The sequence below is a fragment of the Planotetraspora mira genome (assembly GCF_016863275.1).
In the GTDB taxonomy this organism is placed as follows: Bacteria; Actinomycetota; Actinomycetes; order Streptosporangiales; family Streptosporangiaceae; genus Planotetraspora; species Planotetraspora mira.
On record NZ_BOOO01000007.1, the window covers coordinates 1 to 113291 of the forward strand.

The 113291-nt window shown below is 70.5% G+C and carries 107 protein-coding genes (1 of these 107 running past the window's edge); 51 read left to right on the forward strand and 56 right to left on the reverse strand.

The genetic code is table 11. The features are described 5' to 3' along the window. Nucleotides 1–294: 294 nt before the first annotated feature. Both Pmi06nite_RS06790 and Pmi06nite_RS06795 read right to left on the reverse strand, forming a co-directional pair. A complete protein-coding gene (locus Pmi06nite_RS06790) occupies nucleotides 295–927 on the reverse strand; it encodes a hypothetical protein (RefSeq protein ID WP_239113729.1) in 633 nt (210 codons plus the stop codon). Between the two features lie 141 nt (nucleotides 928–1068). Then, entirely contained in the window at nucleotides 1069–1848 is a 780-nt protein-coding gene (locus Pmi06nite_RS06795; RefSeq protein ID WP_203952009.1) for an HAD-IIA family hydrolase, read from the reverse strand. A gap of 152 nt (nucleotides 1849–2000) precedes the next feature. Here Pmi06nite_RS06795 and Pmi06nite_RS06800 point away from each other — a divergent pair, with 152 nt between their 5' ends. After that, nucleotides 2001–3044 carry an LLM class flavin-dependent oxidoreductase gene (locus Pmi06nite_RS06800; protein WP_203952010.1) on the forward strand — a complete coding sequence of 348 codons (1044 nt, stop codon included), beginning with the start codon at nucleotides 2001–2003 and terminating at the stop codon, nucleotides 3042–3044. 122 nt (nucleotides 3045–3166) lie between these two features. On the opposite strand, the gene Pmi06nite_RS06805 is transcribed toward Pmi06nite_RS06800, so the two are convergent. After that, complete coding sequence (locus Pmi06nite_RS06805) at nucleotides 3167–4063, reverse strand: TIGR03619 family F420-dependent LLM class oxidoreductase (protein ID WP_203952011.1); 897 nt, start codon at nucleotides 4061–4063, stop codon at nucleotides 3167–3169. Nucleotides 4064–4123: 60 nt separating this feature from the next. Here Pmi06nite_RS06805 and Pmi06nite_RS06810 point away from each other — a divergent pair, with 60 nt between their 5' ends. Then, nucleotides 4124–5128 carry a phosphotransferase family protein gene (locus Pmi06nite_RS06810; protein ID WP_203952012.1) on the forward strand — a complete coding sequence of 335 codons (1005 nt, stop codon included), beginning with the start codon at nucleotides 4124–4126 and terminating at the stop codon, nucleotides 5126–5128. Nucleotides 5129–5151: 23 nt separating this feature from the next. Then, nucleotides 5152–5424, forward strand: coding sequence for a TFIIB-type zinc ribbon-containing protein (locus tag Pmi06nite_RS06815; protein ID WP_203952013.1), 273 nt, complete (start codon nucleotides 5152–5154; stop codon nucleotides 5422–5424). 168 nt (nucleotides 5425–5592) lie between these two features. Here Pmi06nite_RS06815 and Pmi06nite_RS06820 read toward each other — a convergent pair whose 3' ends face one another. Further along, nucleotides 5593–6567, reverse strand: a complete 975-nt coding sequence (locus Pmi06nite_RS06820; RefSeq protein WP_203952014.1) for a hypothetical protein — start codon at nucleotides 6565–6567, stop codon at nucleotides 5593–5595. 230 nt (nucleotides 6568–6797) lie between these two features. Between Pmi06nite_RS06820 and efeU the strand changes: the two genes are divergently transcribed. From efeU to Pmi06nite_RS06855, 7 genes are all read left to right on the forward strand, one after another. Beyond that, nucleotides 6798–7649 carry an iron uptake transporter permease EfeU gene (gene efeU / locus Pmi06nite_RS06825; protein ID WP_203952015.1) on the forward strand — a complete coding sequence of 284 codons (852 nt, stop codon included), beginning with the start codon at nucleotides 6798–6800 and terminating at the stop codon, nucleotides 7647–7649. A 32-nt stretch (nucleotides 7650–7681) separates the two neighbouring features. Beyond that, the gene (gene efeO / locus Pmi06nite_RS06830; protein WP_203952016.1) at nucleotides 7682–8821 is read left to right on the forward strand and encodes an iron uptake system protein EfeO; all 1140 of its coding nucleotides are present in this window, start codon (nucleotides 7682–7684) and stop codon (nucleotides 8819–8821) included. Next, a complete protein-coding gene (gene efeB / locus Pmi06nite_RS06835; RefSeq protein ID WP_203952017.1) occupies nucleotides 8818–10074 on the forward strand; it encodes an iron uptake transporter deferrochelatase/peroxidase subunit in 1257 nt (418 codons plus the stop codon). The genes efeO and efeB overlap by 4 nt, the downstream gene beginning before the upstream one ends. Nucleotides 10075–10260: 186 nt before the next feature. Then, nucleotides 10261–11376: a hypothetical protein gene (locus Pmi06nite_RS06840; protein ID WP_203952018.1), complete on the forward strand. Its 1116-nt coding sequence runs from the start codon at nucleotides 10261–10263 to the stop codon at nucleotides 11374–11376. Nucleotides 11377–11402: 26 nt separating this feature from the next. Beyond that, the gene (locus Pmi06nite_RS06845) at nucleotides 11403–12569 is read left to right on the forward strand and encodes a toxic anion resistance protein (RefSeq protein WP_239113730.1); all 1167 of its coding nucleotides are present in this window, start codon (nucleotides 11403–11405) and stop codon (nucleotides 12567–12569) included. Then, nucleotides 12566–14152 carry a VWA domain-containing protein gene (locus tag Pmi06nite_RS06850; RefSeq protein WP_203952019.1) on the forward strand — a complete coding sequence of 529 codons (1587 nt, stop codon included), beginning with the start codon at nucleotides 12566–12568 and terminating at the stop codon, nucleotides 14150–14152. Before Pmi06nite_RS06845 ends, Pmi06nite_RS06850 begins: the two co-directional genes overlap by 4 nt. Further along, a complete protein-coding gene (locus tag Pmi06nite_RS06855; RefSeq protein ID WP_203952020.1) occupies nucleotides 14139–14759 on the forward strand; it encodes a hypothetical protein in 621 nt (206 codons plus the stop codon). Before Pmi06nite_RS06850 ends, Pmi06nite_RS06855 begins: the two co-directional genes overlap by 14 nt. Nucleotides 14760–14770: 11 nt before the next feature. Here the strand turns inward: Pmi06nite_RS06855 and Pmi06nite_RS06860 are convergent, their stop codons facing one another. The 5 genes from Pmi06nite_RS06860 to Pmi06nite_RS06880 all read right to left on the reverse strand — a co-directional run bounded on the left by Pmi06nite_RS06860 (nucleotide 14771) and on the right by Pmi06nite_RS06880 (nucleotide 22836). Next, nucleotides 14771–16750 (reverse strand): CehA/McbA family metallohydrolase, encoded by a 1980-nt coding sequence (locus Pmi06nite_RS06860; RefSeq protein WP_203952021.1) that lies wholly within the window; start codon nucleotides 16748–16750, stop codon nucleotides 14771–14773. Nucleotides 16751–16904: 154 nt separating this feature from the next. After that, complete coding sequence (gene meaB, locus Pmi06nite_RS06865) at nucleotides 16905–17867, reverse strand: methylmalonyl Co-A mutase-associated GTPase MeaB (protein ID WP_203952022.1); 963 nt, start codon at nucleotides 17865–17867, stop codon at nucleotides 16905–16907. Nucleotides 17868–17875: 8 nt separating this feature from the next. Then, a complete protein-coding gene (scpA, locus tag Pmi06nite_RS06870) occupies nucleotides 17876–20056 on the reverse strand; it encodes a methylmalonyl-CoA mutase (RefSeq protein ID WP_203952023.1) in 2181 nt (726 codons plus the stop codon). Then, complete coding sequence (locus Pmi06nite_RS06875) at nucleotides 20053–21885, reverse strand: methylmalonyl-CoA mutase family protein (protein ID WP_203952024.1); 1833 nt, start codon at nucleotides 21883–21885, stop codon at nucleotides 20053–20055. The genes scpA and Pmi06nite_RS06875 overlap by 4 nt, the downstream gene beginning before the upstream one ends. Before the next feature lie 168 nt (nucleotides 21886–22053). Beyond that, entirely contained in the window at nucleotides 22054–22836 is a 783-nt protein-coding gene (locus tag Pmi06nite_RS06880) for a peptidoglycan recognition protein family protein (protein WP_239113731.1), read from the reverse strand. Between the two features lie 150 nt (nucleotides 22837–22986). Between Pmi06nite_RS06880 and Pmi06nite_RS06885 the strand changes: the two genes are divergently transcribed. The 6 genes from Pmi06nite_RS06885 to Pmi06nite_RS06910 all read left to right on the forward strand — a co-directional run bounded on the left by Pmi06nite_RS06885 (nucleotide 22987) and on the right by Pmi06nite_RS06910 (nucleotide 30765). Continuing rightward, on the forward strand, nucleotides 22987–24144 hold the full coding sequence (locus Pmi06nite_RS06885; protein ID WP_239113732.1) for a DUF5925 domain-containing protein: 1158 nt from the start codon (nucleotides 22987–22989) through the stop codon (nucleotides 24142–24144). A gap of 238 nt (nucleotides 24145–24382) precedes the next feature. After that, nucleotides 24383–25591, forward strand: a complete 1209-nt coding sequence (gene tuf, locus Pmi06nite_RS06890) for an elongation factor Tu (RefSeq protein WP_203952025.1) — start codon at nucleotides 24383–24385, stop codon at nucleotides 25589–25591. A 186-nt stretch (nucleotides 25592–25777) separates the two neighbouring features. Then, nucleotides 25778–26902, forward strand: coding sequence for a C39 family peptidase (locus Pmi06nite_RS06895; RefSeq protein WP_239113733.1), 1125 nt, complete (start codon nucleotides 25778–25780; stop codon nucleotides 26900–26902). Between the two features lie 137 nt (nucleotides 26903–27039). After that, nucleotides 27040–28896, forward strand: coding sequence for a prolyl oligopeptidase family serine peptidase (locus Pmi06nite_RS06900; protein ID WP_239113734.1), 1857 nt, complete (start codon nucleotides 27040–27042; stop codon nucleotides 28894–28896). Further along, nucleotides 28893–30248 (forward strand): M20/M25/M40 family metallo-hydrolase, encoded by a 1356-nt coding sequence (locus Pmi06nite_RS06905; RefSeq protein ID WP_203952027.1) that lies wholly within the window; start codon nucleotides 28893–28895, stop codon nucleotides 30246–30248. The genes Pmi06nite_RS06900 and Pmi06nite_RS06905 overlap by 4 nt, the downstream gene beginning before the upstream one ends. A 22-nt stretch (nucleotides 30249–30270) precedes the next feature. Beyond that, entirely contained in the window at nucleotides 30271–30765 is a 495-nt protein-coding gene (locus Pmi06nite_RS06910) for a hypothetical protein (RefSeq protein ID WP_203952028.1), read from the forward strand. Nucleotides 30766–30787: 22 nt separating this feature from the next. Here the strand turns inward: Pmi06nite_RS06910 and Pmi06nite_RS06915 are convergent, their stop codons facing one another. The 3 genes from Pmi06nite_RS06915 to Pmi06nite_RS06925 are packed head-to-tail and all read right to left on the reverse strand — an operon-like array spanning nucleotide 30788 to nucleotide 34120. Then, a complete protein-coding gene (locus Pmi06nite_RS06915; protein ID WP_239113735.1) occupies nucleotides 30788–31627 on the reverse strand; it encodes an ABC transporter permease in 840 nt (279 codons plus the stop codon). Continuing rightward, nucleotides 31614–32543, reverse strand: a complete 930-nt coding sequence (locus tag Pmi06nite_RS06920; RefSeq protein ID WP_239113736.1) for an ABC transporter permease — start codon at nucleotides 32541–32543, stop codon at nucleotides 31614–31616. The genes Pmi06nite_RS06915 and Pmi06nite_RS06920 overlap by 14 nt, the downstream gene beginning before the upstream one ends. Next, nucleotides 32540–34120 carry a peptide ABC transporter substrate-binding protein gene (locus tag Pmi06nite_RS06925; protein ID WP_203952029.1) on the reverse strand — a complete coding sequence of 527 codons (1581 nt, stop codon included), beginning with the start codon at nucleotides 34118–34120 and terminating at the stop codon, nucleotides 32540–32542. Before Pmi06nite_RS06925 ends, Pmi06nite_RS06920 begins: the two co-directional genes overlap by 4 nt. 119 nt (nucleotides 34121–34239) lie before the next feature. Here Pmi06nite_RS06925 and Pmi06nite_RS06930 point away from each other — a divergent pair, with 119 nt between their 5' ends. The 3 genes from Pmi06nite_RS06930 to Pmi06nite_RS06940 all read left to right on the forward strand — a co-directional run bounded on the left by Pmi06nite_RS06930 (nucleotide 34240) and on the right by Pmi06nite_RS06940 (nucleotide 36964). After that, nucleotides 34240–35211, forward strand: coding sequence for a helix-turn-helix transcriptional regulator (locus Pmi06nite_RS06930; RefSeq protein ID WP_203952030.1), 972 nt, complete (start codon nucleotides 34240–34242; stop codon nucleotides 35209–35211). Between the two features lie 51 nt (nucleotides 35212–35262). Continuing rightward, nucleotides 35263–36075 carry a DUF4253 domain-containing protein gene (locus Pmi06nite_RS06935; RefSeq protein ID WP_203952031.1) on the forward strand — a complete coding sequence of 271 codons (813 nt, stop codon included), beginning with the start codon at nucleotides 35263–35265 and terminating at the stop codon, nucleotides 36073–36075. Nucleotides 36076–36151: 76 nt separating this feature from the next. After that, complete coding sequence (locus Pmi06nite_RS06940; RefSeq protein ID WP_203952032.1) at nucleotides 36152–36964, forward strand: SAM-dependent methyltransferase; 813 nt, start codon at nucleotides 36152–36154, stop codon at nucleotides 36962–36964. 46 nt (nucleotides 36965–37010) lie between these two features. On the opposite strand, the gene Pmi06nite_RS06945 is transcribed toward Pmi06nite_RS06940, so the two are convergent. The 4 genes from Pmi06nite_RS06945 to Pmi06nite_RS06960 form a co-directional block, all read right to left on the reverse strand. Further along, a complete protein-coding gene (locus Pmi06nite_RS06945; protein ID WP_203952033.1) occupies nucleotides 37011–38048 on the reverse strand; it encodes a lactonase family protein in 1038 nt (345 codons plus the stop codon). 68 nt (nucleotides 38049–38116) lie between these two features. After that, the gene (locus tag Pmi06nite_RS06950) at nucleotides 38117–38275 is read right to left on the reverse strand and encodes a hypothetical protein (RefSeq protein ID WP_203952034.1); all 159 of its coding nucleotides are present in this window, start codon (nucleotides 38273–38275) and stop codon (nucleotides 38117–38119) included. 72 nt (nucleotides 38276–38347) lie between these two features. Then, on the reverse strand, nucleotides 38348–38578 hold the full coding sequence (locus Pmi06nite_RS06955) for a hypothetical protein (RefSeq protein WP_203952035.1): 231 nt from the start codon (nucleotides 38576–38578) through the stop codon (nucleotides 38348–38350). Nucleotides 38579–38666: 88 nt separating this feature from the next. After that, nucleotides 38667–39320, reverse strand: coding sequence for a hypothetical protein (locus tag Pmi06nite_RS06960; RefSeq protein WP_203952036.1), 654 nt, complete (start codon nucleotides 39318–39320; stop codon nucleotides 38667–38669). 26 nt (nucleotides 39321–39346) lie between these two features. Here Pmi06nite_RS06960 and Pmi06nite_RS06965 point away from each other — a divergent pair, with 26 nt between their 5' ends. Next, a complete protein-coding gene (locus tag Pmi06nite_RS06965; RefSeq protein WP_203952037.1) occupies nucleotides 39347–39505 on the forward strand; it encodes a hypothetical protein in 159 nt (52 codons plus the stop codon). Nucleotides 39506–39569: 64 nt separating this feature from the next. On the opposite strand, the gene Pmi06nite_RS06970 is transcribed toward Pmi06nite_RS06965, so the two are convergent. Then, nucleotides 39570–40316 carry a sulfite exporter TauE/SafE family protein gene (locus Pmi06nite_RS06970; protein ID WP_203952038.1) on the reverse strand — a complete coding sequence of 249 codons (747 nt, stop codon included), beginning with the start codon at nucleotides 40314–40316 and terminating at the stop codon, nucleotides 39570–39572. Between the two features lie 259 nt (nucleotides 40317–40575). Then, nucleotides 40576–41076 carry a hypothetical protein gene (locus Pmi06nite_RS06975; RefSeq protein WP_203952039.1) on the reverse strand — a complete coding sequence of 167 codons (501 nt, stop codon included), beginning with the start codon at nucleotides 41074–41076 and terminating at the stop codon, nucleotides 40576–40578. 883 nt (nucleotides 41077–41959) lie between these two features. Here Pmi06nite_RS06975 and Pmi06nite_RS06980 point away from each other — a divergent pair. From Pmi06nite_RS06980 to Pmi06nite_RS07000, 5 genes are all read left to right on the forward strand, one after another. Continuing rightward, the gene (locus tag Pmi06nite_RS06980; protein WP_203952040.1) at nucleotides 41960–42820 is read left to right on the forward strand and encodes an RCC1 domain-containing protein; all 861 of its coding nucleotides are present in this window, start codon (nucleotides 41960–41962) and stop codon (nucleotides 42818–42820) included. A 370-nt stretch (nucleotides 42821–43190) separates the two neighbouring features. Further along, nucleotides 43191–44378: an RCC1 domain-containing protein gene (locus tag Pmi06nite_RS06985; RefSeq protein WP_203952041.1), complete on the forward strand. Its 1188-nt coding sequence runs from the start codon at nucleotides 43191–43193 to the stop codon at nucleotides 44376–44378. Between the two features lie 295 nt (nucleotides 44379–44673). After that, entirely contained in the window at nucleotides 44674–45915 is a 1242-nt protein-coding gene (locus tag Pmi06nite_RS06990; protein ID WP_203952042.1) for an RCC1-like domain-containing protein, read from the forward strand. A 418-nt stretch (nucleotides 45916–46333) separates the two neighbouring features. After that, nucleotides 46334–47503 carry an RCC1 domain-containing protein gene (locus Pmi06nite_RS06995; RefSeq protein WP_203952043.1) on the forward strand — a complete coding sequence of 390 codons (1170 nt, stop codon included), beginning with the start codon at nucleotides 46334–46336 and terminating at the stop codon, nucleotides 47501–47503. 350 nt (nucleotides 47504–47853) lie between these two features. Then, nucleotides 47854–49095, forward strand: a complete 1242-nt coding sequence (locus Pmi06nite_RS07000) for an RCC1 domain-containing protein (RefSeq protein ID WP_203952044.1) — start codon at nucleotides 47854–47856, stop codon at nucleotides 49093–49095. A gap of 88 nt (nucleotides 49096–49183) precedes the next feature. On the opposite strand, the gene Pmi06nite_RS07005 is transcribed toward Pmi06nite_RS07000, so the two are convergent. After that, nucleotides 49184–52645 carry a discoidin domain-containing protein gene (locus Pmi06nite_RS07005; RefSeq protein ID WP_203952045.1) on the reverse strand — a complete coding sequence of 1154 codons (3462 nt, stop codon included), beginning with the start codon at nucleotides 52643–52645 and terminating at the stop codon, nucleotides 49184–49186. Nucleotides 52646–53008: 363 nt separating this feature from the next. Here Pmi06nite_RS07005 and Pmi06nite_RS07010 point away from each other — a divergent pair, with 363 nt between their 5' ends. From Pmi06nite_RS07010 to Pmi06nite_RS07020, 3 genes are all read left to right on the forward strand, one after another. After that, on the forward strand, nucleotides 53009–55507 hold the full coding sequence (locus Pmi06nite_RS07010; protein ID WP_203952046.1) for a glycoside hydrolase family 3 C-terminal domain-containing protein: 2499 nt from the start codon (nucleotides 53009–53011) through the stop codon (nucleotides 55505–55507). Between the two features lie 105 nt (nucleotides 55508–55612). Further along, nucleotides 55613–56665 (forward strand): LacI family DNA-binding transcriptional regulator, encoded by a 1053-nt coding sequence (locus Pmi06nite_RS07015; RefSeq protein ID WP_203952047.1) that lies wholly within the window; start codon nucleotides 55613–55615, stop codon nucleotides 56663–56665. Nucleotides 56666–56869: 204 nt separating this feature from the next. Then, nucleotides 56870–58222: a DUF1996 domain-containing protein gene (locus Pmi06nite_RS07020; RefSeq protein ID WP_203952048.1), complete on the forward strand. Its 1353-nt coding sequence runs from the start codon at nucleotides 56870–56872 to the stop codon at nucleotides 58220–58222. A gap of 81 nt (nucleotides 58223–58303) precedes the next feature. Here the strand turns inward: Pmi06nite_RS07020 and Pmi06nite_RS07025 are convergent, their stop codons facing one another. Further along, complete coding sequence (locus Pmi06nite_RS07025; RefSeq protein WP_203952049.1) at nucleotides 58304–59098, reverse strand: SDR family NAD(P)-dependent oxidoreductase; 795 nt, start codon at nucleotides 59096–59098, stop codon at nucleotides 58304–58306. A 181-nt stretch (nucleotides 59099–59279) separates the two neighbouring features. Between Pmi06nite_RS07025 and Pmi06nite_RS07030 the strand changes: the two genes are divergently transcribed. Continuing rightward, nucleotides 59280–59720 carry an ester cyclase gene (locus Pmi06nite_RS07030; RefSeq protein ID WP_203952050.1) on the forward strand — a complete coding sequence of 147 codons (441 nt, stop codon included), beginning with the start codon at nucleotides 59280–59282 and terminating at the stop codon, nucleotides 59718–59720. A gap of 31 nt (nucleotides 59721–59751) precedes the next feature. Here the strand turns inward: Pmi06nite_RS07030 and Pmi06nite_RS07035 are convergent, their stop codons facing one another. The 7 genes from Pmi06nite_RS07035 to Pmi06nite_RS07065 form a co-directional block, all read right to left on the reverse strand. Beyond that, nucleotides 59752–60738: a DNA polymerase ligase N-terminal domain-containing protein gene (locus Pmi06nite_RS07035; RefSeq protein ID WP_203952051.1), complete on the reverse strand. Its 987-nt coding sequence runs from the start codon at nucleotides 60736–60738 to the stop codon at nucleotides 59752–59754. A gap of 45 nt (nucleotides 60739–60783) precedes the next feature. Further along, nucleotides 60784–61944: a cation:proton antiporter gene (locus Pmi06nite_RS07040; RefSeq protein ID WP_203952052.1), complete on the reverse strand. Its 1161-nt coding sequence runs from the start codon at nucleotides 61942–61944 to the stop codon at nucleotides 60784–60786. Nucleotides 61945–61952: 8 nt separating this feature from the next. Then, nucleotides 61953–62435 carry a cation:proton antiporter regulatory subunit gene (locus Pmi06nite_RS07045; RefSeq protein WP_203952053.1) on the reverse strand — a complete coding sequence of 161 codons (483 nt, stop codon included), beginning with the start codon at nucleotides 62433–62435 and terminating at the stop codon, nucleotides 61953–61955. Between the two features lie 80 nt (nucleotides 62436–62515). Next, complete coding sequence (locus tag Pmi06nite_RS07050; RefSeq protein ID WP_239113737.1) at nucleotides 62516–65773, reverse strand: ATP-binding protein; 3258 nt, start codon at nucleotides 65771–65773, stop codon at nucleotides 62516–62518. Continuing rightward, nucleotides 65770–66378, reverse strand: coding sequence for a hypothetical protein (locus Pmi06nite_RS07055; RefSeq protein WP_203952054.1), 609 nt, complete (start codon nucleotides 66376–66378; stop codon nucleotides 65770–65772). The genes Pmi06nite_RS07050 and Pmi06nite_RS07055 overlap by 4 nt, the downstream gene beginning before the upstream one ends. Then, nucleotides 66371–67525, reverse strand: a complete 1155-nt coding sequence (locus tag Pmi06nite_RS07060) for an endonuclease domain-containing protein (protein ID WP_203952055.1) — start codon at nucleotides 67523–67525, stop codon at nucleotides 66371–66373. The genes Pmi06nite_RS07055 and Pmi06nite_RS07060 overlap by 8 nt, the downstream gene beginning before the upstream one ends. 207 nt (nucleotides 67526–67732) lie before the next feature. After that, entirely contained in the window at nucleotides 67733–68146 is a 414-nt protein-coding gene (locus Pmi06nite_RS07065; RefSeq protein ID WP_203952056.1) for a universal stress protein, read from the reverse strand. A 283-nt stretch (nucleotides 68147–68429) separates the two neighbouring features. On the opposite strand from Pmi06nite_RS07065, the gene Pmi06nite_RS07070 reads away from it, so the two are divergent. Both Pmi06nite_RS07070 and Pmi06nite_RS07075 read left to right on the forward strand, forming a co-directional pair. Continuing rightward, nucleotides 68430–68774 carry an STAS domain-containing protein gene (locus tag Pmi06nite_RS07070; RefSeq protein ID WP_203952057.1) on the forward strand — a complete coding sequence of 115 codons (345 nt, stop codon included), beginning with the start codon at nucleotides 68430–68432 and terminating at the stop codon, nucleotides 68772–68774. Between the two features lie 121 nt (nucleotides 68775–68895). After that, the gene (locus Pmi06nite_RS07075) at nucleotides 68896–69498 is read left to right on the forward strand and encodes a TetR/AcrR family transcriptional regulator (protein ID WP_203952058.1); all 603 of its coding nucleotides are present in this window, start codon (nucleotides 68896–68898) and stop codon (nucleotides 69496–69498) included. A gap of 37 nt (nucleotides 69499–69535) precedes the next feature. Here the strand turns inward: Pmi06nite_RS07075 and Pmi06nite_RS07080 are convergent, their stop codons facing one another. Beyond that, nucleotides 69536–70279 (reverse strand): DUF429 domain-containing protein, encoded by a 744-nt coding sequence (locus Pmi06nite_RS07080; RefSeq protein ID WP_203952059.1) that lies wholly within the window; start codon nucleotides 70277–70279, stop codon nucleotides 69536–69538. A gap of 185 nt (nucleotides 70280–70464) precedes the next feature. Here Pmi06nite_RS07080 and Pmi06nite_RS07085 point away from each other — a divergent pair, with 185 nt between their 5' ends. After that, the gene (locus Pmi06nite_RS07085; protein ID WP_203952060.1) at nucleotides 70465–71055 is read left to right on the forward strand and encodes an ArsR/SmtB family transcription factor; all 591 of its coding nucleotides are present in this window, start codon (nucleotides 70465–70467) and stop codon (nucleotides 71053–71055) included. 25 nt (nucleotides 71056–71080) lie between these two features. Here Pmi06nite_RS07085 and Pmi06nite_RS07090 read toward each other — a convergent pair whose 3' ends face one another. Next, entirely contained in the window at nucleotides 71081–71218 is a 138-nt protein-coding gene (locus Pmi06nite_RS07090) for a hypothetical protein (protein WP_203952061.1), read from the reverse strand. A gap of 142 nt (nucleotides 71219–71360) precedes the next feature. Here Pmi06nite_RS07090 and Pmi06nite_RS07095 point away from each other — a divergent pair, with 142 nt between their 5' ends. The 4 genes from Pmi06nite_RS07095 to Pmi06nite_RS07110 all read left to right on the forward strand — a co-directional run bounded on the left by Pmi06nite_RS07095 (nucleotide 71361) and on the right by Pmi06nite_RS07110 (nucleotide 75426). Next, nucleotides 71361–72119, forward strand: coding sequence for an SDR family oxidoreductase (locus Pmi06nite_RS07095; protein ID WP_203952062.1), 759 nt, complete (start codon nucleotides 71361–71363; stop codon nucleotides 72117–72119). Nucleotides 72120–72150: 31 nt separating this feature from the next. After that, nucleotides 72151–73053 (forward strand): SDR family NAD(P)-dependent oxidoreductase, encoded by a 903-nt coding sequence (locus tag Pmi06nite_RS07100; RefSeq protein ID WP_203952063.1) that lies wholly within the window; start codon nucleotides 72151–72153, stop codon nucleotides 73051–73053. Between the two features lie 457 nt (nucleotides 73054–73510). After that, nucleotides 73511–74635 (forward strand): Dyp-type peroxidase, encoded by a 1125-nt coding sequence (locus Pmi06nite_RS07105; RefSeq protein WP_239113738.1) that lies wholly within the window; start codon nucleotides 73511–73513, stop codon nucleotides 74633–74635. Next, nucleotides 74632–75426, forward strand: a complete 795-nt coding sequence (locus Pmi06nite_RS07110; RefSeq protein WP_203952064.1) for a family 1 encapsulin nanocompartment shell protein — start codon at nucleotides 74632–74634, stop codon at nucleotides 75424–75426. The genes Pmi06nite_RS07105 and Pmi06nite_RS07110 overlap by 4 nt, the downstream gene beginning before the upstream one ends. 87 nt (nucleotides 75427–75513) lie before the next feature. On the opposite strand, the gene Pmi06nite_RS07115 is transcribed toward Pmi06nite_RS07110, so the two are convergent. Continuing rightward, nucleotides 75514–76158: a TetR/AcrR family transcriptional regulator gene (locus Pmi06nite_RS07115; RefSeq protein ID WP_203952065.1), complete on the reverse strand. Its 645-nt coding sequence runs from the start codon at nucleotides 76156–76158 to the stop codon at nucleotides 75514–75516. Between the two features lie 131 nt (nucleotides 76159–76289). Here Pmi06nite_RS07115 and Pmi06nite_RS07120 point away from each other — a divergent pair, with 131 nt between their 5' ends. After that, the gene (locus Pmi06nite_RS07120; RefSeq protein WP_203952066.1) at nucleotides 76290–77651 is read left to right on the forward strand and encodes an FAD-binding oxidoreductase; all 1362 of its coding nucleotides are present in this window, start codon (nucleotides 76290–76292) and stop codon (nucleotides 77649–77651) included. 66 nt (nucleotides 77652–77717) lie between these two features. Here the strand turns inward: Pmi06nite_RS07120 and ptsP are convergent, their stop codons facing one another. The 8 genes from ptsP to Pmi06nite_RS07160 form a co-directional block, all read right to left on the reverse strand. After that, a complete protein-coding gene (gene ptsP, locus Pmi06nite_RS07125; protein WP_203952067.1) occupies nucleotides 77718–79382 on the reverse strand; it encodes a phosphoenolpyruvate--protein phosphotransferase in 1665 nt (554 codons plus the stop codon). Continuing rightward, nucleotides 79375–79659: an HPr family phosphocarrier protein gene (locus Pmi06nite_RS07130; protein ID WP_203952068.1), complete on the reverse strand. Its 285-nt coding sequence runs from the start codon at nucleotides 79657–79659 to the stop codon at nucleotides 79375–79377. The genes ptsP and Pmi06nite_RS07130 overlap by 8 nt, the downstream gene beginning before the upstream one ends. Nucleotides 79660–79674: 15 nt before the next feature. After that, nucleotides 79675–80715 carry a zinc-dependent dehydrogenase gene (locus tag Pmi06nite_RS07135; protein ID WP_203952069.1) on the reverse strand — a complete coding sequence of 347 codons (1041 nt, stop codon included), beginning with the start codon at nucleotides 80713–80715 and terminating at the stop codon, nucleotides 79675–79677. Then, nucleotides 80712–81170: a PTS mannitol transporter subunit IIA gene (locus Pmi06nite_RS07140; RefSeq protein ID WP_203952070.1), complete on the reverse strand. Its 459-nt coding sequence runs from the start codon at nucleotides 81168–81170 to the stop codon at nucleotides 80712–80714. The genes Pmi06nite_RS07135 and Pmi06nite_RS07140 overlap by 4 nt, the downstream gene beginning before the upstream one ends. After that, nucleotides 81163–81471 (reverse strand): PTS sugar transporter subunit IIBC family protein, encoded by a 309-nt coding sequence (locus Pmi06nite_RS07145; protein ID WP_203952071.1) that lies wholly within the window; start codon nucleotides 81469–81471, stop codon nucleotides 81163–81165. Before Pmi06nite_RS07145 ends, Pmi06nite_RS07140 begins: the two co-directional genes overlap by 8 nt. Nucleotides 81472–81473: 2 nt before the next feature. Further along, the gene (gene mtlA / locus Pmi06nite_RS07150) at nucleotides 81474–82643 is read right to left on the reverse strand and encodes a mannitol-specific PTS transporter subunit IIC (protein ID WP_203952072.1); all 1170 of its coding nucleotides are present in this window, start codon (nucleotides 82641–82643) and stop codon (nucleotides 81474–81476) included. A gap of 72 nt (nucleotides 82644–82715) precedes the next feature. Further along, nucleotides 82716–83657, reverse strand: coding sequence for a 1-phosphofructokinase (pfkB, locus tag Pmi06nite_RS07155; RefSeq protein WP_203952073.1), 942 nt, complete (start codon nucleotides 83655–83657; stop codon nucleotides 82716–82718). Further along, complete coding sequence (locus Pmi06nite_RS07160; protein WP_203952074.1) at nucleotides 83654–84415, reverse strand: DeoR/GlpR family DNA-binding transcription regulator; 762 nt, start codon at nucleotides 84413–84415, stop codon at nucleotides 83654–83656. Before Pmi06nite_RS07160 ends, pfkB begins: the two co-directional genes overlap by 4 nt. Nucleotides 84416–84714: 299 nt before the next feature. Between Pmi06nite_RS07160 and Pmi06nite_RS07165 the strand changes: the two genes are divergently transcribed. After that, on the forward strand, nucleotides 84715–86451 hold the full coding sequence (locus tag Pmi06nite_RS07165) for a VanW family protein (protein WP_203952075.1): 1737 nt from the start codon (nucleotides 84715–84717) through the stop codon (nucleotides 86449–86451). Between the two features lie 16 nt (nucleotides 86452–86467). On the opposite strand, the gene Pmi06nite_RS07170 is transcribed toward Pmi06nite_RS07165, so the two are convergent. Beyond that, complete coding sequence (locus tag Pmi06nite_RS07170; protein WP_203952076.1) at nucleotides 86468–87943, reverse strand: amidohydrolase family protein; 1476 nt, start codon at nucleotides 87941–87943, stop codon at nucleotides 86468–86470. Between the two features lie 252 nt (nucleotides 87944–88195). Here Pmi06nite_RS07170 and Pmi06nite_RS07175 point away from each other — a divergent pair, with 252 nt between their 5' ends. The 8 genes from Pmi06nite_RS07175 to Pmi06nite_RS07210 all read left to right on the forward strand — a co-directional run bounded on the left by Pmi06nite_RS07175 (nucleotide 88196) and on the right by Pmi06nite_RS07210 (nucleotide 94693). Then, nucleotides 88196–88996, forward strand: a complete 801-nt coding sequence (locus Pmi06nite_RS07175) for an IclR family transcriptional regulator domain-containing protein (protein WP_203952077.1) — start codon at nucleotides 88196–88198, stop codon at nucleotides 88994–88996. 202 nt (nucleotides 88997–89198) lie between these two features. Then, nucleotides 89199–90383, forward strand: coding sequence for a CaiB/BaiF CoA transferase family protein (locus Pmi06nite_RS07180; protein ID WP_203952078.1), 1185 nt, complete (start codon nucleotides 89199–89201; stop codon nucleotides 90381–90383). Between the two features lie 82 nt (nucleotides 90384–90465). Further along, entirely contained in the window at nucleotides 90466–91257 is a 792-nt protein-coding gene (locus Pmi06nite_RS07185) for a citryl-CoA lyase (RefSeq protein ID WP_203952079.1), read from the forward strand. Nucleotides 91258–91287: 30 nt separating this feature from the next. Further along, complete coding sequence (locus Pmi06nite_RS07190; RefSeq protein WP_203952080.1) at nucleotides 91288–92151, forward strand: DODA-type extradiol aromatic ring-opening family dioxygenase; 864 nt, start codon at nucleotides 91288–91290, stop codon at nucleotides 92149–92151. Then, a complete protein-coding gene (locus tag Pmi06nite_RS07195) occupies nucleotides 92148–92510 on the forward strand; it encodes a hypothetical protein (protein ID WP_203952081.1) in 363 nt (120 codons plus the stop codon). Before Pmi06nite_RS07190 ends, Pmi06nite_RS07195 begins: the two co-directional genes overlap by 4 nt. After that, nucleotides 92507–93550: a quinone oxidoreductase family protein gene (locus tag Pmi06nite_RS07200; RefSeq protein WP_239113739.1), complete on the forward strand. Its 1044-nt coding sequence runs from the start codon at nucleotides 92507–92509 to the stop codon at nucleotides 93548–93550. Before Pmi06nite_RS07195 ends, Pmi06nite_RS07200 begins: the two co-directional genes overlap by 4 nt. A 195-nt stretch (nucleotides 93551–93745) precedes the next feature. Further along, entirely contained in the window at nucleotides 93746–94117 is a 372-nt protein-coding gene (locus Pmi06nite_RS07205; protein WP_203952082.1) for a DoxX family protein, read from the forward strand. 195 nt (nucleotides 94118–94312) lie between these two features. Continuing rightward, nucleotides 94313–94693, forward strand: coding sequence for a winged helix-turn-helix transcriptional regulator (locus Pmi06nite_RS07210; RefSeq protein ID WP_239113740.1), 381 nt, complete (start codon nucleotides 94313–94315; stop codon nucleotides 94691–94693). Between the two features lie 292 nt (nucleotides 94694–94985). Here Pmi06nite_RS07210 and Pmi06nite_RS07215 read toward each other — a convergent pair whose 3' ends face one another. Further along, entirely contained in the window at nucleotides 94986–95714 is a 729-nt protein-coding gene (locus Pmi06nite_RS07215; RefSeq protein WP_203952083.1) for a TetR/AcrR family transcriptional regulator, read from the reverse strand. A gap of 89 nt (nucleotides 95715–95803) precedes the next feature. Between Pmi06nite_RS07215 and Pmi06nite_RS07220 the strand changes: the two genes are divergently transcribed. Continuing rightward, entirely contained in the window at nucleotides 95804–97345 is a 1542-nt protein-coding gene (locus Pmi06nite_RS07220; RefSeq protein ID WP_203952084.1) for an FAD-dependent monooxygenase, read from the forward strand. 63 nt (nucleotides 97346–97408) lie between these two features. On the opposite strand, the gene rpmF is transcribed toward Pmi06nite_RS07220, so the two are convergent. From rpmF to rpmG, 5 genes are read right to left on the reverse strand one after another with little or no spacing between them, the layout of a single operon-like run. Beyond that, complete coding sequence (gene rpmF / locus Pmi06nite_RS07225) at nucleotides 97409–97579, reverse strand: 50S ribosomal protein L32 (RefSeq protein WP_203952085.1); 171 nt, start codon at nucleotides 97577–97579, stop codon at nucleotides 97409–97411. A gap of 7 nt (nucleotides 97580–97586) precedes the next feature. Continuing rightward, complete coding sequence (gene rpsN, locus Pmi06nite_RS07230) at nucleotides 97587–97886, reverse strand: 30S ribosomal protein S14 (RefSeq protein ID WP_203952086.1); 300 nt, start codon at nucleotides 97884–97886, stop codon at nucleotides 97587–97589. Next, complete coding sequence (gene rpmB, locus Pmi06nite_RS07235) at nucleotides 97886–98122, reverse strand: 50S ribosomal protein L28 (protein WP_203952087.1); 237 nt, start codon at nucleotides 98120–98122, stop codon at nucleotides 97886–97888. Before rpmB ends, rpsN begins: the two co-directional genes overlap by 1 nt. Continuing rightward, nucleotides 98122–98367, reverse strand: a complete 246-nt coding sequence (locus Pmi06nite_RS07240) for a type B 50S ribosomal protein L31 (protein ID WP_203952088.1) — start codon at nucleotides 98365–98367, stop codon at nucleotides 98122–98124. Before Pmi06nite_RS07240 ends, rpmB begins: the two co-directional genes overlap by 1 nt. Before the next feature lie 2 nt (nucleotides 98368–98369). Next, complete coding sequence (gene rpmG / locus Pmi06nite_RS07245) at nucleotides 98370–98534, reverse strand: 50S ribosomal protein L33 (RefSeq protein WP_203952089.1); 165 nt, start codon at nucleotides 98532–98534, stop codon at nucleotides 98370–98372. A gap of 62 nt (nucleotides 98535–98596) precedes the next feature. Between rpmG and Pmi06nite_RS07250 the strand changes: the two genes are divergently transcribed. Together Pmi06nite_RS07250 and rpsR are read left to right on the forward strand one after the other, a co-directional pair. After that, on the forward strand, nucleotides 98597–99748 hold the full coding sequence (locus Pmi06nite_RS07250) for a CobW family GTP-binding protein (protein WP_203952090.1): 1152 nt from the start codon (nucleotides 98597–98599) through the stop codon (nucleotides 99746–99748). Continuing rightward, on the forward strand, nucleotides 99745–99969 hold the full coding sequence (gene rpsR / locus Pmi06nite_RS07255) for a 30S ribosomal protein S18 (protein WP_203952091.1): 225 nt from the start codon (nucleotides 99745–99747) through the stop codon (nucleotides 99967–99969). Before Pmi06nite_RS07250 ends, rpsR begins: the two co-directional genes overlap by 4 nt. A 218-nt stretch (nucleotides 99970–100187) precedes the next feature. Here the strand turns inward: rpsR and Pmi06nite_RS07260 are convergent, their stop codons facing one another. Further along, nucleotides 100188–102161 carry a hypothetical protein gene (locus Pmi06nite_RS07260; RefSeq protein WP_203952092.1) on the reverse strand — a complete coding sequence of 658 codons (1974 nt, stop codon included), beginning with the start codon at nucleotides 102159–102161 and terminating at the stop codon, nucleotides 100188–100190. A 112-nt stretch (nucleotides 102162–102273) separates the two neighbouring features. Beyond that, nucleotides 102274–103086 (reverse strand): N-acyl homoserine lactonase family protein, encoded by an 813-nt coding sequence (locus tag Pmi06nite_RS07265; protein WP_203952093.1) that lies wholly within the window; start codon nucleotides 103084–103086, stop codon nucleotides 102274–102276. A 243-nt stretch (nucleotides 103087–103329) separates the two neighbouring features. Between Pmi06nite_RS07265 and Pmi06nite_RS07270 the strand changes: the two genes are divergently transcribed. Continuing rightward, nucleotides 103330–103917 carry a DUF4396 domain-containing protein gene (locus tag Pmi06nite_RS07270; RefSeq protein WP_203952094.1) on the forward strand — a complete coding sequence of 196 codons (588 nt, stop codon included), beginning with the start codon at nucleotides 103330–103332 and terminating at the stop codon, nucleotides 103915–103917. Nucleotides 103918–103920: 3 nt separating this feature from the next. Here the strand turns inward: Pmi06nite_RS07270 and Pmi06nite_RS07275 are convergent, their stop codons facing one another. The 5 genes from Pmi06nite_RS07275 to Pmi06nite_RS07295 form a co-directional block, all read right to left on the reverse strand. Further along, complete coding sequence (locus Pmi06nite_RS07275; protein ID WP_203952095.1) at nucleotides 103921–104961, reverse strand: hydroxyacid dehydrogenase; 1041 nt, start codon at nucleotides 104959–104961, stop codon at nucleotides 103921–103923. Then, on the reverse strand, nucleotides 104958–105623 hold the full coding sequence (locus tag Pmi06nite_RS07280) for a ThuA domain-containing protein (protein ID WP_203952096.1): 666 nt from the start codon (nucleotides 105621–105623) through the stop codon (nucleotides 104958–104960). Before Pmi06nite_RS07280 ends, Pmi06nite_RS07275 begins: the two co-directional genes overlap by 4 nt. Then, complete coding sequence (locus tag Pmi06nite_RS07285; RefSeq protein ID WP_203952097.1) at nucleotides 105620–107053, reverse strand: aldehyde dehydrogenase family protein; 1434 nt, start codon at nucleotides 107051–107053, stop codon at nucleotides 105620–105622. Before Pmi06nite_RS07285 ends, Pmi06nite_RS07280 begins: the two co-directional genes overlap by 4 nt. A gap of 64 nt (nucleotides 107054–107117) precedes the next feature. Next, nucleotides 107118–108026 (reverse strand): alpha/beta fold hydrolase, encoded by a 909-nt coding sequence (locus tag Pmi06nite_RS07290; RefSeq protein WP_203952098.1) that lies wholly within the window; start codon nucleotides 108024–108026, stop codon nucleotides 107118–107120. Between the two features lie 111 nt (nucleotides 108027–108137). Beyond that, complete coding sequence (locus Pmi06nite_RS07295; RefSeq protein WP_203952099.1) at nucleotides 108138–109355, reverse strand: ROK family transcriptional regulator; 1218 nt, start codon at nucleotides 109353–109355, stop codon at nucleotides 108138–108140. A gap of 191 nt (nucleotides 109356–109546) precedes the next feature. Here Pmi06nite_RS07295 and Pmi06nite_RS07300 point away from each other — a divergent pair, with 191 nt between their 5' ends. Then, the gene (locus Pmi06nite_RS07300; protein ID WP_203952100.1) at nucleotides 109547–109807 is read left to right on the forward strand and encodes an SAV_915 family protein; all 261 of its coding nucleotides are present in this window, start codon (nucleotides 109547–109549) and stop codon (nucleotides 109805–109807) included. Between the two features lie 151 nt (nucleotides 109808–109958). Here Pmi06nite_RS07300 and Pmi06nite_RS07305 read toward each other — a convergent pair whose 3' ends face one another. From Pmi06nite_RS07305 to Pmi06nite_RS07320, 4 genes are all read right to left on the reverse strand, one after another. Then, on the reverse strand, nucleotides 109959–110522 hold the full coding sequence (locus Pmi06nite_RS07305) for a hypothetical protein (protein ID WP_203952101.1): 564 nt from the start codon (nucleotides 110520–110522) through the stop codon (nucleotides 109959–109961). Then, nucleotides 110519–112375, reverse strand: coding sequence for an APC family permease (locus Pmi06nite_RS07310; protein ID WP_203952102.1), 1857 nt, complete (start codon nucleotides 112373–112375; stop codon nucleotides 110519–110521). Before Pmi06nite_RS07310 ends, Pmi06nite_RS07305 begins: the two co-directional genes overlap by 4 nt. A gap of 9 nt (nucleotides 112376–112384) precedes the next feature. After that, nucleotides 112385–113053 (reverse strand): response regulator, encoded by a 669-nt coding sequence (locus tag Pmi06nite_RS07315; protein ID WP_203952103.1) that lies wholly within the window; start codon nucleotides 113051–113053, stop codon nucleotides 112385–112387. A gap of 160 nt (nucleotides 113054–113213) precedes the next feature. After that, nucleotides 113214–113291 carry the end of a potassium-transporting ATPase subunit C gene (locus Pmi06nite_RS07320; RefSeq protein WP_203952104.1) on the reverse strand. The gene runs 810 nt beyond the window's last position, so only the last 78 of its 888 coding nucleotides appear in the window; the start codon falls outside the window, past its right edge; the stop codon is at nucleotides 113214–113216.

Consider the following 113291-nt stretch of genomic DNA (forward strand, 5'->3'; position numbering starts at 1 on the left):
TACACCTACACCAGCCGCATCCGACGCTGATTCGCACGCATATAGAGCAATCAGACACGCGGGGGATCCACGCGCGAAGATCAGCGATCACGCCGTAAGGCCACCACACGCCAAAAATGCCCTCGGCGGTCAACAGAACTAGTGGGGCCGGCGAGGTCGGCAGCGCTAAATCACGCCGCGAATCGACATGTGGCAATCCCGCGTGCCACGGCATCCGACTCAGCGCATCCGACTCAGCACATCCGACTCAGCGCATCCGACTCAGCGCATCCGATTCGGTCCAGTGCGGGACCCTTAGACGGCCCGATCCTCCATCTCCCAGATGTGGTCGATGACGTGCCAGGCGATGCGGCGTGCCGCGTAGCGGGCGGACCAGCCCTGCTCGACCATCAACCCACCGGCCGACGGCCGGCCGAGGACATCGGCGATCTCCGTCCGCATAGCGGCGAGGGCCGCCTCGTCCTTCAGGGGCTTGTGCCGTACGCCGATCTTCCTGGCGTACGCGCGCTCGGCCTCGATCACGTGGGAGACCATCTTGTCGCGGTCTCGGCCGCCTCCTCGGGGGCCCTTGCGCAGCTCCTCGGGCGAGACCGCGGCGACCTCCCCGAACACGGCCCAGGAGGCCTTGATCAGCGCGACGGCGCGAGTCGCCTCGTCCTCCGGGATCGGCTCCTGGTCGAGATCGGGCATGGCGATGGGCGCGCCGAAGTCGGTGATCGCATCGCCCTTGACCCGTTCCACCACGACGGGGTCACCGGGATCGAAGTCCAGGCCGGCCCGCCCCGCGATGACCCGGTATCTCTCGACGTAATGCATCAGGTTCTCGAGGGCGGCCTCCTCGGATTTGCCGATCCTGCACCAGCCCGGCCAGTCGACCGAGCACGCGAAAACCTTCTTGGGGCCGAGCTCGAGATACACGCGGTTCATGTCGCCCAGCATCACACGCAAACCTGCCAGGGCCTGACAGGTTTCGGCCCCGACCCCAGAGCGAACCGATCTACGCCACATCTCTCCAGGCCGGATCAGACCAGCCCAGCTCAGGCCCGGTCCAGGGCCGGCTCAAGCCGTTCAGACCAGATCGATGAGGTCGGCCACCGAGGTGACCACCTGGGACGGCCGGAACGGGTAACGGTCGATCTGCTCCTTCTGGGTGACTCCGGTGAGCACGAGGAACGTGTGCAGGCCCGCCTCGATGCCGCACACGACGTCGGTGTCCATCCGGTCGCCGATCATGGCCGTGCTCTCGCTGTGCGCGTCGATCTGGTTGAGCGCGCTGCGCATCATCATCGGATTGGGCTTGCCGATGAAGTAGGGGTCCACCCCGGTGGCCTTTGTGATCATGGCGGCCACGGCGCCACAGGCGGGCAGCGAACCTTCGTTCGAGGGTCCCACGGCGTCGGGGTTGGTCGCGATGAACCGAGCGCCGTTGTCGATCAGCCGGATGGCCCGGGTGATCGCGGTGAAGCTGTAGGTCCGCGTCTCGCCGAGGACGACGTAGTCGGGATCGAGATCGGTGAGCACGTAGCCCACCTCGTGCAACGCCGTGGTGAGACCCGCCTCGCCGATCACGTAGGCCGATCCCTCGGGCCGCTGAGCGGCCAGGAATTTGGCGGTGGCGAGCGCTGACGTCCAGATCGCCTCCGGCGGCACCTCCAGCCCCGCCGCGCGCAGCCGTACGGACAGGTCCCTGGGGGTGTATATCGAATTGTTCGTGAGGACGAGGAACCGCTTCCCGGACTCGCGCAGACGCTTGATGAACTCGTCGGCGCCCGGCACCGGCTGACCCTCGTGAACCAGTACTCCGTCCATGTCGGACAACCAGGATTCGATCGGCTTTCGCTCGCTCATGTGCCCAGCATGTCAGCTCGGCCGGAGTCCGGCATAACCGGAGATCGTCCCAGGGGACCCGGAAGTGGGCCACCCCGAGAAACAGCCGGAATTCCGCTGGAAAACCCGGGACTCCCGGAAATAACCGGAGCCGGCCGCCGGTTAGCCCCTCCATGGGCAAGGACAACATCCGCGGTGTGCCGCACGGGTCGGCCGAGGTACCGCTGTCGATTCTGGAGCTCGCGATCGTCAGCGAGGGAAGCTCCCCGTCCGAGTCGCTCGCCGAGGCCACGGAGCTGGCCCGCAGCGCGGAAGAGTGGGGCTACCACCGGATCTGGGTCGCCGAGCACCACGGCATGCCGGGCATCGCGAGCTCCTCACCGGCCGTCGTCATCGCACACCTCGCGGCGGCGACCCGCTCCATCCGCATCGGGTCCGGCGGGGTGATGTTGCCCAACCACGCTCCGCTGGTCATCGCCGAGCAGTTCGGGACCCTGCACGCGCTGCATCCCGAGCGCATCGACCTCGGGCTCGGCCGTGCTCCCGGCACCGACATGGCGACAGCCAACGCCCTGCGCCGCTCCGCCGAGGTCGATCCGGACGACTTCCCGCGCGCATTGGCCGAGCTCACCGGCTTCCTCGACGGCTCCTTCCCCGCCGGGCACCCGTACGCGAAGATCCAGGCCGTGCCCGCCTCGGCCACCCGCCCGCCGATCTGGCTCCTCGGCTCGAGCGGCTTCAGCGCGCAACTGGCCGGGATCCTCGGACTCCCGTTCGCTTTCGCGCACCATTTCAGCGCCGCCAACACCGAGCCCGCGCTGGACCTCTACCGGTCGACGTTCCAGCCGTCCGAGGTGCTCGACGAGCCGTACTCCATGATCGGGGTCGCCGCCATCGCGGCCGACACCGACGAGGAGGCCCTGCGCCAGGCCATGCCCGGCGCGCTTTCGTTCCTGCGCCTGCGGTCCGGCCGTCCGGGCCGGTTCCCGACGCCGGAGGCCGCGCAGGAGTACCAGTACTCGCCTCTGGAGGCCGAGTTCGTCCGCGATCGCCTCTCCACCACGGTGTACGGCGATCCCGAGACCGTCAGGAACGGCCTGGAGGAGCTCCGCAAGCGCACCGGCGCCGACGAACTCATGATCACGACCATGGTCCACGGCGCGGCGGAGCGCCGGCGGTCCTACGAGCTCATCGCGAAGGCGTACGGCATGGCGTGAGACGGCATGGCGTGAGACGGCATGGCGTGAGACGGCATGCCGTACGCCGGCACGATGTGTGACGGATGAGACGCGAGGACAAAAGCGCCCCGGGACGAGCGCCGAGGTGAGCACGGCGACGCTCACGAAGCCGGGGCGAGCTCCTCCAGCGCCTCCTCCGCACGGCACATCGACTCCCGCGGATCGGCGTCGGGGTTGCCGATCTCGGGATTGAAGTTGAGGTCGTGGAACACCTCGGTCACGCCCTTGGCGGCGAGCATCTCGACGTCTTCACGGATCTTCGCGTACGGCCCGACCAGCGGTCCCGCGGCGTCCCTGCCCGGCTGGGTGACGCCGCGGACGATGAACCGGAGCGCGGCCGGGTCACGCCCGGCCTCGCCGGCCGCCTCCTTCACGATGGAGATCTGCTCATCGATCTTCGACAGGTCGGCCCGGCTGGAGCTGATCCACCCCTCCGCCAGCCGCCCCACGCGTCGGAGGGCCACCGGAGCGGCTCCTCCCAGCAGGATCGCCGGCGGCGTGGACGGCCTGGGGGCCTGGTTCACCGGGGGCACCTCGTAGAACTCACCCTCGTGCTGGACCAGGTCCTCGGTCCAGAATCTCCGGAGCAGTTCGATGGCCTCCTCTGACCGCTTTCCGCGCCGCTCGAGCAGGACCCCCGAGGCGATGAACTCCTCGGGGAGCCAGCCCAGGCCGAAACCCGCGTCCAGCCTGCCGCCGGAGACGATCTGCAGAGTGGCGAGTTGCTTGGCCAGCAGCGCCGGCGAGTAGAAGGGCAGATTCAGCACGGCGACGCCGAGTCGTATCCGCTCGGTGAGCCCGGCCAGGAACGAAAGGACGACAGTGGGGTCCTGCACGCTGCGGTAGGCCGGCGCGAGCGGGTTCTCGGCCGGGTGGAGCAGCCGCTGGAAGGTCCACAGCTCGTGGTAGCCGAGATCCTCGGCCCGGCGCGCGACCTTCTTCATGTTCTCCGGCGTGGACCACGAGCCAGAGACCGGAACGGCAAAGCCAATCTTCATACCGGCACCCTAGGCTAGAGCGGTGAACGATCAGCATCTCCTCGCCCCCATCGGCTGATCATGTTGAAGGAGGACGCCGCCTCGGCGACGCTCATCGACGAACTCGTACGGCTCGCGCCCGGCGACGGGCCCGTCACGGTGCTCAAGGACACCCGCGTGCTGGTCGTGCGGGTCGGCGACGTGGTGGTCAAGGCCCACCCGCCCGGAACCGTCGAGCGTGATCTGCGCAGCCGCCTGGACGCCGCCCGCGGGCTGCCGGGAGTGATGCTCGCGCCCCTGGCTCTGGAGCACCTGGAGCACCGCGAACGCCCGGAACACCGCAAGCAGCCAGAACACCGCGAGCAGCCGGAACATCCCGAGCGACCGGAACACGCGGGCGACCGGCTTGTCACGATCTGGCCCGCCGGCGAGGCCCTCTCCCCTGACGACCTCGCCGATGGGACGATGCCGCAGGACGCCTGGGAAGGGGGAGCACGGCTGCTCGCACGGCTGCACGCCACCCCTCCGCCCGGCGGGATTCCACAGGCCGGCGGCCCCGATCGGCTGGGCAAGGCCATCGCCGAACTCGCCCGGGTCGCCGACTCGGCGGACACCTGGCAGATCAGGGACGTCATGCGGATCCGGCAGGCGTACGAGACTCTCGCGGGACCGCTTCGCGCCGCCGATCAGGGCGGCCCGCCGCCCGGCGCCCGGCTCGCGCTGACACACGGCGACTGGCACCTCGGGCAACTCGTCCGCCATGAGGGTGCGTGGCTGCTCATCGACCCGGACGACCTGGGCGTGGGCGATCCCGCGTGGGATCTCGCGCGTCCTGCGGCGTGGTTCGCGTCCGGACTGCTCGATCCCGACCTGTGGCACACCTTCTTATCCGCATATATCGGTGCGGGCGGAACCGCCGTGTCACATGACGACCCCTGGCGGGAACTCGACCTGCCGGCCCGGGCGTTGACCGTCCAACTGGCCGCGACGGCCACGGCTACGGCGATGAGGGCGGGAAGCGCCCTCGACGAGGTGGCCGCGGCCCTGGTGTCTTCCTGCGGAAGGATCGTCGCGGCGGCCGGCTAGAGACGAGAGGGAGAGGGTTAGTCATGGAGTGTCCCAAGTGCCGGGGCCACATGCGGATGTTCGACCGCAACGGGATCCACATCGAGCAGTGTGACAACTGCAAGGGGATCTTCCTCGACTACGGCGAGCTGGAGACGCTGACCCGGATGGAGACCCAGTGGGCGCAGCAGCAGTACGCGCCCCCGCCCGCCCCCGGTGGCCCCGCCTGGGGCGCGCCGCACGGCGGGCACGGCGGCCACTACGGCCACCACGGTCACCGCAACCGCAGCTGGGTGGGCATGCTCTTCTCCAGCTGAGCCCCCGAACTTCATGAGAAAGGCCGCGGTCTCCCGACCGCGGCCTTTTCACATCCCGGCGGGCCTCACATCACATCCCGGCGGGCCTCACATCGCGCTGTACCTCACAACCTGGCCGACGTCACACCTCGGCCGTAGCCGGGCCGTAGCCGACCTGGGACGAGCCGGTCAGGATGGGAAGTCGTCCGGGTTCACGGCGCTGGAGCGGGCGTTGCCCCCCTTCACCCGGTTGAGGGTGATCGTCCAGGTGCTCCAGCGGACCTGCGTGGCCGTGTACGTCGTCCGGAACGGCAACGAGTCCTCGAACCGCTCGAAGGTGCAGTTCCGGGTGAAGGCGCGCGCCGCGCGGTCGTAGTCGGCCCCGGTGGTGAAGTAGACGCGGTAGCTGCCGTCCTTGATGTTGGAGACCCTGGCGGTGGACTTCTTCCGCACGTACACGCTGACGGCCTTCTGCTTGCCCTTGAGGAGGGTGACGACGCCGTCCTGCGTGCCTCCGTTCTTGATGGTCAGGCTTCCCCGTCCGCCACGGATGCGCGAGCTCACCACGGTCCCGTTGCCGAGGCGGCGGGACCGCTCTTTGGGCGGCTTGAGACCGATCGCAGCACTGCTGTAGTTGCCGCCCTTGTCCGCGAGCGCGGCGCCGGCCTCCTTGAGCCCGGTGAACTCGTCCGATTTGCCGAGCCGGGCCAGCACCGCCGCGGAGGTGCAGAGGGACTGATCGCTGATCGCGTCGCGAATCGTGACCAGTTCGCCGTCCATCCGGCGCAGCGCCTCGACGTAGCCCTCATGCTGCGGGCTCGTCTCCGCGGGCGCCTGGAGGTCGCCGAGCCGGTCCACGGCACCGTCGACGGCGTCTTGCGCCTTCTGGATCCGCTGGTCGAGCGACTTGAACGTGCGGGCCTTGGCGATGGCCGCGAGCGCGGCGCCGACGGGCTTGCCCGCCGTATCCAGATCGATCTGGTACGCCTCGGGCGTCATCCCCGCGGGAACCGGCGGCGATGAGGGCGGGGAGTCCTGCGAGGCCTGCGATGGCGCGCCCGAGGCCGCCGCCGAGCCGGAGTTGTCAGAGCCGTTGTCTCCGGTGCAGGCCGCCAGGGCGAGCATCGCGGCCAGGGAGACGACCGTGAGCCGAGAGGTGATCACCTGCACCACTTTTTCCGGATTGGTCAGGGCGTGTCAATGTACGCGAAGTGTCGATACGGGCACCTCTCGGCCGACACGCCTCACGGCGACACGTGCGCCTGACGTCCGCTGGTCTCAGGCGACCCTTGAGGTGACAGATGACTACCCCCGTCACATCGACGATCGCCTCTTGCGAGTAAGGTAACCCTGACCTAATTTAGGTGAGGCTAACCCCACCCCCGGAGGGCCCTGTGTTCGCGAGCTACCTCATCGGCCTCCGAGAAGGCCTGGAGGCCACCCTTGTGGTCTCCATTCTGGTCGCCTTCCTGGTCAAGAGCGACCGTCGTGACAGGCTCCCCCTCGTGTGGGCGGGCGTCGCCGCCGCCGTGCTGCTCTCCGTCGGCTTCGGCGCGCTGCTCACCTTCACCGCCGCCCATCTGGATTCGCAGCAACACGAGTTCTTCGACGCCGTGACGTCCTTGGCCGCCACGGTGTTCGTGACCTTCATGGTCTTCTGGATGCGGACGGCGGCACGCCGGATGTCGGGCGAGCTCCGCGAGAAGCTGAGCGAGGCGCTCCAACTCGGCGCGGGCGCGGTCGTCGTCATGGCCTTCCTTACCGTTGCGCGTGAGGGGCTGGAGACCGCGCTCCTGTGGTTCGCCGCGGTGCAGGGCGCCACCACGACCGCCACTCCCCTGATCGGCATCAGCCTGGGTCTGCTCACGGCCGTCGCTCTCGGCTGGGGCATCTACCGCAGCGCGCTGCGGATCAACCTCACCAAGTTCTTCACCTGGACCGGCCTCCTGTTGATCCTCGTCGCCGCCGGCATCTTCAAGTACGGCGTGCACGACCTGCAGGAGTCGGGTGTCGTGGGCGGCCTCGCCACCCACGCCTTCGACATCAGCGGCGTCCTCGACCCGAGCGCGTGGTACTCGGCACTGCTCAGCGGCATGTTCAACATCACCGCTCAGCCGACCGTCCTGGAGACCGTCGCCTGGGTCGTCTACGCCGTGCCTGTCCTGGTCCTGTTCCTCCTTCCCGCAGGCCGGCGACCGGCCAAGCCTGCCGCGAAGTCCCCAACGCCTCCCGTCACCGCTTCCTGAGACTCGTTTTCTTACTTTTTCTGGAGTACCTGATGCGCACCACCCCCGCTGTCGCAGTCGCCATCGCTTCCCTTGGGCTTCTCGCCGCGGCGTGCTCCAGTGCTGACAACCCCACCACGGCGTCGAGCGGCCAGGCCAAGCCCGGCAAGATCGCCGTCGCGGCCAGCGACACCGACTGCAAGGTCGCCTCGACCCAGCTCCCCGCCGGCACCTCGACGTTCACCATCACCAACGGCGGCAGCAAGGTCACCGAGTTCTACGTGTACGCCGCCGGCGACCGCGTGATGGGCGAGGTCGAGAACATCGTCCCCGGCCTCACCCGTGACGTCATCGTCGAGTTGCCCGCCGGCACGTACGAGACCGCCTGCAAGCCCGGGATGATCGGCAACGGCATCCGCAACCCGCTCACGGTGACCGGCGAGCACAAGCCGCTGACCGACGACGCGAAGCTGGCCGACGCCACCGCCAGCTACAAGCGGTACGTGCAGACCCAGTCCGAGACCCTGCTCACCAAGACGCAGGAGTTCGTGGACGCGGTCAAGGCGGGCGACGTCGACAAGGCCAAGGCGCTCTTCCCCGTCGCCAGGACCTACTGGGAGCGCATCGAGCCGGTCGCCGAGGTGTTCGGCGATCTCGACCCGGCCATCGACGCCCGCGAGAACGACGTCGAGAAGGGCCAGGAGTGGACCGGCTACCACAGGATCGAGAAGGACCTGTGGGTCGACAAGGACATCAGCAAGGACGGCCCGCTCGCCGACAAGCTGATCGCCGACGTCACGACGATCACGCAGAAGGCGAACGCCGCGACGCTCTCCCCCGTGCAGCTCGGCAACGGCGCGAAGGAACTCCTCGACGAGGTCGCCACCGGCAAGATCACCGGTGAGGAGGACCGCTACTCGCACACCGACCTGTGGGACTTCGACGCCAACCTCCAGGGCTCCCAGGCGGCCGTCCAGGCACTGCGGCCCGTCCTCGAGGAGCGCGACCCCGCGCTCGTGAAGACGCTCGACGAGAAGTTCGCCGCGGCCGAGGCCGCTCTCGAGGTCCACCGCCAGGGTGACGGGTGGAAGCTGCACAACGAGCTGACCAAGGACGACCTGAAGAAGCTCTCCGACACCATCAACGCGCTGGCCGAGCCGATCAGCAAGGTCGCGGCGGTGATCGCCCAGTGACCCGGATCAGCCGACGCGGGCTGCTCGGCCTCGGGGCCGCAGGCATCGCGGGCGTGGCCGCCGCCGGCGCCGGCGCCGTGGTGACCCGCTCGCTGATCGACGAGCCCGCGGCCCACGCCGCGTCGACGGCCGACCCGTTCCCGTTCTACGGCGCGCACCAGGCGGGCATCATCACCCCGGCCCAGGACCGGCTGCACTTCGTCGCGTTCGATGTGATCACCTCGGACCGCGCCGAACTTCTCGACCTGCTCCAGGACTGGACGTCCGCGGCCGCGCGGATGACCCAGGGGAAGGACGCGGGGACGTTCGGCGCGGTCGGCGGGTCTCCCGAGGCACCGCCGGACGACACGGGCGAGGCCCTCGGCCTGCCCGCGTCAGGCCTGACCCTGACCGTCGGCTTCGGCCCGTCGCTGTTCGACAAGCGCTTCGGGCTGGCCGATCGCCGGCCCCCCGCGCTGGCCGACCTGCCGCCGTTCCCCGGAGAGAAGATCTCGGCCGACATCTCCGGTGGAGACATCTGCGTGCAGGCCTGCGCGCACGATCCGCAGGTGGCCGTGCACGCGATCCGCAACCTGGCCAGGATCGGGTTCGGCAGGGTGTCGGTCCGCTACTCGCAACTGGGCTTCGGCCGCACCTCCTCGACCTCCAGGGCGCAGGCGACTCCGCGCAACCTGATGGGGTTCAAGGACGGGACGGAGAACATCAAGCTCGAGGACACCTCGATGCTGACCGACCACGTCTGGGCGGCCTCCGGCGACGGGCCCGCGTGGATGGACGGCGGAAGCTACCTCGTCACCCGCAAGATCCGCATGCACATCGAGACCTGGGACCGGACGTCGCTCACCGAGCAGGAGTCGATCTTCGGGCGCGACAAGGGCAAGGGTGCCCCGCTCACCGGCAAGGACGAGTTCGACCAGCCCGACTTCGCGAAGACCGGCCCGGACGGCCTGCCCGTCATCGCCGCCGACGCCCACGTACGGCTGGCGCACCCGTCCATCCACGGCGGGGCCCGCCTGCTGCGACGCGGTTACAACTTCGTCGACGGGTCCGATGGCCTGGGACGGCTCGACGCCGGGTTGTTCTTCATGGCCTACCAGCGTGACCCGCGCAAACAGTTCGTCCCCATCCAGACGGAGCTCGCCGCCAAGGACTCGCTGAACGAATACATCCAGCACGTCTCCAGCGGCCTGTTCGCGTGCCCGCCGGGTGTCACCGACGGCGGCGATTTCTGGGGACGAACGCTGTTCGCGTGAAACTCCAGTGAACGGCCGCTGAATTTCCCCTGCAGTTCCTTCCCTGGACCGGTGTATTCCGGTTTTCTCTGCTTATCCCGGCGTTATCCCGCAATCTCACGGCGATTCCCATGTGATCTCCGAGACGGCTGAATAATCCGGGAGCCAGGCCGTACCGGCCTACGGGAGCGGGCGAAGGAACAACAAATGAAGCGATGGATCGGCGTCGGACTGGCGCTGCTCCTCGGCGGGGCCGTCGTCGTGGCCCTCGTCCTGGGCGGCGGGGGAAACGGGGACGAGGGTGACGCGAAGGGTCTGAGGACGGTCCGCGGGGTGATCGGATCGGAGAAGAAGCCCTTCTTCGACGACCCGCAGGTCCAGGCGGCGTTCGCCAAGCACGGACTGCGGGTCGAGGTCGACACGGCCGGGTCGAGGCAGATCGCGACCTCGGTCGACCTCGGCAAATATGACTTCGCCTTCCCCTCCAGCGTCCCTGCCGCGGAGAAGATCAAGTCGGATCGGAAGGCCGCGCGCACGTTCTCGCCCTTCTATTCGCCGATGGCGATCGCCACCTTCGAGCCGATCGCGGACGTGCTGACGAAGGCGGGCGTGGTCCGCGACTCGGGCTCCGGCTACCAGGTGCTCGATGTCAAGAAATATCTGGACATGGTCGCGAAGGGCACCCGGTGGGACGCCCTGCCGGGCAACACGGCCTACCCGGCGCGTAAGCGCGTCCTGCTCACCACCACCGACGTGCGGACGTCCAACTCGGCCGCCATGTACCTGGCCATCACCAGCTACGTCGCGAACGGCGACGACGTCGTGAACTCCTCGGCGCAGACCACGAAGGTCGCCGAGACGATCTCCCCGTTGTTCCTCGACCAGGGCTACTCGGAGTCGTCGAGCGAGGCCCCGTTCGAGGACTACCTCGCGATGGGCGCGGGGAAGACGCCGATGGTCGTCATCTACGAGGCGCAGTACGCCTCCCATCTGTTCGCCGGCGACGGGGCCATCCGGCCGGACATGCGGCTGCTCTACCCGTCCCCGACCGTGCTGAGCAAGCACACGCTCGTGCCGTTCAACGACGACGCCGCCGAGGTCGGCAGGCTGCTGCAGGAGGATCCGGAGTTCGCGCGGCTGGAGACGCGGTACGGCTTCCGCACCGCGGACCCGAAGGTCTTCGCGGACCTGGTGGCCTCGTCCAAGGCCGGGATACCCGGCAGCCTCGTCGACGTGGTCGAGCCGCCCACCTACGAACACCTGGAGCGGCTGATCTCCACCATCGAGCAGCGCTACCTGGCGAGCGGCAAGCCCTCCTCGTGAACCACCCCCTAAAGGAGAACCGAACAGTGTCCAACGACCTGGTGCTGACTCCGCCCGCTCCCGTGGCGGCGGTGCCGGCTGAGAAGGCGGCCACGATGTTGCCGCTGCCAGACGAGCGCGGCGCCGAACTGGCCCAGAAGGCGGCGGGATTCGCCGAGGAACTCGCCACGATCGACCCGCGGTCGCCCGAGTTCACCAAGAAGGTGCACGACATCTCCTCCATGGGCGACTCGGAGATCAGGGCGTCCTCACAGGTCGCCAACCGCATGCTGAAGCGCCCGGTCGCCGCGCTCGCCTCGGCCAAGGGCGAGGGCGCCGACGGCCAGGTCCAGGTGGCCAACCAGCTCGTGGCGCTACGCCGTACGATCGTGGACCTCGACCCCAAGCAGGCCGCCAGCGGGACGAAACGCCTGCTCGGCCTCATCCCCTTCGGCGACAGGCTGCGCGACTACTTCGCGAAGTACCAGAGCGCGCAAAAGCACATCGACGACATCATCCGGGCCCTCAAGTCGGGGCAGGACGAGCTGCTCAAGGACAACGCCGCGATCGAGGGCGAGAAGGCGAACCTCTGGGAGTCGATGACCAAGCTGCAGGAGTACGCGGTGCTCGCGGCGGCGCTCGACTCGGCTCTGGAGCAGAAGATCAACGAGATCGAGCTGACCGACCAGGAGAAGGCGACGGCGCTGCGCTCGGACGCCCTGTTCGGCGTACGGCAGAAGCATCAGGACCTGCTCACCCAGCTCGCCGTCTCCGCGCAGGGATACCTGGCGCTCGATCTGATCCGCAAGAACAACCTCGAGCTCATCAAGGGCGTGGACCGCGCCACGACCACGACCGTCTCGGCGCTGCGCACCGCCGTCACCGTCGCCCAGGCGCTGGCCAACCAGAAGCTCGTGCTCGACCAGATCTCCGCGCTGAACGCCACGACCTCGGACCTGATCCTCGCCACCAGCGAGATGTTGAAGACCCAGGCCGGGCAGATCCAGACGCAGGCGGCCTCCACCTCGGTGGACATGGACGCGCTGCGCAAGGCGTTCGACAACATCTACTCGACCATGGACATGATCGACACGTTCAAGGCCAAGGCCGTGGAGAGCATGGCGGTCACGGTCGACAGCCTGACCCTGGAGATCGACCACGCCAAGACCTACCTGGAGCGGGCCCGCCGCGGCGACGAGGCGATCGGCTCATGATCCGGTTCACGGGCAGGCGGATCGCCGCCGCCCTCCTCGCCGTGCTGATCACGGCGACAGCCGCCGCCTGCGGCGGCGACGACGGCGAAGCGGCGAACCAGGACGGGCCGGACGTCCTGCGCGTCCTCGCCGGCAGCGAGGTCAAGGACCTGGAACCACTGCTGAAGGAGGCCGCCGGGGCCGTCGGCGTCCGGGTGGCGCTGACCTACACCGGGACCCTCGACGGCGCCGAGATGGTCGCGAGCGGCGGCGCCGACGGCCACTATGACGCCACGTGGTTCTCCTCCAACCGCTACCTCTCGCTGATCGACGGGGCGCCCGCCCGGCTGTCGACGCAGACCAAGGTCATGGTCTCCCCCGTCCTGCTGGGGCTGAAGTCGAGCAAGGCCCACGCCCTCGGCTGGGACACCAAGCAGGTCACGTGGGCGGACATCGCGGCGGCGGCCAGGGAGAAGAAGTTCACGTTCGGCATGACCAACCCGGCGTCGTCCAACTCGGGCTTCTCCGCCCTGGTCGGGGTGACCGCCGCCCTCTCCGACGCGGGCGAGGCGCTGGACAAGGCGCAGATCGCGGCGGCGACGCCGAAGCTCAAGGAGTTCTTCTCCGCCCAGACCCTCACCGCGGGCTCGTCGGGCTGGCTGGCCGACGCGTACGCGAAGCAGGAGTCGGTCGACGGCCTGATCAACTACGAGTCGGTGCTGCTCGGCCTGGAGGGCAGGGTCAAGGAGCCGCTCACGATCATCTACCCGAGCGACGGCGTGGTGACCGCCGACTATCCGCTCACGCTCCTCGCCTCCTCCGCCAAGAAGGACCTGTACGGCAAGCTCGCCACCTGGCTGCGCACGCCGGACGTCCAGCGGAAGATCATGACGACGACCTTCCGGCGGCCGATCGTGCCCGAGGTCCGGCCCGACCAGAGGTTCGGCTCGGCCCAGCTCGTGGAGCTGCCCTTCCCCAACCGGCGCAGCGCCGCCGACGAGCTGATCAGCGCGTACCTCAACCAGGTCCGCCGCCCCTCACGGACGCTCTTCGTCCTCGACACCTCCGGCTCGATGGGGGGTGACCGGATCGCGTCGCTCAAGCAGGCGCTCAGCACGCTGACCGGTGCGGACACCTCCGCGTCCGGGCAGTTCTCCCGGTTCCGCGACCGCGAGACCGTCACACTGCTGCCGTTCAACTCACACCCTGGCCTCCCGCGGACGTTCACCGTGCCGGAGACGAGTCCCGACCCGGTCCTGCGCCAGATCAGGTCGTACGGCGACAGCCTCGCCGCCGAGGGCGGCACCGCGATCTACGACAGCCTCAGGGCCGCCTACGACACGGTGGCGCTCCAACCGAGCGACGGCGACTTCACCTCGATCGTGCTGATGACCGACGGCGAGAACACCGACGGTTCGTCCTACGAGGACTTCGCCGCGTACTACGGCACGACGCCGAAGAACGTCCGGACCTTCGTGGTCCTGTTCGGCGACAGCGACGTGGAGGAGATGGGCAAGGTGGCCGCCCTCACCGGCGGAGCCACCTTCGACGCCCGTGAGGGCTCTCTCTCGTCGGCGTTCAAGGAGATCCGTGGCTACCAGTGACCGGATCCTCGGCTACCTCGGGTCGACGAAGAACATCGTCGGCTCGGGTCTGGCCATCGGCGGCCTCGTGCTGCACTTCCTCGGTCTGGCGGGCTCCCTGTGGCCCGTCGTCGTCGGCGGGCTGTACGGGGTCGGCGCGCTGCTGACGCCGCCCGACCGGGTGCGGCTGACGATCTCCCACGCGGAGGTCGAGACGAAACAGCTCCGGGCCGACCTCGACGCGCTCGTGTCCAAGGTGTCGGGCGCCAGGTTCCCCGAGGACGTCGTGGCCAGGGTGGAGGGGCTGGCCGGGATCCTGCGGGACATCCTGGCCAGGGCCGAGGCGCTCACGTCCTCCCCCGACCAGCTCCACGTGGTGTCCCAGGCGATCCGCGACTACCTCCCGACGAGCCTGGAGGCCTACGCGAACCTGCCCAGGTCGTACGCCCTGACTCGCCGGGGCGAGCGCGAGCGCAGTGCGCACGAGGAGCTGATCACCCAGCTCGACCTGCTGGACAAGGGTCTCGCCACCATCGCGGACGCCGTCTACAAGGGCGACGAGCAGGCGCTCAGGGACCAGGGCAGGTTCCTGCGGGACCGGTTCGGGGGCTCCCAGCTCGACCTGTGACAGCCGGTGAATCAGGGGTGCCGGTCAGACGTGATCGCCAGGCGCGCCGCGTAGACCGTGCGGGCCTTCTCGATGAGGTCGAGGTGGTCGTCGAGTTGCGCGGCGTCCTCCAGCCGGGCGTGACCGCTCACGAGGTCCTCCAGCAGGTCCAGCCACCTCATGCACCAGCGGACGTCCTCGGGCCGCGCGACGTGCCTGCACGCGACGTCGAGATAGACGGGGCTGGAGTGGGCGAACGTCTGCCCGTTCGCCGCCAGCGGGTGGCCGCGGCCCGTCGCCACCGCCACCACGTAGGTGGGGGCGTCCACGACCAGAGAGGTGACGAGCTCGCCTTCCGGACCGGCGGCGAGCACGCCGTCGGCCGTCCGGAGCTCCAGGCGTTCCACCCCGTGGCCGTTCGCCCGCGCCGTGATCGTCACGCGGTCGCCCGGAGACAGGTCGAGCGTCTCCCCAGGTTCGTTGCCGTCCACCGTCAGCTCGAGCCAGGGGCCGTTGGTGGCGAAGGTCCTGCCCTGCCGTACGGCACGGGCGAACGACTCGGCCGACAGGGGGCCGTCCGTACGGGCGTAGACCCGCTCCCAGCCGGGCGGGTTGGAGACCGTCTCCTGACGGGTGAAGGAGAGCATCGTGTCGGTGCCCGCGAGCGCGGCGAGCCGGTTGCCGGCGCCGATCAGCCTCCGGTAGACCTCCACGGTGCCGGACAGCTCGGAGAAGTGCAGGAGCTCCATGCCGTCCATCAGGCCGAGCGCGGCGTCGACGACGAGCGCCCGTCCCGAGCAGTTCCGCCGCCCGCCGGCGATGACGTCCTCCGGCGAGGCGACGGGCCCGTGAAACGGGTGGGCGTATCCGAGCACCGCGTTCAGCTCGCGCAGCTCGCCGCAGGCCGTGGCGTTGGGCGGCCAGTCGGGGGCGTCGGAGAAGCCGGTGTGATAGATCGACGGCGGCGCGGCCAGGCCGAAGGCGTGGACGTGCCCGAGCAGGTCGTTGCGGTATTCGACGCCCATGCGCGCGATGTGGGTGGCGTCCGACCACGGCAAATCGCGCCCGGCCCAGTGCTGGAGCGCCTCCCGGTCGTAGACGCGCTCGCCTGAGACGTTGCCCGCGACGAGGTTGAGCACGTGCAGGTCCTCGCCGTGCTGCGCCGCCGCCGCGTCGGCGGGTCCCGCGACCAGGTCGCCCGCCCAGTTGAGGTGGACGTGGAGGTCCGCGCCGTACCACCCGCGTGCGGCGGCGTCGAAGATCCGCTCAGGCGTCAGCTCGACGAGCGTCTCGCACCATGCCCGCGGGGTCACGGTCACCTCCTCCGTGCCGTACTCCATGCCGCGGCCGACGCGGACGGTCAGCGGCTCGGCGGCCGGGACGTCGAGCACGAGGTCGTCACCATGGAAGAAGGGGATGCCGTGGTAGTCCCGCCGGCGGGGCGCCCCCTTCGGATACCACCCCTGCCCGCCCTCCGAGAGCACGGTCCAGCGGCACGGGAACCCGGCGCGCAACCGCAGCCTCGCGGGAACGGCGGCGCGTGTCAGGCCCGACAGGTCCACCGCCTCACCGCCGACGGTCACGGTGGAGGAGTTCGTGGCCTCGAGCAACCTGGCGCCGCGCGGCCGGATCTCGTACGGCACGCCGTCGACGGTCACCACGATCCCGGCGTCCAGCGCGGAGTCGACGAGCAGGATGACGGGCAGGGGGTCCGCGGACAGGACGGCGCCCACGGCAGAGGCCTCGAGCCGGTGCCCGTGCGCGGACAGCCTGAGCACCGTCAGCCCGCTGGGCACCCCGCCGTCGAGCACCCGGCGGAACGCCTCGCCGAGCTCGTCGAGCCCGTCCGGGGCGTCCATCCTGCCGGCCTCCTCGGGAAACCGGAGAAAGGGCATCAACCGCACGTAGGGCACCGGCGGCTCGCCCCAGGTGAGCCCGTGCTCGGCCAGAAGCGCCCGGTACTCCTCCAGAGCCCGCGCGACCGGTGGCGGCGTCATCGGATCCTGATGCATCGTGCCTCCCCGCTTCGACGACACCGCGATCGTCTCCGCAGGCGTTCTACCTCGGCAAATATGCAATCGTGCATTAAAGGGCAGGCGGGTAGGCATCTATACGACCGGGGAGTAAAGGTGATACCCCGAACGTCAATCGGTCCCCGCCGGGCGGCTATTCGGAGCGTGTTTCCCGGTCCGGCAGGAACGCCCCGAGGATGCGGTCGGCAGCCAGCGACGGGGTGAGAGTGCCGTCGAGCACCTGCCGCTCGATCGCGGGCGCGATGGGGGCGGCCTTCTCACCCAGCCGGGAGAGGAGCCGATCGCGGACGAGCGCCCAGGTCCACTCCACCTGCTGGCGGCTGCGCTTGGCCGCCAGGTCGACGCCCTCCTGATGGCGCACGACCTGGCTCCACAGCTCCTCGAGCCCGGCGCCGGTCATGCCGCTGCAGGTGAGGACGGGCGTGGACGAGCGCAGCAGCCGCAGGGCCCCGGCGAGCTCACTGGCCGCCTTGCGCGCGGCCAGTTCGTGCTCGCCGTCCGCCTTGTTGACCGCGATCACGTCGGCCAGCTCCAGGACGCCCTTCTTGATGCCCTGCAGCTGGTCACCCGTACGGGCGAGGGTGAGCAGGAGGAACGTGTCCACCATGTCGGCCACCGCGGTCTCGGACTGGCCGACCCCGACGGTCTCGACGAGCACGATGTCGTACCCCGCCGCCTCGACGACGACCATCGCCTCCCGGGTGGCCGTGGCGACGCCGCCGAGGGTCCCCGCCGTCGGCGACGGGCGGATGAACGCGTTCTGGTCGGCCGAGAGCCTCCCCATGCGCGTCTTGTCACCGAGGATGCTGCCGCCCGAGCGTTTGGACGACGGGTCGACCGCGAGCACGGCCACCCGGTGCCCCCGCGCGGTGAGGGAGGTGCCGAGCGCCTCGATGAAGGTGGACTTGCCGACGCCGGGAACGCCGGAGACGCCCACCCTGCGGGCCTTCCCCGCGTGCGGCGTCAGCTCCACCAGGAGCCGCTGGGCGAGCTCCCGGTGGTCGGGCCTGGTCGACTCCACCAGAGTGATCGCCCGGGCGATCCCGCGCCTGTCGCCCTTCAGCACGCCCCGGAGGTAGTCATCGTGCGTGGTCACGGAGGTCGTCACGGAGAGGAGGGGCGACGGCCGGTGGACAGGTCCTTGAGGAGCTCGAGGGCGGCGTCCGCGATCACCGTGCCGGGAAGGAAGATGGCGGCGGCGCCCGCGGCCCTCAACTCGTCGATGTCGCCCGGCGGGATCACGCCGCCGACCACGATCATGATGTCGTCCGCCCCCAGCTCGCCCAGGGCCCGCTTCAGCTCGGGCACCAGGGTCAGGTGTCCCGCGGCCAGCGACGAGACGCCGACGACGTGCACGTCCGCCTCGACGGCCTGGCGCGCGACCTCCTCGGGCGTCTGGAACAGCGGGCCGACGTCCACGTCGAAGCCCAGGTCGGCGAAGCCGCTCGCGATCACCTTCTGGCCGCGGTCGTGGCCGTCCTGGCCCATCTTGGCGACCAGGATCCGGGGCCTGCGGCCCTCGGCCTTCTCGAACTCGGCGCACGCCGCGCGGACCTCGTCCACCGCGTCGCCGGCCTCCTGGCGGTACACACCGGAGATCGTACGGATCTCCGCGGCGTGCCGTCCGAAGACCTTCTCCAGCGCGTCCGAGATCTCCCCGACGGTGGCCTTGGCACGGGCGGCGGCCACCGCAAGCTCCAGCAGGTTTCCGCCACCGGCCGCCGCCTTCGTCAGCGCCTCCAGCGCCTCGGCCACCGCGGCGGGTGAGCGCTCCTCACGGAGCCTGCGCAGCTTCTCGATCTGCTGGTTCCGCACGGCCGTGTTGTCGACCTTCAGCACCTCGATGGGCTCGTCCGCCTCGGGGCGGAAGGTGTTGACCCCGATGACCGGCTGGCGGCCGGAGTCGATCCTGGCCTGGGTCCTGGCGGCGGCCTCCTCGATGCGGAGCTTGGGCAGCCCCTCACCGATGGCGCGGGCCATGCCGCCCGCCTGCTCGACCTCCTGGATGTGGCCCCACGCCTTGCGCGCGAGCTCGGCGGTCAGCCGCTCGACGTAGTAGGAGCCGCCCCAGGGGTCGATCACCCTGCCGGTCCCCGACTCCTGCTGGAGGAGCAGCTGGGTGTTGCGGGCGATCCTGGCCGAGAAGTCGGTCGGCAGCGCGAGCGCCTCGTCCAGCGCGTTCGTGTGCAGGGACTGGGTGTGCCCCTGGGTGGCGGCCATCGCCTCGACGCAGGTGCGGACCACGTTGTTGAAGACGTCGTGCGCGGTCAGCGACCAGCCGGAGGTCTGGCTGTGCGTCCGCAGCGACAACGACTTGGGGTTCTTCGCGCCGAAGCCTCTGACCAGAGTCGCCCAGAGCAGGCGGGCGGCGCGGAGTTTGGCGACCTCCATGAAGAAGTTCATGCCGATGCACCAGAAGAACGACAGGCGCGGCGCGAACGCGTCGATGTCCAGCCCGGCCCCCACGCCCGCGCGGAGGTATTCCACTCCGTCGGCGAGCGTGTAGGCGAGCTCCAGGTCGAGCGTCGCCCCCGCCTCCTGGAGGTGGTAGCCGGAGATCGAGATCGAGTTGAACTTCGGCATGTTCCGCGAGGTGTATTCGAAGATGTCGGAGATGATCCGCATCGACGGGCCCGGCGGGTAGATGTAGGTGTTGCGGACCATGAACTCCTTGAGGATGTCGTTCTGGATGGTCCCCGCGAGCCGGTCGGGCGTCACCCCCTGCTCCTCGGCCGCCACGATGTAGAGCGCGAGGATCGGCAGCACCGCGCCGTTCATGGTCATCGACACGCTCATCCGGTCGAGGGGGATCCCGTCGAACAGTTGCCGCATGTCGTAGATGGAGTCGATGGCCACCCCCGCCATCCCCACGTCGCCCGCGACCCGGGGGTGGTCGGAGTCGTAGCCCCGGTGGGTCGCGAGGTCGAAGGCGACGGACAGGCCCTTCTGCCCGGCGGCGAGGTTGCGCCGGTAGAAGGCGTTCGAGTCCTCCGCCGTGGAGAACCCGGCGTACTGGCGGATCGTCCACGGCTGGGTGGCGTACATGGTGGGGTACGGCCCGCGCAGGAACGGCGCGATGCCCGGATAGGTCGGCAGGTAGTCCAGCCCGTCGAGGTCGGCGGCCGTGTACAACGGCTTCACCGCGATCCCCTCGGGCGTCTCCCACACCTGTTCGCCGGATCCGGGCGCATCGGAATCAGGCGCACCGGCGCCGGGCCGGTCACCGAGATCCGGTACGGCTTCCGCCTCCGACTTCAGCCCAATTGCCGAAAAATCCGGAATCATCGGCTCACTCCCAGGTCGTCGAAGGTCGTGCGGAGCACGTCGAGCGCGTCACATCCGGCGTGGAGCGTGGCGTCCACACCCTCATAGTGGCCCTTTCCCGCCAGCCAGATCGTGGCGGCCCCCGCCTCCCTGAGCGCACCCGCCACGGCCGCCGCGTGCTCGCCGTACAGGCGGTCGCTGGAGCACAGGCACGCGACGGAGGTGCCTGAGTCGCGGAAGGCCTCGGCCATGGCCGCAGGGTCGGTGCCCGGCCCGCTGGTCACGGTCGCGATCCCTCCGGCCGCGAAGAGGTTGGCCGCGAACGAGGCTCGTGCCGTGTGGACGGCCACGGGGCCGATGGTGGCGAGGAACACGGTGGGGCGGGCCTCCTGTGCGTCGGCCAGATCGCGCAGCGCCTCGAACTCCTCGGCGTACCGCACGGCGGGAAGCCCTCCGTGCACGGCCCTCCGCGCGAGCCCGTGGCCGCCCTTCCGGGTGACCGGGCGTTCCTTCAGGTCGGGGAACTCGCTGACGCCCGTGATGGGGTCGCGCCTGTGCGCGATGTTCGCGGCCCGGCTCGCCCGGGTGGCCGCCAGCCGTTCGGGGACGAGCCGCTCCAGCGCGTCGGCCATCCCGCCCGCTCCCTCGATCTCCTGGAACCACCCCCACGCCTTGTCCGCCAGGTCGGCCGTGAGCCGCTCGACGTACCAGGAACCGCCCGCCGGGTCGATCACCCGGGCGACGTTCGACTCCTCCATGAGCAGCGACTGGGTGTTGCGGGCGATCCGCCTGGCGAACCCGTCCGGCAGGCCCAGGCACGCGTCGAACGGCTGGACGGTCACCGCGTCGGCCCCGCCCACGCCCGCGCCGAAGCACGCGAGGGTGGTGCGCAACATGTTCACCCAGGGGTCGCGGACGGTCATCATGGCCGAGGAGGTCACCGCGTGCTGGCGCTGCTCCGCCGATCCGCCGACCACCTGGACGACACGGGCCCACATCCTCCGGGCCGCCCTGAGCTTGGCGATCGTGAGGAACTGGTCCGCGCCGGCCGCGTACCGGAACTCGAGCTGTTCCAGCGCCCGCTCGACGGGCATCCCCGCGTCCGTCAGCGTGCGCAGGTAGGCCACCCCCGTCGCGACCGAACAGCCGAGTTCCTCCACGTCGCCGCCGCCCGCGTCGTGGTAGGGGAGCGCGTCGACGGTGATCGCGCGCAGGCCGGGGTGGTCGTCCGCGCACCGGCGGGCGAGCGAGACCGCCCCTCCCATGTCGCCGGCGGGCACGCCCGACCGTGCGGCGAGGCCGATCGGATCCGCGCCCAGATTGCCTCCCGCCAGTGCCGTCCCCGCCGCGAGGTCGAGGAAGATCTCCGCGGCCTCGCCCGTGCGGCTGCCCGCGTCGAGGACCACGGGGGCGAGGTCGAGGTAGACGTTCTGCAGCACGTCGGGCAGCGCCGTGGGGTCCAGGGCGGTGAGGTCGAGCCAGATCGACGTGGCGCCGTTCTCGAGATCGGCGTGGATCGCCGCCCGGGTGACGTCGGGATCGGGATCCGCGTGCCGCTGCCGTACGTCCCACCGGCCGGTCGAGCGGACGACGCGCGGCCCTTCCGGGAGGTCGGACGGGTCGTGGAGCGCAGCGATCCGGACGTCGTCGTAGGTCGTGGTGGACAGGGCCGCCTCCACCCCGGCGGCGTCACCGGAGCCGCCTGGGCCGGCGGCCTCGCCGGGCATGTCAGCCGGAACGGCGAGCCCGGACTTCCGTAGCACGCCCAAGGCGAGGTCCCGCCACTGCTCCCGGGAGGCGGGCGGGAAGTCCGAGACGAGGTCGGCGAGATCGTGAGGCGGCACCGTCATGCACCGGATGCTAAGCCGAGCCCGGGGCGATCAACGCCATGGGCCCCCGCCTAGCGTGTCGTGGCCGTTCCGGCCGGCCGCGTCCCGCTGCGACGGGGCGTACGGCCGGCCCGGCCGGACCTGCGTCTTCTCCCGCAGTCCAGATCACTTGCCTGATCACTTACCTGATCACTTGGCGGCGAACGACGCCTTCCAGGTGATCGGGCCGACGATCCCGTCTGCCTCCAGACGCTCTTCCTTCTGGAACTTGACGCACACCGCCTTGGACTTGGGCCCGTAGTAGCCGTCCGCGACGATGTCGTAGCCGATCTTCTTCATCTGGGCCTGCCACTTGCGGACGTCGTCGCCCTGCATGATCGGCGGGTACCTCAGCAGGCGGCCGGGGTACTTGGGCGCCTGCGTCGAGGGGGGAGGGCTCTGGGTGCCGCCGCCAGGCCGGGGGGCGCCCTTCTTGACCCAGGCGTAGAGCTGGTCGCCCGGGCAGTCGGTCGCGTACCCGTCGCGGTGCCCCTTGATCTCCTTGCCCGCGTTCCCCTTGTCGCGGAGGTACTCGATCGCGTCGAGGATCGCGAGAAGCTGGGTGTCGCTCGGCTTGACGAGCCCGGAGTTGCCCACGAGGGCGAGCACGGCGTAGTGGCCGGAGTTGAGCCCGGCCCCGTTGGCGGCGGGCAGGTGCTTGGGCCCGCGCCCGACGAAGACCTTCCGGTGCGGGCAGGCGACCATCGAATAGCCGATGTCGAGCCAGCCGTTTCCGTCCATGTGGAAGTTCTGGATCGACTTCACCATGGCGACGCACTTCTTGTGGTCGTCCACGATCGCGGGGTCGACCCGCCCGCCGGTGTAGTGGACCTTGACGCCCTTCGTGGAGGCGAGTGAGGAGTAGGAACCTTTGGGGGCGCGGGCTCCCCATTCGGCACGGGTCACGAGATCGATGGCCACAGCGTTCTCCACCAGGGGGATTAAATTTGCGGATTGATCGTAATCGGGATCGGTCCAACAGGTATGCACTTTTACCGATATCCGCCTGCCTAAACACTCGGCAATGCCGACGACTCCGGTAAATCAATCGACATCGGGATCACTGCCGGAGATCATGGAAACATGTCCGTTCTTAAGGAGGTTCACTTCTCCCCCAGCTCAGAGCCGGTTCCGGCGGCCGCGCCGCGTCCGGTGCCCGAATCCCTGCCGATGCGGGTGTGGCTGGACGACGGTGACAGCCCGGCCGACGTCATCGACGCCCTGGCCCTGTCGCCCTTCGCGACCGGCGCCCAGCCGTGGTCGCGCACCGCCAACCTGGACCGCGTGCGCTCCGACGCCCTGCTCACCGCCGCGGGCGGGCGCGTGCTGCGTGTCGCCCAGCACGTGGACGGTCCCGAGTCCAGGCTCATCGAGGGTGACGGCTGGATGCTCCGCGTGGTCCGCCACGGCAACCGGTCGGCCACCGTCACCGTCACCGCCGTCAGCGAGGACCTGGTCTGCTCGGTCCTCGAAGAGGCGATCCGCGACGCCGAGGAACCGGCGCCCGACGACGACGATCACGTCGAGATGGGCTTTTGGTGGATGTCCGCCCACGGGCCGCGCCGTTCCAACAAGCCGATCAGCACGTCCACGTGGGAGTCGGTGCGCCGGAACTACTCGCGCGCCGCCGCCGGCCGGCTCGACGGTCTCATGGCCGTCACTCCGGACGACATCACCGGCAGGCTCCTGCTGCTGCACGGCCCGCCGGGCACGGGGAAGACGACGCTGCTACGCAGCCTCGCGCGCGAGTGGGCGTCATGGTGCCAGGTCGACTGCGTTCTGGACCCGGAACTGCTCTTCGGCAGTCCCGGATACCTGATGAGCGTGGCGGTCGGCCATGACGGGCCCGACCAGGAGGAGTCCCGCTGGCGGCTGCTCGTCCTGGAGGACTGCGACGAGCTGATCCGCACCGAGGCCAAGCAGTCGACGGGCCAGGGCCTGTCGCGTCTGCTCAACCTGACCGACGGCCTGCTCGGGCAGGGCAGGGACGTTCTCGTCGCCATCACGACGAACGAGGACTTCGACCGGCTGCACCCCGCCGTCGTACGGCCCGGCAGATGTCTCGCCCAGATCGAGGTCGGCAAGCTGGACGCCGAGCAGGCCGCGACCTGGCTCGGCGGCCGCGAGGGCATCGGGGCGGACGGCGCCACGCTGGCCGAGCTCTTCGCCCTCCGCGAGGGCCGGGCGCCCGAGCCCTCCGCGGTTCCCGCCGTTTCCGCGGAAACGGGGCTCTACCTCTGAGCAGCCGGTCCCGCGGAAAACCGGTTGCCCCGCCTGCGGCTGCCACGGGATCATGAACGCATGTTCCGGCACGCCCTCCTCGTGACGCCCGCCACCGCGGGCGCACCGGCGCGTGCCTCGATGCCGCTCGACGGCGCGGAGCGCTGACCCTTTCCCGTTCGTCCTCAGTGACCCGGCGGGGAAGGGTCGACCATTCCGCGCGGGTCACGATCTCAGACGAGCATCGAAGGAAAGGGACATGGCCACCAACACGGCCAAGCAGGCCTACGTACGGGCCAAGCCGCACCTCAACATCGGGACGATGGGGCACGTCGACCACGGCAAGACGACGCTGACGGCGGCCATCACCAAGGTCCTCAGCGAGCGGGGCGGCGCGAAGTACGTGCCGTTCGACCGGATCGACCGGGCTCCTGAGGAGGCCATGCGGGGGATCACCATCAACATCTCCCACGTCGAGTACGAGACCGCCACCCGGCACTACGCCCACGTCGACATGCCGGGCCACGCCGACTACGTGAAGAACATGATCACGGGGGCGGCGCAGCTCGACGGTGCGATCCTCGTGGTGTCCGCCCTGGACGGGATCATGCCGCAGACCAGGGAGCACGTGCTGCTCGCCCACCGCGTGGGGGTGGAGCACGTCGTCGTCGCGCTCAACAAGGCCGACGGCGCGGACCCGGAGCTGGCCGACCTGGTCGAGCTGGAGTTGCGGGACCTGCTCGCCGAGCACGGTTACCACGACGTCCCGATCGTGCGGGTGTCCGGGCTGCGGGCGCTCGAGGGCGACCCGGAGTGGGAGGCGTCCATCGTGGCCCTGCTCGAGGCCGTCGACGACACCGTCCCCGTGCCGGTCCGCTACACGGACGCGCCCTTCCTGCTGCCGGTGGAGAACGTCATCAGCGTCACCGGCCGCGGGACGGTCGTCACCGGGGCGATCGAGCGCGGCACGGTCGAGGTCGGCGACACCGTTCAGGCGGTCGGGATCGGCGATGGCGTCACCGCCGTGGTCACCGGGGTGGAGACCTTCGGCAAGACCATGGACAGGGGCGAGGCCGGCGACAACGCCGCCCTGCTGCTCCGCGGTGTCCGCCGCGAGCAGGTGCGGCGCGGCCAGGTGCTGGCGGCCCCCGGCAGCCAGACCGCTCACCGGCGGTTCACGGCCAGGGTGTACCTGCTGACGGCCGCCGAGGGCGGGCGTCACACGGCCGTCGTCAGCGGTTACCGCCCGCAGTTCTTCCTCCGGACGGCCGACGTGCCCGGCCGGATGGAACTGACGGGACCGGGAGACGGCGCGGAGCCCGGCGCGGTTGTGGCGCTGCCGGGCGACACCGTCGAAGTGACGGTCGAGCTGGGCAGGCCGGTGGCGATCGAGGCGGGCCTCGGCTTCGCCATCCGTGAAGGCGGCAGGACTGTCGGCGCGGGGACGGTCGTCGCGCCGCTCGACTGAGCGGCAGGGCGCTGTCCGAACGCGGCCTGCGAGACGGCGGAGGGGTTCCACGGGAGCCCCTCCGCCGTGCCGGCCGCCAGGCGTCGCACCCCGCCTGGCGATGGACGGTCACCGTGAGCTACCGCGAGACAGCCATGTAACGTTCCACATGACGGATACGTAAACCATCCGATGTGCCCCATCAGGGTGGAAACAACAATCGGCGAGGTGGTCACCCTGCTACCGGCCGGACTGAGCCGCGTCGTCCTTCACCGGTGGGCCGTCGAACCGCGGGAGAGCGGGGTGGCGACATACACCGACCCTTTCGGGGCCGGAAGGACCACGGCCTGGCCGTACGTCCGATGGACCTCCGAGGAGCGGGAGATCGGCTTCCCCGCGACCGCTCTGGTGCCTTCGTGGATCGCGCGGACGCCCCCCGGTACGTGGCTGGAGATCGAGTTGCGCGCCCGCACGACGAGCGGCGCGCTCACCAAGTGGTACGTGATGGCCCGCTGGGCTGAGGGCGACGCCGACATCCACCGCACCTCCCTGCCCGGCCAGGGCGACGGGGACGGCGACGTCGCGGTGGACACCTTCGTGGCCGCCCGGCCCGTCACGGCCTACCGGATCCGGGTCACCCTGCACGGCGAGGGCGCCCGTGTGGGCTCGATCGGCGTGATGGCGTCGGCCGTGCGGCCGGGGAGCCGGCCGAGCGCGCCGGGAACCGCCGGCGTCGAACTGGACGTGCCGCCCAGGTCGCAGAAGAGCCACAGCGGGCACTACCCGGAATGGGACGGGGGCGGGGACTCGTGGTGCGGGCCCGCCTCGCTCGCCATGGTGCTGGGCTACTGGGGGCGGGGGCCCGCACCGGCTGAGCTGAGCTGGGTCCGGCCGGGCGATCCGTGCCCGTCGGTCGACCATGCCGCCCGCGACGTGTACGACCACAGCTACCAGGGAACCGGCAACTGGCCCTTCTGCGTCGCGTACGCGGGCCGCTACGGGCTCGAGGGGTTCGTGACCCGGTTGCGCTCGCTGAACGAGCTGGAGAGGTTCATCTCGGCCGCGATCCCGGTCATCACCTCGCAGTCCTTCCGGGATCACGAACTGCCCGGCTCGGGATACTCGACGAGCGGCAACCTCATGGTGGTCGTCGGCTTCACCCCGGAAGGCGACGTGGTCGTCAACGACCCCGCGGCGCCGACGGACGACACCGTGCGGAGGATCTACCCGCGCGCCGCCTTCGAGGGGGTCTGGCAGCGAGGCAGCGGGGGCATCGTCCATGTGGTGCATCCGCCCGGTATTCCACTTCCAGACTCCGAGGGAAACTGGTGAGAATTCACGCCTCCGACGTCGCTCGTACGGATGACCATCCACTTTGGGTCGAAATATCAGGCGATGAGGCCTGGTGGGATGAGTCGCGGCCCCATGAGGGCGGCCGCCGCTGCGTCGTACGAAGGACGGCGAGCGGGATGGTCGAGGACGTGCTCCCGCAGGGCTGGAATGCCAGGAACAGGGTCATCGAGTACGGCGGGCGATCATGGCGATCGCACCGGGGCCGGCTGATCTTCACCAACTGGGACGACGGGCGGATCTACGTGTGCGCCCCGGGCGAGGAGCCCGTCCCGCTCACTCCGGAGGGCCCGGCGCGCTACGGCGACCTCGTCGTCCACGAAGGCAGGCCCAGAGACGAGCACGGAGACGACGACAGAGACGGAGACGGACGCGGCGACGGGGAGAGCGGGGGGCAGGGCGGCGAGATCCTGTGCGTCCGTGAGATCGGCGGCGGTCGCGAGGTCACGAGGGAGATCGTGGCGGTTCCCCTCGACGGCGTCTCCCCGATACGCAGCCTGATCAAGTCTCATCACTTCCTGATGAATCCACGGATTTCGCCTGACGGGCAGCACATCGCGTGGATCGGCTGGAATCACCCGGACATGCCGTGGGACGCCACAGAGCTCTGCGTCGCGCCGGCAGAGGGCGGCCCATACCGGGTCCTCATGGGCGGCGGGGACGGCCGCACCTCGATCGTGCAGGCCGAGTGGCGCGACTCCGGCAGCCTCTACGCGGTGGCCGACCCGACCGGGTGGTGGAACATCCACCTCGTCGGCATGGACGGCACGAGCCGCAATCTGACCCCGGCGGACCAGGAGTTCGGGGACGCCTCCTGGAGGATCGGGAACACCTTCTTCGCCCTCGCCGGCCACAGGATCGTCGCCATGCACGGGACGGCGGACGAGCGCCGCCTCGGCGTGATCGACGACCCCGAGGCGGGCACGCCGATCAGGGACATCGGCGGCTCCTACGCGTTCTGGAGCCCGACGGTGTCCGCCGACAGCCGGTACGCGCTCGGCGTGGGCGCGTCGCCGTACAGGCCGCATGAAGTGGTCCGCATCGATGTGGAGACCGGCGCGCGGACCGTCTTGTCGGCGGGCAAGACGCTGCCGCCGGGCGAGTTGCTGCCCACGCCTGAGCCGGTGACGGTCGACGGCGTGCACGTCCACCTCTACGCGCCGCGCGGCGCCGCGGGGGTCCCCGACGGCGGACCGGCGGGCGGCGCGCGGCCTGACGGACGCGCGCCGTACGTGGTCTTCGTCCACGGCGGCCCGACCAGCTCGGCCGCCCCGATCCTCGATCTGACCGTCGCCTACTTCACGAGCAGGGGCATCGGCGTCGCGGAGGTGAACTACGGCGGCTCCTCCGGGTACGGCAGGGCCTACCGCGAGCGGCTCAGGCACAACTGGGGGGTCGTGGACGTCCGCGACAGTGAGACCGTGGCACGGTGGCTGATCGCGTCGGGGCGGGCGGAGAAGGTGGCGATCCGGGGCGGCAGCGCCGGCGGATGGACCTCGCTGGCCGCCCTCGTGCACAGCGACGTCTTCTGCGGCGCGGTCTCGCACTACGGCATCTCCGACCCCGAGGGCTGGGCGGCCGAGACGCACGACTTCGAGTCGCGGTACCTGGACGGGCTGATCGGACCGCTTCCCGAGGCCGGCCGGCGGTACGCCGACCGCTCCCCCCTGCTGCACGCCGGCCGGGCGTCCGGTCCGGCTCTGCTCATGCACGGCCTGGAGGACGCGGTCGTCGACCCGTCCCAGTCCGGGCGGTTCGCCGCGGCCCTGGCGCGGCACGGGGGCCGGTGGGCGTACCGCACCTTCCCCGGGGAACAGCACGGATGGCGGCGCGAGGAGACGATCGTCGCCGTCCTGGAGACAGAACTCGCCTTCTACGGCCTGATCTTCGGCTTTCCGACGCCGGAGGTTCCCTCCCTTACCTTGGAAGGCCCAGGCGCCCCCGACATGGGCGGACGAGGCGAGGAGACGACATGACCGACGTGGCGACGATCTGTTCGGACCTGCTGCGGATCGACACCACCAACGACGGCACGGGCGACGGGCCGGGTGAGCGGCGGGCCGCGGAGTACGTCGCGGGGCTGCTCGACGAGGCCGGCATCGAGCCGATCTTGTTCGAGTCGGCGCCGCGGCGGACGAGCGTCGTCGCGCGGATCCCCGGGGACAGCGACGACGCGCTGCTGATCCACGGGCACCTCGACGTGGTTCCCGCCGACACGTCCGAGTGGCGGATCCACCCCTTCTCCGGGGAGGTGCTGGACGGGTGCGTGCACGGCCGGGGCGCCGTCGACATGAAGGGCACGCTGGCCATGACGCTCGCCTGGGCGAGACAGGGCCGGCGACCCAAGCGCGACCTCGTGCTGGCCTTCCTCGCCGACGAGGAGGCGACCGGCGAGTACGGCGCGGGCCACGCGGTCGAGCGGCATCGTGACCTGTTCGAAGGCTGTTCCGAGGCCATCAGCGAATCGGGCGGCTTCAGCTGGCACGACGGCGGCACCCGGATCTATCCGATCGCCGTCGGCGAGCGCGGCACGGCGTGGATGCGGCTCACCGCGCGGGGAGTGGCCGGGCACGGCTCCAAGCCCGCGGTGGACAACCCGGTCGCGGAGCTCGCCCGGGCGGTCGCCAGGATCGCCGACCACCGGTGGCCCGTACGGCTCACGCCCGAGGTGGCCCGGCTGATCGACGAGTTGTCCCAAGCCCTGGGCACGCCGATCGACCTCGAACGGCTGGACGAGGAGATCGAGCGGCTCCCCCGTGCGGGCATCCTGTTCAAGGGCGTGCTGCGCAACTCGGCCAACCCGACGATGCTCGACGCGGGATACAAGGTCAACGTCATCCCGGGCACGGCCGAGGCCCACGTCGACGGAAGGTTCCTCCCGGGCATGCGCGAGGAGTTCCTGGCGACGATCGACCGGCTGCTCGGGCCCAAGGTCACCCGGGAGTTCGTCAGCTTCGAGGAGGGCGTGTCCTCCCCCGCCGACGGGCTCTTCGACGACCTGGCCGCAGCCCTGCTCGCGGAGGACCCCACGGGCAGGCCCGTGCCGTACGTCATGACGGGCGGGACCGACGCCAAGTCGTTCGCCAGGATCGGCATCAGGGGGTACGGCTTCGCCCCCCTCCTGTTGCCGCCCGGTCTCGACTACTTCGGCATGTTCCACGGCGTGGACGAGCGGGTCCCCGTCGAGGGCCTCGAGTTCGGCGTCCGTGTGCTCGACCGGCTGCTCGCCGCGGAGCCGGCCACAGAGCCGGGCGCGCGGTCGGGCACGGAAACAGCGGCGGACTCCCCCACGGAATCCGCGGGCGCGGGCGGCCTCACGAGCGGGTAGAAACGTTCATGGGAGGTGGACCATGGGCGACGGGCTGCGTGTGGCGGTCACCGGCCACCGTGACCTGACCCCCGCGACCACCGACCTGGTGGGCTCCGCGATGCGGCGGGAGCTCGCCGAGCACGCTCCCGCCATCGTCGGGGTTTCGTGCCTGGCCCCCGGCGCCGACCAGATCTTCGCCGACCTGGTGCTGCGCCTGGGAGGGACGCTGGAGGCGATCGTCCCAGCCCGCGACTACGGCGGCTGCCTGCCCGCGCGTGACCGCGCGGCGTTCGAGCGGCTGCTCGGGCTGGCGCGCAGGGTCCTCCACCTGCCGTACGACGCCCCCACTCCGGCGACCTACCACGCGGCGAACACGGCCCTGCTCGTGGACGTCGACCTGCTGATCGCGGTGTGGGACGGCCGGCCGGCGCAGGGGCAGGGCGGCACGGCCGAGGTCGTCAGCGCGGCGCGGCGGCGCTCGATAGAGGTCAGGATCCTCTGGCCGGAGGGCGCCACCCGCACCGGCGCCCCGTGAGCCTGCCCTGGGCCCCGGCGGGTCAGCGGAGGCGGGGGTCCAGGGCGTCGCGGACGACGTCGCCGAGCGTGAGGAAGCTCAGCACGGTCGCGGTGAGGAACAACGCGGGGAACATCAGCAGGTGGGGGTACTCGGCGAAGAACGACTGGGCCACGTTGAGCTGCAGGCCCCATGAGACGTCGGGGTACTGCAGGCCGACGCCCAGGTAGTCGAGGGTCGCCTCGCCGGCGATGACGTTGCCGACGTTGAGCATGGCCACCACGAAGACCGGCGCGATCGCGTTCGGGAGGATGTGCCGGAACATGATCCGCCGGTCGCTCGCGCCCAGCATGCGGGCCGCCTCGACGAAGTCCATGTTCCGGACGGCGATGACCTGGCCGCGCATCAGGCGGGTCATCGTGGTCCATCCGAGCAGGACGAGCACCAGCGTCATCGCCCAGATGCCGTGGTCGGGGAAGGCCACCAGGACGACCGTGGCGCCCAGCACGAAGGGAATGCCGAAGAACACGTCGGTCACCCGCGAGATGAGCGCGTCGAGGAGACCCCCATAGAACCCGCCGAGCAGGCCGAGCACGATCGCGATGGCCAGCGCGGCGACCGTGACCGCGATGCCGATCATGATCGACGCCCGTGTGCCGTGGACGATCTGCGACCAGTAGTCGCATCCCTGGAGGTCGTAGCCGAAGGCCGCGCCGGATGCGGGGCCCTTCTTGGACATGCGCAGGTCGCAGCCGTCGTTGGGGCCCATGGCCGCGAAGACGCCGGGGACGGCCGCCATCGCGACGGCGACGGCCAGGACGACCGCGGACAGCCAGAACACCACCCGGCCGCGCATCTCCCGCCAGGCGTCACGCGCGAGCACGGCGGATCCTCGGGTCGAGCAGGCCGTACAGGAGGTCGACGGCCAGGTTGGCCGCAATGAAGATCATGACGAGCACGGTGGTGACGCCGACGACGACGGGCCCCTCCTGGAGCTGGATCGACTGGAACACCTGCTGGCCGATCCCCGGCAGGTTGAAGATGCCCTCGGTGACGACCGCCCCCGCCATCAGGTTGCCGAAGTCGACCCCGAGAAAGGTCACCACCGGGATGAGCGAGTTGCGCAGGGCGTGCAGGCCGACGACCCGTCTTCTGCGCAGGCCCTTCGCCGTGGCCGTACGGACGTAGTCGGACCGGAGGTTCTCCACCAGGGAGGTCCGGGTGAGACGGGCGACGTAGGCGAGCCCGAACGAGCCGAGGACCATTCCGGGCAGCAGGTAGCTGCCCGGCCAGCCCTCGTCGGTCCCCGCCGTCGGGAACAGCCCCAGGTTGAGCCCGAGCACGATCTGGGCCGTGTAGCCGACGACGAACACCGGCGCCGCGATGACGAACGTCGTCCCGGCGAGGACGGCGGTGTCGGCGACCCCGCCTCTCCGCACCGCGGCGACGACGCCGAGGCCGACGCCGACGGCCAGTTCGAAGATCCAGGCGGTCGTCGCGAGCTGGGCGGTCACCCCCCAGCGGTCCTGAAGGAGCTCGCTCACCGGCTGACCCGTGAACGTCTCCCCGAGGTCGCCGTGCAGCAGGCCGAGCATGTAGCGGCCGTACTGGACCAGGAGCGGGTCGCCGAGGTGGTAGTGCTCCCGCATGACGTCCAGCACCTGGTCCGGCACCGGCTTGTCCCCGGCGAGCGCGAGGATCGGGTCGCCGGGGAGCACGAACACCATCGCGTAGATCACGAAGGTGGTCGCGAAGAACACCGGCACGGCCTGGGCCAGGCGGTGCGCGGCGTACCTCACTGCCGCTTGACCGTGATCTTGTCGAGGTTGGCGCTGTAAGGGGTGATCTGGACGTCGCCGAGCCGGGTGGAGTAGCCGATCTGGTCCTGCCAGTTCCACAGCGGCATCATCGGCATCTCGGCGAGCGCGATGTCCTCGGCCTGCTGGTAGATCGGCAGGCTGGCGTCGAAGCTCGGCGCCGCGTTCGCCTGTTTGATCAGGTCGTCGAACTCCTTGTTCTCCCAGCCCATCCGGTTGCCCGCGCCCCACATGTACTCGAGGTAGTCCTGCGGGCTCGGGTAGTCCATCACCCAGTTGTTGCGGTACGGGCCGTCCTGCTTGTGCGCCCGGAGCGTCGGGAGGTAGTCGGCGGCCGGGAGCTTCTTGAACGTGATGTCCTTGATGCCGAGGTTCTGTTTGAGCTGGTTGGCGACGGCCGTCATCCACTGCTCATAGCTGGGATCGGCGTTGGAGAAGTAGAGGTTCAGGGTGCCGCTGAATCCGCCCGCCTGGTCGAAGAGCTGTTTGGCCTTCGCGGGGTCGTAGACGCAGGCCTCGCCGCAGGCGTCCGCCCGGTATCCGGGGACCAGTGGCGCGAGCAGCGACGACATGGGCTGGAACGCGCCGTTGAAGACGGCGTCCACGATCGCCTTCCTGTCGATGGCCATCGAGAACGCCCGGCGCAGATCCGCGCTCGCGAACCGCTTGTCGAACAGCGGGAAGCCGAGATAGTCCATCGTGCCGCCGGGCGTCGCGAGGAACCGGTCGCCGAGCAACCGCTTCGCCTCGGACGCGCTCGCCGGCGGGATGGTCTGCAGCAGGTCGACCCGGTCGGCCCGCAGGTCGGTGTACGCGGTGTCGCGGCTGGCGTAGATCTTGAACAGGACGCCGTCGGAACGCGCCGGGCGCTCACCGGTGTACGTCGGGGATTTCTTGATCTTGATCTGCCGGTTATGCTGCCACGCTCCGTCGAGGACGAAGGGGCCGTTGCCGATCGGCGCCTGGTCGTAGGCCTTGAGGTCCTTGAACGCGGCCTTCGGCATCGGGACGAACGCCATCCACGCCAGCGTCACGGGGAACTGGCTGAACGGCCCGGTGAGCGTGACCTCCAGCGTGTCCGGGTCGACCACCTTGAGCCCGGTCATGGTGTCGGTCGCCGGATCGCCCTCTTCGGGGTTGAGCGCGTCGTAGCCCTCGATGTTGGCGAAGTAGTAGTTGTTGGTCCAGCCGTTCGGGGCGTAGGCGGCGGCGTTCCACGAGTCGGCGAAGCTCTGGGCGGTGACCGGCTCGCCGTTGCCGAACTTCCGGCCCGGCTTGATCTTGATCGTCCAGACCTTCTGATCGGTGCTCGCCACCGACTCGGCGGCCCGCATCTGCGGCTTTCCCTGCGCGTCGATGTAGACCAGCGTGTCGAAGAGCGCGTCGATCACGGTCTGGGAGTAACTGCTCGAGGTGTTGCCGGGAGTGAGATGGTCGGGCTCGGTCAGCGCGACCGAGAACTCACTCGTCGCCGACGTCGCCGGGGACCCCCCGCACGCGCCGCCGAACATGACCGCCGCCACCGCGAGGGCCGCGGTCCCTCTTCCGCTGAATTTCATCGGCCCCCGTCTCTCCGTCGTGTTGCCGGTGAGGGTAGATAACGGGCCACTCCACTACATCGGAAGCTTTACGTATTCCTTTGCAGATTGTGGTGCGGGAGGCTGACCATGGAGGTCCCATGGAACGGATCAGCCTGAGCGCGCGCCACCTCCAGGCCCTCGCGGAGCTGGGATTCCAGGTGGCCCGGCAGGGGGCGCACGGTGCGATGGCCGCGTTGCGCGAGGTCATCCCGGTGGAGGCCTACGAGTTCGTCGGGTTCGACCCGGCGACCGGCCGCCACCGCTCTTTGGTGTGCGAGGGGTACGGGCGGGTGGACGACGACGCGGCCGAGGAGTACGCGCGCCTGGCGCCCTATCGCAGGGCCATGAACCTCAGGGAGCCGGTCGCCATGGGCTCCCCCGGCACCGAGCGCTACTTCCGCCGCCACCTCGAGCCGTACGGGTGGCGTGCCGGGATCACCGCACCGCTGTTCCTGAGCGAGGGCCGCTATACCGGCCTGCTCCATCTCGGCTCGCGAGACGACCTCCCACCGGAGACGGGTGCGGTGGTCACCGCCGTCTCGCCCGCGCTCGCCCACCTCACCGACATGACCCGGTGCGTCATCGACCCGCTCGGGCTGCCGCCGGGCTTCCGCGCCGCGGCCTTCGAGCGCGGCGGGCGGCGCAGGGACGTCGCCGGCTGGCCCTCTTCGGAGGCGCTCGCGTCCGAACCCGCCATGGCCGAGCTGGCCAGGTCCTTCATCGACTCGCGCGAACTGTCCCGCCGGGGGCTCTGGCTGGACGGGGACGGCCGGTGGCGGGAGGTGCGGATCCACCGGGCCGGAGTCGGGTTCCGCGGCGCGATCCAGGGCGCCGTCGTCGCGGAGCGCCCGTGCGAGCTTCCTTACGACCTGACGGTCAGGGAGGTCGAGGTGCTCACCCGGGTCGCCCAGGGCGACTCCAACCCGCAGATCGCCGCCGCGCTCGTGCTCAGCGTGCGGACGGTGACGACCCATCTGGAGCACATCTTCGCCAAACTGGGCTGCGACAGCCGTACTCGTCTGACCACGAAGGTCATCGCCGAGGGGCTCTGCCGACTCGACATGGCATAGGGAGTCGGCCCTCGCCGGGCATCTCCGCACAAGGTCCGACATTATTGACGCATGGCGGATCACGAGCTACGGCAGCTTCCGCTCGACCTGGAGTTGCTGTTCGGCGACGGAGGCGACGGGCGGGCGTTCGGCATCGACCTCCCGTCCGGCTCCCTCGTGTGGCCGGATCCCGAGTACGACACGCTGCGGACGCATCACCGGCCGTCGTTCTGGCTCAGCGACGCGCCGGTTCAGGCCGGGTTGTGGGCCCGGCTGCGGAGCGAGCATCAGCGGTCGGGACTCTGGCCGGTGCTGCTGGAGGACGGCGTGCAGCCCTGGTCGGCCGGGCAGATCGCCCCCGACTCCGTCGCGGAGATCGGCCACTACACGGCCGCGGGGTTCATGGCCGAGACCTGGGGCGACCTCACCAACAGAGAGGTGGACCTGGCGCCGTTCGGAGACGAGTGCCCGGGACTGGCGAACCCCGGCGAGGCGGTCGCGCACCCGGACGTCGTCGCCGACTGGTACGCCGGGGTCGTGGCCGAGCGCAGGACTCCTCTCGGCCTGGCGGCGGTGGACCGGGGGGCGGACGCGCTCGTCGCCATCGGCTGGCAGGGCGCGCTGCACCACAACGAGTGGACCGTCCCGCTCGCCGCCGTCGTGCGCAGCTGGGAGGAGCGGTTCGGGGCGCGTGTGGTCGGCCTCGGCTTCAACACGCTGGACCTGAGCATCGCCGCTCCCCCGGCGACCTTCGATCACGCGCTCCGCGTCGCGGCGGAGCACTGGACCTTCTGCCCGGACAGCCTCCTGCAGGGCCCTGGAACGCTCGTGGATTACGCCGAAGAGATCGTCGGACAGAACGCATGGTCGTTCTGGTGGGATTAACGAGCGTTATCTGGGCACAAAACGATATTTGTTAAGCAATAATCGTCAAGGCACAGTCAACGGCAAGGAGGCTGCTGTGGGTGGCGCGGAGCGGCGCGGAGTGGCGGGTTTCGACACGAGCACGGCCAACATCGCCCGCATGAGCGACTATCTGCTCGGAGGCAAGGACAACTTCGCCGCCGACCGGGAGCTCGCCGAGCGGCTGCTCACGATCGCGCCTGAGATCAGGCTCATGGCCACCGAGGTCAGGGACTTCCTCGAACGTGCGGTGCACTACCTCGTCGACCAGGGGATCAAGCAGTTCGTCAACGTGGCCTCCGGTCTGCCGACACAGCGCAACACCCATGAGGTCGCCCAGTCCCTGATCCCCGACGCCCGGGTCGTTTACGTCGACGACGACCCCGTCGTCCTGACGCACGGACGCGCGATACTCGCGACCAACCCCAACACCGGCGTCGTCAAGGGCAACATCCTCCAGCCGGCCGAGATGCTCGACAACCCCGACATCCGCCGCCTGATCGACTTCGACAAGCCGGTCGGGCTGCTGATCCCCGCCCGGCTGCAGTACCTCCCCGACATGAGCGACCCGTACAAGTGCGTCGCCTACCTGCGCGACCACGTCGCGCGGGGAAGCCACCTCGCCATCGGCCACGCCGTCTTCGACGCCCGTCCCGACCTGGTGGGCCCGATCGTCGAGGCGTTCCGCCGCATCGTGCCCAACGCGGACGACGCGCCGCGCAAGCGCGAGGACGTGATGCGTTTCTTCGACGGCACCGAACTCGTCGACCCCGGCCTCGTCTACATCCGGCAGTGGCGGCCCGACAGCACCGTCGCCGCCTCCCGGCCCGACAAGGCCTGGATCGTCGGGGGCGTCGCGCTCATCCCGTAAGGCACGCCAGGACACGCGGCGCGCGCCGCAGTACGCTGTGGCCGCTTCAGCGCATGAGGACGCAGGAGGGGCTGCCGGCCTCGAGGGTCGTGCCGGTCGGCGTGGGGATCCCGTCCTCCAGCGTGAGGACGGCTATCGCATCCGACCGCTGGTTGGCCACGTAGAGCCGGTCGCCGTCGAGGGCGAAATGCCGCGGCCAGACGCCGCCGCCCGGCACCTCCGCGACGCGGACCGGGAGCGCGCCGTCGAACGCGAAGGTCGTCACGGTGTCCGGGCCCCGGTTGGCGACGTAGAGATGGCGGCCGTCCTCGGACACGGCGATGTGCGAGGGATGGTCGCGTATGCCGCTCTCGCTGGCGGGCACCCGGGCGACCTCGCGCCAGTCGCCGTCGTAGACGCCGACCATCCCGTCCAGCTCTCCGGCGACGTACCAGTGGCCCTCGTGATGGAGGAAGTGCCGCGGCCCTGTCCCGGGGGTCAGCCGCACGGGACCGTCGGGGTGGGGGGTCATGTCGGGCAGAAAGCGCCGGATCTCGTCGGTGCCGAGGTCGCTCACGTGGAGCACGCCGTCCGGGCCGAAGACGGCCTGATGGGCGTGCGGCCCCTCCTGCCGCTCCGGGTCGGGGCCGTGTCCCTCGTTGGGGAACAGCAGCGGCTCGGGCTCGGGCATGCCGTCCGCCGCGAGCCGGAAGACCGCGACGGTCCCGTCGCCGTAGTTGGCCACGGCGAGCCAGGCACCGGCCGGGTCCGCGGCGACGTGGCAGGGGAAGGAGCCGCCGCTGGAGTGCTCCGCGAGCAGGCGGGGGCCGTCGGAGTCGTCGGGGTCGTCGGGGTCGTCCGAGAACACCGCCACGCCGCCCGCCTCCTGCTCGAGCACCGCGTAGAGCAGCGGCAGCCGGGGATGCGCGGTGACGAACGAAGGACCGGGCACGACCGTCCGCGCGACGGCCTCCATCCGGCCCGCCGCGTCCACGCGCACACGGGTCAGCCCCGGTCCCGAGCCGCCGGTGTCCGGTGTGTATCCGCCGATGACGAGGTCCCGGAGTTCCGCGTGGCCGATCGCGTCGGGAAGAGGTCGCGTCATCGTCGCTCCATCGGGTAGCCGTCCGTTCCGCCGCCGATGGTATCGGCGAACCGCCCCCGCTGATCTTTTCATCGGGCTCCCTCCGCCGGGGCCGCATACCGGTTCGCGGGCCTCGGCAGGCGGAGGAGCCCGCGCAGGGTCACCGCGTCGTACCGGATCCGGAAGGCGTCGGCTCGCTGCAACTCCGGCACGAGCCCGCGGGTGACGCCCCCCAGGTCGTACGGCACGGCGCCCGGCCCCCTGAACTCGTCCAGGGCGTCCGGTCGCAGCTCGGGGCAGCCCTGCGACGGTGACGTCCGCTACGGTGCCGGCCGTTCGTACAGCCGGGCCAGGTCGCTCTCCATCTTGGAGATGACCCGCTGGTAGCCCTCCCACCCGTACAGCCGGACCAGTTCGGACTTCATCCGGAGCGTCTCCTCCTCCACCGCTTCCGGACCCTGGCGGCGCACCGCGTCGAGCGCGCGGCGGGCCCGCAGGTCCTGTTCGGGGAGACCATCGAGGCCGTCGCCTCGGAAATCAGGAGTAGGCATGGGCCCTGCCATCTTGCGTCTGTACGAACGATGCCTAGTCCTGACGCACTACGCGGGCGGAAGGTTGACCGCTTCCGTGAAATCTTGGCTAGGGCGTGATGGAGGCGGCCCGGGACGCTGAAGCGGGTGGGATCTCGACCGCGATCTCACCGCCCAGCCGCGCTCCCCCGAGCAGGGCGAGGTCGTCGCCGCTCCAGAACCGGCCGGGGTCGTACCAGTTCGGGCGGCGGCCCCCGGGAAGCAGCCCCATGGCCTCATAGGTGAGCGCGACGACCTCGGCGCAGTAGGCCGTCTCGAGGGCGGTGTCGCCGCGCAGGAAGTTGGGCAGCCGTCCGCGCAGCCATCTGCCGGCGAGCTGGGCCGTCGAGGGGAAGGGCGTGCCGTCCAGCCGGGCGATCACGCGCAGCGCCGCGTCCTCCATCGACCGCGACGCGGGCGGCTCGAGTTGACGCAGCCACGCCCGCTGGCCGTATCTGTCGGCCCACACGCGGACGGCCTCCCGCATGTCGTGGAGCTGCACACCCCGTTGATGGGTGCCCGACCACATGTCGGGCAGCGAGCGGCCGAGCTCCGCATGCCACATGAGCGGCGGCATGTCCTCGATGACGACGGCCATGCCCACGTGATTGACAGGGCTGTTGGTCGTCATCTGGATGGCCCGGTCCGGCACCGTGCGTCCGCGGAAGACCCAGACGTCCCCCGTACGGCTGAGCTCCACGGCTTCATCGAGACTTATCCGCATATCCGGCACAGCAGTAGCCTAGGCACATGCGGTGGTGGAAAGTGCTCGGACTCGCGGCCTTCGCGGGCGTGGCGGCAACGGGTGTCGTGGTCGTGCGGGCGGAACGCCGGCGGCGGGCCTACACACCCGAGGAGGTCCGCGACCGTCTGCGCGCACGCGTCGCCGAGGCCGGCGAGCCGGGGTAGCCGAGCTGAGGTAGCCGAGCCGGGGCAACCGAGCCGGGGTAACCGAGCCGGGGTAACCGGCCGCTCAGACGGTGAACGCGTCGAAGGCGAGCTTGGCGGCGACTCCGAGACCACACAGGGCGGCGACGATCCGGAGCGCCTGCCCGGGAAGCCGCCGCGCGATCGCCGGACCGAGCCAGCCTCCGATGAGGAAGCCCAGCGCGAGCGGCGCGACCGCCGTCCACCGCACAGGTCCGAACAGCGCGAATCCGATCGCGGCGACGCCGTTCGCGAGGGCGGACACGATGTTCTTCACGGCGTTGACCCGTGCGGGCGCCTGGTCGAGTGCCGCGCCGAGCACCGCCAGCATGAGGATCCCGCCCGCGGCTCCGAAATACCCGAGATAGACCGCCACGGCGAACAGGGCGACGCGCAGCGCGCGGCCGTTCTCCCCGCCGAGCCGTACGTGCCCCGGCCGCCAGCGGCGGAGCAGCAGCAGGACAGAGGCACCCGCGATCAGGAACGGCGCGATCGCCTCGAACGTCTCCGCCGGTGTCGCGAGCAGGAGCGCCGCCCCGGCCGCACCTCCGAGTGCGGTGACCCACCCCAGGCGCAGGACCAACCGACCTTGCCCGGCGAGCTCCGGCCGTGACCCCGCGGCCGCGCCCAGACCGGTGAACATCAGCGCGACGGTGTTGGTGACGTTCGCACTGAGCGGCGGGATGCCGAAGGCCAGCAACGCCGGATAGGAGACGATCGACGCCAGGCTCACCACCGTGCTGACCACTCCGGCCGCCAGGCCCACGGCGATCAGTCCGAGCGCTTCCCCCATCACAGGGATGACCCAATCACACCGCTCCCGGCGCACCGTGCGCGGCATCCGGCACCACGCCGCCCTGTGCGTGCCTCCGCTCTCATCACGCGGTGCTCCGGCGACCGTATGCGAGCGACCGGGCCGCCGGGATATTCCGCCGGACCGAGGAAAGCTCCCGCCCGGCACGACTGGCTGGACATACGAGGACGGACAGCTCCGAGGCGCGGTCCCGCACCCGGAGCTGTCCGTCCTGGTCGCTACTCCCTCGATTTCAGTATCAGGGAGTGGTGGAGGGCACGGCCGCCCATGCGCTGCAGTTGGTCAAGGGTCCCACCGTCGGGAACAGGACATTGGTGGCGGCGGTCGCGATGCCGCACGTGGTGGAGAAGAGACCGGAAACGGTTCGCGCGGTGATCTTCAGGGCGCGGGTCGTCCCGACCACAGGAGACTCCGAGTTGTCGCCCTGAGCGACGGAGATGTTGATGACGTTGCCACCCTGGCTGCCCGGAACCCGTCGAAGGTTCTGCCACCTCGGCTGCCCCGACGGCTCCCGCGGGTCATAGACCCACGGGACGCCGCCGTTGGCCGTCACGTTGAAGACCACCGGGTTGGCGGCGAACGGCGCCGGCAGGCCGGAGACGTCATCCGTGTCGAGCCACGGTTCTCCGTCCTGCTGGCTGGCGGGGACGGCCTTCGCCATGGCGGTGTCGGCGCCGGCGGCCATCGAACCTGACAGGCCCACGGCTCCGCAGGCCACCGTCGTCGCGACGGCCCACATCAGCAGACGGCCGGTGGTACGCGGGTCCGAAGTCGACCGACTCCTACGAGAAATCAATTGATTTCCCTCCAAAGTGAGAATGGATTTCCGAGTTCACCGCAGTGAGCGATGCGATCCGGAGATACCCGGCCGAGAAACGTGAACACTCGAGGACATATTCAATGACGGCAAATAGATGCTACGCCGACACAAAAGTGGACCACTTAACTCCGATCTTTCCTGATCTTGCGCAATTTAGATACTTGAGGAGCATTTCCGAGGCGATCACTGACGCCACTCAAGGCGATTTGTCGGAGTTTCCGGAGAGGAAATTCGGCCGCCTCGGCCTACATGCGACATAGCGGGAAACATTGATCTAGGAGTCGGATATATCCGGTCATTCTGGTGGTTACGCCAAGGTGTCATGATTCACCAGCGGCCCGCCCGGCAACGGCACCACCACCATGTGGACCGTGCCCACCGGCATCCGAACCGGCCGCGTCGGAATCACCTCCACCTCGGCCGGCTTCGCCTACAGCCTCATCTGCGAGTCTCGCGCCCTCCCGCGTACTCTCGCCCACACAGGGCGGGAGCACGCACGGTTTGGTCGAAAATAATGCAACTTCGCGCTACAAACAGCTTTCTAACGCCATCTGCCAGCTTAATTGATTCCATTTAGCACAATTAGATCGTTCATCCTATTTATATCTACTGCGACAGGACTACCGGCAAGCCGGCCGGTTCTCCTACTTCGTGTCCACATCTTGGTAGCGTGCCATTCGCCGTCCAATTCAATCTGGAGTGACGGAAAAGGTGTCACCGATCCGGCAATACATCTTTTCGGGGAAAACATTATGCTTTCATTTCCGACCACAAGACGTACCCTGACAGCAATGGCGTCGGGGTGACGCTCGCGGCCCTGATTGTGGGCACCGCATCGTCACCCGCGTCGGCGGCACAGGCGATCCGCGTCAAGTCCTGGGGCGCCAACGGCAGCGGCCAACTCGGCGACGCCACGACCACGGAGCGGCACACGCCGGTGACGGCGGCCGGGGTAACGGCGGCTGACGTCACCGCCGTGTCCGGTGGTCTCAACTTCAGCCTGGCCCTGCTGCAGAACGGCACGATCGAGGCTTGGGGCAACGACACTCTCGGTCAACTCGGTGACGGCGCGTCCGGAGTGGGCGCCAACAAGCTCACACCGGGAACCGTGACCGGCCTGCTCAGCGTCCGCTCCATCGCAGCGGGCTCCGAATTCGGTCTGGCGAGGCTGTCCAACGGCAGCGTCCAGGCCTGGGGCGACAACGACAACGGCCAACTCGGCAACGGCGCCATGGTCGATAGTCCCGTCCCAGTCACCGTCGTCGGAGTCGGCGGAGTCGGCGTGCTCAGCAACGTCAAGGCCATAGCCGGAGGTGGCGTCCACGCGCTGGCACTGCTGAACACCAACACCGTCCGCGCGTGGGGCAACAACGGCTCAGGTCAACTCGGCAATGGTGTCGCCGGCCCCGACAGCCCGACACCGGTCACCGTCCTGGGAGTCGGCGGAGTCGGCGTCCTGAGCGACGTCGCGCTCATCGCCGCCGGCGGCCTCCACACCATCGCCTACCAGATCAACGGCCCCGTCAACACCTGGGGCTCCAATCTCCTCGGCCAACTCGGCGACGGCAGCACGACCTCTCGCAACACACCCATCGGCATCCCAACCGGCCTCCTCGGCATCGAGTCCATCGCCGGTGGCGGCTCCTTCAGTCTCGCCGCCTGACCGAGAGGCCATCATCCGATCCATCCGCACGGCCCCGCCCATTCGGACGGGGCCGCATGCGTGTCACCCCACCGACGCCGCTCGCACTATGGATATCAACCCGAAACGCCTCAACGAACATCTTATGGATGAAATATCCGACCTACCGATATCTCCGCTGCGCGACGCGTTGATTTTGACGGCGATCGCTTTCTCGGGCCGTACCCAGCCATTCTGCTAGCGTCCTGGTTCGTTCGTTGTCTGATCCATCGTGACCGGCGGGAAAGGCGCCGCAATCGAAGCACACCTGTTCTTTCGGGGGAAAATAATGAATTCACTTACGGCGGTGGTTCCGAGAAATCGGCGCCGCACGGCCTCTGTCGCGGTCGGAGTGGCAACGGCCATCCTGATGGCCGGACTCGGGTCGGTGCCCGCGTCGGCGGCCCAGGCCATCCGGGTCAAGTCCTGGGGCGCTAACGACAGCGGCCAACTGGGCGACGCCACGACCACGGACCGGCACACGCCCGTGACAGCGGCCGGAGTTACGGCGGCCGACGTCACCGCCGTCTCCGCGGGTCTGGCCCACAGTCTTGCCCTGCTGGCCAACGGCACCATCGAGGCCTGGGGCGACAACGCCGCCGGTCAGCTCGGTGACGGCACATCCGGAGTGGGCGCCGACAAGCTCACGCCGGGCACTGTGACCGGCCTGCTCAGCGTCCGCTCCATCGCGGCCGGCGACTTCTTCAGCCTGGCGAGACTGGGCAACGGCACCGTCCAGGCCTGGGGCGACAACAGCAACGGCCAGCTCGGCAACGGCATGGTCGGCGGCATCAACCCGCTGCCCGCGCCGGTCACCGGTCTGACCGGCGCGGTGGCCGTCGCGGCCGGCCAGGACTTCGCCCTCGCGTTGCTGTCCAACGGCACCGTCCGAGCCTGGGGCGCCAACAACGAGGGGCAACTCGGCAGCGGAGCCATAGGTGGCAGCAACCCGGTTCCCGCCCCTGTCGTCGGCCCCGGCGGCGTGGGAGTCCTGAGCAACGTCAAGGCCATCGCCGCCGCCGACGATATGGGCATCGCGCTGCTCAACGACGGCACCGTCCGGACCTGGGGCGACAACGATTTCGGCCAGCTCGGCAACAGCACCGTCGGCGGCGACTTCCCGACTCCGGTCACCGTGCTCGGAGTCGGCGGCGTCGGTGTCCTGAACAACGTGAAGGCCGTCGCCGGAGGTTCGAACTTCGCCATGGCCCTGCTCAACGCCGGCACTGTCAGAACCTGGGGCTCCAACGGCAGCGGCCAACTCGGGATCGGGGCCACGGGGGGCAACAGTGCCACACCGGTCGCCGTCCTCGGAGTCGGCGGCGTCGGTGTCCTGAGCGACGTCGCACTCATCGCAGCCGGCGACCTCCACAGCATCGCCTACCAGACCAACGGGCCCGTCAACACCTGGGGCGCCAACGGCACCGGGCAACTCGGCGACGGCAGCACCACCACCCGCAACACACCCGTCGGCATCCGAACCGGCATCCTCGGCGTCGAATCCATCGCCGGCGGCAGCGTCTTCAGCATCGCCGCCTGACCGGAAATTCACCACCTGACCCACCAGTCGGCCCCGCTCGCCTGAGCGGGGCCGCCTGGGTACCTCTTTCATCCGGCGCCGTGCTCCGCGAAGAGCCCATCCAACTCAGGCGGCCGGCGGCGCCGGCCGTACATATCAATTCGCCGATCCATCATTAGCGGCGGAAAAGGCCGCACGCGCTTCACCCCCAGGCATACGGGTGCCCGCCTGACGTCGCGATCATTGTTCAATCCACCATGAGCGGCGATAAAGGCGCCGTACGCGACACGAGAAATTGCTTTTCAGGGGAAGAGTAATGAATTCACTTACAGCGGCATTCCCAGGAAACCGGCGCCGCGCCGCCTTTGCCGCGGTCGGAGTCGCGCTGGCGGCCCTGCTGGTAGGTGCGGGGGCCCTGCCCTCCGCTGCGGCACAACCACTACGGGTCAAGACCTGGGGCGACAACGACAACGGCCAGCTCGGAGACGCCACGACCATGGAGCGGCACACGCCGGTCACGGCCGCCGGTGTGACGATGGCAGACGTCACCGCCGTCTCCGGTGGTCTCAACCACAGCCTGGCCCTGCTGGCCAACGGCACCATCGAGGCCTGGGGCGACAACAGCAACGGCCAGCTCGGCGACGGCACCACCACCGACCACTCCGCCCCGGGCACCGTGACCGGTCTGCTCAGCGTCCGCGCCATCGCCGCAGGTGACGACTTCAACCTGGCCAGGCTGGGCGACGGCACCGTCCAGGCCTGGGGCGACAACGACTTCGGTCAACTCGGCAACGGCATGGTCGACCCCGACAACCCGCTACCCGCGCCGGTCACCGGCCTGACCAACGTGGTGGCCGTCGCCGCCGGCCAGGACCACGGGCTGGCGTTGCTGTCCAACGGCACCGTCCGCGCCTGGGGTGACAACAGCTTCGGTCAACTCGGCAACGGCGTGATCGGCGGCAACAGCCCCACCCCGATTCCGGTGCTCGGCGCCGGCGGCGTCGGCGTGCTCGGCAACGTCAAGGCCATCGCCGCCGGCGACAACAGCAGCATCGCCCTGCTCAACGACGGCACCGTCCGAACCTGGGGCGACGGCTCCAACGGGCAACTCGGCAACGGTGTCGTGGGTGTCGACAGCCCCACCCCGGTCACCGTGGTCGGAGTCGGCGGCGTCGGCGTGCTCGGCAACGTCAAGGCCGTCGCCGGAGGCGGTGACCACGCACTGGCACTCCTCATCGGCGGCGCCGTCCGAGCCTGGGGCGACAACGACTTCGGTCAACTCGGCAACGGCGTCACCGGCGGCAACAGCCCGACACCGGTCACCGTGCTCGGCCCAGGCGGCATCGGCGTCCTGAGCGACGTCGCGCTCATCGCCGCCGGCGACGACTTCAGCATCGCCTACCTGACCAACGGCCCCGTCAACACCTGGGGACGCAACAACGAGGGCCAACTCGGAGACGGCAGCACCACTGACCGCAACACACCCGCGGGCATCCGGACCGGCCTCCTCGGCATCGAGTCCATCGCCGGGGGCGGCCTCTTCGGCATCGCCGCCTAGCCGCTCCCAGCCGGAAGGCTCACGCCTGATCCACCGCGGCCCCGCCCCACCAGAGCGGGGCCGCAAACATTTCGCCCCCGCCGCCTCCAGCAGAAGAACGCCGATGAGCACGAAAACGCCATATGCAACCGGTCTGAAAGTTCGACGAGGAATGTCGAACGGCGGAAACATTGACATTTGTGCATGCCCGGCCCTGCGACGCGCTCATTTTCCCGGTGATCGCCTCCTCAGATCGAGCATGGCCATGCTGCTAACGTGCCGCTCATCGTCTGATCCACCATGTGCGTCGAGAAAGGCGTAGCAGACGAGATATCCGTGTCTTTCGGGGGAATGAGCAATGAATTCACTTACGGCGGCGTTTCCGAAAAATCGGCGCCGCGCCGCCTCTGCCGCAGTCGGAGTGGCAACGGCCATCCTGATGGCTGGACTCGGGTCGGTGCCCGCGTCGGCGGCGCAGGCGATCCGGGTCAAGTCCTGGGGCTTCAACGCCACCGGCCAACTCGGCGACGCCACAACCACGGACCGGCACACGCCGGTGACGGCCGCCGGGGTGACGGCGGCCGACGTCACCGCCGTCTCCGCCGGCTTTACCTTCAGCCTGGCTTTGCTGGCGAACGGCACGATCGAGGCCTGGGGCGGCAACAGCGCCGGTCAACTCGGCGACGGCACGTCCGGAGTGGGCGCCAACAAGCTCACGCCGGGGACTGTGACCGGCCTGCTCAGCGTCCGCTCCATCGCGGCCGGCGACGAATTCAGCCTGGCGAGACTGGGCAACGGCACCGTCCAAGCCTGGGGCGACAACGACAACGGCCAGCTCGGCAACGGCATGGTCGGCGGCATCAACCCGCTGCCCGCGCCGGTCACCGGCCTGACCGGCGTGGTCGCCGTCGCCGCCGGCAGCAACCACAGCCTGGCCTTGCTGTCCAACGGAACCGTCCGGGCCTGGGGCGACAACGCCTCCGGTCAGCTCGGCACCGGCGTGGTCGGCGGCGACAGCCCCGTCCCGGTCCCCGTCGTCGGAGTCGGCGGAGTCGGCGTGCTCGGCAACGTCAAGGCCATCGCCGCCGGCGACAACTTCAGCATCGCCCTGCTCAACGACGGCACCATCCGGACCTGGGGACTCAACACCCAAGGCCAGCTCGGCAACGGCGTCCTGAGCCCCAACAGCCCCACCCCGGTCCCCGTCGTCGGAGTCGGCGGAGTCGGCGTGCTCGGCAACGTCAAAGCCATCGCCGGCGGCGGCACCCACGCTCTCGCGCTGCTGAACACCAACACCGTCCGCGCGTGGGGCAACAACGGCTCAGGTCAGCTCGGCAACGGCGTCACCGGCCCCGACAGCCCGACACCCGTCACCGTCCTGGGAGTCGGCGGAACCGGCGTCCTGAGCGACGTCGCACTCATCGCCGCAGGCGACACCCACAGCATCGCCTACCAGATCAACGGCCCCGTCAACACCTGGGGCGACAACAGCTCCGGTCAGCTCGGCGACGGCAGCACCACCACCCGCAACACACCCGTCGGCATCCGGACCGGCCTCCTCGGCATCGAGTCCATCGCCGGCGGCGGCGGCCACAGTCTCGCCGGCTAACTGCGCCCAGCCGAAAAGGCACCGCCTGATCCACCACGCGGCCCCGCCCCACCAGGGGCGGGGCCGCACACGTTTCGCCGTCGCCCACCGCTGCCGCATCCGGCGGAAGAACGCCGATGAGCGCGAAAGCATGATGTGCGCCCGCCTGAAAAGTCAGCGACTAATGCCGCATGGCCGAGCAAGCGTAAAGAGTCATTTGTTTCCAGCTCCAAGACGCGTTCATTTCGTCGGCGATCGCTTCTCAGATCGGGCCCGGCCATTCTGCTAACGTGCCGCTCATCGTCTGATCCACCATGTGCGTCGAGAAAGGCGTCGCAGACGAGATATCCGTGCCTTTCGGGGGAAGAGCAATGAATTCATCAACGGCGGCGTTTCCGGGAAATCGGCGCCGCGCCGCCTCTGTCGCGGTCGGAGTGACACTCGCGGCCCTGATCGTGGGCACCGCACCGTCGCCCGCGTCGGCGGCACAGGCGATCCGGGTCAAGGCCTGGGGTGCCAACGGCAGCGGCCAACTGGGCGACGCCACGACCACGGAGCGGCACACGCCGGTGACGGCGGCCGGAGTGACAGCGGCCGATGTCACCGCCATCTCCGCAGGTGTCTCCCACAGCCTGGCTTTGCTGGCGAACGGCACGATCGAGGCCTGGGGCGGCAACGGCTCCGGTCAGCTCGGCGACGGCACCACGACCAACCACCCGACGCCCGGGACCGTGACCGGGCTGCTCAGCGTCCGCTCCATCGCTGCCGGCGAAGACTTCAGCCTGGCGAGGCTGGGCAACGGCACCGTCCAGGCCTGGGGCGCCAACACCGCGGGCCAGCTCGGCAACGGCGTCGCTGGCGGCATCAACCCGCTGCCCGCACCGGTCACCGGCCTGACCGACGTCGTGGCCATCGCCGCCGGCCAGAATCACGCCCTGGCGCTGCTGTCCAACGGAACCGTCCGGGCCTGGGGCGGCAACCTCAGCGGCCAACTCGGCAACCCGGGCGCCGGCGCCGGCAGCCCCACCCCGGTCCCCGTCGTCGGAGTCGGTGGCGTCGGCGTCCTCGGCAACGTCAAAGCCATCGCGGCCGGCGACAACTTCAGCATCGCGCTGCTCAACGACGGCACCCTCAGGACCTGGGGCGACAACGCCGCCGGCCAACTCGGCAACCCGGCCGCGGGCGCTACCAGCCCCACTCCGGTCACCGTCGTCGGAGTCGGTGGGGTCGGCGTCCTCGGCAACGTCAAAGCCATCGCCGGCGGCAACTCCCACACGCTCGCATTGCTCACCGACACCACCATGCGATCCTGGGGCAACAACGGCAGCGGCCAACTCGGCAACCCGGCCGCCGGCGTCGGCAGCACGACACCCGTCACCGTCGCCGGCCCCGGTGGCGTCGGCGTCCTGACCGATGTTGCGCTCATTGCGGCAGGCGACAGCCACAGCATCGCCTACCTGACCAACGGCCCCGTCAACACCTGGGGCGCCAACGGCAGCGGCCAACTCGGCGACGGCAGCGTCTTGCAGCGCAACACACCCGTCGCCATCCGCACCGGCCTCCTCGGCATCGAATCCATCGCCGGAGGCTCAAACTTCAGCCTCGCCGCCTGACCGGAGGATTCACGTCTGATCCACCACGTGGCCCCGCCCCACATGGGCGGGGCCACGTGCCTGATGTCCGGCCGTAGATCACGTTGTGCTACTTGTAGACCCCGAATTCCCAGAGCGAGTAGCCGTACGCCGTCCCACGCTGGGTGAGGTTCACCCGGACGTACCTGGCCGAGGCGGTCAGGTCGAGATCGTCGAATCCGCCGTCACCTGTGGTGGTCGAGTAGACCGTGGCCCAGTCGACGCCGTTGGCCGAGGTCTGGATCTGGTACGCCTTGCCGTACGCGGACTCCCAGCCGAGTTGGACGTGCTTGATCGCCGTCGTCTGCCCCAGGTCGACCTGCAGCCACTGCGGGTCGCTCCACTCACTCGCCCAGCGGGACGTGAAGCTGCCGTCGGTGGCCCTACCGGGATCGAACGGCCCGCCGTCGCCGGTCGCCTGGTAGGTCGACGCGGTGGTGGGCCTGCCGACGGCCGCGTTGGTGCCGGCGACCCGCGGGGGCACGACGCGGAACGACTTCTGCTCGATGCCGACGTTGCCCTGCCCGTCGTAGGCGTAGACGTACACCTTCCACACGCCCATCTGCTGCGGCGCGGTCACCGAGAACTGACCGGGGCCGGTCTGGGTGAACCGGACGTGCCGGAAACCGGTGCCGCCGCTGATGTGCTTGTCGCTCATCATCAGGTTGTAGCGGATCGCGTCCCCCTGCGGATCGGCGGCCGACACGCTGACGGTGAACTGCCCGCCCGCGGGGACGGCGGTCTGCGAGCCGACGGTCATGGCGGTGATCTCCGGCGGCGTGTTGGCCGCCGGCTGACCGGTGTAGGCCTGCCTGAGCGCGTAATAGCCCAGGCGCCGCCACCCGCCGGTGAAGGTGTTCAGCCAGACGCCGCCGAAGTCGTTCTCCAGGCCGTAGTGGAACTCGGTGGCGCCGAGGGCCACGCCCGGATGCGCCTTGATGGCATTCCAGCTCGCGGTGTAGCCGGTTCGTTTCTGCAGGTCGGTCGGCTCGGTCGGTGCTCCGTTGACGTCCGCCGGCACCTCCCACTCACCGGCCGGGCCGCCTTCGGTCAGGATGTAGGGCTTGGTGTATCCGCCGTCGATCCAGGCCTGCTTGACGCCGCCGATGGCGCCGTAGGAGTTCACCGCGAGCAGGTCGAGTGCCGGGGCGTACGCCTTGTAGTACGGCCAGGCCCCGGTCCAGGCGTCGGTCGAGGTGACGGGATGGTTGGGGTCGGCGGCGTGGATCGCCACGGCCACCTCGTTGACGAACTTCGCGTACGCGACGCGGCGCGCCTCGACCTCGGCGGCAGGCAGGCCGTGGTCCTGCATGGTGAGGATGACCTCGTTGCCGACGTCCCACATGAGAACGCCCTGGTACCCCTTGAGCGTGTTGACCCGCGCGACGATCTCGTTCTTCACACTCGTCTTGTACGCGGTGTCGTTGACGTAGTCGGCGCCCTGGTTGAGCCAGTGCCCGACGATCACCTTGACGCCCTGCTGGGCGGCCCTGTTCAGCAACGTCGGCGTGGCCGCGTCGTCGACTCCCCAGGTGCGGATCGTGTTGACGCCCATAGACTTCAGGTCGCGCATATAACCGTCGGCCGCCGCCTGCGGCGGGCCGTAGGTCAGACCCCGGATCTCGTACGGCTCGCCGTTCACCGACAACTGCCAGTTGCCCTGGCCGCCGGTGACCCGGACGTTGCTCGGGCCGGCAGGGGTTGCCGGATCGGTCATGGCGGCCGGCGCGGAACCGGTCTTCTTCGACACCGAGACCGACTCGACGCTCAGGACGCCGCCGGACGTCGTGGTCGCGGTGGGTGTGGTGAAGCCCGCGAGGGCGTTGGGCAGCGAACCGCCGATCGCCAGGTCGAACCTGAGGTAGAAGCCGTGGTGGACCGCCGCCTGCCAGGCGGTGACGCCGACCTGGCTCTCGCGGACGACCCACGTCTGCACGCCGTCGAGGTAGAAGCGGATCTGCTCGTCAGTGGTGCTGCGGTCGATCACCTGGGTGTACTCGTGGTAGCCCGTCTGGCACCCCGCGCAGGTCGCGAACCCGCTGGTCCTGCCGTCGTACTCATTGCACGCTCCGCCGGGGGCGGTGCCGCAGTGCAGGGTGTTGGACAGTTGGCTGCGGCCGTTGACGTCGGTCATGATGTCGGTCTCGCCGACGCCGGGCCAGTTCGTGTAGACGCCGCGGTAGGCCGCCCCCGTGGCGCGGAAGCCCGGCCAGTAGCCCATCGCGTCGGCGACGTCGGGCTGCTTCAGCCTCGCGGTGAACCTGACCTGCTCGCCGGGCTGCGCGGCGAAGTCGGTGCGCTGGGTCTCCACGCGCCCCGACGTCCAGTTGCCGGCGCCGTCCCTGATCGCCTTGATGTTGAGCCGTCCGGCGCCGTCGAGGTAGACGTTGGCGGTCGAGGCGGTGGCCGTCTCGACCTCACCGGTCCCCCACTTCTCCGCGCCGCCCGGGAACTGCGTTCCGGTACGGAGGATCCAGTTGGCGGCCGACGGAGAGGTACCGGCCGGGCCGTCGAAGTCGTCCTTCCACACCTCGGTCCAGTCACCGGTGCCGGGGCCGGTGCCGCCGCCCGTGCCGGTGTTCACCGCGACCTCCCAGAGGGAGTAGCCGTAGCCGGTGGCTCGGGCGGTGCCGTACACGCGCAGGTAGCGGCCGGTGCCCGACACGTCGAGGGTCTGGGTGCCGCCGGTGCCGTTCGTCGTGGAGTAGACGTCGGTCCAGGTCGTGCCGTCGGCGGAGGTCTGGATCTTGAACGCGGTCGCGTAGGCGGCCTCCCAGATCAGGACGACCCGGCAGATCTGCTGGGACGAGCCCAAGTCGACCTGGAGCCACTGCGGATCGGTGTACGCGCTGGCCCAGCGGGTGCCGGTCGCGTTGCCGTCGAAGGCGGCCGAGGCGGGAGTGCCCGCACCCTCGGTCGAGGACGCCGTCGCCGGCCGTCCGAGGGCGGCGTTCGCGGAATCGCAACCGGCGGAGGGACTCGGCGAGGGGGTCGGAGAGGGCGTCGGGGAAGGGGGCGTCGTCCCGCTCGTGCCGTAGATCTGGAACTCCCAGAGGGAGTAGCCGTAGCCGGTGGCTCTGGTGGTGCCGTACAGGCGGATGTAGCGGCCGGTGCCCGACACGGCGAGGGTCTGGGTGCCGCCGGTGCCGGTGGTGGTGGTGTAGGCGTCGGTCCAGGTCGTGCCGTTGGGTGAGGTCTGGATTTTGAACGCGGTGGCGTAGGCGGATTCCCAGGTCAGGACCACCTGGCTGATCGTGGCGGTGGCTCCCAGGTCGACCTGCAGCCATTGCGGGTCGCTGAACGTGCTCGCCCAGCGGGTGCCCGGGTTCCCGTCCACGGCGAACGCGGCGGAGTAGCCGGCGCCCTCGCTCGACGACGCGGTCACCGGCTTCCCCTGCGACAACAACGTGTCCGCCGCGAAGGCCGGGCCCACGAGCGCGGAGGCGACCCCGATCACGGCGGCCACCACGGCGACCAGCGTGGCGATGACCAGGCCTGACCGCGGACGGCCTGGACTACGAGATGGAAGCACGACCTCTCCTCACTACCGGGGGGGTGCCTGCCGTACCCGTGCGAGGACATGGCAGGAGATGGGAGAGCGCTCTCCAGAGGAGAGTGGACCCATGACAGACACCTGTCAAGTCCCTTCCCGTCCGCCCGAAACCCTCCGCTGACATTCCGGAAACGACCGCGGCATCACGGGACGGACACCCGGAGCCCCGATTCGCACCGGCATCCCGGGCGGACGGAAACGATTACCGGACCCGGCCCGGCGTGTATGTCGCCCCAGGCCACGGCTCGGTCTCCGCCATTGACAGGTCACCGCCGCCGCATCGACGCTGTAACGATGGAGAGCGCTCTCCTACAACGCTCCGAAGAGACGAAGGGGTGTCGCGTGACCGACGACGAGCTCGACCACCTGGTGGAAAAGCTGGACCTCGACCAGAAGGTGCGGCTGCTCACCGGCGCGACCGTATGGCGGACCGGCGCGGAACCGGACATCGGGCTGCGTTCCATGGCGACCTCGGACGGCCCCGCCGGTGTGCGCGGCGAGGGCTGGGACGAGCGCGACACGTCGTTGACGCTCCCCTCCGCCACGGCGCTGGCCGCCACCTGGGACGACGACCTCGTCGCGCGGCTCGGCGCGCTGCTGGCCGGCGAGGCGCGGCGCAAAGGCGTCGACGTCCTGCTCGCGCCCACGCTGAACCTGCATCGCTCCGCGCTCGGCGGGCGCCACTTCGAGTGCTTCTCGGAGGACCCGCTGCTGACGGGGCGGATCGGCGCGGCCTTCGTGCGCGGCGTGCAGTCAGGTGGCGTGGCCGCGACGGCCAAGCACTACGTCGCCAACGACTCCGAGACCGAGCGGCTCACCCTCGACGCCCGTGTGGATGAGCGGACTCTCCGCGAGGTCTACCTCGCGCCGTTCGAGGCCGCGGTCGACGCGGGAGTGTGGGTGGTGATGTCGGCCTACAACGGCGTGAACGGCGCCACGATGTCGGAGAACGCCTTGCTGGCCGAGCCCCTCAAGGGTGAGTGGGGCTTCGACGGGGTGGTGGTGTCCGACTGGGGCGCGGTGCGGTCCACGGTGGCGTCCGCACTGGCCGCCCAGGATCTCGCCATGCCGGGCCCCAACGAGCACTGGGGCGACGCGCTCGCATCCGCCGTTCGGTCGGGGGACGTGCCGGAGGCGGCGATCGACGACAAGGTGCGCCGCCTGCTGCGTCTCGCCGTCCGGGTAGGCGCGCTCGCCGAAGGCGCGCGTGGGGAGACGCGCCCGGCCGAGGAGGCCGGCCGTACGCTGCTGCGCCGTGCCGTGAGCGCCGGCACGGTGCTGCTCCGCAACGAAGGCGGCCTCCTGCCGCTCGACGCGGGGCGGCTGCGCAGGGTCGCGGTGCTCGGGCCGAACGCGGCCACCGCCCGCATCCAGGGCGGCGGCAGCGCGGGGGTCTACCCGGCTTCGGCGGTGTCCCCGCTGGAGGGTGTCCGCGCCGCGCTGGCGGGCAGAGCCGAGGTGACCCACGCGGCCGGGGCGCATCCCGGCGACCTCCCCACGCCCGTGGGGACCGGCGACGCCCGCGACCCGAGGAGCGGCGAACCCGGCGTCCTGGTGCGACTGCTCGACGCCTCGGGTGACGAACTCCACGCCGAGCGCAGGCTCACCGGGAAGATCCTCGAATCCGCGCCCGTCCGCGGCGCCCGCACCGTGGAGATCCGCGCCCTCGTGCGCCCGGACGTCGGCGGGCGGTGGCGCGTCGCCGTCGGAGGGTGGGGCCATGTGTCACTCGCCGTGGACGGGCGACTCGTCGTCGACACCGAAGTGGCGCTCGACACCGCTGATCCGGCGACCGTCCACCTCTCTCCTCCCTACCGGCGCGCGGAGGTGGACCTTGAACCGGGCCGCGAGGTCGAGTTGGTGGCGCGGCGACGGCTCGACCGCGGCACCGGGCGTGCCTCGGCGCTGGCCATGGACCCGCCGCGTCTGAGCGACGACGACGAACTCGCCGCGGCCGTGGCGCTCGCGCGCGACAGCGACGTCGCGGTGGTCGTCGTCGGCACCGACGAGGCGGTCGAGAGTGAGGGACGCGACCGCGAGTCCCTCGACCTGCCCGGCAGGCAGGGCGACCTCGTCCGCGCCGTGGCGGAGGCCAACCCGAACACCGTCGTGATCGTGAACTCCGGCGGGCCGGTCGCCCTGCCGTGGCGGGAGCAGGTGCCCGCCGTCCTGCTGAGCTGGTTCCCCGGTCAGGAGGGCGGGCACGGGCTGGCCGACGTCCTCCTCGGTACGGCGGAGCCTGGCGGCCGCCTGCCGACGACCTGGGCCGATGAGGCCATCGCCGGCACGACGCCGGTGGAAGGCGTCCTCCGTTACACCGAAGGCCCGCACATCGGTCACCGGGCGTGGGCGCGCACGACCGACGCCCCGGCCTACTGGTTCGGGCACGGACTCGGCTACACGTCCTGGTCGTATGAGGCCCTGGCCGCGCCGGCGGAGGTCGAGCCCGGCCGGCCTTTCACCGTCGCGGTACGGCTGCGCAACACCGGCGACCGGGTGGGGCGCGAGGTGGTGCAGGTCTACCTTTCGCGGCCGGGGAGCGAGGTGGAACGGCCCGCGCGGTGGCTGGCCGGATACGCCCTCGCCGAGGCCGGGCCGGGCGAGGAGACCGAGGTCGCGGTCACCGTCCCGGCGCGCGCCGTGCAGCACTGGTCCGTCGAGGATCAGGCCTGGCGCACCGAGCCGGGGATCTTCCGTGTTCTCGCCGGCCGGTCCGCCGGCGATCTCCCCCTCAGCGCCGCGACAGCCACCGCGACGGGCAGCGCGACAGGCAACGTGCCAGACACCGCGACGGACACCGCGACGGGCAGCGCGCCAGACACCGGGGAGGCACGCCCATAGCCGCTCCCGTACCCGAGCGGGCACGGGTACGGGAGCACGGGTACGGGAGCACGGGTACGGGAGCACGGGCGGAGAGCGCTCTCCACCTCGTGTTATAAAGACCCTATGAGTACGGATCTCCCGCCGGTGCAGGGAACTCCGACGCTGGAGGACGTGGCCCGGGTGGCGGGAGTCTCCCGGGCGACGGTGTCCCGTGTGATCAACGGCATCCGCAACGTCGCGCCGGACATCCAGGAGACCGTCCAGCAGGCCATCGCGACCACCGGATACGTGCCGAACCGTGCGGCCCGCTCCCTCGTCACACGGCGGACCGGCTCGGTGGCGCTCGTCGTCTCGGGCGCCGGCGGCGACGTGGGCGGGGAACCGTTCGAGAGCCAGGTCTTCGCCGATCCGTTCTTCGGGCGGGTGGCCGGCGGCGCCGTGGCCTTCCTCCGCCCCCGGGGGATCCATCCCGTCCTGATGTTCGCCGAGACGGCCCACGCCCGCGACCAGGTGATCGGCTACCTGCGACAGGGCAGCGCGGACGGCGCGCTGCTCGTGTCCACCCACGGCGAGGACCCCCTGCCGCGCCTCATCGTGGAGGCGGGGCTCCCCGCGGTGTTGTGGGCCCGGCCGGCCAGACCCACGCCGATCAGCTACGTCGACCTGTCCCACCGGGCCGGGGCCGAACTGGCCGCCGACCGCCTGGTGGCGCGTGGCTGCCGGCGCGTGGCGACCATCTCCGGCCCTTTCGACGTGCGCGCGAGCCAGGACCGGCTGTCCGGTTTCCAGGACGCCATGGCCAGATACGGTCATCCGTACATCCCGGGTGTCGAGGGCAACTTCACTCATGACAGCGGCGAGGCGGGCATGCACCGGCTGCTCGCGGAGCATCCCGACATCGACGGGGTGTTCGCGGCCAACGACCTGATGGCGCAGGGGGCGCTCCTCGCGCTCCGCGAGCACGGCCGCGCGGTGCCCGACGACGTCGCGGTGATCGGCTTCGACGACAGCAGCGCCGCGACGGCCTGCCGTCCGCAGTTGACCACGGTCCGCCAGCCCATGGAGGACATGGCGGGAGAGATGGCCCGGCTGCTGCTGGCCCATATCGAGGACCCCGACTTCCAGGTGACCTCGGTCATCTTCCCGCCCGCCCTGGTGGTCCGTCAGTCCGCCTGAGCGTCGCGGACACCTCTGGCCGACGGCGTCGACATGCCGATCCCGCCCGTTTTCCCGGTTTCGAGCGGATGAACCGGAAATTTCATCGAGTTGAAACGAGCTCCTTGACAACCCCTGACAACCAGGTTCACTCTCGTGGAGAGCGCTCTCCCACCTCCTTTCGCCGTCGCCCTGCGACCGGCACCCCCGTAGTGAGGAGAGAACATGCACCAACCCCGCAGTCCCGGCCGGTTACGGCTCGGGCTGGTCATCGCCGCCGTGGCCGCGACGGTCGCGGCCCTCATCGCGATCGTCAGCCCCGCGGTCGCCGCCGACTCCCTGCTGTCGCAGGGCAGGCAGGCGACCGCGTCGTCCAGCGAAGGAGGGGCCTACGCCGCCTACCTCGCGGTGGACGGGAACCCGGGCACCCGCTGGGCGAGCACGTTCAGCGACCCGCAATGGCTGCAGGTCGACCTGGGAGCCACCGCCACGATCAGCCAGGTGGTCCTGACCTGGGAATCCGCCTACGCCACCGCGTTCAAAATCCAGACCTCACCCAACGGCACGACCTGGACCGACGCCTACACCACCACCACCGGCACCGGCGGCACCCAGACCCTCGCCGTGTCGGGCACCGGCCGCTACATCCGCCTGTACGGCACCACCAGAGCCACCGGCTACGGCTACTCCCTCTGGGAGTTCAAGGTCTACGGGACCGGTGGCACACCGGCGCCGACCCCCTCGCCCACGGGCACCTCTCTGGTCACCCATCACGAGTTCCAGGCGAACTGCAGCGTGACCCAGAGCCGTCCTGACGACCCGATCGTCTACCCCGGCCTGCCGGGCGCGTCGCACATGCACACGTTCGTCGGCAACGTGACGACCACCGCGAGTTCGACGCTGGCGTCGCTCCTCGCAGGAGGGACGTCGTGCGTCGTCCCCGCCGACAAGTCGAGCTACTGGTTCCCGCCGGTCTACAAGGGTGACCAGCTCATCGTGCCGGTAGGCCCGCAGGTGCTCTATTACAAGTCCGGCGTGCTCGACTACACCTCCGTGCGCCCGTTCCCCCAGGGACTCAGGTATGTGGTCGGCAGTCCCACCGCGACCCAGGCCGACTTCCAGCGCGCCCCCGGCGCGGTCGAAGGCTGGGAGTGCGGGGAGAGCTTCCACAACTGGGACTTCCCGGCCTCCTGCCCCGCCGGAAGCCAGCTCAACATCCGCTACCAGGCCCCGAGTTGCTGGGACGGCGTGCACCTCGACAGCGCCGACCACAAGAGCCACATGGCCTACCCCGTCAACGGCGAGTGCCCGACGACGCACCCGGTCGCGGTGCCGATGCTCGAATACAAGATCGCTTTCCCGGCCGACGGCGACATGTCGCAGGTGAGGCTGTCGAGTGGCCGCGGCTACACCTGGCACTACGACTTCTTCAACGCCTGGGACCCCGCCACGCTGGCCGCCCTGGTCACCCACTGCATCAACGGCGGCCTGCAGTGCAACGCCCGCGGCTACGACCTCTACAAGCCCGAGCGCGGCGCGGCTCTCGACGAGAACTACCGGTTGCCCGGACACCCGTGAGGTCTCCGAGCCTGATGACTCCCGGGTCCCCGCCGTGCCGTACACGGCGGGGACCCGCGACGTCAGCCGCCTTGGAGACCGTCAGGGGAGGATGTGGTCGACGTAGCCGCCGTCCACGCGCAACGCGCCCCCCGTCGTCGCCGAGGCGAGGTCGGAGCTGAGGTAGACCACCATGTTGGCGATCTCCTCGGGGTAGATCAGCCGCTTGATCAGTGAAGTCGGGCGCAACCGCGACATGAACTCGGCCTCGGCCCGCTTCCAGGGCAGCTCGTCGCCGAGGAGCCCACGGACGAACTCCTCGACGCCCTCGGTCCGCGTCGGGCCGGCGATCACGGCGTTGACGGTTACGCCGGTCCCCGCCATCGCCTTGGCGAAGCCGCGCGACACCCCGAGCAGCGCGGTCTTCGTGACCCCGTAGTGGACCATCTCCTCGGGGATCACGACGGCGGAGTCGCTGGCCATGAACTGGACACGACCCCAGCCGCGGTCGCGCATGCCGGGCAGGTAGTGGCGCGCGAGCCGTATGCCCGACATGACGTTGGCGTTCCAGAAGCTCTGCCAGGTCTCGTCGTCGATCTCCAGCAGCGGCCGGGGCGCGTAGATCCCGAGGTTGTTGACGAGGATGTCCACGGCGGGGAGCGCGGCGAACACGGCCGCCGCCCCCTCCGGCGTCGACACGTCGGCGGCGATCCCGTCGATCCGGGCCTGCGGATCGCCGGCCCGCAACTCCCCGATGACGGCGTCGACGCGATCCGCGGCCCTGCCGTTGATCACCGTGGCAGCCCCGGCGGCCGCCAGCCGCGCCGCGATCACCCGGCCGATCCCCTGCGTGGAGCCGCTGACGAAGGCAGTACGTCCTGTGAGATCGATCTGCATGCCGGATCCCTACCCACGTCGGTGGTGTCACCCCTGCGTGTCGGGCCGGCGGGGCTCGGTGCGGCACTGACCGCCGACCGCGACATCGGCGCAGGCGAGCGCCGTCAGCGGCAGATCTTGAACAGTACTTTGCATACGCCTGGATACCTTGGGGCTCTGCATGGCTTCGAGGGGAGCGAGCATGTCCGATGCTCGGCAACTGCCGGACCTTCTGTACGAGCTGTACGAATCGATCAACAAGCACGACCTGGACGACCTGGTGCGCCACTTCCGGCCGAATGCCGTCCTCGTCTCACCCGCGGGCGTCGCGGAGGGCCACGAGGAGATCGCGTGGCACTACGAACAGATATTCACCGCGTTCCCCGATGTCGCCTTCACGCCGTGGGAGTCGGCCGACCCCGGCGATCCCGCCCTGACCGAGTGGACCGCGAACGGCACGCACACGGGGCCCTTCCTGATGCCCAACGGACACGCGCTGGAAGCCACCGGCCGGCGCATCACCGTCCGCGGGTGCTCCGCGTGCGAGTTCGAAGACGACTTGATCCTCACCCACCGCGTGTACTTCGACCAGCTCGAGCTCTACTCCCAGCTGGGGTGCGACCTCTCCCCCACCGCCTCCTGAACGTAGTCGCGCGCATCCCGCACCACCCCGCTCAGACGGGCAGGAAGATCCACGCGGCCGATTCCCTCCCGGGCTCGTAAGCGGAGTCGAGCCGCTTGCCGACCACTCCTGGCAATCCCTGCTCTCGCGCCGCCTGCCGTACGGCGGGCAGTCCGCCGGGCCAGCTCGGCGCGGTCTGCCAGCGCGGGCCCGCGAGCCGAAGATCCTCCAGCGCGGTTCGGCGGCGCTCGTACGGCTCGGCGAGAAGAGACCGCCCGTCGTCGTAGACCAGGTCGTAGCAGACATAGACCGAGCTGCCCGCCAGCGTGACGATCTCGCCGTCGAGCACGACGGCCCTGCTGCCCAGGGCAGGTCCCATCGCGCGGAGCCATCCGTGCCCCGCGGTGATGTCGGCGCCTCCCGGGGAGCGGACCGCCACCCTGCCGCCCTGGACGTGGACCAGTGCGCGCGCGCCACCCCAGGCGAACTCCCAGGCGAAGCGGGCGGCGTCGCGAGGCGCCCGGCTGCGGGTCACCGCTTCCATGGGCGACAGGTCGGCGGGCGGCGGCTCCCACGAGCCGTTCGGGGGATCCATCCGGTGGATCATCCAGTTCCGTCCGTGCGTCTGGAACAGGACATAGCGGCCGGACGCGCGGGAGCCGTTCAGCACGATCTTGACTTCGCGGTCGCTCCACTTCTCCGTCTCGTAGCCGCCGCGGTCCCAGACCGTCATGGTGCCGCCGCCGTACTCCCCCTGCGGGATCTCTCCTTCGAAGTCGGCGTACTCCATCGGGTGGTCCTCGGTGTGGACGGCGAGGTGGTTCGTCGCGGGGTCGGGAGGCAGGCCCTTCGGGATCGCCCAGGAGACCAGCACGCCGTCACGCTCGAGGCGCAGGTCCCAGTGCAGCGACCGCGCGTGGTGCTCCTGGATCACGAAGGTGTCGCCGCCGCCGCCTTCCCGAGGCGCGGCCTCGGGGATCGGCTCGCGCGTGCGCCGGGGGTCGCGCTTCCCTCTGTAGGGCTCGAGTCTGTCCGCCACGCAGAGGCCCCTACCCCCGGAGCACGCTCCCGATCTCCCCGGCGGTCAGGCCCGTTTGGCGATGGCGGTGATGAACGGCTGGACCAGCCGCGCCGCCAGCGGGCCGAACGCCGCGAGGATGAGCACGTATGCGGCGGCCACCGGCCCGAGGTCCGGATGGGCCCCTGACGCGACCGCCAGACCGGCGATCACGATGTTGAACTCGCCCCGGGGGATCAGCGCGATGCCGGCGCGGGCCCATCCCGCTCTCGCGATGCCCGCCCGGCGGGCGGCGTACGCCCCGGAGAGCAGCTTAGTGATCATGCTGACCACCGCGAGCAGGGCGGCGAGTCCGGCGACCGGGCCGATCTTCGCCGGGTCGGTCTGCAGACCGAAGAAGACGAAGAACACCGCCGCGAACAGGTCCCGCAGGGGCGCGAGCAACGCCTGGGCGTCCTCGGCCAGTTTCCCCGACAGCGCGATGCCGACCAGGAACGCGCCCACCGCCGCGGACACCTGTAACTGCTGCGCGACGCCGGCGACGAGCAGGGCGAGGCCGACCACCTTCAGCAGGAGCACCTCGGAGTTCGGGCTGGCGACGAACGCCTGGATGAGCCTGCCGAAACGTAACGCGACCACCAGCACGACGCTGACCGTCGCCAGCGCGATCGCCACGGTGATCGCGCCGCCGACCAGGCTCAGCCCGGCCAGCACGGCCGTCAGGACCGGCAGGTAGATGGCCATGGTCAGGTCTTCGAAGACCAGCAGCGACAACACCACCGGCGTCTCGCGGTTGCCGATCCAGCCGAGGTCGGACAGGACCTTCGCCGTGATGCCGGAAGACGTGGCATAGGTGACGCCGGCCATCGCCAGGGCGGCGACCGGACCCCAGCCGAGCAGGAGTGCGAACGCCGCCCCCGGCAGGGCGTTGAGCACCACGTCCACGACTCCCGCGCGGGCGTTGCCCTTCAGGCTGGTCACGAGTTCGTCGGCGTTGTACTCCAGGCCGAGGGTAAGCAGCAGGAGGATGACGCCGAGTTCGGCGCCGACGGAGATGAACTCCTCACTGGTCGCGAGCGGCAGGATGCCGCCCGTGCCGAACGCCAGCCCGGCGATCAGGTAGAGGGGAATGGGTGAGATGCCGACGCGCAGGGCCAACGCCCCGAGGATGCCGAGCCCGAGCACGACCGCGCCGAACTCCAGGAACAGTATTGCCGTTTCGTGCACAAGCCGGCCTAACCGTTGGACAGGATGTCGGCGACGGCGGCGGTGCTCTCCGGGCTGCCCACCACGACGACGACGTCACCGTCGGCCAGCGGGAAGTCGGGTCCGGGGCTGGCGGCCACCTGTCCCGAGTGGACGATCGCCACGATGGAGGCGCCGGTCCGGGTGCGCACGCGGGCGTCCCCCATCGCGCGGCCGGCGTACGGCGAGCCGGGCATGATCGGCAGTTGCAGGCTGACCAGCCCCTCGACCTCGCGGTGCAGGTCGTTGAGGCGCTGAACGATACGAGGAGCGCCGAGCAGCTCGGCCAGCGCGTCGGCCTCCTCGTCGTTCAGCTTCACGGTCTCGCAGGCGCGGTCGGGATCGTCGGGGTCGTAGATCACCAGGTCACGGCGGCCGGTCCGGTGGGAGACCACTCCGATCCGCCGTCCGGACCGTGTCGTGAACTCGTGCCGCAGCCCGATCCCCGGCAGCGCCGTCTGCTCGACCTCCACCTGTACCTACCGCCTCACTTGATCTCGGACCTTTCGGACCACCGTACCTAGACGGGCAAGTCGGCGGCGCACCCGCGCGTCTACGGTTTCCTGGCCCTCTGGATGACCTCCTCCGTCGTCAGCGGGCTTCTCGGATGGTGACTCAGGCACATGGGGGCCTGGATCCTGGCGAACGCCGTCCCCTCCACGCCCGCGTAGAACTCACCGGGGCCGAGGTGCCCCACATCCCCGATGGTGCTGTTCTTGGACCGCGCCACCTCCTTCGCCGCCTCGATCTGGGCGGGGCTGTTGAGCAGCCCGAAGAACTGGGTGGCGGAGTTCCCCGGGATCCGGTTGTGCAGCCCCTTCGGTGCCTGCGTCGCGAAGACGAGGCCGAGGCCGTACTTGCGGGCCTGCGAGGCGAGCGCCAGCGTGCTGTGCGTGCACGCGGTCATCGCTCCGGACGGCGCGAACGTCTGCGCCTCGTCCATGACGAACAGCCCGCCCAGCGGGCGATCGCCGGCCGGGTGCCTCCTGATCCAGGAGAACAGCGCCAACTGCAGCAGGTTGACGAAGCTCTGCCGTTGCTCGTCGGACGGCAGCCCGACGAAGCTGATCACTGATATCCGGGCCCTCTTGCCGGGCGGCGGGGTCAGCAGCACGCCGGGGTCGGCCGCCGCGCCCTCGCCGCCGAACAGCGGATCGCTGACCATCGTCGCCGTCAGGTTCTGCGCGACCTCCGCCGCGATCTTGTCGGCGTTGGCGAGCGCGCTGACCCCTTCCGGCAGTTCGGAGAGCAGCGCGATCAGGCCGTGGAGGCCGGCGGTGCCGTGTCGCCCGTAGTACTCGACGGCCTCCTTCAGGACCGCCCGGCCCAGATGCGCCTTCTGCGTCTTCGCGTCGAGTCTCGCCCGGGGCACGAGGGACGCGACGGCGGCGCCGACCGCCTCCTTGAACTCGTCGGCGTCGTCCATCAGTCCGCTGAAATCCGGGAGCGGCTGGAAGGCCAGCGGGCGTCCCCCGACCCTGCCCGGCGTCCAGACCGTGACGTCGGTGTCCGCGAGGTATCGCTGTGCCCTGGCCGCGTCGCCGTCCCGCCATCCGGCGGGCGGTTCCGGCCAGCCGTCACCCAGGCGCGCGAGGTCGTTGTTGGGGTCGAGCACGATGGCCGACACCCCCTGGAGCGCGCACTCCTCGATCAGCCGGCGGATCAGCACGGTCTTCCCCGAGCCCGAGCCGGCGAAGATCGCGGTGTGCTTGCGCAACGCCTCCAGGTCCACCCGGGCGGGAGCCTGGTCGGCGGTCGTCCCGATCACGATCGACGGGGCGTCCGCGCTCCCGTCTGAGACGGCCGGCGCCCGTTTCGCCGCCGGCACGGCCGGGGTCTCTGGCGCGAGATCCCCAGCTGGGACGTCCGTCCTTCCTCTTCCTGAATCACCGCTCGTGGCGGCCACCGGGTCCGGCGTCGCGGTGTCCCCTCCTGCGTCGGGCATGCCGTACGGAACGGTCCACACGTCGCCGAGTGCGTCGCCGAGCAGCTTGATCTCACCGGTCGGCCGCCGGGCGGCGAGCCACGCATGGAGGTCGGGCGGGTTGTCCTTCAGCAGAGCGCGAAGGGCCGCGAGGATCTTCAGGTCCTCCTCCTCGACCTGCAGGGTCCTGCCGCCCGCCCGCTCGAAGGCCGCGACGGCCTCGCGCGTCTTGGCGCCGCCCGACCACTCCGTATTGCGCAGCAGGAACAACCGTCGTTTGCGGTCACCGATGATCAGGCCTGCCGCGACGGAGGCGTTGCGCATCCGGGTGAGCGCGGCGACCGCGTTCGTCGCCGCTATCGCGCGGAAGCTCCAGTGCTCCTCATCCTCGGTGGCCTCATCGAGGCTTCGTCGTAGCCGAGCGTGCAGTGGCGGCTTCGCACTGGGCGGCGCGTCCTGGCTGTACACGCCTCCCGTCTCGCCCTGCTCAACGATCCACGCGCTCAGGCCCGCCGCCAGGAGTGCGGGCATCGCCGTGTCCTCCGTGGCCGGATCGAGCGCGGCCGCTGCGTCCGCCGCGACCTGCGCCGTGCTCCTCAGCTCGGCGAACCGCGTGTCGAGGTCCTCCAAGGCGACTCCCGGCGGCACGGGGATCCGCACAGGCGGACGCGAGGTGACGCCGCCGACGACTTCGTCGTCCGCCACGGCCTCGAAGCTCTCCAGCTCCGTGATCTCTCCTCTGATCCGGCAGACCCTGATATGGGCGTCGATCGCCTTCAGCAGTTGTCGGGGAGTGAGGCCGGGGGCGGTGGCGAACGCCGACGGGCTGACCGGCCAGGTGGGGTGGGGCGCGCGGAAGCCCATCGAGCGGAACTGGGTTCCGAGCCGCGTCTCGACCAGGGCCCGGCCGGTCTCCGCGTCGGGGATGGCATGGAGCGAGATCGGCCGGCGGAAGCGGTCCTGGACCGTGTCGGTGGCCTCCTTCTTGATGATCACCCAGGTAGCGGGGATGCACGAGACGACGGTGAGGGTCCTCCGCGTGAAATCCCTGAGCGCCATCAGGCCGGCAGCGATCTGGTCGATGGCCAGCGCGTCGTGCCGGCGTCCTCCCAGGTGGACCACGGTCCTGGTCGTGGCGGTCGTGATGAGGGGGTCGATCTGGTCAACCGCGACGACGGACGGGCCGGTGAGCGCGAGCAGGCGCGACAGGTCCCTGACGACCTCCTGCGGCGACTTCTGCCCTCGTCGTATGCCCCACTTGGCACGTTCCCCCGGTTCCTCTTCCGGCTGGGAGCCGAGGAGGGTGTCCGCGACGTCCTGGGCGTGACGGTCCGCCGAGGCGCGCAGGACGAGGGCCCGCGCGACATCGCGGCTCTCCCGGCCCACGTGCCCGTCGAAGCTGATCAGCGAGTCGATGAAGCCGTCGAGGGCCTCCGTCGTGAGAGGCGCGTCACCGATCACCGTGCGCCGCACCATGCGCGGGACGCCGATCTGCGACGACAGGCGGCGCAGGAACGCCTTGAGCTGGCTCTCGCCGTCCAGCTCGCGGGAAAGGCCGTCGAGCATCGCCACGACGACGCTGTCCCAGAAGATCCCGGCGTCGAGCAGTTCGACGAGGAAGAAGTAGCCTCCCTCGTCCTGCACCTTCTCCCGGATCCAGCCCAGCAGGTGCGTCTTGCCCGCGCCTCGCTGCCCCTGTACGACCAGGCCGATCGGGCTCGTGTCGGGACTGCGCGTCGCCTCGCCCACTCCGTCGAGGACGGCCTGAACCGTCTGTAGATTCAGCGCTTCGACATGGAACGGCGACGGATGCCACACGTCCTCGGTTCCGCTGACCCAGTTGAAGTCGAGTCTCTCCAGAGCGCCGTGCTCGTCGACCGCCATCATGCTCCGATCGAGATGAGGTGCTTGTCCTGATCGCCGATGATCAGCGCCGCTTCCCGGTCCCGCCGGGTGAGGGCCTTCTGATTCGACTCGGGGACGATGTTCACGTCGGGCATGGCGGCCATCCGCCGCAGCGTCTCATCGGCCTTCGTCCTGGTGACATCGCGGAGAAGGACGCGCAGTTCCGTGAGGCTCACCCAGCCTCCCGGTTCCATGACGAGCTCACCGTAGGCCTCGCGGATGAGGGCCTCGACATCGGACGCGGGCCCGAAGACGTCGGCGAGCCTGCGATCCGTCCGCTCCATGAACCCCTGGACACCGCCCATCAGGGCCCGGGCCATCGCCCAGGGCGACCCGGTCGCCTTGACCGTCCCGGTGCGGAACTCCTCGGCCACGCGCGCCCAGCCGGCGTCGGTCAGCATGTGAACGTACGCACGGCCCTGCTTCCAACTGTCGACGAGTTTCAGCTCGTTCAACGTCCGGCGGTTGGCGCCGTCGAGCGTGATGCCGTGGCGCGCCCTCATCTCGGTGTTGGAGATCTCACCCGCCTCCACCATGAGCACGACGAGGGCGGCGATCTGGGGCAGGGACAGATTCGTGTCAGACATGGCGTGATCCTTCGAACGTTCCAGCGCGGCGGCTCACGACGAACCGCTCCAACTGGCGGACGACCGTTTCTAAATCGGAGGCGATCTGGGCGTTGGTGAAGCGCAGCACGGCGTAGCCGTCCAACTGGAGTTGCACGTCGCGGCGCCGGTCGGCCTCGAACCTGACCGCCTCCCGGTGTTCGGGGCCGTCGATCTCGACCACACATCGCTCCTGCCGCCAGAGGAGATCCAGCCGTATCGACAGGGCGAGCGGATGCGACTGGTGGGTCTGGTTCCAGGCCCGCCCGGCGGCCCAGTCGCACACGGCCAGCGCCCGCTCCAGGGCCTGCTCGGCGGCGCTCGCCGGGTGCGGACGCCCGGCGACGGCCGGATATCGCACAGCCGGTCGCCTCAGATCTGGTTCCCGCATGCCGGACGGCGGCAGGAAGGCGCCCCGGTACGCCGCCGGAGCGGATCCGGCCCGTGCGGGTCCTTCGGACGCGTGAGCGGTCACGGTCGGCCGTACAGAGGTCTCCGGCACGTCGCGGGCGATGGCGGCGACCTCGGCCGGCAGCCTCACCATCACGGTCTCCAGGCGATCGACGGAGGCGAGGCGAGCGCCGGTGAGCCACACGCCCATCCCGGCACGGTGGGCCAGCCACTCACCGCCCGCGAGCAGCACGTCCTCGTCCCGGGCGGAAAGGCCCTCAGGCACGTCGATCAGCAACGCCACCCGCGGGCGGCCGAACGCCGCCGCGAGGACACGGGCGAGGCCGGCGGCCCGCACCTCAGGGGGAAACCGAGTGGGTCCCGGCGCCTCACCTCTGAGGGACGTCTGCGCGAGGTCGGCCACGAAGGGGCCGAAATGATGCGTGCCGGAGGCCATCTCCAAGGCGAGCGCACGGACCGCGCCGACGCCTGCTCCCCCGGGCGCGATGCCTTCGGCGTCCGGCAGCCAGGCCGGATAGAGGGCGACGGCGGCCGTCTCGAGCTCGGACAACACCGACTCGACCATGGCGGACGCGGTGGGTGCGGCGGTCGCGGCGTAAGTGAGGACGGCGGGGGCCCCGTCGGGCAGCGGTTCCAGGGACAGGGCGAGGGCCTGGGGACTCGCTCCCGTCAGCCCTATGACGCGGTTGGTCGGCAGCTCCGCCCACGAACGCGCCACGCCGCTTCACCTGATTTCTGGTGATCCCCGGGTAACTCGACCTGCCGACGCTATAGGGGATCACTCACCCGCGCAGGGACTTTCCCGAAGAGCCAGACATTTTGTTATTTCCGCAGGGAGTCCCCGAGCGTGCGGCCCGGGACTCCGGTCAGGTGACCGTCGGGCGCCTCATCCGGCAAGTCGCCCGACGACGCACCTGACCAGGCATCAGACGGCCAACAGCACCGACGTGGGCGTGTGCAGCGCGACCTTCTCGCTCACGCTCTCGCCGATCAGCACGCCGATCTGGGTGTGATGGGCGGGGCCGAGCACGATCAGGTCAGTGCCGAACTCCTGCGCCCGGTCGACGATGATGTCGGAGATGTCGCCGCGAAGTCCCGTCAGCAGTTCGCCCCGGGCCGCGACACCCGCCTCCTTCAGCCGGGCCAAGGCGTTGTCGATGACCGCCTGGGCCTCCTTTTCGTCCTCGACCTGGACCACCGTGTCGTACACCACCTGAGACGCGCCGACGTGAACCACGTCGACGGCCGCACCGGTGAGCTTGGCAAGGTTCTCGACCGTTTCCAGGACCCGGTCCGAGCGCGGGGAGTTGTCGACCGCCGCGAGGATGCGCTTGTACATGGCTGTTCCTGTCCTCGACGCCTTTTCAGGCGAGAGCTTCATTTAACGGATTAGAGTCTCCTCCACCACCAGAGACCGGCTCATATCGGGCGGCCGATAAGGCCGTCCTGAGGATCATCCGAACCGGCGGCCCGCCTCTTTACCCAGTTGACCGGTAGGTTCCCGGCACCTTGAGGTACGCGCCTTCCACGGCTCGAACCGAGGGCGGACGTTACTTACCGTAGACACGCGAACGGATAGCGTCATTTCGGACAGCACGCCCGATCCAACCGAAGGCGCGCATATGACTGCTCAGCTCGACATCACCATAAATGATCATCCGGCCGTCACCGTGGTCGCCGTAGCGGGCGAACTCGACATCGCGACCGGCGGACAGTTGCGCGGCACGCTCAGGCAACTCGTGTCCGAGGGACGCGTCAGGCTCGTGGTGGACACCTCAGGCCTGCGGTTCTGCGACTCGACCGGACTGGAGGTCCTCCTCGATGGTCTCGACGACAGCGTGAGAGCGGGCGGGACGCTCCACCTCACCGGCGTGCACGGCACACTGGGCGTGGTTCTCGACGCCACCCGGCTCCGTGACGCCTTCCGGATCGAGGACGCACCGATCGAGTCCCTCGCCCGACGCTGAACTCGCACGCCGCTGAACCCGCACACCCGCTGAACCCGCACACCGCCGGATGACCGGCATGATCCCCCCGAAGATCCCCCATCGGACTGGACTGTTGAGTCCAGGCTTGTATCCTCCTGGCATGACCCGTGCTCTCACCGCCAAGGGCGCCGCGACACGGCAACGGATCGTCGCCGGAGCGGCGGAACTGGTCCGCACCAGGGGCGCCGACCAGGTCGGCCTCGACGACATCCGCGCGGCGACGGCCACCAGCAAGAGCCAGCTGTTCCACTACTTCCCCGACGGGCGCGCCGAACTGCTCCGGGCGGTCGCCGCACACGAGGCCGGTGAGGTGCTGAACGACCAGCAGCCCTTTCTCGACGAGCTCGGCCCCGCTGGAACCTGGAAGGCCTGGCGTGACGCGGTCGTGCAGAAATACCAGGAGCAGGGCATCCACTGCCCGCTGAGCGCGCTGACCACTCAGCTCGGGCCGGCCGATCCGGGCATCCGCGTCATCGTGGCAGACCTGCTCGAGACATGGCACACCCGGATCGCCGACGGAATTCGCCGCGCGCAGGGAGAGGGACTCGCCGAGCCGTCCCTCGAGGCGGAGAAGACCGCGTCCTCGATCCTGGCGGCGATCCAGGGCGGTGTGGTCATGATGCAGGCCACCGGGAACATCGAGTTCCTGAAGGTGCCGCTCGACGCGGCCATCGCCGATGTCGAGCCCGTGGCCGGCGCCTGACCCGCGTCACCTGCCGCGCCCCCGGACCAGCGCCGTCCTAGCGCAGCGTGTCCAGAGGAGTCGTGGGGATCGCGATCCAGCCTTCCGTGACGGCGTTCGCCGCCTGCGCCGGCCCGGGCACGGTGACGAGTCCGCACGCGGCGGCCCGGGCCGTCAGAGCGGCGATGACCGCGTCGGCGGCGTCGTCCGATCTCCGGCAGGCGCCCTCATGATCGCCCAGGCTCAGCCACGGCGCCGCAGCCAGCAGAGCGTCGATCATCCTGCCCAGCGCCTCGGCGTTCTCCGTCCGCTTGTACCCGCGGTACGGCAGGCCCCATTCCTTGAGCGACGCGGCCGGATAGACCTCGACGACGGGGCCGCCGCCGTCGCGGGCCACCGCCGTGCCCGTCTCCCCCGCGAGTCTGGCCAGCAGTGCCGCACACCGCATCGCGGGATGGGCGATGCGGTCGGCCGAGACGCTCAGCGGGCGGAGGCCGGTCCGCTCATGGACGGCCCGGTCGGTCACCCGGAGCGCCAGATCCCTGCGCCAGTCACGGCCCAGACCGCCGGGCACGGCGACGTCGCCCGCGCGATGCGCGGAGACGAACGACACGAACAGATCCGGCCAGCCCAGCGGGCAGTCGATCCCCGCCTTGCCGGCTCCTTTGATCGCCTCGACGATCAGGTCGTCGTCCGCGCCCACGGCGACCTCCTTGACGAAGGCCCGTCCCGCCGACCATTCCACCCAGGCCACGGCCGTCCGTACCGCCTCCGCCGCGAGATCCACCCCGACCGTCAGCACCCCTTCACCGTACGGCCGGGCGGACACCGGCGCCCTCGGCTTCGCCGTACGGATATCCGGGACCGGTGCCCACGGATCGGTTCCTGGCCATCGCTTGGTCGGGCGTACGGTACGGCCAGGCCGCACGACTTACCGACAACTTCTTATGCGTTGACAATTGTTATTGTCGGTGGAATGGTGGGGTCATGTTCGAGGTGGCGGTGATCGAGGATCCGGCGGCGGCCGAGGTGTCGCTGGATCCGGTGCGGGCGCGGTTGCTGGCGGAGTTGGCGGAGCCGGGGTCGGCGACGATGCTGGCGGCGAAGGTGGGGTTGCCGCGGCAGAAGGTGAATTATCACCTGAAGGCCTTGGAGCGGCATGGCCTGGTGGAGTTGGTGGAGGAGCGCCGCAAGGGCAACATGACCGAGCGGGTGATGCGGGCGACGGCGGCCTCGTATGTGATCTCGCCGGCGGCGTTGGCGGCGGTGCAGCCGGATCCGTCGCGGTCGCCCGACCGGCTGTCGGCGCGGTGGCTGCTGGCGGTGGCGGCGCAGTTGGTGCGGGATGTGGGCGAGCTGATCACCGGCGCGACGGCGGCACGGAAGCGGGTGGCCACGTTCGCACTCGACGGGGAGGTCCGCTTCGCTTCGGCGGCCGACCGGGCGGCGTTCGCGGAGGAGTTGGCGGGCGCGGTGGCGGCCCTGGTCGGCAAGTATCACGACGAGACCGCCGAGGGCGGGCGTGACCACCGGGTGATCGTCGCCGTCCATCCCAGCGTCAAAACACACGGCGCGTGAGACCGACCCGAGACCCGGCCCACCGTCACACCGACACCGACACCGACACCGACACCGACACCGACACCGATGAAGCCGAGATCACGAAGGCCCGGCGACTCCTGACACGCGCATCCTCCTGAACCTTCAAACCCTCCGTCTGCCCGATGAGCACCGCGCTCATCGGGCAGGCCTTTTTTACGCCCGGCAATCGGGCGAGGGGCCGTTAGCGGCGATACGAAGATCGAGTAGCAACGGTTCCACGTCTCTGATATCGTTGATAACGTAAACGCGAAAGCGATGTTACGAAATTGTGGGAGACCTCGATGTCCATCACCACGGACAACGAATCCGGCCAGGCACGCGTCGCCGTCATCACCGGAGGATCGCGCGGCATCGGCAATCAGGTGGCCAGGAGCCTCGCGGCGGACGGCCTCGCCGTCGTCGTGGTCTACGGGGGCAACCAGGCCGCGGCGGAGGCCACGGTGCAGGAGATCCGCGAGGCGGGCGGGCAGGCGATCGCCGCCCAGGCCGACGTCGCCGACGAGAACGACATGGCCGCGGTGTTCGACCTGGCCGAGCAGACGTTCGGCGGAATCGACGTCGTCGTGAACGCCGCCGGCCGGATGGTCCTGTCCACCCTCGCCGAACTCGACCTCAAGGTGCTTGACGAGATGCACCGCACCAACATCCGCGGCACGTTCGTCGTCTCCCAGCAGGCCGTCAGGCGCCTGCGGCCCGGCGGCGCCCTCATCAACTTCTCGTCGTCGGTCGTCGGGCTCGCATTCCCGCGTTACAGCGGATACGCCGCCAGCAAGGGCGCCGTGGAGGCCATGACGCTCATCCTCGCCCGTGAGATGCGCGGCCGCGACATCACCGTCAACGTCGTGGCCCCCGGCCCGACCGCCACCGACCTGCTCTACGAGAACAACACCGAGGAGAACCTCGGCCGGCTGGCCGCCGCGCCTCCGCTGGAGCGCCTCGGCACGGCGGAGGACATCACCGCGGTCGTCGCCTTCCTCGCGAGCCCCGAGGGCCACTGGGTGAACGGCCAGGTCGTCCGCGCCAACGGCGGCGCCATCTGACGCGCGGCCGAACACCAGAGGAGAACTCCCAATGAACGCCGAAAAGATCATCGTCGTCACCGGCGCGTCGAGCGGCTTCGGCGCCCTGACCGTGCGCGCCCTCGCCCGCGCCGGTCACACCGTGTACGCGGGGATCAGGGAGACCGGGGGCCGGAACGCCCCCGCGGTCGCCGATCTCGCGCAGTACGCCCAGAGCAACGGCGTCGACCTGCGCCCCATCGAACTCGACGTGTCCTCGCAGACATCGGCGGACGACGCTCTCGCCGAGATCACTCATGCGCACGGGCGTCTCGACGTCGTCGTGCACAACGCCGGGCACATGGTGCTCGGCCCCGCCGAGGCGTTCACCCCCGAACAGATCGGCCAGGTCTACGACACGAACGTGCTGGGGACCCAGCGCGTCAACCGCGCGGCTCTGCCGTACATGCGGAGGCAGAACGAGGGACTGCTCGTGTGGGTCGGCAGTTCCAGCACGCGGGGCGGCTGCCCGCCGTTCCTCGGTCCCTACTTCGCCGCGAAGGCCGCGATGGACGCCCTCGCCGTCAGCTACGCCGGTGAGCTGATCCGGTTCGGCGTCGAGACCGCGATCGTCGTCCCGGGCGCGTACACCGAGGGGACCAACCACTTCCTCCACGCCGGGCGGCCCGACGACGCCGAGCGCGCCGCGGCGTACGACGAGAAGTACGCGAGCCTGATGGACGACGTCAACGTCCGACTGGCCGGGTTGCTGCCGCCGACGGCCGACGTCGCGGAGGTGGCGGAGGCCATCGTGCGAGTGGTGGACATGCCCGCCGGGACCAGGCCGCTGCGCATCCACGTCGACCCGAGCCGTGACGGCAGCGAAGTGGTCTCCGCGGTCGCCGACCGCATACGGACGGACTTCTTCCGCCGCATCGGCCTGGACGACCTCCTGACCCCCGGCAGCAGCCTCTAACCTCTCACCCCCATCCCCACCCTTGGGCGTGATCATGCACACCTTCGGAGAATGCCCGGTTGAGCTGCGAAAACCCGTTTCGTGATCATGCACGGATTCGGAAAAACCTACGGTGAGCTGCGACGACTCTTGGCGTGATCATGCACGCGACCTGGAAGTGCATGATCAGGCCCGGCATACGGCCAGGTCAGCGGCGCTCCATCCGAAGGTGTGCATGATCACGCTCGGCGTATGGGCAGGTCGGCCTGGCTTCACCCGAATCTGTGCATGATCACGACCAGGGAAAGGCCAGGTCGCCGCGGATACGGCAGAACCTGTGCATGATCACGGCCAGGGAAAGGGCAGGTCACTGGGGGTGCGGCCGAGCCTGTGCATGATCACGCGGGGGTTTTGTTGTGGGGAGTGGGGCTTACCCCACCGCCACATGGGCGGACCTCGCTGACATATCCTCCCCTGAGTGGTCCCCCACCAGACGGAGCAGCACCGACCGGAGAAGGGCGAGGCACAGGACGTGACGGATCGACCACCCGTACCGCAGGCGGTGCTGTCCCCGCTCACCAGCTCCGCGATCTTCCTGGTGGTGACGGTCGACCCCGGCGGCGAGCCCGTCATCCGCGAGTTGCTGCCCGACGTGGCGGGGCTGGTGCGATCGGTGGGGTTCCGCATCCCCTCCGGCGCGCTGACCTGTGTCACCGGCATCGGATCGGCCGTGTGGGACCGGCTGTTCGCGGGCCCCCGACCTGCCGAGTTGCATCCCTTCCGCGAGGTGACCGGTGCGCGGCACACGGCCGTCGCAACACCGGGCGACCTGCTCTTCCACATCAGAGCCGGCCAGATGGACCTGTGCTTCGAGCTCGCCTCGCAGATCATGGAGCGCCTGCGCGGGGCCGTGACGGTGTGCGAGGAGGTGCAGGGGTTCAAGTACTTCGACGAGCGCGACCTGCTCGGCTTCGTCGACGGCACGGAGAACCCCGAGGGAGTCGACGCGTACGCCGCCGTGAGCGTCGGCGCCGACGATCCGGACCAGGACCCCGACTTCACGGGCGGCAGCTACGTCATCGTCCAGAAGTACCTCCACGACCTCGCCGCATGGAACGCCCTGCCGGTCGAGGCGCAGGAGCGGGTCATCGGCAGGACCAAGCTGTCCGACATCGAGCTTCCCGACGACGTCAAGCCGGGCGACTCCCATGTGGCGCTCACCACCATCACCGACCCCGACGGCACGGAGCGCCAGATCGTACGGGACAACATGCCGTTCGGCGCTCCCGGCCGCGGCGAGTTCGGCACGTACTTCATCGGCTACTCCAACACGCCCGCGGTGACCGAGCTGATGCTGGAGCGGATGTTCGTCGGTGATCCGCCGGGAGACCACGACCGGATCCTCGACTTCTCGACCGCGGTCACCGGCGGCCTCTTCTTCGCACCGTCGGCCGACTTCCTGGACGACCCGCCTCCGCCTCCCGGGCCACGGCTCGAAGCCGCGCGGGCGACCGACGGGCCCCAGGCCGAGCCCACGCACGCGTCCGACGGTTCCCTGGCGATCGGCGACCTCAAGAACCTGAAGAGGAGCACACCTCGATGAACAACCTCCACCGCGAACTCGCGCCCATCTCGGAGGCGGCCTGGGCCGACCTGGAGAGCGAGGTCCGCCGGACGTTCATCCGGCATCTCGCGGGACGCCGGCTGGTCGACGTGCCCGAGCCGGGCGGTGTCACCCTCTCCTCGGTCTCCACCGGCCATCTGTCACCGGTCGAGTCGCCCGCACCGGGGGTCGCGGCCCGCCTGCGCGACTCCCAGGCGCTCGTCGAGCTGCGTGTGCCGTTCACGGTGGACCGCCAGGCCGTCGACGACGTGGAGCGCGGGGCCAAGGACTCGGACTGGGACCCGGTCAAGGAGGCCGCGCGGCAGATGGCCTACGCCGAGGACCGTGCGGTCTTCGAGGGGTACGCCGCCGCGGGCATCGAGGGCATCCGGCGCGGTTCGACCAATCCCGCGCTCACGCTGCCGGCCGAGGCGCGCGACTACCCCAACACGATCAGCCAGGCGATCACCACCCTGCGCCTGGCCGGAGTCGACGGCCCCTACTCGCTCGCGCTCAGCGCCGACGCCTACACCGCGGTCAACGAGACGTCCGACCACGGCTACCCCATCCACGAGCACCTCGCACGGCTCATCGACGGGGAGATCATCTGGGCTCCCGCCATCAGCGGCGCGTTCCTGCTGACCACCCGTGGCGGAGACTACGAGCTGCGCATCGGCCAGGACCTGTCGATCGGATACGAGTCGCACGACGCGACCAGCATCCGGCTGTACCTCCAGGAGAGCCTGACCTTCCTCGCCTACACCGGCGAGGCCGCCGTCGCCCTCACCTGAGCCCGCGTACGGCGGAGGCCGCCAAAGGTCGGTCCGCGGACCGACCGGCGAGGGGTACGCGCTGGACGAAGGCGGCGCCGCCGCGCGTCACGTCAGGGCGCCGGCATCCCCGAAGAGCGCGTGACTCGAGGCCTCGAGCAGCCACCGCTCCGCCTTCTCGTATGACCATTTGTTGTCGTCCACGAGGGCGAAGAATCCGGCGTAGCCGAAGTAGAGCCACAGGATGTCCTCGGCGTCCCGGGCGTCGAGACCCGGACGCAGCGCGCCCAGATCGGCCATGCGCCGCGCGGCGAACCCGTTCCCCGCGCGATAGCGCGCGGTGGCCGTCGCCAGGCTTTCCGCGACCCCCGGGTCGTGCGGCGCAGTGGCGATCATGACGCGCATGATGTCCCCGAACTCCTGCCGCATCTCCCGGGTGACCGTGGCGACCGTGCGCAGGATCGCGTGCGCGTCCTCGAGCCTCCCGATGCGCTCGATGTTGTCGGCCACGATCGGCGCCGTGGTCCAGACGTCCATCAGCGTCCCGAGCAGCCCCTGCTTCCCGCCGCCGACCGCGTAAACGGTGGCCGGGGCCACCCGGGCGGCGGCCGCGATGTCGTCCACCTTGGTGGCGAAGAACCCCTTCTCGCCGAAGAGTGTGCGGGCCGCGTCGATGATCGCCTGTCGCGTCGCCTCGGCATACTCGGCCCGCCGGCTGACCGGCCTCCGACCTGCGGCCGTGTTGTCACTCATATCACCACCCTAGGACTATTCTCATCGGAGTCGCACTCTGGTAAGCATGTCCGGAGTGTTCTCAATAGAGCACAGATCCACCTCGACTGCGGCGGCCCGGCGACCGGGCCCGCCACGCGAAGGGAGTGATCGTGGGCACACATGACAGGGCCCGCGCCGCCGCGCGCGACCTGGAGACGAGACTCGGGCCCGGGCGAGTCTCGACGTCCGGCCCCGCCTACGACCAGGCCATCCGCATCTGGAACGGTGCGGTGGCTCATCGCCCCGCGGTGATCGTGCACTGCGCGACGCCGTCCGACGTCCAAGCCGCCGTCGACGCGGCCCGCGCGCACGGCCTGCCGCCATCCGTCCGCGCGGGCGGGCATGACTGGGCGGGCCGGGCGTTGCGGCACGACGGGCTGGTCATCGACCTGACCGGAATGACCGCCGTCGCCGTCGACCCGGATTCCTCCGTCGCCACAGTCAGCGGCGGCGCCACCGTGGCCCACGTCATCGCGGCCGCCGCACCGCACGGCCTCGTCGCGGTGACCGGCACCGTGGGGCACGTCGGCATGGCGGGCCTCACTCTCGGCGGCGGATACGGGCCGCTCGGCGGGCGATTCGGCCTGGCGCTCGACAACCTGCTCGCCGCCGAGGTGGTCCTCGCGGACGGGCGTCTCGTGGTCGCGGACGAGACCCACGAAAGCGAGCTCTTATGGGCCCTGCGCGGCGGAGGCGGCAATTTCGGCGTCGTCACGTCGATGCGCCTCCGGCTGCACGAGATCCCGGGGCTGATCGCCGGGCTCATCGTCTACCCGTGGTCACAGGCGGCCTCCGTGCTGCGCGGCTTCGCCGACCTGATCGCCTCCGCGCCGGACGAGCTGACCGTCCAGACCGGCGTCCTGTCGGGGCCGGACGGCTCCCCCACGCTCTTCCTGTCTCCGGCGTGGAGCGGCCCGCCGTCGGAGGGCGCCAAGCACATCGACGAGCTCACCGGGCTCGGCACGCCGCTGTTCTCCCAGGTCGCGCCGATGAGCTATGGGGACATGCTCGGCTTGTTCGATGCGCACATCGCCACAGGCAGGCACTACTCGATCCGCACCCGGTCGCTCCCGGCCTACGCCCCCGAAGCGATCGCCGCGATGGTGTTCGCCGGCGACACGCGGACGTCCCCGCTGTCCGGCATCGCCGTCCACCACTTCCACGGCGCGGCCGCCGCGGTGCCTCCCGGCGACACGGCGTTCGGCGAACGGCGTGACCACTTCGCAGCCGAGATCGTCGCGGCCTGGGAGCCGGACGGCGATGGCAGCGCGCACCGCGCGTGGGCGGGGGCCGTCTCCTCCGCGCTCGAACCCTGCGCGCTCCCCGGCGGATATCCGAACCTGCTCGGCCCGGACGACCGGGACCAGGCCGAGCTGGCGTACGGCGGCAACGCGGGGCGCCTGCGCGCGGCGAAGAGGCGGTACGACCCCGACGCTGTCTTCTCCGCCATCCCCCTCCCCCACGCCGACTGAGATCGCCGAGCCGGCCGGGTTCCCCGACCGGCCGAGCCCGGCGCCCGCGGATCCGGACGCCGCCCCTCAGGCGGCCGCGGCCTCACGCACGGCGGCCCTCGCCGCGCCCGGATCGGCGGCCGCCAGTGCGAGCCGGGCGTGCTCCCGGCATTGGTCGAGCGTGTGGCGGGCGAGCGCGTCCCGTACGGCCGGCACGCTCCTGGCCGACATCGACAGGCTCGTGACGCCGAGCCCGACCAGCACGGTGGCCAGCAACGGATCGGCCGCGGCCTCTCCGCAGACCCCGACGGGCTTGCCTGCCGCGCGCCCCGCCTCCGCGCACTGCGCGATCAGCTGGAGGAGGGCCGGCTGCCACGGGTCGAGGAGATCGGCCAGCTCGCCGTGCTGCCGGTCGGACGCGAAGGTGTACTGGCTGAGGTCGTTGGTGCCGATGCTGAGGAAGTCCAGCTCGTCCAGGAGCCGGTGGGCGTGCAGTGCGGCGGCGGGTACCTCCACCATGACGCCCACGTCGGCGAGCCCCCGCGCGCGAGCCCGCCGGGCGAAGTCGGCCGCCTCCCCCGGCGTCGTGACCATCGGCGCCATGACCCACGGCGAGGTGCCGCTCGCCCGGGCCGCCTCGGCCAGAGCGTCGAGTTGGGCGTCGAGCACCTCGGGCGACCGGCGCGACACCCGCAGCCCGCGCACGCCGAGCGCGGGGTTCAGCTCCTCGGGCAGGCCGAGGAAGGGCAGCGGTTTGTCGGTGCCGGCGTCCAGGGTGCGGATGACGACCGTGGCCTCGGGGAAGGCCCGCAGGACAGCCTCGTACGCGCCGGTCTGCTCCTGGTGGGTGGGGGCGGTCCTGCGGTCGAGGAAGAGGAACTCGCTGCGGAAGAGCCCGACTCCCTCGGCTGGTGAGCCGGCGGGGATGTCCGCCACGGATCCGATGTTGAGCAGCAGCTTCACCGGGTGCCCGTCGGCGGTGCGTCCCGGGCCGGTCGCCGTCGCGAGGCGGTCGCGGGCGGCGCGGGCGGAGCGCTCGACCTCCGCGGCCGTCTGCTCGTCGATGCCGGCGCGGACCTCGCCGGTGCCGCCGTCGACGGACGACCAGGTGCCGTCGGCGATGGACATCACCCCGGGACAGGCCACCACCGCGGGGATCCCGAGGGCCCGCGCGAGGATGGCGGTGTGGCTGGTCGGCCCGCCCTTCTCCGTGACCAGCGCGACCACCACGCCCGGGTCGAGGTTCACGGTGTCGGCGGGGGCGAGGTCGTCGGCCGCCAGGACGAACGGGTGGCCCGGTGCCGGGAGGCCCGGCATGGGCAGGCCGAGCACGGCCGCGACGGCGCGGTTCTTGATGTCGTCGAGGTCGCTCGCGCGTTCCGCGAAATAGCCCCCCGCGGCCAGCAGCGCCTCCCTGTGCTCGGCGCACGCGGCGTCGATGGCGTGGGCGGCGTCGGACCCGGCCGCGACCCGCTGCTCGACCGACTCGCGCAGCAGGGGATCGGCCGCGATCATGGCCTGCGCCTCGAGGATCTCCCGAGCCGCGGGCTCGGCCGCGCCTTCCGCCCGTGCGGTCAGTTCCCCTGCCGCCGACTCAAGGCCGCGCACGGCCCGAGCGGTCTCCACGCCCGTGTCCGCGACCGCCACGGGCGCGGGCAGCAGGGGCGGGCCCGCCATCTTGTGCACCCGCCCGGCGGCGCGGCCCGGGCTGATGCCCAGACCGCGCAGGGCGTCGAGCACCGGCTCAGGCACCGGGGGCCTCTTCGGCGTCGAGGTCACGCGAGAGCAGGTCGGCGAGCGAGTCCAGGACCTCTTCCGCACCCGGCCCGTCCGCGTCGAGCGTGACCTCGGTGCCGTGCCCGGCCCCGAGCGACAACACTGCCAGCATGCTGTTGGCGGGGACCGGCTTGCCGTCCCCGACACGGATGCGGACCGCCGTGCCCTGCCTGGCCACCGCCTGGACGAAGATCTTGGCGGGCCGCGCGTGCAGACCGGACCGTGAGGCGACGGTCACTGTCCTTTCCGGCATCTGGACTCCTCCTTCTCAGGGTTCGATCGTGACCTTGATCGCGGCACCGCGGCTCACGATGTCGATGGCGTCGAGGACCTCGGCCAGCGGGAGGCGGTGGGTGATGAGATCGGCCACCGGCACCGATCCGTCGGCGATGAGCCGCAGCGCCCGCTTGTTGTGCGCCGGGCTCGATCCGTTGGCGCCGACGATCGTGAGCTCGCGGTAGTGCACGAGGTTGGAGTCGAGCCGGATGATCGGGTCGTCCTTGGGCAGGCCGCCGAAGAAGCTGATGCGTCCCTGCCTCGCCGTCATCTGCAGCGCCTGCTCCTGAGCGGCTCCGGAGGCGGCGGCGGTGATGACGACGTCGGCTCCCCTCCCCCCGGTGAGCTTCAGCACCGCGTCCACGACGTCCGTGTCGGCGCCGCAGATCGCCGCGTCCGGCCGTACGAGATCGGCCGCCATGGCCAGCCGCTCGGCGTTGAGGTCGACGAGGAACACGCGGGACGCGCCGCGCGACCGGGCCAGCCGTACGTGGAGGCAGCCGATGGGGCCCGACCCCACGACGACCACGTCGTCGCCCTCGCCGACGCGGGCCAGTTCCTGGCCGTTGAGGACGCAGGCGAGCGGCTCGGCCACCGACGCCTCGGCGAAGCCGAGCCCGTCGGGGATCCGGTTGAGTCCGTCCACGGCCAGGATCTTGGCCGGGACGATCATGTACTGCGCGAAACCGCCGTCGTAGTGGTAGCCCATCGACTCCTGGTTCGGGCAGACCGTCATGTGGCCCCGGCGACACTCCTCGCACTCGCCGCAGGGGATCGCGGCGATCACCTGGACGCGGTCCCCCGGCGTCCAGCCGGTCACGCCCTCCCCTACGTCGACGACCTCACCGGCGATCTCGTGCCCCATGACCCTCGGCGGCCTGATGTGGTGGTGGCCGAACTTGAAGATCTTGACATCGGTGCCGCAGGTCGAGCAGTTGCGGACACGGATCTTGACGTCGCCGGGGCCCGCGACGGGTTCCGGCACATCCTCGATGCGGATGTCGCCGGGAGCGTGGAAACGGGCGACCTTCACTCGGATGGTTCCTCTCTGGAGGGTTGCAGCAGGCGGATGACGTCGGAGACCTCGGTCGCCTCCCGCAGGGCCTGTGCCTGCTCCGGTTCGAGCAGGATCTGGGCGAGTTCGGACAGCAGCCTGATGTGGCCGTCGCCGCGCGCGGCGATGCCGACGCAGACGGCGACCTGCTCGCCGTCCCAGTCGACGCCGCCGGGAAAGCGCAGCACGCAGATCGCGTCGTGGTGGACGGCGTCCTTGGCGACCAGGGTGCCATGTGGGATGGCGACGCCCTCGCCGACGTAGGTGGAGATCGAGCGCTCGCGTTCGAGCATCGCGTCGATGTAGCTCGCCTCGACGGCGCCCACCTCGACGAGGACCTCACCGCAGCGGCGGATCGCGTCGTCGCGGCCGTCCGCCTCCTCGTTGAGGCGGACGGCGCGCGGGTCGAGCGGCAGCGGTGCCGTCTCAGCCATTGATGGTGCCGCCGCTCTTGATGGTGCTGACCAGCTTGGTGACCGCCGGGTCCCCGATGAAGACCTGGAAGGGGATCAGCACCACGTCGGGAGCCGTGGCGCGGGCGCGGGCGGCCAGCCCCACGTGGCAGACCACGACGTCGGCGTCGGCCGGGATCGAGTTGACCGGGGTGTGCTCCACCTGGACCTGCGCGCTCTTCAACTGCTTGCGGAGTTGGCTGGCGAGCATGACGCTGCTGCCCATGCCCGCGTCGCAGGCCACGACGATCTTGTGGACGTCCTTGCTCTCGATGCTGGACATGGTCACGTCTCCTTGGTGGCGGGCACGGACTCGCTGCCGATCGCGCCGTCGGTGTGGGTGGCTGTTCCGGTGCCGGTCTCGTCCTCGGGCAGGGCGCCGGGCTCGGCCTCCGCCCGCTCGTCGCCGTTCTTCCTTCCGAAGCCCAGCAGTGCCGACGCGACCGCGAACGAGACCGCGGCGGCCACGACGATTCCGGCGATGACCCCGAAGTAGCCGCCCTTCGGGGTGACCGCGAAGTAGGCGAAGATGCTGCCCGGTGACGGCGAGGCGATGAGCCCGGCACCCGTGACCAGGAAGGTGAGGATGCCCGCGGCGCCACCGGCGATCGTGGCGAGGATGAGACGGGGCTTCATGAGCACGTACGGGAAGTAGATCTCGTGAATGCCGCCGAGGAACTGGATGACTATCGCCGCCGGCGTGCTGGCCCGCAGCGCCCGAGGCCCGAACAGCATATACGCCAGGAGGAGGCCCAGACCGGGGCCGGGGTTTGACTCCAGCATGAACAGGATCGACTTGCCGACGCCGGCCGACTCCGCCACGCCGAGCGGGGTGAGCACGCCGTGGTTGATCGCGTTGTTGAGGAACAGGACCTTGGCCGGCTCGATCAGGACCGACGCCAGCGGCAGCAGGTCATGGTGGACCAGCCACTCCACGACGTTGCCCGCGGCGTCGGTGATCGTGCGGACGACCGGCCCGATGGCCCAGACGCCCAGGATGGCCATGATTCCGCCGACGATGCCCGCGGAGAAGTTGTCGACGAGCATCTCGAAGCCCGCCTTGATGCGGTCCGCGAACAGCCTGTCGACCTGCTTGATCACGAACGCCCCGAGGGGACCCATGATCATGGCGCCGAGGAACATCGGGACGTCCGCGCCGACCACGACGCCCATGGTCGCGACGGCGCCGACGACGGCGCCGCGCTGTCCGTGCACCATGCGGCCACCGGTGTATCCGATCAGCACGGGAAGCAGGACGGTGATGATGGGGCCGACCAGTTCGGCCAGGGTCGCGTTGGGCACCCAGCCTGTCGGGATGAACAACGCGGTGATCAGGCCCCACGCGATGAACGCGCCGATGTTGGGCATGATCATGCCGGCGAGGTGACCGCCGAATCGCTGGACGGTCGCCCGAATCCCGGTCCCCTGGACCGGCGGTGTATAGGGAGTGGCCAACTGAATGTGCTCCTTCCGGGGAGCCGGCCTGGCAGGCCGGCTGGGTGGTGCCGGGTGGTTACGTGCCGCTTCTCATCCCCCGGACATAAGCGGCTGGGCCGGATCAGGAGTGCTGATCCGGACGGCTGAGCGATCGATGTCGGCTGGGGCTGGCATCCGGCTTCCCGGCAGGCCCACGGCGGCGCTCGCCCAGGCGAGACCTTCCGCCAGGGCCGTCTCGCCGGTCGCGCCCGCGGCCAGAAAGCCGGCGAGCATGGCGTCGCCCGCCCCCACACTGCTGCGCGGCTCCTCGACGGGGCACCTGCCGTACCAGACCCGGTCGCCCTCCAGGAGGAGCGCGCCGTCCGCGCCGAGGCTGGTGAGCACGGAGCGCGCGCCCATCGCACGCAACTTCTCGGCGGCGTCGATGACGTCGCCGAGGCAGGCGATCGGCGTCCCGGTCGCCTCCGCGAGCTCCTCGCGGTTGGGCTTGACGAGGGTGGGGCCGGCGGCGACGGCCGCGACGAGGGCGGGCCCGCTCGTGTCGATCGCCGTCTCGATGCCCGCGGCGGCGAACCTGCGGCACAGTCCCGCGTACACCTCGACGGGCACTCCGGGCGGCAGGCTGCCCGAGGCGACGACCCAGTCGGCCGACTCCGCCGCGTCGAGCACCGCGCTCGCCAGCGTGTCGAGCTCGGCCGGCGTGAGCGCCGTGCCCGGCTCGTTGATCTTGGTGACCGTTCCGTCGGGCTCGGCGAGCGTGACGTTGGACCGGGTCGCCCCGCCCACGGGAACGGGGATCATGTCGATGCCCTCGGCGGACAGCAGGCCGACGAGCTGCCGCCCCTCGTCGCCCCCGAACGGGATGACCGCGCACGAACGCACCTGATTGGCCAGCAGCGCGCGCGAGACGTTGACGCCCTTGCCGCCGGGGTCGAGATGGGCGGCGGCCGCCCGGATGACCGCTCCCCTGGTGAGCGAGCCGACCTCTATCGCACGGTCCAGGCTCGGGTTCAGCGTCAGTGTGAGGATCATGCGCGGACGACCTCCGGTCCGGCGGCGGCGAGGTCCGCCGCCAGCTCGAGATCGAGGCCGGCGTCGCTGACGATCACGTCGATGTCCGACAAGGTCGCGAACCGGGCCAGGTAGTTGCTGGAGAACTTCGTGTGGTCGGCCAGGAGCACGGACCGCTGCGCCGAGGCGACCATGGCCCGCTTGATCGCGGCCTCGGACGGGTCGGGCGTCGTCAGCCCCCGGGCGACCGAGCAGCCGTTGGTCGCCATGAAGGCCACGTCGACGTGCAGTTGCGAGAGCTGCTGGAGCGCCCAGTCCTCGACGGTCGCCAGCGTCCTGCCGCGAACCCTGCCGCCCAGCAGGAACACCGTCAGGTTGGGGCGGGTCGCCAGCACGGTCGCCAGGGGCGGCGAGTTGACGATGACGGTGAGCTCGCGGTCGGGCGGAAGCGCCTGGACCAGGCGGCCGGTGGTGGTGCCCGCGTCGATGACGATGGCTCCGTCCTGGGGCAGCTCGGCGAGGGCGGCCTTGGCGATGCGCTCCTTCTCGGCGGTCATGACCTCGTCACGCGTCGCCACGGCCGGCTCGAAGCCGAGCCGTTCGACGGGGATGGCGCCGCCGTGCACGCGTCGCAGCACGCCCGCGCGTTCGAGGACGGTCAGGTCCCTGCGGATCGTCTCGGTCGTGACGCCGAACTGCTCCGCCAGGGTCACCACGTCGACACGTCCGGCGGCACGGGCCTCACGGAGGATTTCCTGCTGCCGTTCCTCGGCGTACATCCTGTTGGTTCACCGCCGTTTCATGTTGTTTCGCCTTTGTTTATACCCGTCTCTGTTGGGCCGTCAAGAGGTCGACACATGGTGTTTGCAGGGTCGTAATACAGGGGCGTAAGTAGGAGCCCCGGATGTCTCCGCACTCGGCCCGGTGGGCCGGCCGCCGGGCCCGTACGATGGGCGAGCCCGTTGAGGGCGCGTCCACTACGGCTTATGCGCCGCCCGCACGTGCCGTCGCCTCGGCGCCCCGCGGAGCGGAGGATGAGGAGATCACATGGCGGGCCCACGGGTGGGCGGCTGAGTCCATGACCTCTTCGCACCTCATCGAGACCGTTCCCGAGGCGACTCCCCCGCGCCGCTGGTTACGCCGGACCCTCCTCGGCCTCGGGGTGGCCGCCGCGGCGGGGACGGTCGGTTACTGCGCGGCCGCGGGTGCGCTGGCGGGCGAGGTCCTGCCGGGCACCCGTGTCGCTGGCGTCGACATCGGCGGCCTGTCCCCCGCGTCCGCGGAGGCGGCACTGCGGCAGGGAATCGCGAAATCGGCCGAACGGCCGCTGATCGCCCACCTCGGGCCCGCCGGCTCGGACACCGTCGACGGGCGCGAAGTCCTCCCGCCGGGCGAGATCGGACTGTCGGTGGACGTCCCGGGAACCGTGGCGGACGCCGGAGCGGGATGGCCGACCCCGGTCGCGGTGGCCCGCGTGCTGCTCGGCGGGCAGGAGGTCGCCCCGCGCGTGGCCGTCGACGGTGAGCGCCTCACCGCACGCGTCGCCGAACTGGCCGCGGCGATCGACGTCCCGGTGCGGGAGGGCTACGTCGGCTACCGGGGCCTCGAACCCCGCGTCACGCTTCCGAAGGACGGACGCGCGCTCGACCAGGCGGCGGCCGCGCGGTCGCTCCGCGCGGCCTATCTGCACTCGCAGGAGCCGGTCCGGCTGTCTGTCGGCGTCGTCAGCCCCCAGGTCTCCGCCGCGGTGATGCGCCGTGTCGCGCAGACCACCGCGCGTACGGCCGTCGCGGCTCCCTTCACCCTGAGGAACGGTTCACGCGAGGTGGTGCTGAGCCGGCAGGACCTCGCGGCCGACCTGCGCTTCGTCGCGGCCGGCAGGGACGTGATGCGCCCGTCGTTCGACGCGGACGAGGCCGCCGCGGCCTTCAGGTCGGGGCTCATCGGCGACGACCGCGCCCCCAGGGACGCCACCTTCGAGATCGTCGAGGGCAGGCCACGTGTGGTCCCGTCGCATACCGGGCAGGCGATCGACGCCGACGGCCTCGGCCGCATCGTCTCCGGCGTTCTCACGGACGGCGGGAGCCGGACCGTCGACGTGCCGGTCACGAAGGGCGCGCCACGGCTGACCACCGCGCAGGCGCGCAAGCTCGGGGTCGCCGAGCAGGTGAGCTCCTTCACCACCTACTATCCGTGTTGCGCCCCGAGAGTCACCAACATCCACCGCATCGCCGAGATCGTGAACGGTCACCTGGTCAGGCCCGGGGAGACGTTCTCCCTCAACGGGCTGGTGGGCAGGCGCGACCTCGCGCGGGGGTTCGTCGAGGCTCCGATGATCCTCGACGGCAGGTACGTGAACGACGTCGGCGGCGGCGTCTCCCAGTTCACCACCACGATGTTCAACGCCGTCTTCTTCGGCGGCTTCCAGGACGTCCAGCACACGCCGCACTCGTTCTACATCTCCCGGTATCCGGCGGGGCGGGAGTCGACGGTCTCCTTCCCGCAACCCGACTTCCGGTGGCGCAACGACTCTCCGTACGGAGTCTTCATCACGACGTCGTACACGAACACGTCCGTCACGGTGCGGTTCTGGAGCACCAAGCGGTTCGACGTCGAGGCGGAGAGTTCCGCGCGCTACGACGTGAAGGGCTTCCCCACGCTGGCCGACGACGGTCCCGAGTGCATCCCGATGACGGGCGTCGACGGATTCACGATCGACGTGTGGCGGATCTTCAAGAAGGACGACGAGGTGGTCCGCAGGCAGAGGTTCCGGACGACCTACACGCCGGAACCTCAGCTCACCTGCCGTCCGTGACCCGGGACCGGGGCGCTCAGCCCTTCCACTGGGCGCCGCGGGCGTCCCAGTCGGTGTAGGTGTAGGGGTTGTCGAACACCTTCGTCTCGGGGACGTCGGGGTTCATGCCCTTCGCCCACGCCTCCTCGCCCAGCGCGCCGACGAGGTGCTCGACGGTGCTCTCGACGCTTCGCCTCGCGGCGGCGAGGTCGATTCCGACCAGCCGGTGGTCGAGCTTGACGATCCGCCCGTTGACCACGACGGTGTGCACGTCGCCGCGCTGCGCCTGGAAGGCGACGTGCCCGTACGGGTTGAACAGCGGGAACATCACCGGCGAGTGGTCGTTCTTGATGAGGACGACGTCGGCCTTCTTGCCCACCTCCAGGCTGCCGACCGCTCCGTCCAGGCCCAGCGCCCGGCTTCCGCCGCGTGTGGCCCAGTCGACGACGTGTTCGGCGCGGAGATGGGCGTGGGTGATCGTCTCCTGCTTGCCGTGCGCCTCGAAGTGCTCCCTCGACCTGTCCGCGCCGAGCGTGGTGCGCATCGCGGAGAACAGGTCGCCGCTCCACCACACGCTGGTGTCCATCGACAGGGACACGGGGATGTCGTGCCGGCGCAACCGCCAGGTGGGCGGGTAACCCTGGCCCGCGCTCTGCTCGCTCTCCGTGGACACCGAGACCGAGCCGCCGGTGGCGGCGATCCGGTGGTAGGAGTCGGGGCTGAGCGTCGCGGCGTGGACGTAGACGGTCTCCGGCGTCATGAAGCCGTTCTCGTGCATCAGGCGGATGCCGTCGTCGTTGGTCGCGCCCCAGACGCCCGCGTGGGTGGTGACGGGGACGCCGAGCTCACGGGCGACCTCGAAGGCGGCCCGTTCGGGGAACTCCGGGTCGCCGGTGACGTCGAAGGCCATCTGGAACCCGAGCATGTCCCCGCGCCCGTGGATCCGGCGGCCGACGAAGTCACGGAACTCGGGAGTGGTGGACCACGCCCACGGGCCCTGCTGGATGTTGCCGTAGGCGAGGACGAAGCGGCCGGGGACCGCCTCGAGCGCGTCGACCGCGGCGTCCGCGTGGTCGACGGTCTGCAGGCCGTGGGACCAGTCGACGGTGGTGGTCACGCCCGAATCCAGGGCCTCGATCGCCGCCAGCAGGTTGCCCGCGTGGACGTCCTCGGGGCGGAAGACCTTCCCCCATTCGAGGTAGTACCAGACGAAATACTGGGTGAGCGTCCAGTCGGCGCCGTATCCGCGCATCGCCGTCTGCCACATGTGGCGGTGCGTGTCGATCATGCCGGGCATGACGATCCCGCCGGCGGCGTCGATCTCGAGGGTGCCCTCGGGGACCTCCAGGCCGTGCCCGACGGCCGCGATGCGCTCGCCCACCACCAGCACGTCGGCGTCGCGCAGAATGTCGTGCCGGTCGTCCATCGTCAGGACGGTGCCATTCCGGAACACCACCGGCCGTCCCGGTCCGAGGTCACCGCGGCTCGTGTCGTGGGTGGTCGTCGTGCTCATCGTGCCCCACTTCTTCCCTGGGCCTTCATCCGCCGCCGCGGGGGATCGCGGCACACGGGCCTCCACGGACGAATGTCCGTAGAGCGGTCAACGCAATGTGGATGTAACAATGAGGTGAGCTACCGCCCCTGTCAAGGGTGCCGGGGGAGCACAAATCGCGGCCTCACCCTCTCCTCCGATCCGACATACGGACATCACGCCGCACCACGGTTAGAGTCGGATGGCCAGCGAACCGACACGAAAGAAGCCCACATGGCGCGCAAGGACACCGGACCGGACTTCATCGAGGCGCTCGCGCGCGGCCTCGATGTGATCAAGGCGTTCCAGCCGGGGCGGCCCGTCATGTCCCTCACCGAGGTGGCGACCGCCGCGGAGCTGGCCCGCCCGACGGCGCGCCGGATCCTCCTCACTCTCGAGGAGCTCGGTTACGCCAGGAGCGAGCAGGGCGGCTTCGCCCTCACGCCGCGCATCCTGGAGCTCGGGGTCTCCTACGTGCACTCCACCGGGCTGTGGGAGATCGCCCGCCCGCACATGGAACGGCTCGTGACGAGGACGCGGGAGTCGTCGTCCATCGCCCAGCTGGACGGCTCCGACATCGTCTATGTCGCACGCGTGGCCGTGCCGAAGATCGTCACCTTGTCGGTGAGCATCGGGACGCGCTTCCCCGCCCTGCAGACGTCGCTCGGGAAGGTCCTGCTGGCGGGCCTCACCCCCGCCGAGGTCGCCGAGGTGCTCGCGGAACCCAGCCGGTCGGGGATCTCCGCGCGCCGTCAGCCCTCGCCAGACGAGCGGGAGGCCGAGCTCCGGGACGTGCGGGCCAAGGGCTGGGCGCTGACCGACCAGGAACTGGCGCTCGGCATCCGGTCCGTGGCCGTGCCCCTGCGCGACGGGACCGGCCGGGTCGTCGCGGCGCTCAACGTCAACGCCCACGCCGCCGAGACGCCGGTCGAGAAGCTCACCGAGGAGCACCTGCCGCTCCTGCTCAGGACGGCCGGGGCGATCAGCGCCGACTGGGCGCTCTACGAGTCGATCCCGCAGGTGACCGCGTCCTGACGCCGCGCGGGTCCCTGAGCGGTCCCGGCGCGGGCGGCGGGCGGCCCTCGTCCCATCCCCCGAAGTGCCAGGAAACGGGCGCGCCGGCACCTTGACAGGACGGTTGGCGGCGCGCAGACTGCCAGACGGACAGTCGTCCGCTCAACGGACGAGCGGGTCGATCGGCCAACGATCAATCGTTCAGAGGGGAACCCGCTTCTTCATGACCGCCGCCAGCGCCGCGATCCCGCCCGCCGCGTCCGGACCGTTGTCGGGCCTGCTCGTGGCCGACTTCTCGCGCGTCCTCGCGGGGCCGTACGCCACGATGCTCCTGGCCGACCTCGGAGCGGAGGTCGTCAAGGTGGAGAGCCCCGCGGGAGACGACACACGCACGTGGATGCCCCCGGTCCGCGACGACGTGTCCACGTACTACCTGGGCGTGAACCGCAACAAACGATCGATCGCGCTCGACCTGAAGGACTCCGGTGATCTCGCGGCCGCCCAGGAGCTCGCCCGCAGGGCCGACATCATGGTCGAGAACTTCAAGCCCGGCGGCCTGCGCAGGTTCGCGCTGGACTACGAGGCCGTGAGCGGTTCCAACCCCGGCGTCGTCTACGCCTCGATCAGCGGGTTCGGCTCGGGCGGCGGCGCGGCCCTGCCCGGCTACGACCTCATCGTGCAGGCCATGTCCGGGCTCATGAGCCTCACGGGCGACCCGGACGGGTCGCCGTACCGGGCCGGGATCTCCGTCTTCGACGTGATGGCCGGCCTGCACGCGAGCATCGGCATCCTCGCGGCGCTGCACCACCGGGCGGCGACCGGCGAGGGCCAGCACGTCGAGGTCAATCTGCTGAGCACCGCGCTGTCCGGGATGGTCAACCACTCCAGCGCGTACGTCGCCGCCGGTGTCGTGCCGCTGCGCATGGGCAACGCCCACCCCAGCCTGTTCCCGTACGAGCCGCTGCCCGCGGCCGACGGCGAACTCATCATCGCGGCGGGCAACGACGGCCAGTTCCGGAAGCTCTGCGAGGTCCTCGGGGTCCCCGAACTCCCCGACGACCCGCGGTTCGCACGGACCAGGGACCGCACGGCCAACCGGGAGGCTCTGCGCCCGCTCCTGCTGGAGCGGCTCGGCCGCCGGTCGAAGATGGAGTGGTTCCACGAGCTCACCGCGGCCGGCGTGCCCTGCGGCCCGATCAACACGATCGACGAGGGCGTCGCCTTCGCCGAAGGGCTGGGCCTCGATCCGGTCGTGACGCCCGGCGACGGCGACCAGGCCGTCCCCTCGGTGCGCAACCCCATCACCTTCTCCCTGACCGAGCCCTCCTACCGGCTGCCCCCTCCGGCGCTCGACGAGCACGGCGCCGAGATCCGCAAATGGTTGAGCGAGCCGGAGCATGCTCCCTGACGTGCCCCACGACACGTACGGCAGGTGCGGTACGGCGGCAGCGGTGACAACGACGATGACGGCGACAGCGAGGGACAGACATATGGACGGCGCGACGTTTCCCACCTCGATCGGGACCTCCGATCCGACCAGCATCCGGTTGCTCGGGCAGGACCTGGCGGCCGACCTCATGGGGAAGGTCGGTTTCGGTGAGCTCGCGTTCTGGCTGGTGGCCGGGCGCCGCCCCAGCCCGCAGGAGACCCGGGTCTTCGAGACCGTCCTGGTGGCGCTCGCCGACCACGGATTCACCCCGACGGCGATCGCCGCCCGGCTGACCTACCTCAGCGCGCCCGAGTCCGTGCAGGGGGCGCTCGCCGCCGGTCTGCTCGGCGGCGGCTCGCGGTTCCTGGGCGTGACCGAGGACAGCGGGCGGTTCCTCGCCGGCGTCCTCGCCGCGAACGAGGGCCCCGTGCCCACCGACGACGAGGGCTGGGACGCGCTCGCGCTCGCGGCCGTCACCGAGGCGCGCGAGGCGCGCCGCCTGGTTCCCGGGCTCGGCCACCCCGTCCACAAGGTGCAGGACCCCCGGACGCCCGTGCTGCTCGCCATCGCCGACGAGGAGGGCCTGCGGGGACCGCACCTGCGGCTGTTCGAGGCCATCGGCCGGGTCCATCCGCGGGTCCTGGGCAGGACGCTGCCGCTGAACGGCGCCGGAGTGTGTGGGGCCGCACTGGCCGACCTGGGCCTGCCGGTCGACCTGCTGCGCGGATTCGCCCTGCTGGCACGGGCCGCGGGACTCCTCGGCCACCTCGCCGAGGAGCACCGCCGGCCGATCGGCATGGACGTTTACATGACCGTCGACCGGAACGCGACGTACGTGCCGGACGAGGACTGATCGATTTCCCATCCCGCCCCGGGAGGTCTCATGGCAGAACTGGTCGCGGTGATCGCGTCCACGCATCACCCCTTCTACTACCGGGCGAGCACGGCCCCGCCGGAGGAACGCCCGCCGTTCGCCGACGCCTGGGTCGCCAAGATCGCGGCCTTCCGCGAGACGCTGACCCGGGCGAACCCCGACGTGCTGGTGATGGTCGGCTCCGACCACTTCCACCAGTTGTGGCTGGACAACATGCCGCAGTTCCTCGTCGGGAAGGCGCCGTTCTACGACGCCAACTTCTACAACGAGGAGCGCGAGTTCGGCCTGCCGCGCATGTTGCTGCGGGGCCAGGAGGACCTGTCCGCCCACGTGCTCCGCGAGGGACTCGACGCCGGCTTCGACCTCGCCTTTAGCAACGAACTGCGCATCGACCACAGCGTGACGTGCCCGATCATCACGCTCAGGCCCAAGGCCGACCTGCCCATCGTGCCGATCTACACGAACATCTTCGCGCCGCCGCTTCCCCGGCCCAAACGCTTCGTCGACCTCGGCAGGACGATCCGGCAACTCGTCGAGTCGTGGCCCAGCGACAAGAGGGTCGCCGTCATCGGCACCGGCCACCTGTCCCTGGAGCTCGGCGGGCCGCGCCAGTTCGGCCCGCACGGGCCGGATCCGGAGTTCGACCGGAAGGCCGTCGAATGGATCGCCTCCGGCGACATCGAGGGCTGTCTGTCGGAGGTCACGCTCGACAGCCTCTGGGAGCCGGGCAACGCCACACACGGCTTCATGGACTTCATGCTCATGATGGGCGTCGCCGGAGAGGGCGCGAAGGCCGACTACGTGGACACGCTCGACCTGTTCCACACCATGGAGGCGTACTTCACCTGGTATCCCAATGGGGTGACGGCATGAGCAAGTACCTGATCGACAAGTTCCTGTTCACCGTCGACCGCGATCCCGACCTCGTCGAGCGCTACCGGGAGGACCCCCGCGGCACCGTCGACTGGTGGGAGACGGAGCGGGCCAACTCGATCCTCGGCTGCCACTCCGGCGAGGCGAGCACCTGGCTGCGGTTCGAGGACACCGAGCGCGAGGCCCTGGCGAGCCACGACTACGTGCGGCTGTTCGAGCTGGGCGCCCACCCGTTCCTCACACTCACGCTGTTCATCGCCATGTTCGAGCGTGACTACGACGAGCCGCTCGCCTTCCAGAAGGAGTACGGCATGCGGCTCCAGCACTTCAGCCTGCCGTACCCCGACATCGCGACGTGAGCGACGCCAGAGACATGGACGACGTGGGCGGCATGGACGACGTGATGCGCGCGGCGGTCATCCGGGCGTGCGGGGACGCGCCGGCAGCGGGAGAGCGCGACCGGCCTCGGCGGGAGAAGGGCCGGGCCGTCGTGAGCGTGCTGGCGGCGCCGATCACGCCGCTCGACCTCCTGTGCGCCTCGGGCACGTCGTACTTCGGCGTCCCGGAGTTGCCGTACGTGCCGGGCGTGCAGGGCGTCGGGTTCGTCACGGAGGACACCGAATGGGGACCCGCGGGGACTCGCGTCTGGTTCCCCACCCCGGCCGGGATGCGGCCCGGTGACGGCAGCCTGGCGCAGTACTGCTCCGTCCCCGAGGACGACCTCGTGCCGCTCCCCGACGGCGTCGGGGAGGCCCAGGCCGCGGCGCTCGGTCTGTCCGCGGTCGCGGCCTGGATGGCGCTGACCTGGAGGGCCGCCCTCCAGCCGGGCGAGCAGGTGCTCGTCCTCGGAGCGGGCGGCGTCGTCGGGCAGGTGGCGGTGCAGGCCGCGCGTCTGCTCGGCGCGCGCCGGGTGGTCGCCGCCTGCCGGTCCGACGCGGCGCAGGAGACGGCCCGCGCCGCCGGAGCGGACGCCGTCGTCCCCATCAAGGCCGGCGACGACGCCGCGACCCTGGCGGAACGGATGGCGGCGGCCTGCGACGGAGGGGTGGACGTCGTCATCGACCCGCTGTTCGGAGTGCCCGCCGAGGCGGCTGTGCGAGTGCTCGCGCAGGGCGGCCGTATGGTCAACCTCGGCGGGTCCGCCGGGGAGACCGCGACCTTCGGCTCCTCGGCGCTGCGCAGCCGCTCGGCCTCGGTGCTCGGGTACACGAACAACGACCTCACCAAGGACCAGCGGCGGACCGCCTTCTCGCAGGTCATGGAGCACGCCGTCGCCGGTCGGCTGAAGGTCGCGTTCGACACGGCCCCGCTCGACCGCGTCTGGACGGCCTGGTCGAGTCAGGCCGCCGCCACCGCACCCCGCCGGATCGTCGTCCTCCCCTGGTCGACCTCTCTGTGATCGTTCCGACGGCACGCACATCGATGTGTCATGCGCACATCAATGTGCCTTTTGCGCCACCTGTGATCATGGGGCATCATGAGCATGCGTACAAACAGTAACTAATAGCGCCGACCTGCGCTTATTTGGTTGCCGCCGCCTGCGCTTCGCACCCGCCGGCCGCCTCGCGCGGCGGGCCTCCCCCACGGAGATTCCATGAACGTCGTCCTGTGGGTGCTGCAGAGCATCCTCGCCCTTCTGTATCTGTTCGCGGGCATCAAGAAGACCTTCCAGTCCCGGGCCGCACTCTCCCCGCAGATGGGCTGGGTGGACGACCTTTCCGACGGCCAGGTCAAGCTCATCGGCATCGCCGAGTTGCTGGGCGCGATCGGCCTGATCCTGCCGGCGGCCCTCGACATCGCGCCGATCCTCACACCGCTCGCGGCGACCGGCCTGGTGATCGTCCAGATCGGGGCCATCCCGGTTCACCTGCGCCGCGGCGAGACGAAGCTCGTGCCGTTCAACGTGGTCCTGCTCGTCCTCGCCGCGATCATCGCCTGGGGACGCTTCGGACCCTGGGCCTTCTGAGACCCGGTTCCGGGAACGAGACAAGACGCGCGGCCGTCCCCGCGTGCCGGCCGAATCAGGTCGGCCGGCACGCGGGGACGGCCGCGTTAGTCATATCTAGGGATTCTCAGCTTGATGTACGCAATAGGATGATATTTGAGTATTAGGAGACGGGCCGAATTCACCATTCTCTGCCCTCACGGACCTGGAGATGCGATGGCGGACCGGAAACAGTCGCCGAACCCATGCGACCGCATCTCGAGCGAGGGTCCGATGGTGCGCGAGGTCCTCGACCGGGTGGGCGACAAGTGGAGCCTGCTCATCATCGGCACGCTCCAGCGGGGGCCGCGGCGGTTCGGCGAACTCCACCAGGCCGTCGAGGGGATCTCCCAGCGCATGCTGACCCTCAACCTGCGCCATCTGGAGCGCGACGGACTGGTGACCCGATCGGCCTATGCCGAGGTTCCCCCGAGGGTGGAGTACGAGCTCACCCGGCTGGGCGAGACCCTGCTCGAACCCGTTCTCGCCCTCGCCGCCTGGGTCAGCGAGAACCACTCCGCGATCGAGGCGAACCGCAAGGCGTTCGACGCCCGCTGACCCCACGGGAAGCCCTCGGGCCCCGATCCCGCCCGCCCTCGGCCTCGCCGGGAAACCGAAACGAAAAAGGTCCTCGACATCGGCACATGATGTTCGCTTGCGTTCAGCAATTGTCCGATTGAATTCGCGCGCGACTCAGAGCATTGTGCAGATGACCATGTCTTCGCACATAATTGCCGTTAAATGAGCATTTCTCGGCAACGATGCCGCGGTCACGCCTGCGCCGTCACGCTTCCTGATGGGAAGGCCACGGCCGCGTTCCCGGTCGGCCCTCTCGGTCGGGCACGCCGGTTCAGCTCTGGGCCGGCAGGTGCGCAGCCAGACCGTCCAGTATCCGCTCCAGCCCCGCCTCGAAGCCCCGGTCCTGACGGTCGGCCGCGTGCGGGGTCTCCGCCTCGATGATCACTCTGGTGAACCGCGGGTAGAGGCCGCTGTTCACGATCGTCGGGCCGTACTCGCCCTGCTGCTCCAGCCACTGCTCATGGGTCAGCCCGGACCGTCGCGCCGCCTCCTGGTCGCCCAGTTCCCCGAGCACGTGGCCGAGCACGAACGCCGAGAGCGTGCCGAGGTTGGCCAGCATCTCGTCGGTGTCCAGGTCCATGCCGTCGAACACCGACAGCGTCAGCTCCATCCAATGGAGGCTGTTCGGGCCGTGGTTGGCGCGGCCCGAGGACAGCGCCGGCAGCCACGGGTGCCGCAGCCCCGTCTGCCGCAGCAAGCGCGCGATGGTGCGGAGGTCGGCCCGCCAGTCGCCCGACAGCGTCGTGCCGCGCAGCTCTCCCATCACCTCGTCGCCCATCAGCTCCAGCACGTCGTCCTTCTTCGACACGTACCGGTACAGCGACGTCGTCCCGGTGCCGAGCTCGGCGGCGATCCGGCGCATGGACACGGCGTCGAGCCCCTCCGCGTCGGCGATCCTGATCCCGGCGGCCGCCACGTCCCGCCTGCTGTGGGTGGGTTTCGGACCACGCGTCCCGTGTTCGGGGCGCATCCAGATCACCGGGTGGTCATTCGCGGGCACTCCCACCTCCTCGCCTATTGCGAACACTGTACTCAGTTGGCTAGCGTGACAATACCGAGAACAGTGTGCCCGGGTTTTGAGGTGGAGAAATGGACTACGACGTGGTGGTGGCGGGCGCGGGTCCGGTGGGCCTGCTGCTGGCCTGCGAACTCCGGTTGGGCGGCGCTCGTGTGCTGGTCCTCGAACGCGAGGCGGACACGCCGCCGTCCCGGTTCGGGTCCATGGGTGCCCGTGCTGTCAACACGCCATCGGTGCACACGCTGCACCTGCGTGGTCTGCTGCCCGCCGTCGAGAAGGCCGCCATCATGTGGATCGGCGCGACCTCCGAGGCCCCCGCCGAGTTCGCGGCCGGCGAATCGGGCGAACGTCCGGAGATCTTCGCCGGGCACTTCGCCGGAATCGGCATCCGCGTCGACCGGCTCAAGCCACCCGGCCCCGGCGAGGAATTCCTCGGCGCGGGCGTGATCAGTCAGGCCGACCTGGAGGCGATCCTCAGCGAGCGGGCCTCGGCACTGGGCGCGCAGATGCGTCGGGGAGTCGCGCTGACCGGGTTCGACACCGACGCCGAGGGCGTGACCGTCCACACCGGAAACGGCGATGTCCGGGCGGCGTGGCTGGTGGGCGCCGACGGCGGGCGCAGCACCGTGCGCGCACTCGCCGGGTTCGACTTCCCTGGCGTGGACCCGGTGTTCACCGGCCGCCAGGCCGTCGTGGACCTCGATGCCCCGGAGAAGCTCATCGCAGGCGGCTGGCAGCAGGGCGAGAACGGCTCCTACACGCTGGGCGGCTGGGCCGACGGCGACGGCCCGCCCCGCGTGCACACCGTCGAGTACGACGCCGCGCCCGCCGACCGCAAGGCCCCCGTCACGGCAGAGGAGATGCAGGCCAGTCTGCGCCGGGTCAGCGGCACCGACGTGCGGGTCACCCACGTGTACGTCGCCACCCGCTACGCCGACACGACCCGGCAGGCCGCCACCTACCGGCGGGACCGGGTGCTGCTGTGCGGGGACGCGGCGCATGTGCACTCACCAGCGGGCGGGCAGGGCATGAACCTGGGCATCGGCGACGCGGTCAACCTCGGGTGGAAGCTCGCGCTCGTCGCGCGCGGCGCGGCGCCGGACTCGCTCCTCGACACATACACGGCCGAGCGTCACCCGATCGGCGCGTGGGTGCAGAGGTGGAGCATGGCGCAGACCGCGCTGAGCGCGGCACAGGGGCCGCGCGCGGACGCGCTGCGCGACGTGATGGCCGACCTGCTCGACACGCCCGACGGGGCCACACACGTGGTGTCGATGATCAGCGGGGACTGGCAGCTCTACGACCTGCCCGGCGATCACCCGCTGATCGGCCGCCGGGTGCCCGACCTGCCGCTCGACGACGGCACCACCCTGGCCGGACGCTTCCGTGACGGCCGCGCGGTGCTGCTCGACGTGGACACGGGCGCCGCCGCGGTGGCCGAGGCGTGGGGCGACCGGGTCACGGTCGTGACCGCGCGGCCGACCGCGTTCCCCGATCAGCCGATGGCCGCGCTGGTCCGTCCGGACGGCCACATCGTGTGGGTCGCGTTCGGCGAAACCGACACAGACGGCCTCCGCACGGCGTTGACCACCTGGCTCGGCACGCCCGCCTGACCACGCCACCGGCATGCCGCGGGGCCCGGCGACGGATGCGCCGGGCCCCGCGGGTGTCGCGGACTACGCCCGGGGGGCGATGAGTCCGGCGTGGTAGGCCTTCACGAGGCGCCGGGGCACGAGCATCCGCTGCCCGTCGACCACGATGGGCACCAGGTCGAGGGCCTTCGCCTTCCACTGGGAGCGACGGCTGCGGGTGTTGCTGCGGGAGGTCTTCCGCTTGGGGACGGCCATGTCTCTCCTACCAGCTCGACTTGGTGACACCGGGGAGCTCTCCCCGGTGGGCCATCTCACGGAAGCGGATCCGCGACAGCCCGAACGTGCGCAGGTAGCCCCGAGGCCGGCCGTCGACCGAGTCCCGGTTCCGCACGCGCGTGGCGCTGGCGTCACGCGGCTGCCTGCTCAGCTCCCGTACGGCTCTCGCACGCTCCTCGGCGGAACCCGTCCTGACGACCTCCTTGAGCTCGGCACGGCGGCCGGCGTAGCGGGCGGCGACCGCCTTCCTGCGCTCGTTGGCCGCGATCTTGCTCTTCTTGGCCATCAGATCTTCTCTCCCCTGGCCCGGATCCGCGCGACGGCCCGCTCGATGCCGATCTTGTCGATGGTCTTGATCGCCTTGGCGGTCAGCGTGAGCCGTACGAACCGGCCCTCGCTCGGCAGCCAGTAGCGCTTGCGCTGGACATTGGGCTCCCATCGGCGCCGGGTGCGCCGGTGGGAGTGGGAGACGTTGTTACCGAAGACCGGTGCGGCCCCGGTGAGCTGGCAGCGAGCCGACATCACCGGCTCCCGTAGCGCTGCCGGAAACGCTCGACGCGGCCCTGGGTGTCGAGCACGCGCCCGCGACCGGTGTAGAACGGGTGGCTCGCGGAGGACACGTCGACGTCGACCACGGGGTAGACGTTGCCGTCCTCCCATTCGACGGTCTTGTCACTGGTGACGGTCGACCTCGTCAGGAAGGCGAAGTCCGCGCTCGGGTCGCGGAAGACGACCGGACGGTACTCGGGGTGGATGCCCTTCCTCATGGTTATCGGTCCTCTCTGAACAGCACGTGCTGCCGGGCGATGGGGTCGTACTTGCGCAGGGTCATCCGGTCGGGATCGTTGCGCCGGTTCTTGCGGGTCACGTAGGTGTAGCCGGTTCCCGCGGTCGAACGCAGCTTGATCACGGGACGCACCTCGTTTCTGGCCACTCCAGCTCCTTTCGAGTCGTAGAATGAAAATGATAACCGTTTTATTCCTGAAGGGAGACCTCGTGTCCGTCCCTGTTGTCCTCGTCGCGGGGCTGCACGACTCGGCCAGGACCGCCGCCGTCGATCGGCTGCTCCGCGCCCACCCCGGCTCCGTCGCGGTCCATCACGACCTCCGCGACGTGACTCGCGGCCGGGTGGAGCGGGTCGTCCGCGACGCCTCCCGGATACGTGACAGGACCGACGTCCGGCTGGCCCACGGCTGCGTCACCTGCACGGTCCGCGAGGATCTCGTCCCCGAGCTCGTACGGCAGGCCGCCTCGGCCTCGCTGCTGATCGCTGACCTGTGGGACTCGGTCGAGCCCCGATCGGTCGCCGAAGCGCTCGACTGCGAGGAGGCGCGCGACCTTCTCCGGGTCACCGCCGTGCTGACCGCGCTGGACTCCGTGCACATGCCCGTCGACATCGCCCGGGCCGATCGTCTCTCCGAGGTCGGCCGGCAGGCCGCGCAGGGCGACCAGCGCTACCTGGCCGAGGTGCTCGCGCGGCAGATCGAGTACGCCACGGGCCTGATGGTCCACCGCGGCGACGGTGACGAGGGGGACGTGGAGCTGACGCGCGCGGTGCTGGGCCACCTCACCCCGCTGACCCCGGTCACTCTGGTGGACGGACCGCTTCCCGAGGTGACGGGCGCGGCCGTGCGGGCCGAGGAACTGGCGGCGCGCGTCGACCCGGCGACCGCGCAACTGCCGTGCGAGGCGGTGACGGACGAGATCACCACGGTCGTCTGGCACCGCCTGCGCCCGCTCCACCCGGACCGCCTGTTCGAGGCCGTCGACGAACTGGTGACGGAATCGGTCCGCAGCCGCGGCCGCTTCTGGCTGGCCACACGGCCGGAGCGGTTGCTGGCCTGGGACGCGGTGGCCGGCGTGGTCTCCGTCGAGGACGCGGGCCCGTGGCTGGCGGCGCTGCCCGACGCGGCGTGGGAGCTGATCTCACCCGCGCGCCGGACGGCCGCCGCCCTCGACTGGGCGCCGACGGTGGGCGACCGCGTCCAGCACCTGGTCTTCACCGGTCCCGAGCTCGACCGCGAGCGCATCCACACGCTGCTCGACTCCTGCCTGCTCACCCCCGAGGAGTCCCTCGCCGGGCCCGATGTCTGGGCCGCCTACGACGACCCGTTCGCCGCCGTCCTCGATCTGGAGGAGATCGCATGAAGCCCCGTCGCGTCCCGCGGAAGAAGTCCAACCCCCTGCTCGGCGTCGGCTACATCGACTACAAGGACACCGACCTGTTGCGGAAGTTCATCTCCGACCGCGGGAAGATCCGCAGCCGCCGGGTCACGGGGGTGACCGTCCAACAGCAGCGGCAGGTCGCGCGGGCCATCAAGAACGCTCGCGAGATGGCTCTGCTCCCCTACTCCTCCCGCGCCCGCTGAGCCCTCGGCGTTCCGCCGCCGAGGCCTTTACATCGTAGATTCATAAGCGGATCCCGCCGGGACGATGTTCCGGCGGGATCCACGTGTGGCGTCGCCACGGCCGCGAGGCGTCTCAGTACGGGTAGTGGACGGGCACGTCCGTGCTGGTGAGCCGGCGACGCTGAGCGAACCCCCACACCGCTCTTGCGCCCCTGGACCGATGAGGGACAGGGGTTCTGCTACAGGCGGGCTCTCTCCACGGTTGCCTGGAGGACGGCCCGAAGTTCCAGATCGTCGTGAATGGCTGCCCAGCCGCCGTCCCAGCTGTGGCGGCGGTCGTCAGCGAGGACCGCTTCCATCGTCGAGAGGTACCTACCGGGGAGATCCTCGTGCCCGGCCAGGTAACGGACGCAGGCCCGGACGACGGGCATCGCCTTGCCCTCGAGCAGATCCGCTACAGGACGTATGAGGACGTGGCCGCCTTCGGCGATGTCACCGGTGATCCTGATGAGGGCATGGGCCGCCTCCACGGCGGTCCATGGTTCGAGGGCCCCGGCGAGCAAGCGGAGAGTCGACACGTGCCCGGACGCGTGCGCGCCGAGGTCGGCCAGGCGGCGGGTGGCCAGGTGCCATTCGCCGAGCCGGGGGCCGAGGGCCCGCAGGGCGGGTTCGGGATCGCCAGTCACCCGCCAGTAGGCCCACGGGACGGCGACGGCCGCTCCACTACGGAACGCCGAATTGTCGAGGCCCGCTTCGGGGTCGCCCAGCAGGTCCCGCAGGGCCGGTCCGGCGGACGCTGCGTCCGGGCCGATCGCACCGAGCGCTTCAGCCGCCCAATGCCGCAGTCGCCCGTCGAGCAGCCCGGTGATGTGGGAGACCGCCGGGGCCGCGGAGGGACCCCAGGCTTCGAGGGTCTGCAGGAGTGCCCTTCCCAACTGCGTCTCCACATCTGGGTGGAGCCGCCGGAGGATCACAGGGAGCAGCGTCTGCGCCCAGCCGGAGCAGGGAGCGAGGATCTCCTGGAGCGACGGGGTCCACATCGGGTACCCGAGGGTCTTCCCGGTGCGCATGGACGACAGAGGCAACCCCGGCCGCTCCCGGCCGATCCGTTCCGCCAGTTCTGGCACGCAGCGTTCATCGCCCGACCAGGCCAGGCCCCAGACGGCCACGTCAGCGACCACCGGAAGTCTGGAGACGTTCGCCTGGTCGTCCAGGCGCCCGGCGAACAGGTCCGCGTCCTGCCCTCCGGGCTGGGCGTGCGCGGCGAGAAGATGCAGTGCTCCGGTGCGTGTCTCCGCGTCGGGATCGACGGCGCCTTCCCGCAGAGCCGGGAGGAGACGGCGAGGACGACGCGAGACCGAGAGCAGACTGGCCGCGGCATGGACGGCACCGCGACGGCGGCCGGGATCGGGATGCGCGATCAGCGCGAGGCAGACCTCCTCCCTGGCGTCCAGGTCATCGCCCAGCCGATCGATCGCCCACCGGACCGATAATGCGGGAGTCCCTGAGAAGCGTTCGCTGCCGGACCAGGCCGACAGGTCCCCGGATAGAGCCGTCACGACCGGTTCGACTTCGATGGGGCGGCCCGGCAGAGCCTCTTTGAGGGCCGAAGCGGCGGCGAATCTCAGCTGCTCGTCCGGATCGTGAGTGAGCTCGCGGAGCCAGAGCAGGGTTTCGGGGAGGGTTGCTGCCGTCAGAGAGCGGGCGAGCGAGCCCACCACGAGCACCTGATCCAGCCGGGTGACTCCGTCCTGCGCGGACCATCGGCGACGGATGGCTGCAACGACCTCGTCGGCCCAGGCGACGGCCTCCTCCAGCACCGAGGTCGCAGCCCGGCGCACCTTGGGGTCGCCGTCGTCCAGGAGAACGAGCAGCCGGGGCACGGCCTCCGCCCACGCCTCCGCCCAGCCGTCGGCGATCCAGCGCGCGGCGACCTCGCGCGCCGTCAACGCGAGACTCCCCACGATCTCCAGAACCTCGCCGCGGCAGGGAACCCGGGCCGACTCCGCGGCTTCCAAGAGGAACGGCATAGCGGCCACCGCTGCTGAGCACACGAACCCGCCCTGGTGGTAGAGCTCGTTCAGCAGTTCGTCCGCGGCCTGGAACGCCTCGTCCTCGTCCAGCAGGGCACGGAACAGGGACGGCATGTCAGCCTTACCCCAGTAGGCGTAGACAAGGTCATGCCAGGGCACGTGATCGAGACCGTCGAACATGCGGGAAAGGCTATCCAGCACCACGAGTTCCGTCGCGCCGACGGAGTCCGGATGGCACCCAGGCTCCGCCGTACGAGCCCGGCCTGGACGGAGAACCGGGGCCGTGCGGCCGTCAGCGGGAAGCGGGGAAGCGCCGCGCGAACTCGGCGGTGTACGCAGGCCACGCCACCGGGTCGTGCCCCGGTATCAGCGGATACCCCTTCGCCTCGGCGATCTTCTTCAGTTTCCTGATCTGCTCGACGGTGGCCTCCGGCTCGCAGTCGATGAATCCGCCCACCGCGAGTTCCCCGTCGATGTTCTCGGTGAGGTCGGCCGCGTCGAAGGCGAAGACGAAGCCGCCGCCGCCCACGGACTCGTCCAGGTCGACGACGAAGCTCTGGTGTCCCGGGGTGTGGCCCGGCGTCGGCACGGCGGTCACCCCCGGAGCGATCTCCGCCTCCCCGTCGGCGAGGCGCCAGTCGATGCGCGGGTCGTCGAAGTCGATGCGGAAGATGGCGTGCGCCTCCGCCGCGTCGGACAGGCCGTACCGCAACTCGGTCCGCTGGGCGTGCACGGGCACGCGGCCGGCGAAGTGTTTAAGCCCTCCCGCGTGGTCGAGGTGCAGATGGCTGACGGCCACCGCGTGGATCTCCTCCATCGGGATGCCCGCCTCGGCGAGCGTCTCCTCCAGCGGCTCACCCGGGCCGGGGAGGAGGGGAAGGTACTCCGGCCGCTGGTAGAACCGCCGGGCGAGAGCCGTGTCGCGGATGAGCGCGGTGTTGAACCCGGTGTCGAGCAGCACCCAGCCGCCGTCGACCTGGAGCAGCACCCCGGGCACGGGCTCGCGCAGCCGCGCCCCCGAGGTGTCGCCGTGCACCGAGACCGTCTTGGGCAGATCCTCCCAGCCGAGTGTCAGCAGGACGATCCGCCGGACTCCGCTTCCCATGGCCTCAGCCCACCCGTCCGGCGGCCGGCGCCGCCAGGTCGAGAGAGGTCGGCGCGAGCGTGACCAGTGCGCTCGTGTCGTGCGGGATGTTCTGCGGGGCCTGATCCTCGGGCGTCATGTGCGCAGGGTACCCCCGGGCTCCGCAGGGCCGCGGACCGCGTGCACCTGCCCGGACAGAGTGCGACCATCATGTACCCCTGGGGGGTATATTGAGCACGTCGACGGAGCCAGAGGGAGATCATCATGTCCGGATCCGCACCCGAGCCGACCCCCACTCACGACCCCGCACCGGGCGGTTCACCGGCCGTCCACGCCGAGCACCGCCACGCGGGGCACCCGCACAGCGAGCACACGGAGCACGGGCACGGGGAGCACGAGCACGGGCACGGGCCCCAGCCGGCGACCTGGCGGACGGCCGCCTCGGCGACCCTCCACTGCCTCACCGGATGCGCCATCGGCGAGGTGCTCGGGATGGTGATCGGCACGGCGCTGTCCTGGAGCAACGCGGCGACGCTGATCCTTTCGGTCGCCCTGGCGTTCTTCTTCGGCTACGCGCTGACCCTGCGGGGCCTGCTCCGCGCCGGCGTGGACTGGCGGCAGGCCGTACGGCTGGCGATCGCGGCGGACACGCTCTCCATCCTGATCATGGAGATCGTGGACAACGGCTTCATCGTGGTCGTTCCCGGCGCCATGGACGCGGGCCTGGCCACCGGGCTGTTCTGGGGTGCACTCGCGGCCTCGCTGGCGCTGGCCTTCGTCGTCACCACGCCGGTCAACAAGTGGATCATCGGCAGGGGCCGGGGCCACGCCGTCGTACACGCCTACCACTGATGTTCAAGCTGTGACCGGCAGAGCCGCCAGATCGACGGGGTGGCGCAGCGGCTCGCCGTCGATGACCCGGAACACCTCGTCCAGGGCCTGCGAACCTAGCCGAGCCAGTTCGTTGCCCAGTGATCCGGCGACATGGGGCGTCAGGACCACGTTCGGAAGCTCCCACAGCGGCGAGTCCGGCGGGGTGATCTCGGGTTCCGTCACGTCGAGCACGGCGGAGATGCGGCCGCGCCGCAACTCGGCGACGAGGGCGTCGTGGTCGACCAGCGACCCCCGCGCGGTGTTGATCAGTGTCGCGCCCGCGCGCATGGCCGCGAGGCGCGACGCGTTCACCATCCCCCGCGTCTCCTCGATCGCGGGCGCGTGCAGGGACACGACGTCGCAGGACGCGAAGAGGTCGTCGAGACCGGCCTTCCGCACCCCGAGCGCGGCGGCTCCGGCCTCGTCGAGGTAGGGGTCGCTGACCAGCACCTCGAGATCGAACGGCCGGAGCAGTTCGGCGACCCTGCGGCCGATCTTCGACGCCCCCACCAGGCCGACGGTCTTGCCGTGGTTGCCGATGTCGGGATACTCGCCGATGAGGTCGATCGCCTCGCGCCGTGCGCGATACTCGCGGGCCATCGCGGGGACCGCCTTGTTGGCGAGCAGGATCATCGCCACGGTGTACTCGGCGACCGGGACCGCGTTCGCGTCGGCCGCCGAGCTCACCAGGACGCCTCGCTCGAACACCTCGGCGCAGACGTGGCTCTTCACCGTGCCCGCCGCGTGGACGACGGCCCGCAGGCGCGGCGCGTGGTCGAGCACCCTGTCGTCGATCACCGGGCTGCCCCAGCCGGTGAGCAGGACGTGTGCCCGCGCGAGCCGGTCGAGGGCCTCAGCGGAGTCGAACCCGGTGAGGGGCGGCCCCCAGTCGGGGCCGACCAGAGCGCGGAGCCGATCCGCGCCCGGTCCCCGGAAGAGCCTGTCGGGCAGGCCGGGCGGCATCGCCAGCACGACGGCGCCGGGATCGGCGCGGCCCGCCGAACCGCCCAGCGGGGCGCTCATCGTGCCGCCCAGACGAGGCCGCGCTCGGTGAGCGTCCGGACGACCGGCTGCTCCAGGTCGGCCACCCGGTGGCCGATCGCCGAGAAGAAGATCTTTCCGGCGCCCCATCTGCGGGTCCACACCACGGGCATGTCGACGGGCTCTCCCCCGTGCTCGCCGTCCTCGGGCGTGAAGGTGGTGCCGGCCAGGACGGTGTTCAGCGAGTCGGTGAGCATCCAGTACTGCTCGGTCGTCACGGTGAAGTCCGCGAGACCCGCGACGATCGGGTGGGCGGCCTGGCCGGGGACGATCGTGACCTCGTAGTCGAGGAAGTTTTCGGGGTGCCAGAGGAACAGCCCGCCCACCATCCTCAGGTAGTCGTGGCTGTCGCCGAAGGTCCCGACCACGCCTCCGTGCCAGCCGGCGAAGCCAGTGCCGGCGTACACGGCCGAGACCAGGCCGGCACTCTGCTCCCTGGTCAGCCTGCCGATCGACCAGCACTGGACGACCAGGTCCGTCGCGGCCATGAGCTCCGGATCGGTGTAGACGTCCAGATCCTCGCTGACGGTCACGTCGAACCCGGCCTCGGTGAGCGACGGGATGAAAAGCTCCGTGGCCTCGACGGGCACGTGGCCCTCCCAGCCGCCGCGGACGACCAGGGCCCGGCGGCTCCCGTCGCTCATTGCCGGCCCGCCGGGTCGGCGGTCCAGGCGGGAACGTCGAGCGGCGTGCGCTGGACGCCGATCCACTGGCGCCGGGTGAAGCCCGGCATCTGGTTCTCGGCGCCGTGCCGGGCGTGCGCGTCGTTGACGTGCACCTCGCCGGCCTGCAACCGCTCGGCCACCTGCATGCCCCGCATGAGGTCGGCGGTGAACACCGAGTTCATCAGCATCGGATACCCGTTCGTCAGGGCGACGGCCTCCTCCTCGGTGTCCACGACCGTGATCGGGACGACCGGGCCGAAGATCTCCTCGGTGAAGGCCGGCATGTCCGGCGTGACGCCGGTCAGCACGGTCGGCCGGTAGAACAGGCCGTCGTAGGTCCCGCCCGCGACCAGCTTGGCGCCCATCGCGATGGACGGCTCGACGATCGTCTGGTGCACCCGGTCGCGCTGCGCGGCGCTGATGAGCGGGCCGAGGTCGGCCTCGCCGGACAGCGGGTCGCCCACGCGCAGGGCCTCGACCCGGCGCGTCACCGCCGCGATGTACTCATCGGCCACGTCGCGGACCACGATGTGCCTGCTCGAGCTGATGCAGGTCTGGCCCTGGAACTCGAGGGAGGCGACCATCGCGAGGGAGGCGGCCAGGTCCACGTCCGCGTCGGCGAGCACGAGGAAGGCGTTGTCACCCCCGAGCTCGAGGCGGATGGGCCGCAGGGTCGCGGCGGCCGACGCGGCGATGTCCAGGCCGACCTTGCGCGAGCCGGTGAAGTCGATCAGGTCCAGGCCGTCATGGGTGGCCAGCGGCCATCCCGCTCCGGGCCCGTCGCCGGTGACCACGTTGAGGACGCCCGGCGGCAGGCCCACGTGGTCGGCCGCCTCGGCGAGCACCTGCCCGCCGATCACGGGCGTGAGCTCCGCGGGCTTGAGCACGATCGTGTTGCCGAACGCCAGGCCGGGCGCCACCGCGCGCATGGCCAGGTTCATCGGGTAGTTCCACGGCGTGATGATGCCGAGCACGCCGAGGGGCACCACCCGGGAGAGCGAGAGCTTGCCCGCCTTGTAGGGCGGCAGGATCTCCCCGGCGTTCTCCGTCGCCTGCACCGCCGAGATGCCGAGCTGGCGGATCGTCGTGGAGACCTCGTCCTCACCCTTGGCCCGCACCCCTCCGGTCTCCCGCATGCTCAGGGTGACGAGCTCCTCGAAACGGCCCTGGAGGTGCTCGGCCATCCGGCGCAGGTAGCCGGCGCGCTCGGGCGCGGACAGGGCCGCCCATCCGGGCTGCGCGGCGCGGGCCGCGGCCACGGCCTGGTCGACGTCTGTCGCGTCGCCCAGGGCGTAGCGCCCGATTCGAGCGCCGGTCGCCTTCTCCTCCACATCGGCGAAGCGGCCCGACGTGGAAGGACGCCAGGCGCCGTCGATGTAGAGGTGGCCGTCGGCATGACGAGATGGCATTCGAACTCCGATGGATCTTCCGGTGCGCGGCACCAGGGTCGCGATACTTAGTCCACGACTTAAGCTAAGTACCATTCGTTCGAAGGTCAACCGCCGATCCCGGCTGCCCCTCCTCTGCGGCGGACGGCCCGTCCGCGTCGAGGAACGCCGCCACGACACGGGTGAGGCCACGCGGGTCGTCGAGCCACGGGAAGTGGCCGGCGCCCGGCAGGACGGCCAGTTCAGCCCGGTGGAACATCCCGGCGACGACGGCGGCGACGCGGGGAAGCGGGGTGCCGTCCAGCTCGCCCGCGAGGACCAGGACCCGCGCGTCCAGCGCGGCCGCGGCGGCGCACGCGGCACCGGGGTCGAAGGCGCCGGCGGACGCGTACAGCTCTCCCGCCTCCAGGTTGCTCTGTTCGAGGTCGGCCGCGGCGTGCGCCTGGGCGGCCGCGTCCCAGCGGCCGTAGAAGAACGGGGCGACGGCGTCCCAGTCGGCGTCGGTGGCCGAGCCGGCCCAGACGGCTTCGTAGGCGTCGTACGCGGCGCCGTACCAGGGCTCGGCCACGCGCAGGGCGGCCGCCTCCCGCCGGTGTTCTTCGGTGAAGTCCACGCCCAGGGCGCGGGCGCGGGCCGTGACCAGGATGAGCGTCCGGACGCGACGCGGATGCGCGGCCGCGTACAGCAGGGCGAGATCGCCGCCGGCGGAGTGCGCGAGGACGTCGACGCGGTCCAGCCCGAGGTGCTCGCGCAGGGCCTCGACGTCGGCGACCTGCCGGTCGCACCGATACGTCGCCGGGTCCGCAGGGACGGCGGAGTCGCCGGTGCCGCGCAGGTCGAGCATGATCAGGCGGCGGTGCTCCGACAACCCGCCGAGGTCGCCCAAGTAGGCGGAGGCCCGCATCGGGCCGCCGGGCAGGCAGATCAGCGGCTCGCCCTCACCCGTCACGTGGTAGACGAGCTCGGTGCCGTCGGGAGCGGTGAAAGCAGGCATGGCCCCCATCCTCACGACCGCGTGACGATCATGGCAAGTGGGTTTCGCCGACCGCCGGGCGGGACGGCGGGCGCCGTGCCGCTCAACGCCGTTTCGCTGGACGCCGTGCCGCTAGGCGCGGAGCGATCCTCCGCTCGCCAGCACCTGGACCACCGGCAACGTGGCGGCCCCCAGCGCCACGGCCTCCTGCCCGAGCTGGCCGAGCTCGATGCGGGCCTGGCCGTACATGTAGGTGAGCGCGTGGCGCCGCACGGTCTCCCGGACGGCGGGCAGGATCGCGGGGCCCATGGTCTCCCCCGCCCATCCGGACAGGACGACCCGGTCGGGGCTGAGCAGGTTGATCAGGTTCGCGATGCCGATGCCGAGATACTCCGCGGTCTTGCCGAGGACCTGGGACGCGCCGCCGCCGTCCTCCGCACGCGCCACGAGCTCCGCGAGGCGCGCCTCGGTGCCCTCCGACTCGAACGGCCGGGCGTCCGGGAGCGCCAGGTAGTCGTCGAGGACCGCCTCCGCCCCCACGTAGGCCTCCAGGCAGCCGCGCGACCCGCATCTGCACGGCCTGCCGTCCACGTTGATGACCGTGTGGCCCCATTCGCTGGTCGTGCTGGTCGTGCCGGCCATGTCGCGGAACGACTCCGACGACGTCGCCACGGCGGCTCCCACACCGACGCCGAGGAGCGCGACGACCGCCCGCCGCGCCCCGCGGCCGGCTCCACGCCACATCTCGGCCTGCCCGAGCGTGCGGGCGCAGTTGTCGAGGTAGACGGGCACGGGAAGATCCCTGCGCAACATGTCGGCCAGCGGCACCGCCGACCAGCCGAGGGTCGGGGCGTACACCAGCTCGCGCCCGCCGATCTGCACCGCGCCGGGGACGCCGACGCCGATCCCGAGCAGGCTGCCCGTCTCGACGCCGACCTGGGAGACGACCTCCTCGACCCCGGCGAGCACGAGGCCGGCGACCGACTCGGGCTCCAGCCTGGTGGCGGCCACGGAGTAGGTGGCGGTCGCCAAGGTCTCGAGCGTGTAGTCGAACAGCCCGATCTGGACATGGGTCTCACCGATGTCCACCCCGACGACGTGGCCGAACTCGCCGCGTACCTGGATGAGGGTGCGCGGACGGCCGCCGTCCGAGCCCACCAGCCCCGCCTCGGCGACCACGCCGTCGTTGATCAGGTCGGAGACGACGTTGCTCACCGTCGCCGAGCTCAGCCCGGACGCCTTCGTCAGATCCTGGCGGCTCGTCGGCCCCTGGACGTACAGGCGGGAGAGCACCGCGGACCGGTTGTGGCGACGCAGGTCGCGTGTCGTCTGCTGCACCGCGCGGGTCACACGGTGAATTCTGCCAGAGCACCGGCCGCGTCCGAGATCCCCGCCCGGCCCGTGGATCCGGCCCTCCCCCCGGTGCGTCAACGAGGCGTCAGCGTTCGCGCGGATCACGTCGGAATTCCGTAGCGAACGGGCTTTAGACGGAAATCCGGGTCTAGCGTCCTCTTTGTACGAGTTCTCCCTGGAGGCGACCCATGCTGGAAGATCCTTTATATGTGCCCGTCAACCACGGCACGCTCTCCCTTTCCCTTCGCCTGTTCCGTACGGCATCGGGCAAGAAGACCTCAGTGGCCTTCACCTCGCCGCTACGGCTGGCCAAGGTGCTCGGCACTGACCAGGAATGGATCCGCCTCAGCGAACCCGCCCTTCGGTGCATGATCAACGATCTCGACGTCATCGGGATCGTCATCGACCCCGCCGGGACCATGTCCCGGCCCGTCGCCCGTACCGCCTGATGTGCGTCCTCGAACAGGACCTGGCCGACCAGGACGAGGATTCCACGTCGATCGCGACGCTCCTGACCGCTCGCCTCGGTGAGCCCTCGGTGAGCGAACCCGAGCCGCAGGGCTGAGCCGCGGCGCTAGCAGAACAGCCCTGCAGAGGACATCACCGCCTTTTGGCGGTGATGTCCTTCCATTCTTGCTCCCAACCGGCCACGGCCCGCCGCGCCGTCCACGACCGCCGTCCGATGCGCAGGAGCTGACCGGCCGACCATGCGGCACTCGCCGCGGCGAGTCCCCCGAGCACCGATCCCAGGATGATCGTGCCGTTTCCCGGGGGACCCCAGTCCAGCCGTTCCCCCGCGTCGGTCCACACGCGGACGGGACCGTTCAGGTCCGGAAGCGGGCCCATATGCGTCCTGCCGGTGTGAACGGCCCCGTCCCGGCCCGTCCACGACACTTCCACATCCGCTCCCGGCGCCGGCAGTGACCGCCCGCCGCCGCCCGGAGGCCCGACCACCCGCACGATGCGGGCGGTGACCCGCCGGTGGCTCGCGGGATACGCGTCCGCTGCACGCGTCATGACGAAGCAGGCGACGACACCGGTCACACAGCCGACGAGCACGATCACCATGGCCGCCACGCTCCACCGCGCGCCCGCGTTCGTCCCCGCTCCCGGAGACCCTCCGGCGGAGTCGCCGAAGTCATGCCCGGAGATGCGGGGACTCATCTGACCGTCTTCTCGCGCCGGCCGCCTTCCACGTCCTCGCCCGGACCGCCGATCCGGAACCGCATGCGGCAGACCACGACATCGGTACGGCGGCGCAGCGCGCGGGCCAAGATCACGCCGCGCTGGTTCTGCAGCAGCCGCTGCCAGACGTGCTCGGGCTCGACCTCGGCGATCAGCACGAACACGTGGGGTTCCGGAACGCTCGCGAGGTAGCCGACGAGGGGCTCGTCCAGCCGCCAGTGGGCGTCGAAGAGCCGCACCAGTTCGACGTCGGGCGCCCAGCGTGCCCAGTCCTCGCCGAATCGGCGGCTCCCCTCCTCGTTCTCGGGATGGGCGATGTTGACCGCCACCACGCGGTCGCCGAGGGAGAGCGCGGCGGACAGCGCGTCACGCGTGAGCCGGTTGACCTGCTGAACGGGGACCACCACGAGCGACCGGCGCGGCCGGGGCGGGGCGGGGGTCCTGCCGAGCTCGAGGCGCGTCCCGATCCGGGCGTACGACCGGTTGATCCGCGTCATGACCAGCACGATCACCGGAAGCGCCACCACGATCAGCCAGCCGCCCTCGGCGAACTTCGAGATCGTCACCACGATCGCGGCGACGGACGTCAGCAGCGCGCCGAACCCGTTCAGCGCCGCGTGCCGCCGCCACCCGGCGGGCCGGTTCGTCACCCAGTGCCTGACCATGCCGGCCTGGGACAACGTGAAGCTGACGAAGACCCCGATGGCGAACAGCGGGACCAGCAGGTTCATCTCGCCGCGGGCAGCGACCAGCAGCGCGGCCGAGGTCACCGCGAGGAAGGCGATGCCGTACCGGTGGACGTTCCTGTCGGCGCGCACCGCGAACAGGTGCGGCAGGTTGTTGTCCTGGGCCAGCAGCCGGGCCAGCACGGGCAGGCCGCCGAAGGAGGTGTTGGCCGCCAACGCCAGCAGGATCACGGTGACGAACTGCACCAGGTAGAACAGCGGCCCGTCGCCCACGGACGCCTGGGTGACCTGCGCGAGCACGGTGACCCCGCCGACGGGATGAATGGCGAACTTGCCGATCAGGACGGCGATGCCGATCAGCATGAGCGCGAGCAGCGCGCCCAGGGCGACCTCGGCGTTCTGCGCCCTCCTGACGCGCGGCGTCCTGAAGGACGGGACCGCGTTGGCGATCGCCTCGACGCCGGTCAGCGCCGCGCAGCCGTTCGCGAACGCCTTGAGCAGTAGCAGGACGCCCACAGCCTCCAGGTTGTGCGCCTGCGCGGTGTGCTCGACGGCCGTCGCCGGTTCGCCGCGGACCAGACCGGCGACGATCACCAGCAGGATCGCCCCGACGAAGAGGGCGGTGGGCGCCATGAAGGCGCGGGCGCTGTGCGCGATGCCCCGCAGGTTGATCGCGGTGACCACGGCGAGGACCGCCAGGCACAACCAGACGGTGTACGGCAGAAGCCCGGGGAACGCGGAGGTGAGCGCCGCCACGCCCGCGGCCACGGAGACCGCGACGTTGAGCACGTAGTCCACGATGAGACTCGCCCCGGCGACGAGGCCCGCCGGACGGCCGAGGTGGGTCCTGGCCACGCCGTAGGCGCCGCCGCCCTGAGGAAAAGCCGCGATGACCTGCCGGTAGGACAGGGTCAGCACGGCCAGGAGCAGAGCGATCCCCAGCGTGATCGGGAGGGCGAAGCCCAGTCCCGCACCCCCCGCGACGGCGAGCACCACGACGATCGCCTCGGGGCCGTACGCCACCGACGCCATCGCGTCCAGCGAGAGCGCGGCCAGGCCCCCGACCACTGTCAGCCGGTGCCTCTCACCGGTATCGGCAGGCTCGTCTCCGGCGGGCGCGACCGCCGGGGTCGCTACTGCGGACATCGTGTCCTCTCAGGGTTTGAAGCGGTAGCCCATGCCCGGTTCCGTGATGAGGTGGGCAGGATGCGCCGGATCCCGTTCGAGCTTCCTGCGCAACTGGGCCATGTACTGGCGTAGGTAGTTGGTCTCCTTGACGAACCCCGCGCCCCAGACCCGGGTCAGCAGTTGCCGCTGGCTGACCAGCTTGCCGGGGTTGCGCACGAGGATCTCCAGGAGATGCCATTCCGTGGGCGTGAGCCGTACGGAGCCGGAGACCGTCTTGTCGACGAGGTCGATCGCGTGATCACCGATCTGGATCACGGCCGGTCCCGGTTCCTGGGCCACGACACGGCGGCTGACCGCCCGGACACGGGCGAGCAGTTCGTCGATCCCGAAGGGCTTGGTGACGTAGTCGTCCGCGCCGGCGTCGAGGGCGTCGACCTTGTCCTGGTGCCCGGTGCGACCGGAGAGCACGATGATCGGGACGCTGGTCCACCCGCGCAGGCCGTGGATGATGTCCACACCGTCGATGTCGGGCAGCCCGAGGTCGAGCACGACCAGGTCGGGATGCCAGTCGGCGGCCTCGCGGAGCGCCGACGCGCCGTCGGACGCGACGGCGACCTCGTAGTGGCGGGCGACCAGGTTGATCCGCAGCGCCCGGATGATCTGGGGCTCGTCGTCGACGACGAGAACGCGCGTCACGAGGGCCTCCGCACCTTCCCGCGCGGCGTCAGGCGCCGCGCGGAGCACCGGGCGGGCCGCCGCCGGGCGTCGCCGCCCGGCACGCGCCCGCCGCGGAGGCCCGCGCCGGCCCCGGAAACGAGTCCGGAGCCGGTGCGGGAGCGTCCCCCTGGCACCGCGGTCACTGTCCCGTGCCGGAGGCCAGGTCGTCGAGGGCCAGGTTGAGCTCCAGGACGTTGACTGCGGGCTCGCCCATGAA

Coding starts and splice junctions, on each gene's coding strand:
- Pmi06nite_RS06790 (WP_239113729.1), bottom strand. CDS start 927: ATGAACCGCGTGTATCTCGAGCTCGGCCCCAAGAAGGTTTTCGCGTGC.
- Pmi06nite_RS06795 (WP_203952009.1), bottom strand. CDS start 1,848: ATGAGCGAGCGAAAGCCGATCGAATCCTGGTTGTCCGACATGGACGGA.
- Pmi06nite_RS06800 (WP_203952010.1), top strand. CDS start 2,001: ATGGGCAAGGACAACATCCGCGGTGTGCCGCACGGGTCGGCCGAGGTA.
- Pmi06nite_RS06805 (WP_203952011.1), bottom strand. CDS start 4,063: ATGAAGATTGGCTTTGCCGTTCCGGTCTCTGGCTCGTGGTCCACGCCG.
- Pmi06nite_RS06810 (WP_203952012.1), top strand. CDS start 4,124: ATGTTGAAGGAGGACGCCGCCTCGGCGACGCTCATCGACGAACTCGTA.
- Pmi06nite_RS06815 (WP_203952013.1), top strand. CDS start 5,152: ATGGAGTGTCCCAAGTGCCGGGGCCACATGCGGATGTTCGACCGCAAC.
- efeO (WP_203952016.1), top strand. CDS start 7,682: ATGCGCACCACCCCCGCTGTCGCAGTCGCCATCGCTTCCCTTGGGCTT.
- Pmi06nite_RS06840 (WP_203952018.1), top strand. CDS start 10,261: ATGAAGCGATGGATCGGCGTCGGACTGGCGCTGCTCCTCGGCGGGGCC.
- Pmi06nite_RS06850 (WP_203952019.1), top strand. CDS start 12,566: ATGATCCGGTTCACGGGCAGGCGGATCGCCGCCGCCCTCCTCGCCGTG.
- Pmi06nite_RS06860 (WP_203952021.1), bottom strand. CDS start 16,750: ATGCATCAGGATCCGATGACGCCGCCACCGGTCGCGCGGGCTCTGGAG.
- scpA (WP_203952023.1), bottom strand. CDS start 20,056: ATGATTCCGGATTTTTCGGCAATTGGGCTGAAGTCGGAGGCGGAAGCC.
- Pmi06nite_RS06875 (WP_203952024.1), bottom strand. CDS start 21,885: ATGACGGTGCCGCCTCACGATCTCGCCGACCTCGTCTCGGACTTCCCG.
- Pmi06nite_RS06885 (WP_239113732.1), top strand. CDS start 22,987: ATGTCCGTTCTTAAGGAGGTTCACTTCTCCCCCAGCTCAGAGCCGGTT.
- tuf (WP_203952025.1), top strand. CDS start 24,383: ATGGCCACCAACACGGCCAAGCAGGCCTACGTACGGGCCAAGCCGCAC.
- Pmi06nite_RS06900 (WP_239113734.1), top strand. CDS start 27,040: ATGGTCGAGGACGTGCTCCCGCAGGGCTGGAATGCCAGGAACAGGGTC.
- Pmi06nite_RS06905 (WP_203952027.1), top strand. CDS start 28,893: ATGACCGACGTGGCGACGATCTGTTCGGACCTGCTGCGGATCGACACC.
- Pmi06nite_RS06910 (WP_203952028.1), top strand. CDS start 30,271: ATGGGCGACGGGCTGCGTGTGGCGGTCACCGGCCACCGTGACCTGACC.
- Pmi06nite_RS06925 (WP_203952029.1), bottom strand. CDS start 34,120: ATGAAATTCAGCGGAAGAGGGACCGCGGCCCTCGCGGTGGCGGCGGTC.
- Pmi06nite_RS06930 (WP_203952030.1), top strand. CDS start 34,240: ATGGAACGGATCAGCCTGAGCGCGCGCCACCTCCAGGCCCTCGCGGAG.
- Pmi06nite_RS06935 (WP_203952031.1), top strand. CDS start 35,263: ATGGCGGATCACGAGCTACGGCAGCTTCCGCTCGACCTGGAGTTGCTG.
- Pmi06nite_RS06945 (WP_203952033.1), bottom strand. CDS start 38,048: ATGACGCGACCTCTTCCCGACGCGATCGGCCACGCGGAACTCCGGGAC.
- Pmi06nite_RS06955 (WP_203952035.1), bottom strand. CDS start 38,578: ATGCCTACTCCTGATTTCCGAGGCGACGGCCTCGATGGTCTCCCCGAA.
- Pmi06nite_RS06960 (WP_203952036.1), bottom strand. CDS start 39,320: ATGCGGATAAGTCTCGATGAAGCCGTGGAGCTCAGCCGTACGGGGGAC.
- Pmi06nite_RS06965 (WP_203952037.1), top strand. CDS start 39,347: ATGCGGTGGTGGAAAGTGCTCGGACTCGCGGCCTTCGCGGGCGTGGCG.
- Pmi06nite_RS06970 (WP_203952038.1), bottom strand. CDS start 40,316: ATGGGGGAAGCGCTCGGACTGATCGCCGTGGGCCTGGCGGCCGGAGTG.
- Pmi06nite_RS06975 (WP_203952039.1), bottom strand. CDS start 41,076: ATGTGGGCCGTCGCGACGACGGTGGCCTGCGGAGCCGTGGGCCTGTCA.
- Pmi06nite_RS06990 (WP_203952042.1), top strand. CDS start 44,674: ATGAATTCACTTACAGCGGCATTCCCAGGAAACCGGCGCCGCGCCGCC.
- Pmi06nite_RS06995 (WP_203952043.1), top strand. CDS start 46,334: ATGGCTGGACTCGGGTCGGTGCCCGCGTCGGCGGCGCAGGCGATCCGG.
- Pmi06nite_RS07000 (WP_203952044.1), top strand. CDS start 47,854: ATGAATTCATCAACGGCGGCGTTTCCGGGAAATCGGCGCCGCGCCGCC.
- Pmi06nite_RS07015 (WP_203952047.1), top strand. CDS start 55,613: ATGAGTACGGATCTCCCGCCGGTGCAGGGAACTCCGACGCTGGAGGAC.
- Pmi06nite_RS07020 (WP_203952048.1), top strand. CDS start 56,870: ATGCACCAACCCCGCAGTCCCGGCCGGTTACGGCTCGGGCTGGTCATC.
- Pmi06nite_RS07025 (WP_203952049.1), bottom strand. CDS start 59,098: ATGCAGATCGATCTCACAGGACGTACTGCCTTCGTCAGCGGCTCCACG.
- Pmi06nite_RS07030 (WP_203952050.1), top strand. CDS start 59,280: ATGTCCGATGCTCGGCAACTGCCGGACCTTCTGTACGAGCTGTACGAA.
- Pmi06nite_RS07050 (WP_239113737.1), bottom strand. CDS start 65,773: ATGATGGCGGTCGACGAGCACGGCGCTCTGGAGAGACTCGACTTCAAC.
- Pmi06nite_RS07055 (WP_203952054.1), bottom strand. CDS start 66,378: ATGTCTGACACGAATCTGTCCCTGCCCCAGATCGCCGCCCTCGTCGTG.
- Pmi06nite_RS07065 (WP_203952056.1), bottom strand. CDS start 68,146: ATGTACAAGCGCATCCTCGCGGCGGTCGACAACTCCCCGCGCTCGGAC.
- Pmi06nite_RS07070 (WP_203952057.1), top strand. CDS start 68,430: ATGACTGCTCAGCTCGACATCACCATAAATGATCATCCGGCCGTCACC.
- Pmi06nite_RS07075 (WP_203952058.1), top strand. CDS start 68,896: ATGACCCGTGCTCTCACCGCCAAGGGCGCCGCGACACGGCAACGGATC.
- Pmi06nite_RS07085 (WP_203952060.1), top strand. CDS start 70,465: ATGTTCGAGGTGGCGGTGATCGAGGATCCGGCGGCGGCCGAGGTGTCG.
- Pmi06nite_RS07090 (WP_203952061.1), bottom strand. CDS start 71,218: ATGAGCGCGGTGCTCATCGGGCAGACGGAGGGTTTGAAGGTTCAGGAG.
- Pmi06nite_RS07095 (WP_203952062.1), top strand. CDS start 71,361: ATGTCCATCACCACGGACAACGAATCCGGCCAGGCACGCGTCGCCGTC.
- Pmi06nite_RS07100 (WP_203952063.1), top strand. CDS start 72,151: ATGAACGCCGAAAAGATCATCGTCGTCACCGGCGCGTCGAGCGGCTTC.
- Pmi06nite_RS07110 (WP_203952064.1), top strand. CDS start 74,632: ATGAACAACCTCCACCGCGAACTCGCGCCCATCTCGGAGGCGGCCTGG.
- Pmi06nite_RS07115 (WP_203952065.1), bottom strand. CDS start 76,158: ATGAGTGACAACACGGCCGCAGGTCGGAGGCCGGTCAGCCGGCGGGCC.
- Pmi06nite_RS07130 (WP_203952068.1), bottom strand. CDS start 79,659: ATGCCGGAAAGGACAGTGACCGTCGCCTCACGGTCCGGTCTGCACGCG.
- Pmi06nite_RS07140 (WP_203952070.1), bottom strand. CDS start 81,170: ATGGCTGAGACGGCACCGCTGCCGCTCGACCCGCGCGCCGTCCGCCTC.
- Pmi06nite_RS07145 (WP_203952071.1), bottom strand. CDS start 81,471: ATGTCCAGCATCGAGAGCAAGGACGTCCACAAGATCGTCGTGGCCTGC.
- pfkB (WP_203952073.1), bottom strand. CDS start 83,657: ATGATCCTCACACTGACGCTGAACCCGAGCCTGGACCGTGCGATAGAG.
- Pmi06nite_RS07160 (WP_203952074.1), bottom strand. CDS start 84,415: ATGTACGCCGAGGAACGGCAGCAGGAAATCCTCCGTGAGGCCCGTGCC.
- Pmi06nite_RS07165 (WP_203952075.1), top strand. CDS start 84,715: ATGACCTCTTCGCACCTCATCGAGACCGTTCCCGAGGCGACTCCCCCG.
- Pmi06nite_RS07170 (WP_203952076.1), bottom strand. CDS start 87,943: ATGAGCACGACGACCACCCACGACACGAGCCGCGGTGACCTCGGACCG.
- Pmi06nite_RS07175 (WP_203952077.1), top strand. CDS start 88,196: ATGGCGCGCAAGGACACCGGACCGGACTTCATCGAGGCGCTCGCGCGC.
- Pmi06nite_RS07180 (WP_203952078.1), top strand. CDS start 89,199: ATGACCGCCGCCAGCGCCGCGATCCCGCCCGCCGCGTCCGGACCGTTG.
- Pmi06nite_RS07185 (WP_203952079.1), top strand. CDS start 90,466: ATGGACGGCGCGACGTTTCCCACCTCGATCGGGACCTCCGATCCGACC.
- Pmi06nite_RS07190 (WP_203952080.1), top strand. CDS start 91,288: ATGGCAGAACTGGTCGCGGTGATCGCGTCCACGCATCACCCCTTCTAC.
- Pmi06nite_RS07195 (WP_203952081.1), top strand. CDS start 92,148: ATGAGCAAGTACCTGATCGACAAGTTCCTGTTCACCGTCGACCGCGAT.
- Pmi06nite_RS07205 (WP_203952082.1), top strand. CDS start 93,746: ATGAACGTCGTCCTGTGGGTGCTGCAGAGCATCCTCGCCCTTCTGTAT.
- Pmi06nite_RS07210 (WP_239113740.1), top strand. CDS start 94,313: ATGGCGGACCGGAAACAGTCGCCGAACCCATGCGACCGCATCTCGAGC.
- Pmi06nite_RS07220 (WP_203952084.1), top strand. CDS start 95,804: ATGGACTACGACGTGGTGGTGGCGGGCGCGGGTCCGGTGGGCCTGCTG.
- rpmF (WP_203952085.1), bottom strand. CDS start 97,579: ATGGCCGTCCCCAAGCGGAAGACCTCCCGCAGCAACACCCGCAGCCGT.
- rpsN (WP_203952086.1), bottom strand. CDS start 97,886: ATGGCCAAGAAGAGCAAGATCGCGGCCAACGAGCGCAGGAAGGCGGTC.
- rpmB (WP_203952087.1), bottom strand. CDS start 98,122: ATGTCGGCTCGCTGCCAGCTCACCGGGGCCGCACCGGTCTTCGGTAAC.
- Pmi06nite_RS07240 (WP_203952088.1), bottom strand. CDS start 98,367: ATGAGGAAGGGCATCCACCCCGAGTACCGTCCGGTCGTCTTCCGCGAC.
- rpsR (WP_203952091.1), top strand. CDS start 99,745: ATGAAGCCCCGTCGCGTCCCGCGGAAGAAGTCCAACCCCCTGCTCGGC.
- Pmi06nite_RS07260 (WP_203952092.1), bottom strand. CDS start 102,161: ATGTTCGACGGTCTCGATCACGTGCCCTGGCATGACCTTGTCTACGCC.
- Pmi06nite_RS07265 (WP_203952093.1), bottom strand. CDS start 103,086: ATGGGAAGCGGAGTCCGGCGGATCGTCCTGCTGACACTCGGCTGGGAG.
- Pmi06nite_RS07270 (WP_203952094.1), top strand. CDS start 103,330: ATGTCCGGATCCGCACCCGAGCCGACCCCCACTCACGACCCCGCACCG.
- Pmi06nite_RS07275 (WP_203952095.1), bottom strand. CDS start 104,961: ATGAGCGCCCCGCTGGGCGGTTCGGCGGGCCGCGCCGATCCCGGCGCC.
- Pmi06nite_RS07280 (WP_203952096.1), bottom strand. CDS start 105,623: ATGAGCGACGGGAGCCGCCGGGCCCTGGTCGTCCGCGGCGGCTGGGAG.
- Pmi06nite_RS07285 (WP_203952097.1), bottom strand. CDS start 107,053: ATGCCATCTCGTCATGCCGACGGCCACCTCTACATCGACGGCGCCTGG.
- Pmi06nite_RS07290 (WP_203952098.1), bottom strand. CDS start 108,026: ATGCCTGCTTTCACCGCTCCCGACGGCACCGAGCTCGTCTACCACGTG.
- Pmi06nite_RS07300 (WP_203952100.1), top strand. CDS start 109,547: ATGCTGGAAGATCCTTTATATGTGCCCGTCAACCACGGCACGCTCTCC.
- Pmi06nite_RS07305 (WP_203952101.1), bottom strand. CDS start 110,522: ATGAGTCCCCGCATCTCCGGGCATGACTTCGGCGACTCCGCCGGAGGG.
- Pmi06nite_RS07310 (WP_203952102.1), bottom strand. CDS start 112,375: ATGTCCGCAGTAGCGACCCCGGCGGTCGCGCCCGCCGGAGACGAGCCT.